Here is a 115,343-nt window from a genome sequence, read left to right as displayed (position 1 = left end):
GTATCCGATAAAGGTGCTGATATGTGTATTGAATTATTGAATGAGTTGAATAATCTCAACGGAAAAAAGTACTCCTTAACAATTATTGGTGATGGTCTTGAAATGAAAAAGCTTAAAGAATTAGCTACAATCTATAATCTAACGCATGAGATTCGTTTCCTTGGTTTTTTGCCAGCAGAGGCTATTGCCAAGGAATTAAATGAGCATCGCTATTTATTAGTGCCTTCCCGTTGGGAAGAGCCCTTTGGAATTGTTGCGTTAGAAGGTATGGCATGTGGCTGTATTCCCATTGTATCAGACGGAGGTGGTTTAGCTGATGCAGTAGGAAAAGCAGGAGTAGTATTTGAACGCAATTCGCATTCTTCCTTAGTTCAATCAACGGTTCAGCTTTTAGATAATGAGGAAAAACAGGAAAATTTGCGACAATTAGCCCCAGCCCATTTAAGTTTACACACAGAAAAAATAGTCAGTGAGCGCTACTTTGATGTTATTTTAAACACCTTAAAATAATGAAGGTTATTTATACAGCGCCTAATAGAGCCCACCATTATCGATATGCTTCCAGTTTGAATAAGGCCAACTTTTTATCGGTATTTGTTAGCGGTTTTCCAAGGTTGAGTCCTAGAGCTAAAATAGCTGAACTAAAACAAAAATTATATCGTGCCGACATTCTTCAAACTATTTATTTACTGAGCCTAAAAATGCGTGCGTCCAAAAAAATGAGCGATTATTTGGCTTATTTGGCCAAAATCGAACAAGATTTTGCCTGTAAAAAGTTTCTGAAAGATGCCGATGTTTTTGTATTCTACAATGGCAATGGATTGTCAAGCTGTAATTATGCCAATAAAATGGGGAAAATAACGGTCGTGGAAGTTGTTAATTCCCATGTTGAATATCAAGAAGATTTATTAAGAGAAGAACATAAAAGTCTCAATCTTCCTTGGGAGCCATTTCATAAAAAGGATAAAGAGCGACGATTAAAGGAATATGATGCTGCGGATTATATTCTTCTCCCTTCGGAATTTGTCAAACAAAGCTTTTTGGCCAAAGGTTTTCCAGAAGAAAAGTTGTTAAAAGTTCCTTATGGCTTTACAATCCCAGTTCAAAAAGCCAATAACGATGCAAAAGCGCATGCTACTTTTAATGTGCTTTATGTCGGTTCAATATCAGTACGAAAAGGAATTCGTTATTTGATAGAAGCTTTTAAAAGGTTAGAAATACTTAATAAAAAATTGACTATAGTAGGACCTGTGGAGCAAATTTCCGGTATCGAAGGCTTAGAGATAACGGATGATATCGAATTTGTTGGAGTATTAAAAGGAGTTGATTTAGAAAAGGCTTACCAATCGGCTGATGTTTTTTGTTTACCTACCATTGAAGATGGTTATGGTTTAGTTTTAGGAGAGGCATTGTCCCATGGATTGCCTCTAATTACTACCACAAATTCTGGAGGTCTTGATTTGATTGCTGATGGAATAGAAGGTTTCATTGTACCTATAAGAGATTCATTGGCGATCTATGAAAAATTGAAATTGCTTTCATCCGATAGTGAATTGTTGGATAAAATGAAATTGGCGGCTCTTGGGAAAGCTGCCGGCATGAACGGATGGGAGGCAAGTGGAACCATTCTCTGTGAAAAATTAGAAACGGTCTTTTTAAAAAATAGAAAGAATTGAATAGTATAACAAATCAGGAAGCAAAGGCTAGAAAATTGATATATGCCTTATTGGTAGTACTCGTTTTTGAAGGGATTTTAAGAAAAGCCCTCCCTGCTATCGGTGTTGGAATCTTTTTTTTAAAGGATTTATTGTGTTTAGTTGGATTGTATTTTTTTGTACAAACAAAACTTTCAGAGACTTCAAAAAAGACAGCTAAGTTTTTCAAAGCAGTGATTATTTTGATTTACCCATTGCTGCTTTATAATTTATTTATAGACCCTATTTTGATTGTATGGGGAGGAAAATTATATCTACTTTATTTTGTAATTGCCATTTTAATGACAATAGCATTTCCAGCAGATTATAAAAATAGATTTGTTTTTTTTTCAAATCTTTTTGCAATATTAATTGTAACTACAGTCCTCACTGGAATTTTGCAATTAAATTTACCTTCAACGCATTGGTTGAATAGATCTGTGGGAGGGGATTCATTAGAAAATTTTAGTGCAGCGGGTCAATTAAGGATAAGTTCAACATTTTCATTTACAGCTCAATATTCCTTTTTTTTGGTTTTTGCTGCTGCTGTTTTTCTTGCTTTTTTCTTTATAAACATTAAAAACAAAAAAAGTTCCGTGTTGTTCTTTTTGATTCAAGCAGGAACGCTTTTGATGTTAATAATTGGGGGGTTTAGTACTGGAGGAAGATCTGCAGTATTGGGAATAGTTACAATAATAGTAATTGGATTTGTTTGTATTGGATTGAATAATCCCTTTTTTGCTTTAAAAAAAATAATTGTACCCGTTCTACTTTTTTTGTTTGTTTTTCCTGTTATTAAAATTTGGAAACCAGAATATTTTGCAGCGTATGCAGAAAGAAGCAGTGGAAATAATAATGATGCAATCTTGGATAGAATCATAGAGCCATTTGTCCAGCTTTCGAGCAGTTCATTTCTTGGACATGGTATGGGGGTAATGACTAACGGTTCGGATAAAATTAGTTCTTATGCAGCATCAATTCGGAATTCCGGTTTTTGGACAGAAACGGATTTTAGCACCATTGTTTGGGAAGGTGGACTGTATTTAACTGTTGTTTGGTATGGATTTCGATTGTTCGTGATTTTTACCGCATTTAGAATTTTACTTTCCATAAAAAACAAAGATTTTTACAGTGCTGGGGCTTTTCTATTTGCTTATATACTGGTCCAAGGATTAATAGGAACATTGACCATCCAGCCTCCAATAGCGATTTATTTTTGGTTTTGTTTTGGAGCATTAATTTGTATTCAAAAATTTGATGAGTATGATTCGAACTATAATAATAAAATATCTAAAGAATGAAAAACAATAATTTAAATATTGCTATTGTAGTGTCACATCCCATACAACACTTTTGCCCGCAATACATAAGTTTGAGTAAGTTTCCAAATGCCAATGTCAAGGTGTTTTTTGCCTCTATGTTGGGTTACAAACGCTATTTTGACGAGAATTTCGGAAATGAGATCGTATGGAATAATTTACGAATTGATGAGTTTAAGCATATATTCATGAATAAGGATCAAGTTTTACCTTCGGATAAAAATCTGGAAGCCCCAACTCTTGAATATGAATTAGAAGCTTTTCAACCTGATGCGATTATAAGCTATGGCTACTTTCAAAAGTTTCAAAGAGCATGTCACAAATGGGCCAATAGTAATGATATTCCGCTTGTTTATATAACAGATGCTGAAAACAGACAACATCGCAAATGGTATAAGAATTTCGTTAAGCTTTTTGCTTTAAGATGGTATTTCAAAAAGATCGATTACTTTTTTACGGTTGGTAATGCCAATGAGGATTATTATAAACTGTATGGAGTAAATCCAAAATCATTCATCAGGATGCATTATCCTATTGATATTGAGGTGTACAGTAAGATATTTGATGAAAAACAATTTCACGGAAAAAGCATTCGAGAAAAATTTGGCATTTCCCATGACACTTTTGTAATCAATGTCGTTGGTAAATTGGTAGAATGGAAAAACCAATCGCATTTGATTGATTTATTAGAAAACTTGGAAAGTAAAGGTAAAAAAGCACATGTAATTATTTTAGGTACTGGCACTACATTGGAGGACTTAAAAACCAAAGCGGCTAAGCTAAAATCAAATGTGGTGCATTTTGCTGGTTTTGTAGATCCAATCGATTTACCCAAATATTATGCGGCAAGTGATTTGTATTTGCATCCCGCCAGAATAGAACCCCATTCCTTGGCCATTAGCGAAGCCATTTTTATGGGATTGCCGGTTGTTTTAAGTGACAGATGCGGGAGTTATGGAGAAAATGATGATGTGCAAGAAGGAAAAAATGGGTATGTATATGAATTTGGTAATATTGAAGAAATGTCCAGCAAGGTCATAAAATTGATGGAAGACAAAGTGTTGCATAAAACATTTAGTGATTATTCCGTGAAAATTTCCAGAACTTTTCAAAAAAGAGCGCATGAGGATTGTCTTGCAGATTTGATTGAAAGAATTAAATAAAATAAATAGCAATGCATATAGTTCTATTTACCCATCCTGATTTTTTAGGTTCCCAAAGTATGCCACGTTATGCGAATATGTTGTTGAACGGAATGCAAGAAAGAGGACACGAGGTAGTAGTTTGGACGCCTAAAGCTCGATTTTACAAACTGCCTTTGATGAAATCCTTGAAAAAATGGCTTGGTTATATCGATCAATATTTTGTATTTCCAATAGAGGTAAAATTAAAACTGCACAATTGTTCCAATGATACTCTTTTTGTATTTGTCGATCAAGCCTTGGGTCCCTGGGTGCCTTTAGTGAAGAATAGAAACCATATTGTACATTGTCATGATTTTTTGGCTTTGAAATCTGCCTTGGGAACAATCCCGGAAAATCCAACATCGTTTACAGGTAGGCAATATCAAAATTATATCAGGAACGGTTTTTCAAAAGGGAAGTATTTTATTTCCATTTCTAAAAAAACACAACAAGATTTGCATGAATTGCATCTAGGTAAGATTGTAAGTTCTGTAGTTTGTTACAACGGTTTGAATCGTCCTTTCCATTCTTTATCGCCAGTAGCCTCTCGGGATTTATTGGAAGCTAAGTTAAAAATTAGATTGTCTAATGGGTATATCATGCACATCGGAGGGAATCAGTACTATAAAAACAGAATAGGAGTAATAGAAATTTATGACACTTGGCGTAGCAATTATAATGGAAAAACACCTTTAGTCTTGATAGGTGAAAAACCCTCGGATGAATTGATAACCTTTAGTCAGAAATCACTTTTCAAAGAAGACATTCATTTTATTACGGACTTATCCGATGACTATATCAATAGTGCTTATTCGGGAGCGAGTTGTTTGTTGTTTCCATCCTTAGACGAAGGTTTTGGCTGGCCCATTATTGAAGCAATGGCTTCAGGATGCCCTGTCATAACTACGAATAAAGCTCCCATGAACGAAGTAGGCGGAATGGCAGCTTATTATATTGACAAAAAACCAACAAATACTGCACATTGGCAGCAATGGAAAGAGGATGGAGCGAATATGTTAGAAAAGGTATTATCATTAAACACATTTCAACGAAACGAGGCGATTGAAAGATCTTTAAACCAATCTCAAAAATTTACTTCGGAGTATTCCTTAAATGCCATTGAAGCCATGTATAAAGAAATCAACCTAATTGTATGAAATTGCCATTAACAACAAGTTTGCGCATGCAAACACCAATAAATAAAAAGGCGATACCATATATGAACACTGACAAATAAATTTTAGATATATGAAAGTAATTCACTTTATTGCCGGAATTGATAAAACAGAAGGAGGAACTACAGAGTACATGCGATTATTAAGTTCTACGTTAAAAAATCATGTGGAACTTATTGTTGTTACTGGAATTTCAGCACATCCGATAGTTATTTACGGGGTAAATATCAAATTTTTTAAAACAAGTGTTTTACGATGGTTTTCCATGATAAAAGAATTTTCTGTTTTTTTAGAAAAAGAAAAACCTAACCTTGTTCATATTAATGGGATTTGGAGTCCCCAAAACTGGGGCTTTCAAAAAGCGGCTCAAAAACTAGGAATTAAAGTGATTGTTTCTCCTCATGGTATGCTGGAACCTTGGATCATGGCACATAATCCATTGAAAAAAAAAATCGCCTTGTTTTTATACCAAAAAAAAGCCATACAACGGTCTGTATACCTACATGCAACAGCACAAATGGAAGCCAAAAATATCCAAGCTTTAGGTTTTACAAAACCTATTTGTATTATTCCCAACGGTATTGATTTAACTGATGTAAAAGAGATTAAAAAAGATTATGGAACCAGAAAAATGGTGTTTTTATCTAGAATTCATCCTAAGAAAGGTATAGAATTATTATTAGAAGCTTGGCGCAATAGTAATACAAATGGTTGGATACTGGAAATTGCGGGTAATGGTGATGAAAATTATATCGTACACTTAAATCAAAGTGCCCAGGATTTACAAAATGTTCATTTTGTAGGTGCAAAATACGGTGAAGCCAAATGGAATTTTTTACGATCTGCAGATGTTATGGTGCTGCCCACTCATAGCGAGAATTTTGGCATTGTAGTGGCCGAGGCTCTGGCAGTAGGGGTTCCGGTAATAACAACTCAAGGCACACCTTGGGAAGATTTAGAAATACACCAATGTGGTTGGTGGATTAATTTATCGGTTTCAAATTTAGAAAAAACCATAGTAAAAGTAACACATACCTCTCCAGAAGTTTTGAAAACAATGGGAAATCATGGACGTAGTCTTGTTTCAGAAAAATACGAGATAAAAGCGGTAACAAATAAAATAATTGATTTATATCAAAAAGTACTTAATTAAAAAAAAAACATATTGGATTTATCTACATATAGTCACTCCTTTAGTTTAAAAAACAAAATTTCGAGATTGGTTTGGAATGTTGTTCGTTTAATTTTATTTCGCCCATTTGCCTCCAGATTATTTAAAAAATGGAGAGTTTTAGTACTTAAATGTTTTGGTGCAAAAATAGAATGGTCCTCGCATATCTATGCCTCCGTAAAAATATGGGCTCCTTGGAATTTAGAAATGGGTACTAATTCTACTTTTGGACCTAATGTAGATTGCTATAATCAAGGAAAAATAAGCATTGGTACCAATACGATAGTTTCACAAAAAACATATCTATGCGCTTCTTCTCATGACTATACTAAAAAAGGTTTCCCTTTAATATTAAAGCCAATTGTAATAAGAAATGGGGTTTGGGTCGCGGCAGATGTCTTTGTAGGACCTGGAGTAATCATAGGAAATAATGCTGTAATTGCTGCGCGTGCTGTAGTTATCAAAGATGTGGAGGAAAATGCCATAGTAGGAGGGAATCCTGCCAAAATTATAAAATCGAGAAGTTTTGAATAAAATTCCTATTACCGTGATCGTTTCAGTCAAAAACGAAGAATTAAATTTACCATCTTGTTTGGAAAAATTAATGCAATTTGCTCAAATAGTTGTGGTGGATTCAGGTAGTACTGATGATACAATGAACATTGCAACTGCTATGGGAGCCGAAGTAGTACAATTTCAATGGGATGGTAAATTTCCTAAAAAACGCAATTGGGCGCTGCAAAATGCCAACCTTCTCTACGAATGGATTTTGTTTCTTGATGCCGATGAATTTGTTACAGATGAATTTGTCAATGAAGTGGCAATTAAAATCCAAGATCCTCTTTATAATGGCTACACTATACAGTTTGAAAATTATTTTATGGGAAAGAAACTGAGGTATGGCTATGGGTTTCAAAAGTCAGCTCTTTTTAAGAAATCCAAAGGAGCCTATGAAAAAATTGAAGAAGATTTGTGGAGCCATTTGGATATGGAAGTACACGAACATCCTATTATAGAAGGCAAAGTGGGAGTGATTAATGCAAAGGTTGTTCATAAAGATTTTAAAAACTTGGATCATTATATTGCCAAACACAATGCTTATTCGACTTGGGAAGCCCAAAGATATCTGCAACTTCAGCAATCTAAAAACAGTGATTTATCCTTAAATCAAAAAATAAAATACAGTCTCCTCAATACAGGATTACTTCCTGCGGTCTATTTTATAGGAACCTACTTTTTAAAATTCGGTTTTTTAGATGGTAAGGAAGGTTTTTATTTAGCTCGTTTTAAAGCACATTACTTTTTTCAAATACAGACCAAGGTTGAATCATTGAAAGTGAAATGATGTTAATCAGTTGGTTATGCTGTTTTAGGTGTTAAAAACACTGTGGTTGAATTTAAAAGTGGCTATGAATTGTGCCAATATTTATAGCAAACAAAAAACCAAATTAGGAATATACAATTGCATTTAGAGATTTAATACTAAATATTTGGAACTGAACATAAAAATAATTTAGTGGGTAATTAAATTAATAAAAAAAAACATGAATATAGCATTTAACATTAATAAGTTAGCAATGATAGGTCTTGGAGTGACCTTAAATTCTCTATTAGAAAACTGCTCTAATCCAAAAAAAATAAATATTTATATTTTATGTGCTGATCTAAATCAAAATGATAAAGAAAATATTTATAAGTTATTATTTAAATACGGTTTAACCAATGTAGAATTAATTGATTTTAATGCTAAAAAACATTTTGGGAATTTTAAATCTTTACAAGGAGATTGGACACCTTATGGTAGATTATTATTACAGGATTATATTCTGGAAGATACGGTATTGTATTTAGACGCTGATCTTGTTGTTGAATTAGATGTCTTATCACTAGAGGGATTTGATTTTCAGGGCAAAGCAATTGCTGCCGTAAATGGAGGGCCTATTCGATATTCATTAGAAAATCTGTTTTTTTGCGATGAGATTGGAATAAATCCAGAATTGGCCTCATTTAATTCAGGAATACTTTTGATGAATTTAAAAGTTTGGCGCGAAAATGATATTAAAAATCAGTGTTTAACTTTCGGAAGAAGTTATCCAAATAAATTAAAATCTGCTGACCAAACGATACTTAATGGCTTGTTCGCTGGAAATTTTGCTTATTTACCTGATGAATTCAATCTCGCTTGGTATGCTCATATTAATAGACCACTGAGTAAAAAAGCTATTTTACATTTTGTAGGCTCTCCAAAACCTTGGGATTTATTTGGAAGATATTTTCACAGGGGATTTTCAGTTTGGAAAAGTTACTTGGATGCAGATTGGGAAAAAGCATATTATAACTACAATTATAATGATTTTTTAAGAGTATGGCATATAAGGAAATCATATGCTAGATCATTCATTTTAAAAAACAAAATAAAATAAAATTTTCAGGAGATTTCAATAAATAAATTAGAATTATTTCCTGTTTAAATCGGGACTTATTAAAAGTTACAGTTTGATTTCGGGAGAAGAATTTTTCTTTTATCCCAAAATATAAAAACCTTAAATAGATTAAAATGAAAAAGATATTAATAACTGGAGGAGCTGGATTTGTTGGTTCCCATTTATGCAAAAGATTATTGAATGAAGGTAATGAAGTGATTTGTTTAGACAATTACTTTACAGGAGCCAAATCCAATATTATTGATCTACTAGATCATCCTTATTTTGAAATGGTGAGACACGACATTACAGAGCCTTATTATGCTGAGGTTGATGAGATTTACAATCTGGCTTGTCCAGCATCTCCAGTGCATTACCAATATAATCCAATTAAAACGATTAAAACATCTGTGATGGGAGCTATTAACGTGTTGGGATTAGCAAAACGCGTCAAGGCCAAAGTGTTGCAAGCCAGTACGAGTGAAGTGTATGGAGATCCTCTAGTACATCCCCAAACCGAAAGCTATTGGGGGCATGTGAACCCAATAGGTATTCGTTCCTGCTATGATGAAGGCAAGCGCTGTGCCGAGACTTTATTTATGGATTATCACAATCAAAATAAGGTAGCCATTAAAATCATTCGAATTTTTAATACCTATGGACCCAATATGAATCCCGTAGATGGGAGAGTAGTTTCTAATTTTATTGTACAAGCTTTACAGGGAAAAGATATTACTATTTTTGGGGATGGTTTACAAACGCGTTCGTTTCAATATGTAGATGATTTGGTAGAAGGCATGATTCGGATGATGGGGTCAGATCCAGACTTTTTGGGACCGGTAAATTTAGGAAATCCAAATGAATTTACGATGCTCGAATTGGCTCAGGCAATTATTGAATTGACGGGTTCCAAATCAAAAATCATCCATATGGATTTGCCACAAGATGATCCCAAACAAAGACAACCCGATATTTCTCTGGCTAATGAAAAACTAGAGGGCTGGGAACCAAAAATACAATTGCGTGAAGGCTTGATTACTACTATCAGCTATTTTGACAAGCTATTGTTAAATCAATAAAAAACTACTTTTTTACAAAATATCACGATTTATTTCTACTGTTTTTTTCTCAATTTCTTATTGAGGAAGCAGCCTTTTATGCTCTAAAAAGTTCAAGACAGTATTTTAATCCTAAAAATAATTTTTATGCGAATTACTGTAATAACGGTATGTTACAATCGAAAAGCTACTATTGAAAAAGCCATCAAAAGTGTGTTGGAACAAAATTATCACAATATAGAATACATTATTATTGATGGCAATTCTACAGATGGGACAAAAGAAATTATTGAGTCTTATCGGGATAAAATAAGCTTATATATCTCAGAACCTGATGAAGGTATGTATGATGCCATAAACAAAGGACTCAAATTGGCAACAGGTGATGTTATTGGTTTGATGCATTCTGATGATGAGTTTTATGATAAAAATGCCATTACTAAAATTGTAGCTCGTTTTAATTATGACCCAAGTACAGAAGGCGTTTATGGCGATGGTGTTTATGTATCGAATGATACTGAAGAGCGCTTGATTCGGAATCGAATAGGAGGCGCTTTCAGCCTACAAAAAGTCAAGTCGGGTTGGCTGCCTTTGCATCCTACCGTCTATTTGAAGAAAACTATAATCGATAAATATGGTTTATATAACCTTGATTTTAAAATAGCCTCCGATACCGAATTTTTACTGCGCTATTTGTATAAATACAAAATTAAGATGGACTATATCAATGCTTATATCGTTAAAATGCGAATGGGCGGCATGAGCACCAATGCAAAACGCGCTTTCGAAGTTTTACATGAAGATTACAAAATATACAAATACCACGGCTTAACAGCATTTCTGGTTGTCTTTCTTAAAAAATCTATTGCATTAAGGCAGTACTTAGTTCATTAATCATTTCGATAAAATTAACATTAATTTAAATTACTCACATAAACAATAATTACCATGAAAAAAATCCTCCTTCCGATAATTCTATTGCTTTTATTTCTGCAGTCTTGCACCACAAAGAAACAGATGTTGTATTTACAAGATTTAGATCAGTATTCTAATTCGACTCTGACTTATGCAACCGCTAAAATACAACCTAATGATATCTTAAAAATTGATGTGAGTGATCTCAATCCTGTAGTGGCTGCACCATTTAACATTAATGTAGGATCTAGTGCACAATCATCTGTAGAAATGATGAAGTTAACAGGTTACTTAGTTAATCCTTCAGGGAATATTACCATGCCTATTTTAAATGAAATTAATGTTGGTGGTTTAACACCTTCTAAAGTGGAGACTAAAATAAAAGATCGTCTAATAAAAGAGGGATATTTAGTAAGTCCTACAGTATTGGTTCGAGTCCTCAATAATAAATTTACCATTTTGGGAGAGGTGAAATCTCCAGGTGTAATACCTTTTACCGAAGAATCCATTAGTATACTCGATGCAATAGGATTGGCAGGGGATCTTACTTATTCAGGGATTCGAAAAGATGTTATGTTAATTAGAGAGATTGACGGTAAACGTTTGGTTTATCATGTTGATTTAACGACAGCTTCATGGATGTCTGATCCAGATTATCGAATTAGACAAAATGATGTTATTATGGTAAAACCTAACAAGCTAAAAGCAAATAGTGGAGGTTTAATCAAAGATCCAATACAAGTGATGGGTTTAGTAGCCTCTCTTTTAGCAGTTGTTTTACTAATTACAAATTAAATAAAAATTATATGGATTTTAAAAAAGAATTTTTCAAGTATTTCCAGTTTTGGCCATGGATAATGGTTAGTTTAATTTTGTGTGTGGGTGCTGCCTTTTATTATATCAAAACAGCATCACCTACTTATCAAACATCAGCACTAATCAATATTGATAAAAAGCAGGAGGAAAATGCAAAAATAAACACTTTTAGCAAGGAGAGTGTTGAGAAAAAAGAGGTTGACTTGAATGACGAAATAATACTTGTCACTTCTAATGATTTCTTATCAAAAGTGGTTAACAGTTTGCAACTGAATATTAACTATTTTGAAAAGGGATATATCCAAAATAAAAGTATAAATGACGTTCCTTTTGTTATTAATACAACTGTATCAAATGATTTGTTACCTGAAATAGGATATGATGTTAAAATAGTAAAAGAAGGATTCCTTATAAGTAATCCTGTTGCTGAAAAGAGTTATTTAATTCGCGGTCATAGTACTAGTCAAGCCTTTGAAGGTTTGCCTTTTACGATTCAATTGACTTCTAAGGCTAAGCAGAATCTTTCTTATTATCTAAGTAAAGAGTATGTTGTCAATATTGAACCTACTGCATCAGCAATAAAAAATTTAAAATCTGGACTTAGTGTTAATACATCTGAAAGTCAAAACACAAACTTACTTTTGACTCATGAAGGAACAAATCCGGAACGTTCCCGAAAAATTTTAGACGAACTTATTGTATTGTTGGATAAAAATATTGTTTACAACAAACAAAAGTTGTTTAACAATACAGTTTTATACTTAAACCAACGGATAGCAGTTTTTTCAAAAGAAAAAGACTCTATTGAAAGCGTGAAAGAGAATTATTTGCAAAATAATGACATATTGGTTTTGGATAAATATATTGTAGATAAAACTAATGTTAAGAATCTTAAAAAAGAGAGTTCCATGCTCAATGAAAGACAAATTTCATTAACAAAATTTGCAATTAATGATATAAGAAGGACAAGTAGTACTTCTGCTTTGGGTACGGGTTACAACTTAGAAGCACCTACTGTCAATCAATTGCTTTTAAATTATAACGCTAGCATACTGGAAAGTGAGCTTATCTTGCAACGAGCGCAAAAGAATAATCCAACCTATCTTAATTTAGTAGTGCAATTAAAGATGCAAAAACAAGCTATTTTGAATACTTTGGATGGATATTTAAACTTTCTAAACCAAAACAATGCTGCAAACAGATCGGAACAAAATGTTGCCAATTCAGAAGCTAAAAGCATTCCTACAAAAGATAGGGTATTAGGTAATATTAATAACAATATTGACTTGAAAGAGGTAACTTATTTGGCTTTATTACAAAAAAGAGAAGAAGCTATCTTGAATGGTGCCGTTTTAGAATCTAATTTAAAAACCATAAATCCATCTCAAACCAATTATTCGGCTATTTTCCCGCAGCCCAAATCCTTTATGATAGGTGCTTTTATGTTTGGTTTACTTCTTCCTCTAGGAATCAAATATCTTAATTTACAGTTGGATACCAAAATACACAACGAGGAAGATATCCAAAAACTATTTTCTCATATTCCTTTTCTAGGAATTATTCCTAAAGTAGATGATTCTGAAAAGTTAGATAATACGGCTACTTCACGTTCTATGATAGCAGAGGCAACACGTACTTTATTTTCTAATATATCTTATTTACTACCCAAAAAAAAGGAACAGAAAGGAAATGTATTATTGTTTTGCTCTTCTATTCAGGGAGAAGGAAAATCTTTTTGTGCCTTTCATAGCGCTGTAACCATTAGTAATCTTAATAAAAAAGTATTACTTATTGGTGCTGATTTAAGAAATCCCCAATTGCATGATTATTTTAATATTGAAAAAAGCAATTTTGGCCTCTCTAATTTCCTGTCCAATAAAAGTGATGACTGGAAAGAATTCTTGGTGAAAAATACTAATTTTTCTGAAAATCTAGATACGCTCTTCTCGGGAGAAATCCCTCCTAATCCGACTCAATTATTAACCAATACCAATTTTGAATTATTGATTGAGGAGGCTAAAGATCTTTATGATTTTATAATTATAGATTCTGCTCCTGTTCAAATGGTGTCTGACACACTAAATTTTAGTTATTTGGCTGATGTGACGGTGTTTGTTATGAGATACGATTATACGGATAAGAGTGCTTTATTTCAGCTAAACAATTTTATTAAAAAAGAGCAATTAAAAAATGTTGGTATTGTTATTAACGGAGTAATTATGAAAAATGAATATAATTATGGCGCAAACTACAGTTATCAGTATCAAGAAAAAGAGATAAAGAAGCCTTGGTTTAAAAAAAGTTTAAGCTAATAATTTTTCCTTCTACAAATTTATCTTAAGCAATAAAAGCACTTATTTACTAAAATTAAATAGTACAAAATGTCTAAAAAAATAGTTCTATTCCTATTATTTTTTGTAATTGCTACCGTTTTTTATTTTTCCTGGTTGTCAGATCCTAGTTTGGAGAGTGAAACCTATTTACCTAAATGGCTTTTGAACTGGAGTAATGATTATTATAATTTACGTACTGCTATTCCTTTTGTAGTTGTAGGTTTCCTATTAGAAGCCTATACGGAACACATTCGTTCAAATCCAATAAATCATAATAAAAATTCAAATTTCATGCAAAACATAGGTATTGCAACAATTATCGTTTGCATAGCCGAAGGAGGACAATTTTTAATTCAAAAAAGAAATCCAGATTTAATGGATGTTTTTTTTGGAATACTAGGAAGTTTCATAGGAGGACTAGGATATTATTTGGTTAGTATAGTAATGAACTTTAAAAGATTAAGAAATGCGAAATAGACATAAATTCTCCTTCATAATTAGCTGTGCTGTTGCAGACATGGCTGCTATGGTATTGGGTACTATGATATTTTTGAAGTTTGCCACTGAAGCGGATGTTACTTGGAATGCTTTGTTTGTTAATAAAATGATTCCAATTACGATATTGAGCTGGTTATTTTCAGTTTCCTATTTCCGATTGTATCGAATGGATGCCCTTTATTTTAGTTTAGAAGATTTTTTCCGCAATAGTTGGCGTGCGTTTTTGATACAAAGAATCCTTTGGTATAGTTACATTTATTTTTTTTATGATTATAAACTATACTTCTTCGGAGGTAATGCCAATTTATTGCAATTGAGCTTTTTGCTTTTCTATTTTTTGTTATCCAGAATTCTGTTTACCCTAGTAATAGTAAAAATTAAAAGATGGGTTGCTAAACGTTATACAGTTGCAATATGGGGGTTTAATAAAACGAGTATTGAATTAGCGTCTCATTTGGAAACCAATTCCTATTTTATCCACTTTGTGGGTATTCTCAACGAAAGTTCGTCATTGAATCATGAGACGCAAGATGATTTTACCACTGCACTTTCTAATGCTATTAATAACGCATCTGAAGAGAATATCAGTGAGTTATACATTGTGGCAAAGCCTGATTTTATTTCAGATTTGAATTATTTCTTTGAACTTGGAGATAAGCTTTGTATGCGTTTAAAATTCGTTCCTGATTTTTCATCCATTTCAAAACATCATTTTAGTGTAAACAATTTTAATAATTTCCATGTTATATTACCCCGTAATGAACCACTACAAAATGCTTACAATCGGTTAACCAAAAGAGCGTTCGATATTGTTTTTAGTATACTGGTCATTTGTTTAGTCTTGTCATGGCTGTATCCTTTATTGGCATTTCTTATTAAAAAACAAAGCAAGGGTCCTGTATTATTCAAACAAATGCGAACCGGTAAAAAAAATGAACCCTTTTACTGTTATAAATTCCGAAGCATGTTCATCAATGTGGGTGATGAAAGCCAACAAGCTAAAAAAGAAGATGCCCGAATCACTCCAATTGGTAAATTCATCCGTCGCACTAGTTTGGACGAGATGCCTCAATTTTTCAATGTTTTGATAGGGAATATGAGCGTTGTAGGACCGCGCCCTCACATGATTAAGCACACAACAGATTACAATGGACATATTAATAATTTTATGGTGCGTCATTTTGTCAAACCTGGAATTACTGGTCTGGCCCAGGTTTCGGGTCTTAGAGGAGAAACTAAAAAAGTTTCTGACATGAAACGCCGCGTGACTACAGACATCGAATATGTACAGCGTTGGAGTCTCATCACTGACGTTAAAATATGTTTTCTAACAGTTATAGTAACCTTGAAAGGGGATAAAAATGCTTTTTAAATTTTAAAAAATAGAAATTATGGACTTTACTAATTATTTTATTGGATTACTCACAGGAGTTTCAATAACTGCCTTTTTTATAGGTAAAGAATTGTATAAATATTATACAAAATACACGATTCAACAAAAACAGTTGGATAGAATTTTGAAATTGAATGATAAAATTCAAAAATTCAAAAATTTGAAGTCAGTTAAAACGCCAAATTTTAATGCTAGCATGTAGGTTTGTTTTCTTGTCTGTATTTTTCCACGGATCCTCGTGGATTGAAAAGAATCCAGAACGTACATTAAGTCAGCAATAGATTATTTATATAAATCAATCTATTGTTTAGGGAATACTCTTGATAATATTTATTTGAATGTAATTAATAAAATGAATTATGAAAATAGTAGTGTCAGGAGGTTTAGGATATATTGGTTCTCATACTGTTGTCGAATTACTGAACGAAGGTTTCGAAGTTGTCATTATTGATGATCTTTCTAATTCATCCGTTGAAGTTTTAGACGGAATTATACGGATCACAAAAAAGATTCCAATATTCGAAAATTTTGATTTAAGAGAGAAAAACAAAGTGCAGCAATTCTTTAAAAAGCACTATGATGTGGCAGGATTCATTCACTTTGCTGCTTCAAAAGCAGTTGGAGAAAGCGTCCAAAAACCGTTGTTGTACTACGAAAACAATCTAGCTCCCTTAATTTATATTTTACAAGAATTACAAGAAAAACTTGTAGCTAATTTTATTTTTAGTTCCTCTTGTACCGTTTATGGTCAGGCAGAGTCCATGCCAATAACTGAAATGGCTTCCATTCAACCAGCGGTTTCACCTTACGGGAATACCAAACAAATCGGAGAAGAAATTATCAAAGACGTTGCAAAAGTAAGTAGCTTAAATGCTGTTTTGTTACGTTACTTTAATCCAATAGGTTCACATTCTTCCTTAGAAATAGGAGAATTACCTCTTGGAATCCCTCAGAATCTAGTGCCTTATATTATGCAAACAGGTATGGGCTTACGTAAGGAATTATCCGTTTATGGAGATGATTATCCTACGATTGATGGTACTTGTGTTCGCGATTATATTCATGTTGTCGATGTAGCAAAAGCGCATGTTATTGCCATTCAACGATTGATAAATGGAAAGAATCTAGAACAGGTTGAAATATTTAATCTAGGGACAGGTAGGGGAAGTTCTATATTAGAAGTAATTCAAACTTTCGAAAAAATTAGTGAGCAAAAATTACCCTACAATATTGTAAATCGAAGGAATGGAGATGTAGTCACGGCTTATGCCAATACTGAAAAGGCCAATGCCATTTTAGGATGGAAAACAAAATTAACTTTAGAAGATGCTATTGCAAGTGCCTGGAATTGGGAAAAAAAGATTCAAAAAGAGAAATTTAAATCACTGTAATACAATGTTTTATGAATGACAAAGAACCCAGCTATATTATCGCTATCGGTGCTTCAGCCGGAGGCTTGGAAGAAATAAACACTTTTTTCGAGTACACACCTCTTGATGGGGTAGCTTATGTCATTGTACAGCATTTATCACCAGATTTTAAAAGTCGTATGGTCGAATTATTGTCAAAGCATAGCCGTCTGTTAGTTAAGGAGGCTATGCAAGGAATGATTGTTTGTACCAACATAGTCTATCTTATTCCAAATGATAAGTTTATGACTATAAAAGACGATAGACTCTATTTGACGGATAAAGACAAAATACGTGGTCCGCATCTCACAATAAACACATTCTTTAATTCTCTTGCGGCCGACAGTGGCAAAAAAGCGATTGGTATTATACTTTCAGGATTGGGTTCGGACGGCAGTGAAGGCATCAAATCTATAAAAGAAGCTGGCGGAATGACTATTGCACGAAATCCGGAATCAAGCAAATTTAGCAGTATGCCTAGCCATGCTATAGCTACCGATATGATTGATTTTATTTTGGAGCCTCAATTTATGCCAACTGCTATAGAGTCATATGTGAAACAAAATGATGAAATATCTGAAAGCAATAAATCGGATGAGAAAAACATCAGTGCAATTATTGACTATATACACCAAAAATTGCCTTTTGATTTTTCAGATTATAAAATGACAACCATACTCCGACGGACTAAAAGAAGAGCTGCATCGGTTAATATTTATAATCTCAAAGATTATTTGCTCTTTTTGAAGGATACTCCCGAAGAAGTCAAGGTTCTGTCTAAAGATTTTCTGATCAGTGTCACTTCATTCTTTCGGGATCCTGAAGCTTTTGAATTCGTACAAAATACAGTTTTGCCACGAATACTGGAAAATCTCTCGCCTAATGACGAAATTAAGTTGTGGATAGCTGGTTGTGCCACAGGTGAAGAAGCATATTCTATGGCCATTTTGCTAAAAGAACTCTTAACAGGGAAATTTAAGGACACTATTGTCAAAATTTTCGCAACCGACATTGATTCGGCTGCATTACTCTATGCGGGTAAAGGGATTTATGCTTCTGATAGGATAAAAGGCATTAGTCAGAAACGACTTAAACAGCATTTTAATTTTGACGGAAACAATTATGTAATTAAGGCTGAAATTCGCGAGATGCTGATATTTGCACAACATGACCTGGTAAAAAATCCACCATATTCCAACATGCATTTCATTAGTTGTCGTAATTTGTTGATATATATGACACCTGTTCTTCAAAAAAAAGTATATACTATGCTTTTATTCGGACTTAAAACAAATGGCTTCCTATTTTTGGGCTCAAGTGAGAATCCATTAATAATTATTGACAATTTGCAAATAATCAATAAAAAGTGGCGTATTTATAAAAGCCTCAAAGATAAACGCTCTCCTAAAATTGATACGTTTGTATTGCCTGAACTCATTAATTTACGACAAATTACAACAATCAAGAACGAGATTTCTAAAAACATGAATAATTCTTTAACGGAAACAATAAACATAACTCTTGCAAATCAGATAGGATATCTCGCTATTTGCGTGGATCAGGAAAACACGGTAATCAAATCGTATGGAAATACCTCAAAATATCTACTGGCGAAAAATTTTAATACAAATCTCCCTGAATTATTGCCGCGCGCATTGGCAGTGGCCTATAATACACTGAGTAAAGAAGCCTTAAAAAATGAAGAACGCACATGTGTAAAAGGTATATTTGTCAAGCATAATGATGCGGTGATGGAAGTAAACCTGTCCGTAAACCCAATTTTGATTGACGGTCATCAACAAAAAGGCTTGATTGTAATTTTTAATGATGATGAATCATCTCGCCCAACAAAACAGGAATACCCTATATTTGATGAGATAACCTATAACGAAAGTTATACTCAAGCATTAGAAGCAGAATTAAAAGAAGTTAAAAATAAGCTTCAGGCTTCTTATGACAAATTAGACGCATCCAATGAAAATATGCAGTCTTTTAATGAGGAGTTGATTTCTGCCAACGAAGAAATGCAAAGTACTAATGAAGAGATGCAATCAGTTAATGAAGAGTTGCATACTATAAATACCGATTATCATTTAAAAAATAAAGAACTGCTGGAAATCAATGATGACCTTAATAACTATTTCAGGAGCAATATAAACGGACAACTTTTTATTGATAATGATTTGAAATTGATGAAGTTTTCGCCTGGTGCAGTAAAGCACATCAATTTGCTAGATACTGATATTGGGCGTCCAATCAACCACATATCAACAAATATAAAATTTGATACCATCATTGAAGATACAAGGTTGGTCTTGGAGAAAGGGATTGTAATCAATAAGGAAATTGAAACGAATAATGGGAAATGGTATCAAGTGATGATAATGCCTTACGTTCAGTCAAGTAATAAGAATAATGGAGCTATTATTACTTTTAATGATATCACCGAACTGAAAAAAACGCAGTACGAACTTAATAAAAAAAATCAGAGTCTTACACGCATTAACACAGACCTTGACCATTTTATACATGCTGCATCACATGATCTCTTAGCCCCTCTGGGTAATATCGAAGGGAGTATTGAAATGTTGAATGATATAAAAATATCAGACTCCAACTTCTCAGAATTTTTATTTATAATCAACAGTTCAATCAAGACATTTCGGGAACTGATAACCGATATATCTATAATAGCCAAAGTGGAAAACGATATGGTTGAAACAGAAAAAGTCGATCTCGACGAAATCATAGACAATATAGAATGGAGTCTGAAAGACAAAATCGCACTATCAGGAGCAAAAATCACACGGCAATTTAAGATTAAAGAAATCCTTTTTTCTAAGAAAAATTTGCGAAGTATATTATATAATCTTATCTGCAACTCTATAAAGTTTAGAAGCGAACAACATCCAATAATAACAATCAATGCATTGCAGGAGGGTAATTACTGCGTTTTAACAGTATCCGATAATGGCATTGGAATCTCTGAAAAAGGACTCCCTAAAATTTTTGATATATATGGCAGACTGCATCAAGATATTGAAGGCAGTGGCATTGGCTTATACCTTGCAAAAAAAATAATTAATGCAGCGGGAGGTAACATCATTGTAGAAAGTAAACTGGGAGTAGGCACAAAATTTATTATTTATATGAATCAAGAATTGATTGAAGCGTGATTTAATAAGTCAGTAAATATAGATCCGCTTTTTATAAAATGATTTCTATGCTGATTATTCCTAAAAGTTTCTTGCAAATTCTAGGGATATTGAACACCCAATTCCAATTTAAAGTGACCAACTCCATTTTATTAAAAACTACTTTTTTATTAATTTTTTCAAAGCTTGATTCATGGACTTCAAATAAAGAAACATGCTTCTTTGCCGTATTTCTAGAGAGCTATAAGTAGCTATTTCATACCATTACAATAGAATTTAATTACTTTTCTAATTTTATTGATGTCAGATATTTTGGTGCCATAATCCGTATTTTTTTAACAAATGTATCATTCTAACAACATGAAATAATTAATAGTCTTAGTATCTAATTTTCCTCAAAATTTGGTAGTCAGTTTACTCCGAAACTGCTGATCACTTTAAATTGGATAGTGGAGTAAATTTCTGTAATCAGATGGAGTTCCGCTGGTTTCCAGAATTTTCCATTTCATTTTGCAAAATCGCTTTTTTCTAGGCATCGATATAAAGAGAATCGAGTTTTATATCACTATTTTGAAACCAAGAAGTAACCGTTGAATTGAAAAACAAAAAAAGAAAACTGTTATTGCCAAGAAAAGAATAGTCGTAAACAGATAGATTAATCTATTTACAAGCAGTTTTAATTGGACTATGTTTTGTTTTTCTGAATTCATACTTTTTTAATGAGGCAGTTTATCTCTAAAATAGCCATATACCCAGGTTCCCGCTACAGCAGATAACAAAGTAACAATCATTACGGTAGCGCCAGTTCCAATTTGTGCAAATAATGGACCAGGACAAGCTCCTGTTATGGCCCAACCCAATCCGAAGAGAAGCCCGCCGTAAATTTGTCCTTTGTTGAAAGTTTTGTCGTGGAATTCAATTTTTTCTCCATAAATGGTTTTAATATTGAATTTTTTTATCAGGAAAATAGATAACATTCCTACCACAACGGCACTTCCTATGATACCATACATATGAAAGGATTGAAAACGAAACATTTCCTGAATGCGATACCAGCTGATCACTTCGGCTTTGATGAAAACAATTCCAAACAATAAACCGATGACTAAGTATTTTAAATTATGATACCACTTGTGTTCTAATTGACTCTCGTTGACACAAACGGTGTCTAAGGAACGAGTTTCGAAATCTGTGTTTTGATCTTTATTTTGCATGTTAGAAAGTATTAAATAGAAAGTATTAAAGGTAAAATTATATTTGCCATAATCAATCCGCCTACAAAGAAACAACAGGTTGCAATCAATGAAGGCAATTGTAAATTAGACAAACCGGAAATTGAGTGGCCACTGGTACAACCTCCCGCATAACGAGAACCGAAACCAATTAAAAATCCACCAACAACCATCATGAAAAATCCTTTGAGTGTAATTAAATTTTCCCATGAGAAGAGTTGTTCGGGTAACATTCCGTTGATATTTGTAACTCCATACGATGCTAATTCTGTTCTTAGGGTATCGTTTATGATAATTGGATCTGGATTTGACAAAAAATTAAATGCCAAAATACCTCCCAATAAAATACCGACTACGAAAAACATATTCCAGATTTCTTTTTTCCAATCGTATTTGAAAAAGGTAATATTTGCCGGTAAGCACATGGCGCAAGTGTGACGTAATGAAGCGCTAATTCCAAAAGATTTATTTCCAATAATTAATAACGCCGGAACTGTAAGTCCAACTAATGGGCCTGCAATATACCAAGGCCAAGGTTGTTTGATGAATTCTAAAATTTCCATGTTTGTTGATTTAGTACTGCAAAGATTATATTTATAAATGAGTAGTTGTGTTACTTTTGTCACACAATAAAAAAAATTAAAAAAATTACATTGATTTTATTTTCTAATGTAATAATCTAACTTTTCTCGGAACGAATCACTATTCCAATTTGCAGTTCCAATTTTAACTACAATCACATTCCCTTGTTTGTCAATAAGATAAGTGGCTGGAATTGTAGCTGATTCCATTTCCATAGGAGGATTTGTAACGGATTGATAGATAGGAAGCGTTAAATTTTCTTTAAATAGAAATGCATTTGCTTTTTCAAAAGAATCAGTTGTCACAAACAAAAAGACAACTTTATCCTGATAGTCAGCATATAATTTTTGCATACTTGGCATTTCAGCAATACAGGGCGGACACCATGTGGCCCAAAAATTAATGAATATTATTTTTCCTTTGTATGCTTCTAATGTCACATTTTTACCGCTAGCATCGACTAATTGCCATTGGTACGTGGAAAGCATTTTTTGATCTGTTACAGCAATTGTTTTGGGCGAAAAAGCAATTAAGCGGTTTATTTCTATTTTTACAAAAGTGCCCAAAGGACTAAACAGAAGCAGTGCTATAAATGCTATAAAAGCAATGTTTTGTATCGTTGATTTTTTTGGTGTTTTCCAGTTCATTTTTTTTTTGAATCATTATTTTCTTAAAAGATATGATTTTTAGGGATTTATTACTTTATAAATTGTCTTTTGGCATTCTGATTTCAATAATTAGGGAAGATGCGATTGTTATAAAGCCGATCAATATAATTGCATAATTCACTCCAAATAAATCAGCTGTTATTCCTGAAATAATCGCGCCTATTGCATATCCTAAATCCCTCCAAAGCCTAAATGTACCAATACTTTCCGCTCTTTGAGTTGGGTTTGTGGCTTGTGCAATCGCTGATAAAAAAGTAGGATAGACCAAGGCCGTTCCAAATCCCAGTAACGCGGAAATAGTTGCTAATTGATACATTTCGGTACTAAAAGGAATAAAAAGAATCGCAATTCCCTGTAGTAACATTCCCCAAAACAACATCTTTTTTTTCGAATATATATCCGACATTTTTCCGGTTATCAATTGTCCAAAACCCCAAACGGTAGGATAAATGGCAGTTATAATTCCAATATTCTGAGAATCATAATTCAAAGAAAGCAATACAATAGGCAACAGTCCCCAAATCATACCATCATTCAGATTATTGACCAATCCTGCTTGGGTCACAGCACTTAACGTTTTGTTTTTGAATGTGGTTTCCAGAAAAATATTATCTAATTTTTCAGTTTGATTGGTTGTGTTTTCTTGGTGTACAAATATTCTGGTATCTTTTACAAAAAGCAAAGTCAACAAAAAACCAATTATCGAAATTCCAATTCCCAGATAAAAAGGGTAAGGCGTAATTCCATATTTTTGTGTAATATAGCCTGACAGGTAGGCGACTAAACCAACGGCAAAATAACCGGCAAATTCATTGAGTCCCATCGCCAGTCCACGATCCTTTTCTCCAACTAAATCAATTTTCATCACCACCGTACTGCTCCAAGTGAGTCCTTGACTAATTCCCAACAGAATATTGGCAAAAATCACCCAATTCCATGATTCAGCATATATTAGAATAAAAGGAATAGGTATTGCCAGAATCCATCCAAATAAAAGTAAATTTTTTCTCCCGAATCGATTCGCAAGCTTACCCGTAAAATAATTGGTAATGGCTTTAGTGATTCCAAAGGCAGTTATAAATGAAAGAATAGCCGTTTTTGAAGCAATGCCAAATTCAATTTCGGCAAATTTTGGAATAATAGTTCTTTCCATTCCTATCATTCCGCCAACAAAGGCATTGACGATGACCAAAATGGTAAATTGTTTCCAATTTTCTCTCAGCCCAAGTTTGGTTGTATTCATATACAATTGTTGAATGGTTTATTTTTAATCCAAAAAAGAACTACTGTTTTTTAATTTATTCTGGAGGTAAGACATTAAAAAGATTTAGACTAGCATCATTCATAGTATTCTAATTGGTAATCACCAATGTGTTTTTTGTTTTCTGATATCGATTTTTTATGCTTGAAATAGTTTAGAGTTCCAAGTAACAGTATCACGAATGAAATGACAAACAGCGCTATTTCAATCAGGAAACTATTTTCAACTTTTAATAAATTTCGCAAACTCAATCCTGCAATTAAAAAGTACATTGCCGTTCGCAAAAAGGCAAGAAAAGTAGATTGATTTGCGAGTACTGTTCGTTGTAACGCTAATCGCTCCCTTAAAATTAAGTCTTTGTTTATAGCTTTTGTATCTTTCATTTCAGTTTTTTTTCGAATTAATTTCAAAAGGTAGTCCCGTAGTTTTGTTAAATTCAAAGTAATAAATTCATTAGGATCTCGTAAAAGACTATCAAATTTACTTCTTTATTTAGATCAGTTTGAAAATCAAATGTTTTTAGGAGATTTTACGAACAGATTAAAAATTAAATCCTCTCTTATTCCTTTCAACTTTAGATTTTAAAATAAATAATTGGTGCAGTTTAAAACAATACTTTTTTGTTTTAAACTGCACATTACTTTAAATATTTATTGTCTAAATTTTATTTATTATGTCATTTACATCCATCCAAGTACCACCATTAGTGATATTTTTAAACCCATTTTGTTCCAAAATCAATTTGGCTTGACCGCTGCGATTCCCGCTTCGGCAGAACACAATAACATGTTCTTTTCCTTTAAATTTAACCAATTGATTCGGTATTTGATCCAAAGGAATATTTGTTGATCCTTTTACGTGACCTTCTGCAAATTCTGCAGGCGTGCGAACATCTACAAGGAACGCGCCTTCTTTTACTAATTTTTCCATTTGTGTTGTGTCTTTTTTTGAAAACATATTTTTAAAAATTCCGAACATAATTAGTTGTTTTATTATTTTAATACTTTGCTTTGACAAACGAAATCGGTCTTTGGAACAGTCGTTTTAGCTATTGCTCCAAAACCACCTTCAATTTCTGTAAAGTTTCTATACCCTCGTGCTTGCAAAATAGAAGCAGTCATCATACTGCGGTATCCTCCAGCACAATGAATGTAAAAATGTTCCTCTGGATTGATGTCTTTTACCCATTCATTGATGTACGCTAATGGTCGGCTGTAGGCTTCATCAACATGTTCCGCTTCATACTCACTTTCTTTACGAACATCGATTATTTTGCATTCGCCAATTTTTACTTCTTTTGCAAATTGCTCCGCAGTGATGCGATTTATAGTATCGATTTCAAAACCGGCTTTTTTCCAAGCTTCAAAGCCTCCTTGTAAATGTCCTATTAAATTATCAAACCCAACTCGGGTCAATCGCGTTACAGTTTCTTCTTCAAATCCTGGCTCAGTGACTAAAATGATTGGTTGTTTCACATCGGCAATCAAAGCACCAACCCAAGGAGCAAAATCGCCATTGATACCAATGTTTATGGATTGTGGCACATAACCTTTTGCAAAATCACCATTATCTCTCGTGTCTAGAATTAAAGCACCGGTTTCTTCCGCTACAGCTTCAAATTCACTTGCATTAATCGGTCTCATTCCGTTATTGAAAACATTTTCAAAGCTTTCAATTCCTTTTTTGTTCATAGCAACGTTCATCCCAAAATAGGCTGGAGGAGGCAATAAACCTTCAGTAACTTCTTGCACAAATTCGGCTTCAGTCATATTGGCGCGCAAAGCATAATTTGTTGCTTTTTGCTCACCAATGGTTGAAACAGTTTCTTTACTCATGTTTTTTCCACAAGCAGAACCCGCACCGTGAGCCGGATATACGATTACATCATCAGCCAGAGTCATTACTTTGTCTCTTAACGAATGGAATAATATGGCTGCTAATTCGTTTTGAGTCATGTGGGCAGCTTTTTGAGCTAAATCTGGGCGACCAACATCACCAATGAATAAAGTATCTCCAGAGAAAATGGCGTGGTCTTTTTCGTTTTCATCGATTAATAAGTATGAGGTACTTTCCATTGTGTGACCTGGCGTGTGTAACACCTTTATTTTGATGTTGCCAATTGCAAATTCCTGGTGGTCTTTGGCAGAAATAAATTCAAATTCAGGATTGGCATTGGGGCCATATACAATTGCAGCACCTGTTTTTTTACTCAAATCTAAATGTCCGGAAACAAAATCAGCGTGAAAATGGGTTTCGAAAATGTATTTTAGTTTCACACCGTCTTTTTCTAGCCTTTCCATATAAGGTTCTGTTTCACGAAGTGGATCAATAATGGCAGCTTCACCATTTGAAGTAATATAGTAAGCACCTTGTGCTAAACATCCGGTGTATATTTGCTCTATTTTCATTTTCTTAAATTTTCGTTATTTAATTATAATACAAAGATATAGCATGAATTTAAGGAAGATAGTGACAAATGTTACACAACAAAAAAAGTTGCTGTAATTGTAAATTTTTTAAAATATAATTCTTGTGTTTTCTGGGGATTGTAACGCATAACTAATTTTAAAAAATAAAAAAACACCAGCTATTCAACTGGTGTTTCTATCATTAATTAATAGTGATTTAATATTTATTTTGATATGGTGTTTTGTTCTGCTACTTCCCGATGCAGAAATTAGCAGCCCGGTGTTTACTGGGGTTTGCAGATCTTGAGGTACAAATAAGGTACCGATCTGAACAAAATAACACGAAATAAAAACAAACAAACATTTATCCATTATTTCAATTGAAATATAGCATTCTGTTAATCTGTAATAATATCTTTTCTAAGAACACATTAATCCAATAGTTGAAACAAATGTATAAAATATATTTGATTGAAAAGCTGGTTTAATTATATTTTGAGTTGACCCTGTCGGGACAATTTTCGAACCTTTTTTTAGATGATTTGAAGCTTTTGAGCCAGATATCATCAATTTTATAAAGCTAACGAAAATATTAAATTTTATTCTCAACACTGTATCCACGCTAACTTAGTATATCCAATAAGCATCTCCCACTTTTGGGTGGGCACGTATAAAGAGACATATATGTATAAGTTTAATATGGTAATCATTCTAAGGTTTAAATTCATTTAATAGTTTTTTGAATGAAAAATATCTACTATCCTTCAATAGATTTCTTGCAATCAATCTCATCTTGATTGATTCTTTTGAAGCATGGAATTTTTAAACTTAATTAATTTAATAAACTATGAACCAATAATTGATTAACAGGTTGCTTATCCAAATAAAGATAATTTTTATTTATTCTCTCTTTTACAAAAAAAAGTTGTTACTTCTCTAATTAACGGGTTAATGGGGATTAATAAATGACTTGCAAAAATATTTGCCTGTATTTCTAATCTAATATTATTATTATTATTATTCAATTCCGAAACTCTAGAATTCAATGATAGAGTGTAATCAACGTCCTCCCTTTTTTCAATTCTATTCTCTAAGAGTTTAGTATGTAATATTAAATGACCAATTTCATGACACAAAGTAAACCTAAATCTATTTCTTCTAATTCTGGATTGACATATATTTTAAGTGGATTAAATTCACTCTTTCCTAGAATACCGTTTTCCTTTTTTGTAAAATCAAAAGTTATTGGATACCTTGAAGATATAAATTTACATAATTTATGAGTATCTAAAATGAAATCATTATGAATGTCATAAGTGTATAATCTGTCAACGATTTCTTCAATCCTCTCTTCCGTCAAGTATGGGATTTTTAAGAACTTCTCCTTATATAATAAACATCTATTATGCCAAGCTCCTGAATTAAATTAGCTATGTGATTGAAGGTTATATTTCCTATTTTGGCTAGAAATGGTTCTATTTCATTATTTTCAAAATCAATGATGTTTTTTGAAGTTTTTTTCTGTAATCTATCCAATCTAATTGATTATCACTTTTAACTTTAAGCAAACCAATTTTTAAAGATTTTGCAATATTGATTGTGTTTTTTGCAAATCCTTTATTTGTTACAATAATTCCTTTGGTATTATGTCTACCTATTTGATTTACTTTAGAATCAAATTCAATTTCTTCTACAGCTACCAAGAGAAACGTATTTTGTAAAAGTACTTCAGAAGGAAAATTGGGAGTCGTAAAACTGATAAAGAAAGAATAGGTTTAAAGTTCAGTTCGTCTAGTCCTAGATTATAAGGTGCAAATTTATTAGAAAAAATAAAAAAACCTATTAGAGGAATGTTTAAGAATAATTTATTAATTTTTCTTAAATTTTTATTTATCGTGTAATAAGTGTTATTTTGTAAAAATCCCAAATTACTGCTGCAATTTATTGTTGTATAATTAATTAGTAAAAAATCTATGCTATTATTAAAAAACCAAAAAAAACTAATAAAATTATTTAGCACCCTTGATTTTCAACAAGAGTTTAATCTTATGTTATCATTTGCGTCGGAATTATGTGAAGTTCCGTGTGGATTTATATCTATTATTGGTATTGATCACCAAATTATTAAAGCCAGAATAGGTTTTGAGACTTTGATTGTCCCTGAAAATATGTTATTATTCATTGAACCAATTATTAATCATAAAAAAAAATCTATAGTTTACGATATCAATCAAGATGTTAGATATCATTCAAATCCTTCTCCTTTTTCTTTTTTTGCAGGATTTCCTATCTGTATTAATGAAAGTTTAGTCATAGGGACTCTTTGTATCGTGGATACAAAGCCTAAAAATCTCTCTCCGATACAATTAAAATCTTTAGAGTGTTTTGTTGTACAAATTCAATCTTTTTTGGAATTATATATTCAAAAGGAGGAATTTAAAAAAACAATAAAACAGCAAGAAAATCAACTCCAACTATTTATTGATAATTCGAAAGAAATTTTATACGAGCTTAATCTTGAAGGAATATTCACTTATGTGTCAAAAAACTTGATTACTTTTCTTGGTCGTGAAGCTGATGAAATTACAGGAAAAAACATTGCTTTATTTATTCATCCTGAAGATATGGGAATGTGCATTAATCATATGAATAATGTAGTTGAAACGGGAAAAAGTGAAAATGAACTTATTTATCGAATTTTGCATAAATACGGACATTATGTATGGCATTCTTCCAATTTAAAATTTTTAGAAAAAGAAGGGAATGCTATTTTTATTGGAAATTGCAGGGATATTACAGAACACGTTGAAACACAACAAAAGCTTTTACTACAAAAAGAATTTTACGAAAAAATATTAGACAGACTACCAATAGATATTGCCGTTTTTGACAGCAATTATAGATATACTTATTTGAATCCTGCTGCCATTAAAAATAATGAATTGCGAAAATTTATTATAGGAAAAGATGATTTTGAATATGCAGAATATACAGGAAGAGATAACATATTTGCAAAAAACCGACGTGCTAAATTTATGGTGGCTCTAGAAGGTAAAGAAGTTATAGAATGGGAAGATAGAATTCAGCGTCAAAATGGAGAATCGACTTATCACACCCGAAAATTTGCACCAGTTTTTCTTGAAGATGGATCTCTTGAAATGATGGTAGGTTTTGGGGTTGATATAACAGAGAGTAAAAAAAATCAAGATGAAATCTTTAAAAGCAGACAGCTAACCAAGAGTATTATTAAGAATGTAGCGACCGGGATTTTGGTACAGGGTCCCCAATCTGAAATATTTGAAAACAACAAAGCGGCTTGTGAAATGTTAGGACTTACCGAGGATCAGCTACTTGGTAAAACCTCTTTTGACGAGCATTGGAAAGTAATTCATCTGGACGGTTCAGAATTCTTGTCTGAAGAACATCCAGTACCTCAGGCTATACAAAAATTAAAACCAATAAACAATGTCGTTATGGGGGTTTATCGCCCTATGCTTAATGATTTGGTTTGGCTGTTGGTTGATGCTATACCTGTATTTGGAGATTTTAATGAGTTACTCTATGTAATATGTTCTTTCAACGATATAACGGCACAAAAAAATGCGGAAGATGCTTTAAAAATTAGCAATGAGCGTTTTATTTATTCCAGTGAAGCTACTTCTGATGCACTTTGGGATTGGAATATGATTACTAATGAAATTTTTGTTGGAGAAAGTTATGCCGCACTTTTTGGGCACCGATTTGAAAATAATATTATAACAGGACAAAAATGTGAGAATTTTGTTCATCTAGAAGACAAAGATGCCTATTACGAAAGTATAGATAAGTGCATAAATAGTGATATTTACAGATGGTCAGAGGAATACCGTTATCTAAAATCGGATGGTACTTATGCTTATGTAAAAGACAAAGCTGTGATTATACGAAATGATAAGGGTGAGGCAGTTCGTATGATTGGAGCGATGCAAGACATTACCAATGAAAAAAAGTTAAAAGATGAATTGCAGCAAAGTGAAGAACGATTCAAAGGAGCATTTGAACACTCAGCTGTAGGAATGGCTATTGTGAATCTAGAAGGCTTTTGGATGGAAGTGAATAGCCGATTATGTGAAATATTAGGTTATACCAAAGAAGAGTTTAAAACATTGACATTTGAAGAAATTACTTATTGTGAAGATTTGGAAAAGGATTTAGCAAATAAAAAAAATTTAGATTCAGGAGAAGCATCTAATTTCAGTATGGAAAAAAGGTACATCCATAAAAACAAATCTTTAGTTTGGGTGAACTTATTTGTTTCTATTGTACGAAACAATTTAGGTAAAATCGAACATTATATTCCACAAATTATTGATATCACAGAAAGAATAAAAATCGAAGTCGAAAATAAATTATTAACGGATGAAAACAATAGAAATAAAACTATTCAACTGAATGAAGTTAAAAATATGTACCGCCTTTTGGCTGATAATACAATTGATTTGGTTTGTTTGCACAATTTAGATAGCTCTTTTCAATATGTTTCTCCATCAATACAAAAACTATTGGGTTATACTCCTGAAGAGTTAATTGGTAAATTACCTCAAGAATTTGTTCATCCTGAAGATATTGAAATACTTCTAAATTCTATTCGTCGTTTTGTAACTGAAGTAGAAGATGTGTCGGTAAGGGTAAGGTTTAAAAATATAGAAGATAATTATTTTTGGTTTGAAACTAAAGCTATTTTAGTAAAAGAAAATGGTATTCCGATAAGTTTTCAATCCAGCACGAGAGATATTACACAGCGAAAAGAGGCCGAAGAAATTGTCGAAAACACATTGATTCAAGAACGCGAATTAAATGAGTTACGGAGTAATTTAGTTTCTACTATCTCTCATGAATTTAGAACACCAATGACTACCATCCGAGCAAGTGCCGAACTGATAGCCATGTATCTGGAAGGGTATAATTTTGAAAATTCTATTCATGTTGAAAAGAGAGTAAATATAATAACCGAAGAAATTGACCGAATAGTAGAATTAATGAATGCAGTATTAACTATTTCTAAAGATGATTCAGGTAAAACAAATTTTAATCCAGTTAAATTTGATTTAAAACAAGTTTGCATTGATGTAATTGAGACCAGTTATAGCAGTCAAAATGATAAAAGAAAGGTTCAAACAACATTTGCAGGAGATACATTTTATGTATTTGCAGACAAAAAATTAATGGAATACTCTATTCTCAATCTCTTAAATAATGCTTTTAAATATTCAGAAGGATTTGGAGATATTATTCTTAATCTTTTTACCGCAAATGGTACAACTGTTATTGAGATCATCGATTTTGGAATAGGAGTTCCTGAAAAAGATCAATCAAAATTATTTAATACTTTTTTTAGAGCGAGTAACACGGAAGGGTTACAAGGAACCGGTTTGGGACTTTATATCGTTAAAACCTTTACCGAAAAAAACTTGGGAACTGTTCAATTAGAGAGTCAATTAGGAAAAGGGACAAAAGTGACACTAAAATTTCCAGTATGACATTAATCGAAACTATGGCTAAAATATTGATTATTGATGATGAAGTAAAACTAAGGGAAACCATTTGTGAATTACTTTCTTTTGTAGGATATGATGTTCAAGAAGTCCAAGATGGAAAGGAAGGATTAGACAAAGTCAAACAATTTAAACCGAACCTCATTATATGTGACATTATGATGCCTATAATGGATGGATACGGTTTTATGGAAAAACATCAAATTTCTAATTACTCGGATATTCCCGTTATATTCCTCACTGCTAGGGTGGAGCGGAAAGATGAAGAAAGAGGTCTTGTTTTAGGAGTCAAAGGCTACCTTAAGAAACCTTTTATTTTGAAAGAACTAAAGCAGCTTATAGAATATCATTTATCACTTGAAAAACTGTATAAAAAAAATGTTGAAGCGCTCTAATTTATAGGTATCGTGACTATTTATCTTACTGTAAATAACTATAGGAAAATTATTTCATAACTGCTAAAAAAAATATTTATCACAAACATTCTTTAAGTTTTGTGTAATTAAATTCTTGATTATTCATTTCTGAAATAGTATTGTTTTTGAATTTGGCTGCAAAATTTTGTGCATGGACAATGTTGTTTTTTGAAATTGCTATTTCATTAAAAGCAAATATACCTTTGTTAATTAAAAGTTTGTATCTGTAGTTTTTTAACGAATATGAGATTATAATAAAAAACAAAATAAGGATTGAATAAAAAAACTGAAATACAAAATGCAAATTTAAAGGAGCTAAAAATAATAAATAAAGTAAAGCTGAAAAAGCGAAGACTACAATTGTAACTGTTAGATCTCGATTTCTTACAATCCTTATATTTGAAATTTGACTCAGGGATACCCGTATTCTTTCCTTACCATTTTTAATAAGTACGTGTGATTCTAAAAGTATAAGAAAAGCGTTTTCCTCTAAGACTTTTTCGATTTTATTTGGCGTTGATAAAATTTTATTCATATTTTTCTTTAATTGAAATCAAATAAAAGAATCTTACCAAAAACAGCTTACCCTAATAAAGTGGTGTATTCTAAATTTTTTGCCCCCAAAAAATTTTTTCAAGTAAGCTGCCTGGTAAGTAAAGTCCCAAATCAGTGTAAATATATGGAGTGTAATTAGGCAAAACTTTTTTTTAATTTATAGCTTAAAAAAAAATACTTATAATTAATATTGTAAAGAGAAAACTTTAAAAGAAAGAATGTTGAATCTCATTTAAATATATTTATCCTCCGAAAAAACACTGCTTAGGTGGTGCTTCATGAAATATTTATATTAAAAGAATAAAATTTTGTCAAATAGTAATTGGCTGTAAATTAAAAAATAATAATTTCATTTTACAATTTTTTACAAAAGAGATTGTTTTTCCGCTTGGATGGATTTTATAAAATCACGTGGCGTTACATCAAGATAGGATTTGAAGCTAGTTGAAAAATAAGAAAACGAACTAAAACCAGTTTCGTCAACTAAATATTGGATATTTTTTTCTCCTAAATTAATGAGTTTAACCGCATAATCCAATCGAAATTCTCTAATATATTGACTGGCATTTTTAGTGGTTAGTTTCCGCACTCTTTTATCTAAAGTCGATTTGCTAATAAAAAGCTCATTAGATAGTTCTCCCATGTCTATTTTTGATTTCATGTTTTTTATTAAAATTTCATTTAAAGTGGTAATGAAATCTTTTTCAGACAACTGTATAGTAATTTTTGAAAATGGATCAGGACAGAATTTTTTTTCAATATTTTTTTTAAGATTAATCAAATTGTTAATTTTATAAACTATTTCTTTTACTTTAAAAGGCTTCATAATAAAATCGTTAACTCCATTTTTTAGTTGTTTAAACTTGACATCATCGTCCATGTTCGCTGTAATTATTATGAACGGAATGGTTTGAAATTTACGATTTTTACGTATTATCAAAAATAATTCTTCACCATTCATATGAGGCATCATAAAATCGCTAATGATTATGTCAGGTATGTTTTTATTTAAATAAAGAAGTCCTTCAACACCATCTTTGAACCAATTAACTTCAAAATCACTCAACGTTAATAACTCTGAAATTGAATTTCCCAGTGCTAGATCATCTTCAATTAATACTATTCTCGTTTTTGTGTTTTTCATAGCACGAAACTAACCCTTTATATTTTAACTTATAACTGTTTTTTTTTTAATTATCAGTACTTGATTTCATAAAAAATAAAATTTAAAATACTTTTATTTATATTTCATCTTTTTAAAAAATCAGTATTTGTTTGCAGGTTCAGTTTATAAATAATCATTAAATGAAGAATTTTTTTAACGTCGTTTTTTTGTGTAATACTATTTCGAAAGTCATACTCGAAATCAAATGTTATATGATATTATCCTGTAACTTGAATTTGGGAATTTCATTTAAAAAAACAATAACCAATTAATGAAAAATCTTCTTTTAAGTATTTCTAAGGCCAATAATCATTTATTGAAGCAAAAGTCTTTAGAAGATGCACTAAATTTCTGCATCAAAGAGATTGGTTCAGGCCAAGACTTTGACAGATGCTATATTTATAAAAATGAAATAGATAATGGGGTACTAAAATTTCACTATAAGTATGAATGGTGCAATAAAGGGATCGAACCGTATATAGATCATCGGGATCCAGATGGAATCGCTTACGATGCCTTACCAGAGCTATATAAAACATTGTCGAGTGACGAATCATTTCAAGGACTTGTTAAAGATTGCAGTAATGAATTATTTAAGCAAATAATGGGAATACTGGGTATTCAATCGTATCTTTTTACACCTATTTTTTCCGATGATCTTTTTTGGGGATGGATAGGGTGCGATGACTGCAAAAATGAAAAGAAATGGAGGGATGAGGATTTATACACTTTACATACCATTGCTAAGAATATTGGATTTCAACTGAATCAAGACCGTATCGTTTCAAAATTAGAAATCACGTTAGAAAAAATTAATTTTTACATGGAAGGCTCTAATCAAGCGATGTGGGAATTTGATATTAATACTAATCAAACTGTTTATTCTTATAATTGGGCAGGATTATTAGGTTATACGAACGATGAAATAATCCAAGAAGAAGAATTTTGGAAAAGAACTATTCATCCAGACGATTTGAATCAACTACTAATGGATACTGGGCATTTAATTTCTAATAGATTAGATAATTATGTAGGAACTACCCGAATGATTCATAAAACTGGTAAAGTGATTTGGGTAAAATATGATATTTTGCTTAAAAAAAATAAAGAAGGAAAACCACTAAAACTTATTGGGACACATATCGATGTTAGTGAGCTTAAGGAAAAAGAAATCCAGCTGAAGTTATCAGAAGAAAAATTTAGATTTATTGCCGATAATACGACAGATTTAATTTGTCAGTATTCTAATGATGGAAATTTTCAATATGTTTCCACTTCTTCAAAAGAAATTACAGGATACCTGCCTGAAGAGCTAATTAATAAAAGCTCATGGGATTTCTTCCATAAAAAAGATTTTAGAAAGATTAAAAATTACTATGAAAATACTTTTAAAAGTTTACAAAGTAGTATTGTTACCTATCGCTTTAGAAAAAAAGATGGCAGTTATATCTGGTTAGAAGCGACTACTAAGGCTATTATTAATAGTGAAAATAAAGTATTGGGGCTACAATCTTCCAGCCGTGATATTAGTGAAAGGATTAAAAGAGCAGAAGAAGTAAAAGCAGCAAATGCAAAAGAAAAAGAACTTAATGATATGAAATCACAGTTCGTATCTATGGCGTCGCATCAGTTTAGAACTCCTTTAACAGTGATCTATTCTAATGCGGAACTTATAGATTTTAAAATCAATCATTTTGAAGAAAATAAGTCGCAATCCATAGCCTGTATTACTTCAAGAATAAAAACAGAAGTAGACAGAATGACTGAATTAATGAACAATATTTTGATTTTTGCAAAAGATGAGTCTCAGAAATTAAAGAAGCAAGTTAAACCTGTTGATTTCAATGTTTTTATAGAAACATTAATCGATACTTATTTTAATAATAATCTTTATGAGCGTGAAATTAAAATTAAAATAAAGGGAAAAAAAAAACCCTTTTTCACTGATGAAATTATGCTTGTGCATATTTTAACCAATCTAATTAGTAACGCCTTTAAATATTCAGTTGACAGATCAAATCCTGAATTAGAAATTACCTATTCTGAAAATGAAATCGAAATACTGGTAATCGATTATGGAATAGGAATTCCAGAAGATGAAATAAAACATTTATTCACCTCTTTTTTTAGAGCATCAAATACAAGTACTATCATAGGCTCAGGATTGGGTCTTTCTATCGTAAAACAATTTGTAACATTTTTAAAAGGTACAATAGAATTAAAAACTAAAGAACATTTTGGTACTACAATAAAATTAATTTTCCCTTATGAATAAAAATAAAATACTGATAGTTGATGATGAGCTAAATATTAGAGACACCATTACTGAACTTCTTGTTTGTCAAAATTATGATGTTAAAGCTGCTTGTAACGGACAAGAAGCACTAAGCCTTTTAGAGTACTGGACTCCAGATTTAATTGTTTGCGATATTATGATGCCAGTTATGGATGGTAGTGCGCTTCATGAAATCATTAAAGAAAGTCCTTCTTTGAGTGCTATTCCATTTGTTTTTCTTACTGCTAAAAGCGAAAATAATTTAATGCGTAAATGTTTGCTTCAGGGTGCCGATGATTTCTTGTCGAAACCCTTCAAAATAAATGAATTGATATCCATAATTGAAACCAAAATAGCGCGATTTGAAAAAATAAAAAATGCCCACCATAATTTGTATAGTGGTAAAAAAAACACATTTCAACATGAAATAAATACGCCCCTTCACGGAATATTAGGATTTACAAATCTTTTAATTAAAGATGAGGGAAAATTTGAAAAAAAACTAATTCACGAGTTTTATGAATCAATAAAAATATCAGGTGAGCGTTTGGACAGAACCTTGCAGAATATTATTCTTTATCAAAATTTAAAGGATAATTCACTTGAATTTAATGATACATCAAGTGCCGAGATATTAAAAATTTTCTTGAAGGCAAAAGCAAAACTTTCTCGGATTTACGAGAATCAAGAAACAAGAATCAGCTTTGAAGTAGATAAAGCAACCATAGGAATGAGTGAAAAATATTTGCATTTTATTCTTTTCGAATTACTCGACAATGCCTTGAAATTTTCTTCCAGCAGTAAAATGATCCTTGTATCGGGCGAACGTTTTAATGATGAATATTATGAATTGGTTATCAGGGATTTTGGAATTGGATTTAGTGAAGACGAGTTGAAAAAAATTGGAGCTTCCCAACAGTTCAATAGAGAAAAAAGAGAACAACAAGGATTGGGATTAGGTCTTTTTCTAAGTAAAATGATTATAAAACAAACAAAAGGCGTGTTTACCATTGTTTCTAAAGTAAATGAAGGCACATGTATAAAATTATTTCTTCCTTTGATTATTTTAAAGGAGGGAGGGAACGCTTCACAACTTGAAAGTTGTTAGGTATTTCGTTAGATGTCGATTTACTTGGCTAAAAAATAGTCGGGATTTTAATTTTATGCCACAATTTTTTAAGCAGTACGTGTAATTTTAGTTTTTGTGTGGGCGATTTTATTTATTTGTCACAGCTTGTTGAGCTTTAAATCACTATAAATATTGTCAAATACATTTAATTAAATAGTTATACATGAATAAAATTATTTCTGAAAATATTAGAACAATAAGAGAAATGAAAAATTTTACCAGAGATTTTGTAGCTGGTGAAATGGAGATGACTCCCAGTGGGTATGGTAAAATTGAAAGAGGCGAGACTGATATCGCGATTTCCAAAATATCAAGATTAGCAACTATTTTTGGAATTTCAATTTCTGAATTATTGTTTTTTGATGTATCCTACTTTTTTAATGACAGTAGAGAGAAGAAATTAGAAAACGATACTATATATAATAATTCGGAAGTACGAGTGTTGAAAATGGAAAGCGACAGGTTCAATCATAATTTAGATATTAAGGATATAAAAAGAAATATTTTTTAGATTTTAGTTCATTTTTTTTTTTTCACTAAAAGAGAATGACGTTTGCTTTAATAAAATATTATTTCCTTAAAATTGACTTTCCAAAAAAGCGGCAAAGCAGTTGAAATTTCGCCACCCAATTCTGTATAGAATGGCATAAAAAAACAACACTGTTTATATGTTTTTTAGTGATGCTTCATTTTTAAAATGTAACCCAAAGATTCTAAAATTAAAACATAGTGTGTTTTTGTTATGTCTTTGACCACTGCGTTTTGTTCGCTAAAGGGTCCGGAATCCAGTTTTATTGTTTGTCCAATTTGGTACTCTATCACAGATACATCCGATGTGTCATCAGCATTAAGCCATTCCTTGATGGTACTAATTTCTTTGTCTTTTACAATCGCGTGCTTTCCCAACCAAAATAAATATCGGATTACGCCGGGGGAAACGAATACCTTATTCCTGTCTTTTTCCGCTAATTGGACAAATATATAATGATTAAACAGGGGGACTTCCACCTTTTTTTTCCTGTCGGCCCATTGGTGTACTCTTTTAATTGTTGGGCAATAGCAATTTACTCCAAATTTGTTTAATTGTTCTGCCGTTTTTTTTTCCCATTTGGGTTTTGTGTATACTACGTACCAATTCATTCTTCTTTTATTATATTGTGGTTTGTTATTATTTTAGACCCAGAAAATCAATACCAAGTCACGTTCCTTTTTGTCATTAACCTATTGCTTGATAAACAAATCCTATCGTTTTCAATTCTATTTTATTATTTTAATTTTGTGATTTTCAGTATTTTAAAATTATTTTACGAAATGTGTAGTTTAATTTTAAAGGCAAATAGTATTGTGTCAATCTAATTTTCTAAACGTCCAAAATTAATTTATTCAAGTTCTTTCCTCGTCCTTTTAAGGACTATATGCTCCAAATTTGGGCTGTATTGTCGCTTAAAATTTCTTTTCGAGTTTTCCTTTGGAGTATTTTTGCCATATAATATCATGCTTAAGGAAAGAGTCAATATTGGTTTGAATTTTATGGTTTTCGCCGTGATTTTACAACCAACAGCAATAGTCAAGAATTGCACTTTTTCATTCTTTACAAAATCATATTTTTTTCTTTTGGGATAGTTAAAATGTAACTATTCACGGGGTACCCTTATTCAATTTTGAAAATACTTTTGAATTTTATCTTAGAAATCTCAAAAATTTTAGAATTCCCAATCCTTAAAAAGAACAATTCCGTTTAATTAAAAATTGACACAAATGAAAATTGCAGTAACATTTAGCGCCTTTGACTTGCTACATGCCGGTCACGTCAAAATGCTTGAAGAAGCCAAATCAAATTGTGATTATTTGATAGTCGGATTACAGACCGACCCTACACTAGACCGTCCTGAAAAGAACAAACCAACCCAAACGGTAGTAGAGCGTTACATACAATTGAAAGGATGCAAGTATGTAGATGAAATTGTTCCTTATGCCACCGAACAGGATTTAGAGGATATTCTTCAATCTTTCCAAATTGATATGCGTTTTGTAGGCGATGAATATAAAGAAAGAGATTTTACGGGTAGAACCTATTGTGAGGATAAAGGAATAGAATTGTATTTTAATTCGCGTGACCATCGTTTTTCAAGCAGTGCCTTGCGCAGGGAGGTTTTTCAAATAGAACTTTTAAAAGATAAAAAATGATGGCAAGCAGTAAAATAGTTCACGTAGTATTAACGGGTGGAGTGGGTAGCAGATTGTGGCCACTGTCCCGTAAAACAAAACCGAAGCAATATCTAGAGTTATTTGGTGGCAAGTCATTGTTTGAAATGACTGTCGAAAGAAATGCCAAGATTGTCGATAAGTTACTTATTGTAGGCAATATGGATAATCATCATCTTAGTTCTAAGGTGATGGGAAAATTTAATTTTTCCCATTCGTATATTGTTGAGTCAACTCCTAGAAATACGGCAGCTGCAATTGCATTCGCTGCTTTCGAATCGAATCCAGAAGATATTTTAATCATAACTCCATCCGACCATATTATTGAAGGGGAGGTTTCTTATAAAGAAGCATTGAATCAAGCCGTTGAACTGGCTAAAAATGATTATTTAGTCACTTTTGGGATCAAACCCACAAAACCAGAAACGGGTTATGGCTATATCGAGTTTGAAGGAGAAAATGTATTGGCTTTTCATGAAAAACCAACTTTAGAATCAGCAAGTCATTTTTTACAAAAAGGGAATTGCTATTGGAATAGTGGTCTTTTCTGCTTTAAAGCAGGATTATATCTAGCAGAACTTAAAAAACAAGAGCCGGAGGTTTACAAAAAATCCAAGATGGTTTGGGATGCCAGTGTTGCGGGAGTTCTTGATTTTGATTTATCGCTTCAAATTCCATCTATAAGTATTGATTATGCTGTAATGGAACGCAGTACCAATATAAAAGTGGTACCGTCAAATTTTAAATGGTCTGACTTGGGTTCGTTTGAGTCTGTTTATGATTATTTGGTGCAGGACGGTCATCCGGTCGATGAGGATGGTAATATTGTCATAGGACCAGCTCCACACACTAGCTTTGTAGGTGTCGAAAATTGTCTCTTGGTGTATTCTCCCGATGCTTTATTGGTGCTTCAAAAAGAAAAATCCCAGAATGTCAAGCAAGTTCATCAATATTTAGAATCTATTGATTCGCCACTATTATAAAACTATTAAACGCAATTTAATTATGGAACATGATATCAGGCCTTGGGGTCAATATTGGGTCTTAGAGGATGCCGCAACCCACAAAGTGAAAAGGATTTTAGTTGATCCAAATGGACGGTTGTCATACCAATACCATCATCGCCGATCGGAAGCATGGACTATAGTTTCCGGTGTAGGAAGAATCACCCTCGATGGAGTTATTAAAGATTATAAAGTAGGCGATACGGCAATAATTCCTCAAGGAGTAAAACACAGAATAGAAAATCCTTTTGCAGAACCTCTTGTTTTTATAGAAGTGCAGCACGGAACCTACTTTGGAGAAGATGATATTGTTCGAATAGAAGACGATTACCAAAGGGTTTAACAATAAATTAGAGTTCAAAAACTTCCATTTTGATAAGCGAATCAGAATTTGAAAATGCCTTAGAGATTATTGCGTCTTATCAATTGCAATTAAAGCAAAATTTAAACGAAAGTGCCATTGTAAGTTGCAGAAAAATTAATATTCAAGACGATTTACGGGATTCTACTTTTAGGGTGCTTCAGCAGTATTATTTGGATGAACATGAAATTTTACTCAGAAGGGAAGACCTAGACAGGATGGACGTAAATTTATTGTCAAGAATAAATTACGAAAAGCTTCAAGGATATAGAGGTTTTGGAAAGGCGAAATTATATTATTTCAAAAAACTAATGATTTCTCATTACGTTTTAAAAGTAGAATTATAACCCGTAATGTTCAAGTCCAGTACTAAATGATTGAGCTCTCTTTACTAAAAAAATCAAGCTTTTACTATTTAAATTATTAAATTAAAACGTATTTAAAGTGATTAATTATAATTCAACTATTTATATCGCCGGTCATAACGGTATGGTCGGAAGCGCCATTTGGCGCATACTTAGTGCGAAAGGATATGTTAACTTGGTAGGTGCCACAAGCAAGGAATTGGATCTAAGAAACCAACAAGCTGTCAGTGATTTTATGCAAAAAAGCAAACCGGATGTCATCATAGACGCCGCAGCAAAAGTGGGTGGAATCTTGGCCAACAATAATTTTCCATATCAATTTTTGATGGAAAACATGCAAATTCAAAACAACCTTATTGATTCGGCTCACCGTTTAGGCGTGGATAAATTTATCTTTTTAGGAAGTTCTTGTATTTATCCAAAATTAGCACCCCAACCCTTAAGGGAAGAGTATTTGTTAACGGATAGTTTAGAGCCCACGAACGAATGGTACGCTTTGGCAAAGATTACTGGTGTAAAGGCGTGTCAGGCCATCCGCAAACAATTTGGGAAAGACTATTTCAGTTTAATGCCGACCAACTTGTATGGCACACAAGATAATTTTGATTTAAATACTTCACATGTTTTGCCTGCAATGATGCGCAAATTTCATGAAGCCAAAGAAAACAATCACGCTTCGGTTACGCTATGGGGTAGTGGGACGCCCATGAGAGAATTTCTCTTTGTGGACGACATGGCCGAAGCTGTTGTTTTTGCTTTAGAAAATAAATTGCGGGACTATTTATACAATGTGGGGACGGGGGAAGATTTAACGATTAAACAATTAGCCGAAACCATCCAGAAAATTGTGGGCCACGAAGGCGAAATCATTTGGGATGACAGCAAACCTGACGGAACTCCCCGAAAATTGATGGATATTTCAAAAATGCACGCTTTAGGCTGGAAACACAAAGTGAATTTGGAAGCAGGAATCCAGAAAACCTACACATGGTTTTTGGAGAATATAAAAACGTTTAAGGAAGTGAAGATGTAGAAATGGTTACGCCGTTTAATCGGTTAGAAAAAGTTTAAACGATTCAACGATTCAACAATTAAAAACACAAATACCCAACAAATATTTTATGGACAATACAACACCAAAAACAGCATTTATCACCGGGGTAACAGGACAAGATGGAGCCTATTTAAGTGAATTTTTACTTAAAAAAGGCTATATCGTGCATGGATTAAAAAGACGTTCTTCTTTATTTAATACGGACAGAATTGATCATTTATACCAGGACCCACATGTTGATCACCGTAACTTCTTTTTACACTATGGAGATATGACGGATGGTACTAATTTAATTCGTTTGATCCAAGAAATTCAACCTGATGAGATCTATAATTTGGCAGCAATGAGTCATGTAGCGGTTTCTTTTGAAACACCTGAATATACCGGAAATGCTGATGGACTGGGAACGTTACGTATACTTGATGCCGTTCGTTTATTAGGATTGGAAAAAAAGACCCGTATTTACCAGGCTTCTACTTCTGAACTATATGGTAAAGTACAGGAAGTACCACAATCAGAAACGACTCCGTTTTATCCTCGTTCGCCATATGCTGTTGCTAAGATGTACGCCTTTTGGATTACAGTGAATTATAGAGAAGCTTACGGAATGTATGCCTGTAACGGTATTTTATTTAATCATGAGTCCCCAATTCGTGGAGAAACTTTTGTAACGCGAAAAATTACAAGAGCGACATCCAGAATTGCATTGGGTTTACAGGATAAATTGTATTTAGGAAACTTAGATGCAAAACGCGACTGGGGTCATGCCAAAGATTATGTACGGATGATGTGGATGATTTTGCAGGCTGATGAAGCAGAAGACTGGGTAATTGCAACAGGAAAAACGACACCGGTTCGGGATTTTGTTCGCATGAGTTTTGCTGAAGTAGGTATTGAATTAGAATTCAAAGGAGAAGGGATAAAGGAACGAGGTTTTGTTAAAGCCTGCAACAATCCTGAATTTCAAATTGAAATAGGAAAAGAAGTATTAGCAGTGGATCCTAAATATTTCAGACCTACTGAAGTGGATTTGTTGATTGGCGATCCTACGAAAGCAAAAACTAAATTAGGATGGGAATGCAAATACGATTTACCAGCCTTGGTTAAAGACATGATGCAAAGCGATTTAAAATTGATGCAAAAAGATCAATACCTAAAAGACGGTGGATATAGAACCTTGAATTATTTTGAATAGACTAGATAGCTATTCGAGTTAAAAGTTAAACAAAGATTAAAAAAAAATTTAAAGAAAAACATTCATTGAAGATTTATTTTAGAAAATGAAATAATTATAAACAGTGCAATTGCTAACCAGCAATTTAGTTAATTCAATGATGATTAATTCCATACTATAGATAAATTCAATAGCATATAAAAAGTGAATAAAACACTAATTCTCGGACTTAAAATTTTAAGAAAAAGTCACACTATTTTTTTTGGTTCATCACAAAATAAAAAACCAGAGTCTATTCAAGGTGTGGATGTGGCTTCCTTTATTATTTATAATGCCTTAACGGATGATCAACCTTGCATGATAGCGGGTTTTGGAAATGCAGAACTAAACTGTTTGGCAAACTACATAGGGGTAAAGAATCCTACTAAAGATTATTTAAAATACATACAAGGAAAAATACAATCGTGGTGGTGGGAGGAAAATAGTATCAATCAAATGCAACGATTTGACGGTTTCTTTCCTGCACAAGAAGATAAATTGGAACAGTTTTGCGAGTTGATGGTTCAAGATATTCCTGCAGTAAATGTATTAGCCTCGAGGTTACCCTACGAACGATTGTTTGACAAAGAATTATTGGCCTGTGAAAAAATAGCATTTGACTTATTAAATCCCTTTTTTACAAAAATCCCTTGGACAATGGCTTTAAAAGGAAAAAAAGTGTTGGTTGTTCATCCATTAGCCGGCACAATACAAAAACAATATCTGAAGCGAGATTTGTTATTTAAAAATGAGCTGTTACCGGTTTTTGAACTGCAAACCATACAACCACCTACGAATTGTGCAGGAAATGCAACGGTATGTAAAGATTGGTTTGAGGCTCTTGATTATATAAAAAACGAAATTGATAAACAAGAGTATGATATTTGTTTGATAGGTGGTTGTGGTGCTTACGGATTTCCATTAGCAGCCCATGTAAAGCGTATGGGGAAAAAGTCAGTGCAATTTAGAGGGAGCCTTCAACTGTTGTTTGGTATCTGGGATAAAAAGGGGAAAGATCTCAATTATAATTCCAACTATAATTATGCTCAACTGATTAATGAACATTGGGTAAAACTTGATGATAAAATAAGGTCAGACAAAGAAACTGCAGCGTATATCTTGTCCCTACAAAATTAACAAGTTTGCAATAGGTTGGTCCATTTGAATTTGGGAACCTTTTCAAACCACTATTACTAATTAACGATTATTTATGGGTTTTAGCTCTGATAGGTTTGACTATGTATGAAATTAAGAGCCTACAAAGTTAAAACAAGGAGTGAATTTAAGTTCCTAAACACACTTACACCTTAAACAAAACACAAACCAACTTATATGCTAGCAGCCGTAAGGAATGCAATTATGACTGGGCAGGCTTTGTAAAAGACATGATGCAAAGTGATTTGAAATTGATGCAAAAAGACCAATACTTGAAAGATGGGGATATACAACCCTGAATTATTTCGAGTATAAATTAAAAGATTAAATCAAGATTCAGTAAAACGTACTAAAAACTATATAAAAAAAATGCCTAATACAGAAAATAACAAACGAATTGCCAAAAACACATTCATTCTCTACATAAGAATGTTTTTTACAATGGGAGTAAGTTTATATACTTCGAGAGTAGTTCTAAATACTTTGGGTATAGAAGATTATGGAGTTTATAGCATTGTAGGTGGAATTGTGACTTTATTTAGCTTCTTCAACAGCGCAATGACCTCTGCTACACAGCGTTTTTTGGCATTCGATATAGGGAAAAATGATTTGGAGAAATTAAAAAAAACCTTTAATGCCACACTTAATATTCACATAGCGATAAGTGTTTTGGTATTGGTGTTAGCAGAGACAATAGGATTGTGGTTTGTTAATGATAAATTGAATTTACCCATAGATAGGATGGTAGCGGTTAATTGGGTGTATCAGTTTTCTATTTTTACGTTTCTCTTGGGAATCATACAAGTTCCTTATGATGCTTTGATTGTGGCCAGAGAAAAGATGGATATTTATGCTTATATGGCTTTTGTAGAGGTGTCTTTGAAATTAATAATTGTTTACATTTTGGTTATATCTTCATTTGATAAATTAATACTCTATGCGGGTTTATTGTTTATAGTATCGTTTATTGTGAGGATGGCACATAAACAGTATTGCAAGTGGCACTATGAAGAAAGTAAATACCAATTCTATTTTGACAAATTATTTTATAAAGAATTATTATCCTATTCGGGGTGGAGTTTGTTTGGAAATATAGCTGCAGTGGCAAGAGGACAAGGTTCTAATATTTTATTAAATCTTTTTTTTGGAACTGTTTTAAATGCTGCTTATGGAATAAGTATGCAGGTACAAACAACAGTGCAGGGCTTTGTGCTTAATTTTCAGATGGCGGTAAATCCTCAAATTATTAAACAGTATGCAGCAGGAAATACAGAACAATGTTTAAAACTTATTTTCCAGAGTGCAAAATTCTCTTATTTCTTGTTGTTTATAATAGCCACTCCAATTATTTTCAATATCGATTTTATTTTAGAATTATGGCTGAAAAATCCACCAAGATACACTTCAGTTTTTGTGAATTTGTGTTTAATTAACTTATTGATAGAATGTATTTCTGGGCCTCTAATGATTGGAGCTCAAGCGACAGGAAATATAAAATGGTATCAAATTGTTATTGGGACTTTAATTTTTCTAAACCTTCCCATTTCATATATATTATTAAAAACATATAAAAACCCAGAGTTAATTTACTACTCAAGTATAATAATTTCATTACTTAGTTTGGTTTTTAGACTATTTTTCTTAAAAAATATAATGAAATTTCCAGTAAAAGATTTTTTAAATAACGTTTTATTGAGAATAGTTTTCGTTACAATTTTCGTAATTCTACTAAATCACTTTTTCTTTCAACTGATAATAATAAGAAATAATATGGTGTACTTTTTTGTAAATATTTCTATAATATGCTTTTCTGCCATGTTGTTAATATATGCGATAGGTATTGATGCTGAAGAAAAAAAAGCAATTAAAATGGTAATTTTAAACAAAATAAAAAATGATTAATAAGTTCCTAAAAAGAATAATAAGTTTAATGTTTGGAGAGAAGACGGTAGTAAAACTAGGAGAATTAAAATCTTCAACTTTAAAAAAAAGAACTTTAACTTTAAATTATTTTCAAGATTTAAAACTATTTTATATTCATTCAAATGCTTTTAGAATAGACTCTTTAGAAAAAATTGAAGCTATAATAATATTAGATTATCATTCAATAGAAAAAGGTCTTTTATTTAAAAATATGAAACCTGGTTTCGCGGAATATCGAATTAAAAATTTACATCAAAACTTAAATAAAGATGTTGTTAAATCTAATAGTACTTTATCTCAAATAAATGTAGCTTTTCAAATAATGTGTGAATATTATGAATTACATCAAAAAATAAATTTTAATATTTCAGATTATTTTACGCTAGAACAGTATGAGTTTTATAAAGATTCCCTTAAGCAATCATACTCAACTATTTTTACAGGTGCCGTCGACTATCAGAAAGACGATTTCTACCAATATAACCAACAAAATTTTGAAACATTTTCACAATCTAGAAAAAGCATCAGAAATTTTACTGGAGAAAAAATTGACATTTCTATAATTAAAAAAGCTGTTAAATTATCTTTAAATGCTCCTTCGGTTTGTAACCGTCAAAGCTCTAAAGTTTATTTATTAGAGAACAAACAGTTAATTGATGAAGTATTAAACATTCAAGGTGGTATGTCGGGGTTTACAAAAAACATTCATCAACTACTGATTTTGACCACCAATCGAAATTATTTTTATTCCATAGGAGAAAGAAATCAAATGTTTATCGATGGAGGTCTGTTTTTAATGAACTTGTTATATTCCTTACATTTTTATAAAATCGCAAATTGTCCTGCAAATTGGGGTAAAACAATAAAGGAAGAAAAAATGTTGGAGAAATATATTAAGATTTCAGAATCAGAGAAAATTATCTGTATGATTCCAATTGGAGTAGCTGAAGATAGTTTTAGAGTCGCTTTGTCGAGACGCAGAGAAATTAATGAAATATTTGAAGTAATTAAATAATGAAAAAAATAGGAATTTTAACCCTACCATTACACACAAATTATGGAGGTATATTACAAGCTTATGCTTTGCAAAAAGTTTTGGAAAATATGGGACATGAAGTGACTATTATAAGTGGTAAAGTAAAAAAGATAAAATTACCGCTTTTAAAACTCCCTTTCGTTTTATTTAAAAGAATTGTATTGCGGTACGTATTTGGAAGAGAACTTGAATTATTGGTTGAAAAAAGAATTAATACTGAACAACCAATAGTTTGTAAACACACACATCAATTTGTTGATAAATACCTCAACATATCAGACATTTCGTTCGATAAGTTGCCAAAGAACAGTTTTGATGCTTTAATAGTTGGGAGCGATCAAATATGGAGACCAGATTATTGTGAAAATATTTATGATTCTTTTTTTGATTTTGCAGTTAAATGGAATATTAAAAGAATTGCATACGCGCCATCATTTGGGAAAGACACATGGGATTATACTGAATTGCAAACAAAACGATGCGGTAATTTAGTTCAATTATTTGATGCAGTATCTGTGCGCGAATTAGGGGGAGTTAGGCTTTGTAAAAAAAACTTCAAGATTGATGCTGAAGTGGTTTTGGATCCAACGATGCTCTTATTTGCTTCTGATTACATTGATTCTTTACAAATAGGGAATACTCCTAAAAGTAGTGGGAATTTAATGGTTTATGTACTCGATAATAATGCGTCAAAAAATGATATTATTGGAATAGTAAAGGATAAACTTAGTTTAACGATATTTAAGACAGGATCTAAAGTTGAGGATATTTTTGCTACTCTTGACCAAAGAATACAACCTCATATTGAGGAGTGGTTAAGAGGTTTTTACGATGCAGATTTTGTAGTCACAGATTCTTTTCACGCTTGTGTATTTTCTATATTATTTAATAAGCCTTTTGTGGTTTGCAGCAATCAGTTACGAGGTAACGAAAGATTCGTTTCTTTACTGTCATTATTAAATTTAGAAGATAGAATTGTAAATTCTACAGAAGATTTAGATAAAATAAAATTAATTGAAATTGACTGGATAAGTGTGAATGATAAATTGGATTTTCTAAAAAAGAAAAGCATTGATTTTATTCATAAAGCATTATTAGGACAGCTATAAATTTAGGGTTATTTACCTACCAATAAAATGCAAATGATCTCTATTATTATTCCAGTATATAATGTTGCAGCGTACATCGAAAGATGTTTACAGAGTATAGCTAAGCAAACCTATACCCAATATGAAATTATTATTGTGGACGATGGAAGTACTGATAATTCTTATGATAAATGTTTAGCTTTTAAAGACCAATATTTTCAACTTGACATTTCAATTATCAGAAAATTAAACGAAGGAGTAACAGCTGCAAGAAGAGATGGAGTAAAGATAGCAAAAGGCGAATGGATTACATTTGTTGACGGTGATGATACTTTACCGGAAACGGCATTAGAGTTCTTAATTTCTTCGGTTGATACGGGCGTTAATATTGTAATTGGTGCGCACAACTTAGAATATGATGACGGGACATCTGATTTTTGCCCAAATAAGAATATAGGGAGGTTTAATAGTATAAGTTACATTAGTATATTTCTTTTATATAATATGGAAGGTGCTCCTTGGGCAAAATTATTTCGCCGAGATATACTAAATGATACAATTTTTGATTTACCGAGGGATATTAAAAACAAAGAAGATATTATAATGAATCTTAGAATTGCAGTTTTGCAACGACAAGACGTGATATTTATTGATAAACCGGTATATAATTATCTGACTAATAGACCAAATTCTGCATTAACATTATATTTAAATACATTTGATTTAGGTTATGAAATCAGGATTTTAGATTATTTAGCTTCTGCTCTAAAAAGTGGAGGTTTATTTATATTTTTTCAAAAAGAAATTGCCATAGTTTATTTGATGCATATTTGGGGATGGAAAAGAAAGCTTCGGCATGCAAGTAAAGAACAAATGCTAAATATTAAATTTTTTTGTGATTTTGTTCTACTAAATAATGCTTCAATTTTCAGTTTATTTAAGGTTTCAATAGTTTATTTGTTGTTATTGTTAAAGTATCTTAACATCGATATTTTTTCCCCACAATCATTAGTTCGACTTAAAGGAAAGTTTTTTTGAAAGTTAAAAATTTTCGAACTCTTTCTGTTTTTTATCCGAAAACTATCTTAGAAAAATTCTTTGATTTGCCCATCATCAAAAAATTAGTTTTGATCACACAGCAGATAATGCTTAACCACAATTATGACAGATATTAAATTCACCTATATTATTTTAGAAACTTTATTATTTATAATTTTTCTAATTTCAGGATATTTATTGTCTAAAGCAAAGAGCAATTCACAGTATTGGAAAATAGCATTGATTCCAATTATCGCTTTTGCAATTATCTCAGGATTGCGTTTTGGTCGTGAAATTGATTATAACGTTTATTATATGAATTACATTTTCAGTCGTAAAAACAATGAAATGGAATTTTTATTCATGCAATTAGTTAATGCATTTAAATATTTTAGTATTCCGTTTTATGGATTTGTTTTATTTTGCAGTACCTTCTTAATTACTAGTTTATTATATTTTTTAAATAAATTCAGAAAGGCTGTTTTTTTTATTTTGCCATTATTCTTAGGTATAATGGGAATAGAGAACCTGATAAGATGGTATCTCGCATTCAGTTTTATTCTTATTGCAGTTAAGGTGCTATTGGACTCCCGTTACTTCGTTTCAGTACTTTTTGTAGTACTTGCAATTTTAGTACACAAAGGTATTTTACTATGCGTAATCGTTGTTTTCTTATTTTATGTACTGTCTAATAAGGTGATAATTAATCACAATGTTGCAGTTCTATTATTTGCAATTACTATGTTTTTAGGTTCTGTAGATCAGTTAATTACGGTTGCATCTGTATTTAATACGGTATCAATATCAGATTCCTCAAAAGAATCAAATTATATGGAGAACGCTCAGTCTATTGCTTCAGGCGATATGAGTACAGGTATTTACAAAACTGGACCATTAACTAAAATTATAATTTTTATTTCTTATGTTTTCCCAATATATTTTGGCGGAAAATATCTTTTGAAAAACAAACTTCAAAATAAAGAGTATATATGGTTATATAATTTAGCTACATTTTCAATAATTATTATGCCTATTTTTTCTCTTGTTGATGTTTTTAATCGGATATCAGGTGCTTTGATGATCTTTACGATAACATTTGTCGGAATGTCAACTTTGTATTTTTATAAACTAAGACATAAAAATACAGTAATATATTGTTTGTTATTAATCAGTTTTTCCTGTTCCTCTTTTCTAATTTTAAGAATTCCATTTTATATGATTGGTGATTCTAGAATGTTATTTATTTGGGATGCCAATGGGCGAAATTATTTGCCTTTTTAGTTTGAAATATAAAATAAAGTCTTTTCAAGGGAATTTTAAAACAACCCAAAAATCACATTAAACGATCAAATTCACCGATACTATTTCAATATAGTAAAGTAGTAAATACTTTTTTAGACAATTATCTTGTAATTTTTTCGGATAAACTTTTAACTCTTTTTACCAAAATGAAATATTTAATCTGCCAAGAGTGGAAAAACACTAAAGGGAATCATGCGGGTATGGTTCATTTATGTAAATTGATTCACAAGAAAAATCCAATTGATTATAAATTGATCATTGTTCCAGATATTATCATTTATTTTTCGAGTAAATTATTAATGTCAATTCAATTTAAAATTCAATCTTATATTTATAATATAATTTACTTTTTTATTACTTTAAAGTTGGCATTGAAAATTAAAAAAGGAGATTCTATTTTTCTATTTGAATATCTTTTAAAGGAAAGAAATCAGTATTTTATTGCAAAAATTTTAAATTTTTTCTTTGGTTACAAAATAACGGTTTATGGTCTAGCGCATTTAACTCCAACACGATTAGACTTAATGTATAGTAAACAGGAATTATTAAAATACACCTCTGTTTTAGACTATAGCTTAACGCTTGGATCAAGTTTAACTGATTATCTAGTTGTAAATGATGTAGAAAAAGGAAGAGTTATTACTACTTTTCACTATGTAGATACAGCGTATTATTTTCCGGTTAAAGTCTCAAGTACATCAAGTGATTTCACTGTTATTGTTATGGGAATCCAAATGCGTGATTTTAATATGATATCAAATATTGTGAAAACAAATTCATCAGTTCAATTTATAATCTGTCAGGCTTTTTTTAAAATGGATAGTTTTTTTAAGGATTGTCTGAACGTAAAGCTTAAAGGATTTATGGAGGAAGATGAACTTAAAAAAGAAATTGGAAAGGCTGATGTTTCTTTAAATCTAATGATAGATACCGTAGGAAGTAATGTTATAACAACATGTATGGCAATGGGTTTAGCATTAGTTGTTTCTGATGTAGGCTCTATCAAAGATTATTGTGATGAAGAAAATGCAATTTTTTGTAAAAATGAAATAGATTTTAATGTGGCTATTAAAAACCTTAAAGAAAATAAAGAATTATTATTAAATATGCAAAAATCATCATTGCAAAAATCAACCTTTTTTAAATTTGAAAATTTCTATTGTTTTTTTAATACTATTTAATTTTTTATTTATAAAAAACAATACCTATTTATGATTGAAACCAAAAAAGATTTACTGTTATGTATTCATCTTGAATTAAGCATCTACTCAGAATATATGTTTGATTCAAAGTCAAGATATTTCATGTCAAGGGTTAAAAGAGAACCAAGTAGAATGATTTACTCTTTTTTACTTCTGTCTCGCAAAACTGATTTTTATTTTTTGGCCCAAAAAAGTGGTAGTTTTTTAACTAAGGTTTTATACCTATTTTATATTTCCAAAAAAAATCGTTTAGGAGAAAAATTAGGACTTGAAATAGAGACTACTAATATCAAACCTGGTTTACTGATTTACCATTATAATATTGTAATTAATGGGAATAGTCATCTAGGGAAAAATTGTCACCTACATGGTAATAATTGCATAGGGAATGATGGTAAAAGTAATGAATGTCCTGCTATAGGTGATAATGTTTCATTAGGTGTAGGCGCAGTGGTAATTGGCAATGTTACAATTGCAAATAATATCAAAATTGCTGCAGGCGCTGTTGTAGTACATTCTTTTTTAGAAGAGGGAATAACTATTGGTGGAATTCCTGCTAAAAAAATAAAATAGAAAAGATTACATATTTATAGATTAATATTTTTAAAAACAGAATGAAACCGAATAAAGTTAAAGTAAGTATAATAGTCCCTGTTTATAATGTAGAAAAATATCTTTCACGTTGCATGGGGTCTTTAATGAATCAAACATTAAAAGATATTGAAATTATTTTAGTTGATGATGGTTCTCCAGATTCTTGTCCTAAAAGGTGTGATGATTTTGCCGTTCAGGATTCTCGTATAAAGGTAATACACAAACTTAATGGAGGTCTTGGTTTTGCACGTAATAGCGGTTTAGAAATTGCAAGTGGTGAATTTGTTGCTTTTGTTGACTCGGATGATTATGTTGATTTAAAAATGTATGATACGTTATATAATCAAGCAAAAGAATTAAATTTAGATACGCTGTTTTGTGGTTTTAATAATGTAGATAACAAAAATAATGTTCATCCTGTGTTGGAAGTTAAGGCTCTTAAAGTCTTTGATTCTCAAAATGAAATTCAAAATTTTCTATTGGATATGATTGGTACAGAACCTGATTATGCAGTTGACAGGAAATATCAAATGTCTGTATGGCATGCTATATATTCAAGAAATTGTATAGAAAATAAAGGTATTCAATTTTGTTCAGAAAAAGAATTTATTTCTGAAGACATCATTTTTCATATCGATTACCTTCAAAAGGTAAATAAAATTGGAATTATTCCTGATCCTATGTATTATTATTGCGACAACATTAATACAGCTTCTTTATCGACTGGTTTTAGAAATGATAGATTTGAAAGATATGTGACATTATATAATGAAATATGTTCACGATTATTATTAACAGAAGCTGATACTAGGGCAAAAAGAATGTTAATAGGTTACACTAGATCACTACTATTTCTTTTGAATGATTACAATATGACTTTTGTTCAAAAAATAAAAATTATTAGTTCTATAAGCTCTAATAGTATTTGGAATGATATTCATATCCAATATGACTACAGAAAACTTCCTTTTTATCAAAAAATAATTTTTATTCTAATTAAAAAAAGATATAATAAACTACTACTAATTCTTACGAAGATTAAAAAAATCTATCGAATATAAGTTTTTTTTAGTAAGATTTTTAGCTTTAAATTTTAATTTCTAAGAATAAAATTATATAGGATATGCTACAATTAATTCATGAAATAAAGCAATTAAAAGGGAACAGCAAAGGAATTATATTTATATGTGCCTTTCGTACAAGTAATTTTTTTACAAAAACTAGAAGTTTAAAAATTTTTGGTTTCCCAATACGAATTGTTTATAAAATTTTATTTCAATGGGTATTAGGGATTGACATAGATGATACCACAAAAATCGGATTTGGCTTTAATGTTTATCACGGACAATCTTTAATAATTAACAGCGGTACTATTATTGGCAGAAATGTAATTATCAGACACAATACAACAATAGGTATTGCAAAAGAAGGGGGTAATTGTCCAATAATTGGTGATAATGTTACTATTGGTGCAAATACAGTTGTAATTGGGGACATTAAAATAGGTAATAATTCTATTATAGGAGCTGGATCCGTCGTAATAAGAGATGTTCCAGAATACACAGTAGTTGCTGGTAATCCAGCAAAAATAATTAGTACAATTTATGAAATCACCATGATTTCAAATCACAAACTGGAATGAAGAATGGCGATAGCATATTCCATTAAAAAGCAAATATTATCTAGATATGAAAAATAACAAACGTGTTTTAGTTGTTGCTACATCTTCCAAAACTAGAGGAGGAATAACCGCCGTTATTAATTCATATAAAACCACAAAGTTTTGGAAAGATTTTAATTGTGTATGGATTGAGACTCATATTGATAAAAGTCATATTGATAAAATTATATATTTTGCTCGAAGCTTAGTTAAATTCATAGTTCTTTTACCAACGGCAAGTTTAGTTCATATTCACCTTAGCGCTCCAACATCAGCAAAAAGGAAATATCCCTTTTTGGTATTGGCCAAATTATTTAAAATCCCAATAATAATTCATTTTCACGCCTTTAGCGCGGAATCCAGTATTGATAAAAATTATTTCAAACTGTATGATAGAATTTTTAATATGGCAAATACAATTATTGTACTATCTGAAAGCTGGAAAAAGGGAATAAAGAAAGATTTAAAGATTGATGCAATTACAATTAAAGTTCTTTATAATCCTTGTCCAAAAATCATTCCGAAAAATAATATCTTAAAAACAAATACCATATTGTACGCAGGTACTTTAGAGAGCCGAAAAGGATACAGAGATTTAATAAACGCATTTGCTAATATTGCCAAGCTTTATCCAGAATGGAAATTAGTTTTAGCAGGCAATGGTGAAATTAATGAGGGCATAGAACTTTCGAAAGAGCTACAGATTGGAAATCAAGTTGTTTTCAAAGGATGGGTATCTGGAATTGAAAAAGAACAACTATTTAGAGAGGCTAATGTGTTTTGTCTACCAAGTTATGCTGAAGGTTTTCCAATGGCAGTTCTCGATGCTTGGGCTTATGGTTTGCCAGTAATAACAACTCCAGTAGGTGGTATTCCAGATATTGCTATAGATGGAAGTAATATGTTACTATTTAATCCTGGTGATATACAATCTTTAAGTGAAAAATTAAAAATCATAATTTCAGCTCAGTTAATTAAAGATACGATTAGCAACGCTTCTGTAGAATTTTCATTGAATCAATTTTCTTTAGATTCAATCACAAGTCAATTAAATACTATTTATCAAAAATATATAATTTAAAAATCACTAAAAAACTGTGTGGTTTTTCTATTATAAAAAAATTTAGATTAAGCAGATTTTTACAATAAATTTGCGATTTTTTTGTGTCAAAGAGAGTGATGTGAATAATAAATAGCTTCAAGGTTTTGATGAGGTACTGCTTATTTTAAAACAAATTAATATTACTAAGAAATGTCTTTTTTTATCCCAAAAATTCAAATTTTCAGACTAAGATTAAATCTTTTAATAGAGTAATTAGCGGCTATTCTTGAAGGAAAATAAAGTTGGTACTTATTATATAATATTTGTAAAATCACTTCTAAATTTATTTCTATCTTTTGTGTTTTATCACAAAAAAACAAACATTTATTTTTAATAGCTTCAAGTGGGAAATGCCATCCTATAAAATAGACTCTCAATCAATACAATTGCCAAACGTAATTAAGCAATTGTAAAAAGAGCCTCTTATACCGTAGAAATCAAATTTCTATTTTCATTTTTTAATGTTAGAATTTCTTATAAAAATGGCCTCATTTAAAAACAGCATTAGTTTTTTACTTTCTTAAAATTTAGTCTTAAAATTTAAAAATAATCACATCCCCGTTTAGTAAATAGATCCCAAATCTACCAGCTATTATTTCCTCCACCCAGTGGGAGTAGGGCTTTGTTTTTTACATTTTTAAATTTTATTTATATGTCAAAGCTAAGAACCTCAATTCCGTTGCTCAATTATGCCGTTTATAATGGCAATTTATCTGAAGCTGTTTTATCTGATAAAACGCTTATTAACACGATTAATCAATATTCCTTTTGTATGGCATTACAGGATGCTGAATTCAAACAGGCATTAGAACAGTCGGATATTTTACTTCCTGATGGGATGGCCATTGTAGCTGCAATGCGTCTTTTGAAGGCGGGAAAAATCAATAAAATCGCAGGTGCCGATATCCATTTGCATTTGTTAAAGGATTTAAATGAAAAAGGAGGAAGCTGTTTTTATTTGGGTTCCTCAGAAAACACATTGCTGAAAATTAAGGAGCGCTTGTCAATTGAATTCCCGAATGTGCGTGTACAAACCTATTCTCCGCCCTTTAAAACTAAATTTTCTGCGCAAGAAAATCAAGAGATGATCGCTTCGATTAATACGTTTGTTCCTGATGTTGTATTTGTAGGAATGACAGCACCTAAGCAAGAAAAATGGGCTTTTCAGCATAAAGCGTTATTGCATACTCAAACGATTTGTACCATCGGAGCCGTTTTTGATTTTTATGCTGGGACTGTATCTCGGCCGTCTTCTTTTTGGATTAATTTGAGATTGGAATGGTTTATTCGTTTGGTTAAAGAACCAAAGCGTATGTGGAAAAGGTATTTGTATTATGGACCTGTTTTTATTGCGTATGTTTTTAGGACAAAAATGGGACTTGTTTTAAAAAATGAATAGGAGTTGCATTCCAAATTTTCCTTTCAAAGAAGGGTTTGTCCAGTTAATAGACGGATAGTTCAACTTTTCACTGATTAGAAAATATAGTTACAAACGATAAAAACAAAGCAAATTGAAATATAGAATTATTTTATTGTCGTTTTTAGTATGTATTGGGGGCATATTTTATTTTTCCTGGTTACCTGACCCTACTTTAGAAACCGAGACTTATTTGCCTTTATGGCTAAGGAACTGGAGTAATTGTTACTTTAATCTAAGGACTGCCATTCCGTTTTTGGTATTGGGTTTTTTATTGGAAGCTCGGGGTTCAAACACAAATAGATCTTTAAGGATCAACAGCGATTTTACTTTTAGGATAATAAATAGTGCTGTAGCTATAGTCGTAGTTTGCGTTGCAGAAGGAGGACAATTTTTTATTTTGAACCGACATCCCGATTTTATGGATGTTGTTTTTGGGATTTTGGGCAGTCTATCGGGTAATCTCCTATATTATTTAACAAATATTTTTTTACAATTATTTTCTACTAAAGATGCGTAACAGACACAAATTTACCTTTATTTTTTGCTGTATAGTAGCTGATTTTTTGGCTATGATTATCGGGACATTAGTATTTTTGAGTTTTTCAAAAGATGATGCTGTAGATTGGAATGTATTTTTACTCAATAACATGATTCTTGTTGCTATACTGACCTGGTTGCTTCCGATTTTGTATTTTAGATTGTATCGACTGGATACTCTTTTTAGTCTGGATGCATTTTACCGTAATAGTTGGCGAGCTTTATTGGTACAACGTATTCTTTGGCAATGTTATATTTTTATATTTCAAGGAACATCGCAATACACCCTCGGTATTAGTGCTAATTTATTTCAATTAAGTTTTTTGCTTTTCTATTTTTTAGTATCCAGGGTTTTTTTTACTGTTCTTTTAGTTCAAATGAAAAAATGGGTAAAGATGCCTTTTAATGTTGCTATCTGGGGATTTAATTCCACAAGTATCGAATTAGCCGCAAAGCTCGAAACGAATAACTATTTCATTAATTTTTTGGGGATTATCAATGACAATACGGACGTAGTTTATCAAAATAAAAAAGCGTTTAGTTTTGCCCTTTCCGATGCCATTCACAGGGCTTCAGCTGCTAATGTTCAGGAATTGTACATCGTGTCAGAGCCAAAATTTATTATTGATTTAAATTATTATTTTGAGTTAGCGGATAACTACTGTATGCGGTTGAAATTTGTACCTGACTTTTCCATGATTTCAAAGGTGCCATTCAGTAGCAGTAATTTCAACAATTTTCATGTCATTAAACCCAGAAATGAGCCTCTTCAAGATGCCTATAACCGCTTGACGAAAAGAATATTTGATATTATTTTTAGCCTTTTGGTTGTTCTTTTCGTTATGTCCTGGCTGTATCCCATTTTAGCGCTGATTATTAAAAGACAAAGTAAAGGCCCCGTTTTATTTAAACAATTGCGAACGGGCAAAAAAAACGAATCTTTTTGGTGTTATAAATTCCGAAGTATGCAAGTTAATTCGTTAAGTGATAGTCATCAGGCTCAAAAAAAAGATGCTAGAATTACACCTATAGGCCAATTTATCCGGCGTACCAGTATTGATGAGCTCCCTCAATTTTTTAATGTCTTGCGAGGAGACATGAGTGTGGTAGGTCCACGTCCACATATGCTTAAACATACCAAGGATTACAATGACCAAATCAACAATTTTATGGTGCGTCATTTTGTAAAACCGGGAATTACAGGGCTTGCTCAAGTTTCAGGTCTCAGGGGGGAAACTAAAAAGGTTTCAGACATGAAACGCCGCGTCAATGCCGATATTGATTATTTACAAAATTGGAATCTGATTAAAGATGTTAAAATTTGTTTTTTGACAGTAATTGTTACCCTGAAAGGGGATGAAAATGCTTTTTAAACTTAAAAATAATAATTTATGATGATCACCTATTACTTAGCAGGTTTGCTATCAGGTATTTCTGTTGCTTCTTTTTTTATTGGTAAAGAATTGTACCGCTTCTACATTAAAAATAAGATACAGAAAAAAAAGTTAGATCGCTTATCGCGATTGAATGAAAAAATTAAAAATTCGTATTCCATGGATGTTGTTGAAATGTAAAAACAAAAAAAGAACGCGGATAAGACGAATTTATTTTGTAAAAACAGCGATAAAATAGATTCTTAAAATTGCATTAATCAACAAGTGAAATATTTTTTCATATGCGTTTTCGCTTTTTGCGGATCCGTATCATCCGCATCTATAAAATAAGTGCAGTTAGCGAGTTTTACGTAAGTCCTGTATCTTTTCTATTAGGATTACTATTATCCAAATAGTTACACAATTAAATTTATAAAGCCCCAATTATGATCATTCAATTCCCGAGAGTAATACTTGTATTACTCTTATTACAAGTAATTTCATCCTGCACTTCCAGTTCGAAAATAACCTATTTACAAGATGTTTACACCAAAAAAAGTGCAAACGAAAAGAGTCCGGATTACGAACCAAAGTTGCAAATTGACGATCTTTTGAGCATTATTGTTTCGGCCGACAATCCCGAAAACACTATTCCTTTCAATTTGCCGCAAATTCAAGGGAGTTCCGATATTAGTAGCAGTCAAAATAATATAAAAACCTATCTAATTGATTCCCATGGAGAAATAGATTTTCCCGTTATTGGTAAAATAAAATTAGCTGGGTTAGCTCGGAGTGAAGCCAATAAAAAAATGGCAGCTTTAGTTTCGGAGTACATTAAAAATCCAGGCATAAATTTGCATATTCTCAATTTTAAAGTATCGGTGTTGGGAGAGGTAAATCGTCCAGAGAGTATCCCAATTAATAGCGAACGCATAACGCTATTAGAAGCTTTAAGTAAAGCCGGGGATTTGACCATTTACGGTAAGCGCACTAATATTTTAGTGATTAGAGAAGTAGAAGGGGTGAAAACTTACGGAAGTATTGATATTACCAAATCGGATTTTATAAATTCACCCTTTTATTATTTGGCACAAAACGATGTTATCGTGGTACATCCGAACAAAACCAAAATTAATGCAGCTGCAGTGGGCCCTAATACCTCTGTTATTATTAGCTCCATTTCCTTACTGCTTACTTTACTAGTACTACTTAAACCATAACAACGATGCAAGACCCATTTTATATGTTGGAAGAAGAGAATGAAAATAACAGCTTTAGCAGTCTGAAACACTATTTACGACACTGGAAATGGTTTGTTTTAAGCGTGATGCTTTGCTTAAATTTTGCCTTCATAAAATTACGCTATACTACACCACAATTTAAAGCAACGGCTAAAATACTCGTTCGAGATGAAAAAAAAGGAAGTCTACCTTCAGAGTTGGGTGCTTTTGCAGACCTTGGCTTATTGAGCGGTATGAAAAACAATGTGGATAACGAGATTGAAATTTTGAATTCGATCACCTTAATAGAAAAAACAGTACAAAAATTGCATTTTAATATTACTAGCTATTTGATAGGCAATATAAGAGATATTGAGGTGTATAAGGAAACTGAGCCCTTTGAATTTACTGTTGTCAACGCTAGCGATAAATTCTATCAAAATACCACGAATTTTAAAATAAAGATTACTTCCGCCAAAAATTTTGAAATACTACTTTCGGACGGAAAAGTTTTAGGTTCCTTTCATTTTGGAACTCCGATTTTAATTGATGAAGCGCGAATAGTAGTCCAAAAACTACCTACTTTTAACGCCATAAATCCTGTTGGAAATAGTTATGAAATTTTTTGTGACCCTATTAGAGCTGTTGCTTCAGGCTATAGTAGTTTATTAACAGTAGAGTCGTTAAGTAAAACCAGCAGTATTGTAAATCTTGAGATGGCTAATGCCGTTCCTAAAAAGGCAGAGGAATTTCTAGATGAACTTATTACCATATATAATGAAGAGGCCATCAATGATAAAAATATGATTTCTGAAAATACTCAGAAATTTATCCAGAAACGTTTGGTAAATATTTCCGAAGAGCTGGGAGATGAAGAAAGTAAGGCAAAAGGATTTAAAGAAACCAACCAATTATTTGATATTCCTACCAATGCCAAAATTTATTTAGATAATTATTCGGAAGTTGAAAAGGGGCTCATTGAAACTGAAACAAAGCTTAGGGTGATAGAAATCATGATTGATTTTATGAAACACAAAAGCAAATCAGAATTAGTTCCTGCAGAGCTTATCCCTACCGAAAGAGCATCTGGACCAACAAATCCATTAATCTTGCAGTACAATAATTTGGTTTTGCAAAACAATCGCTTGATAAAAGACGGAAAAAAAAGCAATAGTACCCTTGTCAATATTGACCAACAATTGACCGATTTAGAACGGGATATTATGCAAAGTTTAGTACAGTTTAAAGGGACGATTTTGGTAGAAAGAACGAATTTAAACAAACAATACGATGTATTGTCTGATAAAATAAATCAAATTCCAACTCAAGAGCGAGAATTTAGGATTATAGAACGACAACAAAAAATTAAGGAAGGTTTATATTTGTATCTAATCCAAAAAAGGGAAGAAACGGCCATTTCTTTATCAGTTACAGAGCCTAATGCTAAAATTATAGATACAGGTCGTGCATCACTTATTCCTATTTCACCTAAAAAAAGTGTTTTTTATCTGGTGGCACTGTTTATAGGTTTAGGAATACCTTTTGGTATTTTATTCCTTATTTTTAAGTTAGACGATAAAATTCACAATGCTAATGATGTGGAAGTTAATAGCAAGAATGTACCTATTCTAGCGGAATTACCTTCATTAGATGAAAATAGTGCATCGGCGTCACAAAACTTAGAAGCCTTTAGGACCTTAGCCCATAATACCGAGTTTATTACCCCTTTTACCGATAGTAAACTGGGTAAGGTTTTTTTTGTTACTTCTTCCATTAAAGGAGAGGGAAAAACATTTGTATCCTATAATTTGGCCAATGCTTTTGCTCATTTAGATAAAAAAATATTACTGGTTGGTGCAGATTTTAGAAATCCACAGTTACACAAGTATCTGGATCAAATGCGAAAAGTAAGTAAAGGGTTATCCAATTACCTGCATGATGCTTCTTTACAATGGCAAGATTTAGTTTGCAGAAATAAAGGCGATGAATTTTCTTTTGATGTTTTATTATCGGGAGACATTCCGCCAAATCCAACGTTGTTGTTGTCCAATCAGCGATTTAATAGTTTTATAGAAGAGGTGAAAAAAGAATACGATATCATAGTTTTCGACACACCACCCACTTTATTAGTTACAGACTCCCTAATTATTTCAAAATATGCCGATACGACTTTATATGTAGTACGTTCAGGGGTAACGGAGAAAAATTTAGTGGCCTATTCCAGTAAGCTTCATGTTGACAAAAAAATCATCAATATGGGTTACGTTATCAATGATGTAGATCTTACAAGCTCTTATGGCTATGGTTATAACTATGGCTACGGCTACGGCTACGGTAAGGATACAGAAAAAAAAGCATGGTATAAGCGCTTTATTTGATTTACAAATAAGTGATTTTAATTTGAGTGCAATTACTCAATTGAGTGGTTGCTTTTTTTATACGATAAAACAGCATTAAAACTATACATAAAATATGGTTTTTATAAAGAGTATTTGATTTCCATAACAAAAAAAGGAAAAGAAGGTTTAGCAGAAATTAACTGGATTATGATTGGCTTGCGTGAAAAAAAATTTAAAGTAATTGATGGTCAAAAAGTAATTCGAATAGAAGATTATAAATTATCAATATCAAAACAAATATTGACCCATGAAGAATAAATTATGGACATGACAAAAACCGATGTCTTGATCTATTATACCGAAGATTGTTCTGAAATTTGTGCCAGGTCCAGCGGAACAGAACCTAAAAATAAATTTTACATCAGCGTTAATGCAGAATTGGATTGTATTGAAAATTTCACAAAAATTGCATCTCACTTAAATGAAAAAATAAAAAATATTACGTTACAATTCCAATTTTATTAAATATTTTCTCTCTAAAAACTGACAGGATGAATAATTTATCAATTATTTATTACAGTTTCATTAATTATACTAATTAACTCATTCATTTTAGTAAATACCACTATGAAAAAATCAATTATTTTATCAGGAATATTATTTATATTATCCCTAACAACGCTACACGCCCAAGAAATTAATACTACGATAAAAGAAGAATCTAGTACTTTAAGCCGTGTTGAGTCTCCAAATTATTTTATAAGTTTAGGTTTGAACACCATTGATAATGGAAATAGTAAATTACCTTTTAATACCGGAGATTGGTCATTTAAAACTCCTTTTTTTATAAGATTGGAGCGTAGCCTTAAATCAAATTTCGCCGTTACATTGTCTTTTTCTACTAATAGATTGAAAGTTGACTCTGGGGAGAAGTTTTATTTTAATGTGGATTTTTCAGGACTATATTATTTTGATGACTACATTTTTAACAATAAGAATATCGAGACTTATGCTGGTTTAGGATTAGGACGCTATTATTTGGAGAATAACGGCAATAATACTTTTAATATAAACCTTGGTGGACGTTATTGGTTTTCTAAAAGTTTTGCAGTATCGCTTCAAGGAATTGGTCGAGTAGGCCTGCAATCCGTAAATGAAGATGTATTAAACTATTATGAATATAATTTAGGGATTGTTTGGAGAAATAGTTCAAGAAAAAATGTACTTAAATAGAAATGTATTTTAAAGAGTCATATAAATTAGAAAAGTTGCCACAATCAATAGGAGTCATTCAGTAATTTATAAAAATGGTTAAACGGTTAATATTCATATCAATAGATGGATCAGAATGTAAATAAATTATGAAGTTTAAAAAAATTATTTCTAGGGGTATAACTGAAAAGCCGACTGGTCTTAGTGAGTTTGAAGTGCTAGAAATGACAGAATTTTATTTGGGACTTCTTAAAATACAAAAGAAACGACCCCAGTTTAATGTAGCTTTCGTGATGAAGGAAGTCTACTCGGAATCAGCGTTTAAGAACTTTATGTTACATTATACTTAAAAAAAGATGAGTTATTAAAAACAGTATTTTTTTGCAACAAATCACCAATTTTATTTTTTTTGGAAAATAGAATTGGTTTTTTTATTAATTCATCAATATGCTTCTCATTATGAATGTCGGTACCCGTGAAATCATACATATCATTTTCCAATAATGTTTCTGCGATTTTTTGAATCTCTTTGCCATAGTATCCTGTCAATGACAATAGGTTAAGTTGAAAGTATACACCAGACGCTTTTAATTTATTGAATTTTCTAAAATCGTTATGAAAATATAAATACCGTTCCGGATGCGCAATTATAATTTTATACTCTTTTGATTTTAATTCAAACAGCATTTCGTATAAGTCTATTGGATTATTGAAAAGAGGTAATTCCACTAATATGTAAGGATTTTGAATATATAACAGCGTTTCTTTATTTATTCGTTCTATTAAGGTAGCGTCCAACATATACTCACTCGCATATCCCTTTAAGAAAGATGTGTTGGAATTGATTTCTGTAGCATTATCATAAGCGTTTTTTATACTACTAGCGCGATTGTTCCAATACCCTTTATAAGTATGAGGCGTAGCTATAGCACCAGCAATATTTATTTCCTTCATTCTAGCTATAAGGATAGTGGTTTCTGCCACTGTTTTAGCTCCATCATCAATCCCCGGTAATAAATGATTGTGGATGTCGATATAATCATTTGGAATTAAATCTTTTAAGTAGTATTTTGATTTAAAAAAGGTTAACATAGTATCTGTTAAAAAAATAAGTACAAAATTAGTTGTATTTTTTTTAAAACCCGTTGCTATTAAGGACAAATTAGCCTAATTATGGCTATTAAAACATTTTAAATGTTTTTAATGCTTTCCGTTTTATCTTTATTTGAATGGAAAAAACGGTCAAATTGACCACCACCTTCTAGTATAAATTGACCACCTGATTTTGCGTTTTATGATAATCAAAAAATTAAAGTTTGTTTCCGTTTTTTTACTAATCACAGTTGCCTTGTGTTATTTTTCTTGTAATAAAGATCATTCTAAAAACAAAGCGATTTCAACTGCAGATTTCTTAAAAAATCTTGAGATTAAAATCAAACAAAAACCTGATTCGGTACTTTTTTTTACAACTGTTTTGTTGCAAAATGCATCAAAAAACACTTTAAATGATGAGAAGTTGTTGGCAATTTTTCAACTTCGCCAAAAAGCATTTGCTACACTTCAAAATATGGATTCTGTTTTGTCCAGTGGAGAAGCGGTGCGAAAAATTGCTTCAAGAATTCCGGACTTGCTCGCATTAGCGCAATCATTGCTGATTACTGTAGAAGGAAATGTGGATTATGGCTCAAGCAAAAAGCTTGAAAAATACCTTCCCGGTGCAATTACTGTTTTTAAGAAGCGCAATATGTTGCTTTAAATGAATCGTTTGAATGCCGTTTATGGAGCACTTTTAATAAATAAGGGGGAGTATAAAAGTAGACTGCACCCAAAAGTTTAGACAAATTTATAATTAATTTTGATAATAATGAGCTCGATATTGTATCGGGCTCATTCCTTTTAGATTTATTTTGATTCTTTCATTATTGTAATATTTTATATATTCTTTAATTTCTTTTTTTAAGTGGTTTAGGTCTTTAAATTTCATAAGATAAAACAGTTCTGATTTTAATATGCCAAAGAAATTTTGTATAACAGCATTATCTAAACAGTTTCCTTTTCTTGACATACTCTGGACTAATCCTTTTTCTTTCAAGAGCATTTGATATTGTTTCATTTGATATTGCCAGCCTTGATCGGAGTGTAATATTAAATTAGTATTATTTGGTATTCTTCTAAAAGACTTTTTAAGCATATTTGTTATTTGATTAAAATTTGGCCTTTCAGATAATTCATAACTTATTATCTCTCCGTTAAATAGATCAAATATAGGTGATAAGTACAATTTATTGCCAGATATATTAAACTCAGTGACATCGGTTGCCCATTTTTGATTGGGTTGTATTGCTTTAAAATTGCGTTGTAATATATTTGGAGCTATTTTTCCTTGTTCTCCTTTATAGGATTTATATTTTTTGATTCTAATTAAACTTTTTAGTCCTAAAATTTTCATTAATCTCAATACTGTTTTTTGATTAATTACGATTCCTTTCTGTCTGATTGCTAAAGTAATACGACGATAACCCAACCTGCCTTTATGGTGATTGTAAATCTGTATAATCAAAGCTTTAATATCTTGATATTTATCGTTTAATTGACTTCTTTTTTCATAGTAATAATAACTACTTCTAACCATATTCATACAATCGAGTAATAACTCTAAATCATATTTATGCCTTAATTCCATTATGGTTTGAGCCTTTTGTTTTGATTGGCTTGTTCGGCTTGAACTAAGGCATTGTACTTTTTTAAAATTTCGTTTTCTGCACGTAAATATTCCAGTTCCCTTAAAAGCTCTTCTTCTCGTGTTAAGGTTTTGTCTGTTTTTCTCTTTTTCCTTTTAAAATTCATAGTTACAGGTCTTCCTTTAGGTTTAAGTTGTAAACCTGTTATACCTTCAATTTCGTATTTTCTTTGCCAACTTGTTATCGTTGACTCTCTTGGAATATTAAAAGTTAAACAGGCTTTACTCAAAGATATTGACTTATTTTCAATAGCTTGTAGTACTTTTAGTTTAAAATTTACACTATAGTTTTTGTTTTTCTGTCTTGGTGAAAGACCTTCATTTCCAAATTCAATATAAAACTTAATCCAGCGATTAAGATTTGAACTTGCTATACTATTTTCATAAGCTACAGAATTAACTGAGCGAGGTTTTCTTAAAACTTCTTCTACACAGCGAAGTTTAAATTCATAATTGTATTTGACTTTTCTTTCCATAAAAATGCCCCCAAATAGTGTCTAACTTTTTGGGGGCAGTTCAAAGGGCTCAAGAACTACTTTTAAAAGCCTATATACTGTTTGGTCAACTTAAGGGACCACTATATAAAGCTAAAGTTAGTGATTTAATAGGAACCAATTACGGTTATATGGGAAGTCCGAAAGAATCTCTAAAATTTTATATGGAAGCGCTGACTATCGCCAAAAATCACAAAGATTCCCTTTTATTATCGACTATATCCAGTAATTTAGGTATTTATCATAGAAAAGTTAATCCGAGCATTGCCATCAATTATTATAAAAAATCACTGTCATACATTCCCAAAGGGAGAAAATGTTTGGATCGTATTTAAAATCACACTTTATGGAATTATCTTTTTAATGTGGGTTTTATTTACCAAAAAAATTAAATTAAGCCATGCAGCTCTATAAATCAGACAACCAACGTTTTCTTGCAGGATTGGTTATAATCGTATTAATCTACTCCATTTATTTTTAAATTTTGCAGATAACACTAGATATGATATTTATTTGATTCCAAGAAAAATTTGTCGTATCATAATGTTTTTCACTACAATTACAGTTTATGTGATTGGGTCTATACATTTAGGTAAAATTAAGCAACAGTGGATGGCCACATAATGGCATATTGTTCATATTTCACTCTTACTAACCATAACTTTAATCGGTATTTATGATTGGACTTTTGGTATGGTTGCTTTTTCAATTAAATTAGTAGCATCCTCTTTGCAAGAATTTTTGATTTCACCTGTTTTCTATGTAGGTATGGGGGTTCTAAATTCTAAATTTGGTGTTAAAAGTTGCATCTCCTGATTGTATTGTCCCCGATAAATAATTCAAGACAGATGCAAAAAATTGCCTGTAGTCTCCCTACTGAAGAATTTAAATACTAATGGATTTGAGGCGAGAGGTTTGGGGGAGTGAAGGATAAGCTTTTTTAAAACTGATTTATGTATTTTAAAATAAATTTGGGTCATATTAACTTTCCTGACATTATTACCTAGTACATTCATAAAGTTTGAGAATAATAGCTTTTACTTGTCGCTAATTTTTCTCTAACATAGATCTGCAATCAGTAAAGAATACTTCTTTTAAAATCTGCTTATGCAAGTCCCAACCTCTTTTTTTGTTAAGCAGGAGTTATAACTTTTGTGCAGATGTCTCTTTCTGACAAATCCTTTTTACTCATTTGATTTTACTTTAGTTTTCAATAACTAACATGCTTTTTACAATATCTTTTTCAGTTCTATTCTTTCTTTAGCTTCGGTTAAAAGCAAGTGTATTTTTTCTTCAAATTGTTTTTTGGGAGGTAGGTCTGTCCAATATTCGGCTACAATTATTCCGTCTTTGTGCATTTCAAGCAATTCGATTTGTTCTCTGCTGCTTTCGGCACAAAGTATTAAACCTATTGGTGTGTTTTCTCCTTCTTGTTTTTCGTATTTGTCTAACCATTTGAGGTATAATTCCATTTGACCTTTGTGTTTGGCTTGGAATTTCCCTAATTTTAATTCTATGGCTACTAATCGTTTCAATTTCCGATGGTAAAAAAGCAAATCTAAATTGAAATCTTCGCCATCTATAATCATCCGTTTTTGGCGTTCTACAAAGGTAAACCCTTTGCCCAGTTCGAGAATAAATTTTTCTAATTCGTATAATATTGCCTGTTCTAGATCTTTTTCTAAAAAAGTGTTTTGCAAACCCAAAAAATCTAAAACATAAGGGTCTTTGAATGTACTTACTGGTATTTTATCTGAATTGGTAGTTTGCGCATCTGCAATTCCTGTTCGTTCAAATGTTTTTAAAGCAATTTGATTTCTTAATTCTCTTTTTCCTAACGTTTCATTAAAAGCTTTATGAGCATAAAACATTTTTGCATCATAATTTTTTAAAGGTAAAAGAATAAGAAAATGAGACCAACTTAAATGTCGTGCCAGTGGTACGACATTTTCAAATTCAGAAAACTGTTTGGCGAACTGCAACATTCGGCGAAGGTTTTTTTCCTCGAAATTGCGGCCATATTTTTGAGTTAATTGTCGTGCCACTGTCACGACAATTTGTTTACCGTATTCAGCCCGTTCGTTTTGTAAAATATTTTGGTTAATACAATTCCCTATATGCCAAAATAGTAAAGTAAGCGAACTATTGACTTGAATTGAAACTTGCTGTTGAGTTTGCTCAATAAGTTGGGATAACTCATTAAGTAAATCAGTTTCAATAATTGTTAAGCTGTTGCTGTTCTCTGTCTTTTTATTACTCATTGTACTGTTGTACTAAATTTATTTTAATTCTTATTGGATTGTAAATGCAGTGCATTAGTAATTAAGAAACTATTTATTGTTAATTAGCCCAGACAATATAAGGAATATGTTAAATTAACTCCAATTTACAAACATAGTAAAAAGCAACGGATTGTAAAAGAATGAAATTGGATTTAAGGTAGGATTCTTACCTTTTTTGGGATAAAAAATAATTCCTTTTTTTATTTCAAAAATGCACAGATTTATAAGGCTAGATCACCTCTTCAGTTATCAATAAGGGGTTCTACCTGTTCATATTTTAGGCTTGTGAACTGGCAGAATTCCTCTATGCTTACCAACTCGTTTTGCAGTTTATTACATCCCCTCTGATGGTTTATAACAATCGAATGCTTTGTCGATAAATGTTTTGTGTCTCCATGAGGCCGAGGTTTAAGCTCTTAGGTACTTTTAGATTTTATAGTTATATCATAATATAAATTTCCAAACGAGTACTTGCTTCCTAACTAGAACCGGGCTATTAACAATTCATTAACGATATCGTGTCGATTTGATGGTATTGAAAACTAGGGGTATTTCTCTTATTTTGACTCCTATAAACAAAGGGAAATATTTATGTTGAATGTTAGTCAAAAGGAAAAAAAATGCGCGAGGTATCTTGCCTGTGAAATGTCAAAAGCACAGCGATCTGTATTTGAAATCGAATTGTCTTTAGACGATGATCTACTAGCTGTATTTGAAAATTTTAAAACAATTTGGATTAGTTATCCCAATAGTGAATTGCCCAAAAGAACTATTTCTTTCGAAGAAATCCTTAACAAATATAATAAAACAGAAAAGGTTAAATCTGTAAAAGTTTCCATAAAAAAAAAGGCAGTGCTATCTATGGCTTTCCTATTGGTTTTTTGTCTGGGGTTTTATTTCATCGGAATGACACAATCTGAATATACAAATCATAGAATTGCTCTTAAAGGGCAGCGCCTTACTTTTATTTTACCGGATAGCAGTACTGTTATTTTAAATTCGGGCAGTGAAGTTAAATATTCCAGTGATTTTGGAAAACAAAGAGATATTTGGTTGGAAGGCGAAGCGTTCTTTAAAGTTACAAAGAATATTAATTCTCCTTTTATTGTCCATACCAATGATTTTAATGTGAAAGTTTTAGGAACAGAATTTAATGTCAGTAGTACCATCCTTAATCAAACGGTTTCTTTAGCAAAAGGAAAGGTACATGTTTTACTTAAAGAAAGTAAGGATGAGATTAACCTATTACCAAATGAAGAATTAGTTTGGAATTCTAAAACCAAAGTAGTGATTAAAAGAAATTTTGATGTTAATAAGGTTTCTGCATGGAAAGACAATATACTCATTCTGGATGATGAGAAATTTAAAGACGCACTTCTAAAAATTAATCAATTCTATGGAGTGAATTTTATCATTAAGGATGCAGCCATTGCAAATCAACATATAAAAGGTGCTTTTAAAAACCTGACAATTGATGAATTTATAACTTCTCTAGAGTTTATTTCAGATGTAACCATAATAAAAACCATTCAAAATAACATCGAGATTACCAAGTACCATGAAAATTAACCCAACAAAAATTGGCAGTAGTGATTGCTTTTCAGACGATTATTTATTTCAGCAAATTCGGAATGGCCAATACGAGGCGATGGAACTTTTCTTTAATAGGTATTATGCTCCTTTGTGTCGTTTTGGAATGAGTTATGAATCGAACTCTTGCCTTGTCGAAGAAAAAGTCGCTGATATTTTTATTCAGTTGTGGAACAATAGAAATATTATTGATAAAATTAAAAACCCGAAATCCTATATCTATGTAATAGTAAAAAACAATTTAAAAACAGCACGGAAATCAGAGCACTTTCATCAACAAATAGATGAAGAAAAAACTATAAATACTATGTTTTCTCCTAGTAGGGAGCAAGAGATTATTGAAAATGAACAAAAGGAAATAAATACCAGTTTGATACGTGAAATCTTAGATATTATCCCTAAAAAATCACGTCAGGCCTTTGAACTCAGTAGAATCGATGGATTAAAATACAAAGAAATTTCGGAAATTCTAAACGTCACTCCTAAAACGGTTGAAAATCATATAGCTATCGCACTAAAATATATTAGTAGAGCCTTGGAGTCCTATAAAAAAAGAGGATTAGTTAACTCCATTTAGTAATTAGTAGAAAAACTAGCTTTTTTTAAAATCAGTTTAGTTTGAAAAACAACAATAAATAATCACAGATAAAATGAAACAAAAAATTATACTAACCTTATCCTTATTACTACTGTTTGGTACTGGGGTGATTTATTCGAATACTTCAAATAAAAGTATTGTTGAAGTAAATGCAGCTATAAAAGAGAAAATTAATTTAAACCTAAAAGACGTATCGATAAAGCAAACCTTTATCCTCATAGAAAGGCAAATAAACAATAAGTTTATTTATATGTCAGACCAAAATTTTCTTCAAAAGAAAATTTCCATTACGATAAACAACCAAGATCTAAACCAAGTTTTAGCGGTTTTAAAAACAAAGGCGAGTCTTGATTTTAAGATCACTAAAAGTGGTGTTTTAGTAAAAGAAGTGATTGGAATTACTCCTAAAGCCATTCCTAAAAAGGTCCAAGAAAACCGAAAAATTTCAGGAATGGTTTTGGACGAATCTAATTTGCCTATTCCTGGTGCTTCTGTTTTTGTAGCAGGAACTAGGATAGCCACAACCACTGATTTTGACGGGAAATTTACTTTAAGTGTTCCTGTAGACGCAACTATTTTGTCAATTAGTTATGTGGGATTTCAAACTAAAGAAATCAATATTGAAAATAAGACCGAAATTAAAGTAGTACTCAATCAAGATGAAACGTCTTTAAAAGAGGTAGTTGTAACAGCCCTAGGTATAAAGCGTGAAGAAAAATCATTGGGATATGCCGCACAATCACTGGGTGAAAATGCTGTAAAAGATGCCAAATCAAATAACTGGGTAAATTCTCTTTCTGGAAAAGTTGCTGGTCTAAATATACAGGGATCTGGTGCAGGTCCTATGGGTTCTTCAAGAATAACACTTCGAGGGGAGTCATCACTTAATCTTGATAATAACCAAGCTTTAATAGTTTTGGATGGAGTTCCTGTGAGTAGTAAGATTACAGGTACCGGATTCTCTTCTCACCTGTCACAGGATAGCCCCGTTGATTTTGGTTCTACATTATCAGATATAAATCCCGAAGATATTGAAAAAGTTACGGTATTAAAAGGTGCTGGTGCAACTGCTTTATATGGAACTAGAGCCGCTGGTGGTGCAATTATTATTACTACCAAGTCGGGCAAGACTAAAGATAAAGGAATAGGAGTAACAATTAGTAGTAATTTTAGTTTTGATCAAGTAAATCGTTGGCCGGATTACCAATTTGAATATGGAGAGGGACGAACAGATAAATACTATTCTTACTTAGATAGTTCTGATGGTCTAAATACAAGTACAAATGTAGGTGCAGGAAGGGCATGGGGACCAAAATTTGACGGACAGTCCTATTTTCAATATAATCCTAATGCTGCAGATGGTAAACCTACTGAACGTACTCCGTGGGTTGCTAACAAAAATTATATTTCTGGATTTTTTAAAACAGGTACTACACAATCAAATAGTATCGCATTAGAAGGGGGAAATGAGAAAGGGTCTACCAGATTATCGATTACTCATCTTAAAAATGATTGGATTCTTCCCAATACTGGTTTTGAAAGAATAAATGCTTCTTTATCTGTAAATCAACAAATCTCTGATAAGCTCAAGATAAATGGTAAGATGAATTATACGAACAAAAAAAGTGATAATCTTCCAGCTGCCGGATACAATAATCAATCGATTATGTATTTTCTTATGATTGGTACAGCTCCAAATATAAAACCAGAATGGTTTAAACCTTATTGGGAGCCTGGACTTGTTGGTGTCAAACAAAAGAATCCCTTCAATACAGGTCCTGATAATCCTTATCTTGGAATGTATGAAATGCTCAACAAAATGAACAAACATGGGGTGATTGGAAACGTATCAGCAACGTATCAGTTTACTAATAAGCTTGAATTTATGGTGCGCTCTGGTCTGGATATGTCAAATGAATTCAGATCACAACAACGTCCTTTTAGCATGACTAAATATGCCCGAGGAATGTATAGGGAACAAAATGTATTTAGTTATGAAATAAATACGGATGCCTTGTTAACCTATAAGAATGCACTTAATGATAATATTAATTATAACCTTACAGCTGGTACAAATGCAATGAGACAAAACTATGATTTTGCAGGACTTTATGCGGATCAGTTATCTCAACCCGGAATTTACCAAATATCAAATAGCTTGGATCAAGCAGTTGCAGATCCTTTAAAAACAAAGAAAGCGATTAATAGCTTTTATGGTTTAGCACAATTTTCCTATCAAGAAAAAATATTTTTAGATATTACGGGTCGTAATGACTGGTCAAGTACTTTGCCTTACGGTAACAATTCCTTTTTCTATCCTTCGATTAGTTCTAGTTTCCTGATTCACGAGATAGCAAACTTACCGTCTGTTTTCTCCTTTGCTAAATTTAGAGTTTCGTGGGCACAAGTTGGTAACGACACTAGACCATACCAAACCGATAAATATTATGACAGGATATATGGTAATAGCTTTACCAACACAACAACATTATTCAATGCTAATTTAAAACCAGAGATAACTTCTAGTATAGAAACGGGTATTGATTTTAGAATGTTTAAAAACCGCTTATCGATCGATATGGCTTATTACAATAATAATAGTCGCAATCAAATTTTAGCAATTCCTTTAGACCCTGTGTCCGGATATTCAAATGCAATGGTAAATGCAGGTTTAATAAACAGTAGAGGAATGGAGCTTGCTGTAACAGGAAAATTAATAGCAAAAAGTAAATTCAAATGGAATAGTACTCTGACTTGGAGCCGTAATAGAAGTTATGTTAAAGAACTTGCTCCAGGTATAACAAACCAGGTTATTTACAACCATGAAAGTAATGTTAGTATCGAAGCCAGAGTGGGTGGCAGAATGGGAGACATGTACAGTAGAGGTTTTCAGAGATCTCCTGACGGTCAGATTATTTATACTTCAGCCGGTTTACCTGCTACATTGGATCCTGTGATGAAAAAACAAGGTAATGCTTTTGCTGACTGGAAAGCTGGATTGATGAATGAGTTTACTATCGGAAAAGTGAGACTGAGTTTTCTTCTAGACGGACAAAAAGGAGGTAGTATGTATTCCCAAACCAATCATAAGAATAATACACTGGGAAAAACCAAGGTTACGCTGCCTGGTCGTGATGGTGGAATTGTTGGTCAAGGTGTTGTTTTACAATCAGATGGAACGTATCTTCCTAATACCGTTAGAGTAGCAGCAAGTTCCTACTATGAAAATTATTATACCATCAGTAATGGAGAAACTAATATTTTTGATGCTTCTTTTATTAAGCTAAGAGAAGTTCGTATCGAATTTAATTTACCTAACAGCCTCTTAAAAAAGGTAGGAATGAAATCTGCAAGTCTTGCTTTTTACGGAAGAGACTTATTTAATTTCACCAAGTTCCCAGGTTTTGATCCCGAAGGAGGAAATCTAAATAATGGCACACTAACTCCAGGTGTAGAATTAGCTCAATTTCCTTCTACCAGAACGATAGGAACCAATCTTATCCTTAAATTTTAAATTAATAGATTATGATAAAAATAAATAAAAAATATAGTTTTCTCTTTTTGGTTGTACTACTTATATCTTCTTGTACAAGAGATTTTGAAGAGATTAATACAGATCCCAACCGTCCGAAACAAATTACTCCGGGAGTTATGTTGGGTCAGTTGCAGTTTAGAATTGTAAATACAAGTATGACTGCTTCTCGGAGTTTCACACATGAGCTAATGCAGGTTGATGCGCCTCGTTCTAGTCCATCAGGAGTTGGACTGCATAGGTATGTCGTTAATCCAGGTTCGGCAGTCTGGTCTAACTTTTACGGCTATATGACTGATATAGAGGATATATACAAAAGCTCCGAAATTTTACAGGAAAATAATTACAAAGCAATCGCTTTGATTTATAAATGTTGGGCCTATTCTATTCTTACTGATTTGTATGGAGATGTTCCCTACTCCCAAGCAATTAAGGCTACTCAAGGCAACTTTAAACCTGCATTTGACAAACAAAAGGATATTTATATTAAAATTCTAAGGGATCTTGAAGAGGCTAATACCTTGCTTAATCCGGCCAAAGCCCTTACTTACGGTGGAGATCTTTTATACAATTCCAATAGCCTTTCGGGAGGGACAAATCCCGGAATTGTTAAATGGAAAAAATTCACCAATTCATTAAGACTTCGATTGCTGCTTCGATTGTCAAAACGCAACGGTGAAATCAATAGCAACGAACAAATTACAGCGATTCTGGCTGATCCTGTAAAATATCCTGTATTTACAAGTAATGCTGATGATGCGATTTTTAAATATACAGGGACATTCCCTTATTACAATCCATATTTTAATATGAGACAACTAGAATGGAGAGATGGTACCTATGTAACTAAATTCTTTATTAACAAAATGAATACCGATAATGACCCAAGAAGAACTTTATGGTTTGGTACAGTAAGCGTTGGAGGAATAAATGTTTATCAGGGAATTGAAAGCGGATATCCAGTTACTACAGAATATCAGGTTGGGAAAAACACCAGTTATAATGATGGTTTGAAAACCGTACCACAATTGGGTATCATGATGACTTGGTCAGAGCTGGAGTTTATTAAAGCAGAACTTGCTTTGAAAGGTTTTAACACGGGTAAAAATCCAAAACAGCATTATGATACGGCAATATCAGCTTCTATGGTACAATGGGGTGTGATTATGCCTGTAAATTATCTAGCTCAAGCAGGTGTAGTTTATGATCCCAACACTTCAACAGAAATTCAGTTAGAAAGAATCATTACACAAAAATATTACGCTTCCTTTTTTGTTGACTATCAGTCATGGTTTGAAAAAAGAAGAACTGGATATCCAATTTTACCAAGAGGATCGGGAATACCAGTTGAAAATGCATTTCCAAATCGTGTACCTTACCCAACATACTTACAGTCGCTTAATTCTGAAAATCTTGAATTAGCTTCATTGTCAATAGGTGGAGACAACAGTAACACCAAAGTATGGTGGGATAAATAATCAATTCTAAAGTAAAAAACTTAAAACCAATAAATATGAAACTCAAAAAACAGGAACGAGAAAATGCATGTGCAAACCTGTCAGATTTACATATATATTCAAGTTGGGTTAAATTAAATTTAAAATAAAATCATTCAATTATGAAAATATCAAATAAAAGTTTCTTTATTCTATTTTTGACGCTGCTTTTTGCGAATGCCCTTGCAGCACAAACAGTCAGTAATAAATCTAGTATTAGAACATTAATAGTATTCTTTGATGGCCTAAGACCTGATTATATTACTCATGAATTAATGCCAAATTTATATTTATTCAGTAAAAAAGGAAGCTATGGCAAACAACATCATAGTGTTTTTCCAACAGTAACTAGGGTAAATGCATCCTCCTTGTCTACAGGATGTTACCCAGGAAGTCATGGACTAATGGGAAATACGGTTTATTTTCCTCAAATAAAAGAGACTGCGGGCCTAAACACAGGTGATGCGGAGGAATTAAATAAAATCGCCGAGGCCACAGACAATCATTTATTGACAGCAGTTTCGCTAGGAGAGGTTTTAGAACAAAATGGTTCAAGCTTATTCGTTTTTAGTTCAGGATCAACTGGACAAGCCTTAATGCAAAATCATAAAGTCAGTGGAGGAGCAATCATTAATACCACAATGATTCTTCCAGAATCAATGAAAACTAAAATACTTGGTGAAATTGGAGCAGTTCCAACCGGTCTTGGAAAGCACAAATGGTTAACAGATGCAGTAATAAAATATGGTTTGACATTAGATGGTCCATTAGTAAGCACCCTATGGTATGGAGACCCGGATTCAGCTGCTCATAAAAATGGAATAGGATCGCCTGAGGCAGTAGAGTCTATAAAATATGTTGATGAACAGTTTGGAAGGATTATAAAAGCACTTCAATTAAAGGGGCTTGATGAAAATTTTAATGTTATCATTTCTTCCGATCATGGTTTTGTGACACATATTGGAAAACAAGGTCTTGCTGATTTTTTAATCTACAAAGGGTTTAAAAAAGATAAAGAATCTACAGATGTAGTTGTATCAGAAGGAGCCATATATGTAAAGAATCATGATTTGCAAATCATAAAAAATATTGTTGCGGCATTGCAAGAACAGGAATGGGTAGGTGGTGTTTTTACAAAAAAACAAGATAAGGGAAATCTCGAAGGTTTTATTGAAGGAACCTTGTCATTTGAAACCATACATTGGGATCACCCTGAACGATCAGCAGATATCCTTGTAGATATGAACTGGAATGACAACAAAAATGAAGCGGGATATGCAGGTACAAGTTTCGCAAGAGGCGTTGCAGGTCATGGTGGCTTTAGTCCATATGAAATTCATATTGCATTACTAGTCAATGGTCCTAGTTTTAAGAAAAAGTTTGAAGATAATTTACCTACATCAAATGTAGATATAATTCCCACTGTTCTCCATCTCCATAATTTAACAATTCCTAAACAAATGGATGGTCGGGTTATGTATGAGTTGCTTACAGAAAAAGTTCCTTCTAATGCTCCACTTACAGTTAAGATAGAACAAATTAGAACGGAAGTAAAGCTGCCTTGGGGAGTTTATAAACTAGAAATGGAAAGATCTATTTTAGGAAAATATAACTATCCTAATTTTACAAAAGTAGTTAGAGAGAAAAAAAAATAATATTGATTCTAATGTAAAAAGTAAAGATGCGGCCTTAAATGCTAGGACATCATCTGTACTTTTTACATTAGAATCAATTTAAATTTAGCAATTCTAGTGTTAGTTTATCCGGTAAACCATTAAAATATTTTTCTAAAACCTTTTGAAATACCAGATCGGCATTTTTGACGATGTATCTAAGGCGCCAGCTAAATATACGGGTTTCGCAAAAACTAAACGATGCAATAATTGTATCTTTACCAAAATTCTGTTCGCGGTCACTGTTCCATGATACATCATCCTTGCCATTACGGTACAGGTTTAGTAAAAACACTATTGAATTTAATCTTTGTTTCTTTTTCCACTCTTTCCCGTATTATGGATAGTAATTCTGGTGTACAGTCCGGTTGGGTGAGATCGGCACCTGGATTGTTTCTGTCTTCGTACCACGAAATCATTCTTGGAACAGTAACTGTTTTATCATAAATTTCCATAACATATTCCTGCCATGGCGTGTTGTTTAGAAGGGTAGTGTAATACTGGTCGGATTCTTCTTTGGTGAAAAAATTGTCGTACCGCATGAGTTCCGTATCCGGAAGGTCAAAAACCTTTTTTCCACCACTCCTAATGTAAATATTTCGGTGTCACTGAAGAGTATCATAATTCTTTATGGTTTTGTTTAAAAAGAACTTTACCCGGATATTTCTCTGCATATGTAAGGATTAATTGCATATTATATTGATTGGTGCTGCAGGGAGTGACATACTCCTTTATCTCGGAAGGATCTGTAAAACCAATATCCGAAGCGTTATATCCCATGCCATAAAAGTGACCCTGACTGGATTCAAACCACAATAACTTATTTTATTGTTGTTCTTATTTTGTCGCTATAAGTTTACTGTAATTACTTTATAAAACCTTCAATATCTTTTTTAGCTACATTCCTAAATTTTTCTTTTGAAAATTCAGGAATATTATTACACTTTATTAAATTGTATAGTGCGATTACTAAAAATGGAATGCTTTTATCATCAACTCCTGCTCACTTCTTGAAATTCCTATTTCTTTAGCAATCGTTTTCCAGTTGCTTATTACCTGCAGCACTTCCTGTTTAATGGTTTCCATTTGTTGTTTGTTTAAACGGAAATATTCGCCAACGCTTTTTGCCAATTCAAAATCAAGATCATTATTATCGGTATCAATGTTTAAAGCTAAACCGTCTTTGTCAATAGATGGATTAAGGTCATATGCAGGTGAAAGTATCCAACCTTCCTTTGTTAGTATGAAACCGTGGTTTCTTAAATGATCGTCTGTATTGGAAATGGCAATATTGAAGATTATTCTGCGCCATAATTGGTGTAAATTAGCTTCAATGTTTGCTCCGTAGTTGCTAATGAATTCAGCGACATCTAAATAACTTGCTGGATTGTCCCGGACAGTATCTTCATTATTTCTGGTCATTGTCATGGCGGATGCAAAGTGTATTCGTTCACCATTTTTCCGATCGAAGCGTTTTGTGAAAAATGTGTGGTAGTTTCCCATTATTTTTTCTATACGACAGGGAGCTATTTCTATTCCGGCATTGATTGCCAGTTGATAAGTTAAGAATTCCCAAGCTGCTTTATCGGTTGTATCTGTTTTAGATGGGAATTTGGCAATCCAAAGACTTTTATCAGCATCTAAGATATTGGCTTTTGGTCTTGCTCCGCCTAATGAGGAACCTGGAGCCATTAAAACGGATAACCATTTTTTTACGTCATCACTATCATCGTCATTTTCAAAATTAGCCGCTGCGTTTTGCAATTCACGAATGGATGACCATGGTGGAGTAGAAGCTGTTTTATTGTTGTCCAGAAAATCTCCTTCGGGGTTTGTTTTAAAACGCAATGCTCCCATACGGCTTTCATCGTATACTCCTAAAAGAAAATCAATATCGTACAGCGTTTTAGGTTTTTCATTATTTTCTCTTGCTAACTGAGCCTCTCTTCGTTTCATTAATGTACGTCCCCAAGTGTCGGGCATACTGTCTAGGAATATGCCAAAGTTTTCTTTCTGGTTTGGGTATTGTGGACCACCGTATAATTGAATATCCGGGTCGAGTATAAATTTTTGTTCTGATTTAAGCCACTCGTTGTCGTATTTAAAGCTGAATGTTTTTTTACCTTTGGCTTGTTGTGCCGATAGGATACCAATGATTTTTGGTTCAGACATTTCTTTCCAATGTGCGTAAACGTATATGTCGGTTTTGTTGGTGGACATTAGGAATAATTTTGTTTTTTGATAGTTAGCGTTTAATTGACTGTGCTCGGTATGACACTATTATTTTAAGAGTTCAAGATCTTGAAGTTTTCTTCCCAGTTCATCATCTGCAGCGAGTTTTAGAAAATCATCCTGAAGTCCTAATACTCTTAGCACATTAAAATAAGCACCAATAGCAACGCTAGGATTACCTTTTTCTATTTGATATAAAGTAGTCCTAACAATATCTGCTCTTTCTGCTACTTGAACAGCAGTTAGCTTTCTTCTTTTCCTGGCTAGTTTTATGTTTTCTCCCATCTGTTCTAATGTCATTTGGTGCTTAGGAAAAACGGTTTGTTTCTTTCTGTTCATTTTATTAAACGTTCATTATTATGAACAAAAATAGTGTTTATGTTCATAATAACAAACATTTTTGTGTTTTTTCATCTTTAAAAGTTAGTGCTGTTCTATCTTTTATGACTATTTGTTATAATTGCTATTTTTAAGAATTATTGGTTTATTATCTACTGAATCTTCTCTTTCTATTTGCATTTTACCACATATTGCGCAGCAAAGCACAATTGAAAAGCACAATCAAATGAGAGTGAATTCGTCTGTATTTTACTCTCGTTTTATCGTGGGTGAAATTCTTTGTTGGTTTTTGCCCATTCTTTTTCAATTTCGACTCAGCAATTTTCGATATTCAAGAATATTCAGGTTGTCCAAATGCCCGTGCCTTCTATCGGTGTTGTAAAATTTTTCAATGTATTCAGAAATTGAGGACTCAGCTTGGTGCTTGTTTCGAAAGCGATTCTGGTAGATCAGTTCTGTCTTCAATGTTTTGAAGGAACTCTCTGCAACTGCATTGTCCCAGCAGTTTCCCTTTCCAGACATGCTTCTGGTAATCGATTTGTAGTTGTCTATTTCTCGGACAAATTCCCCGTAGGCGTATTGTATTCCGCGGTCGGAGTGGAAAATAAGGGGAGAATTATTAATAATTGGTCTGTTGGCAAGAGCCATTCTGAAGGCACTGACACTGGTATTCCTTGCTGTGATCACAGAGGACAGTGCCCAGCCGATGATCTTCCTGTCGAACAGGTCGATTACCGTTGTCAGGTACAGCCACCGCTTTGCAGTCCTGATATATGTTATGTCCGATACCCAGGCCTCATTTTCCCTCTTAACGGTAAATTCCCTGTCCAACTTGTTTTCTGCTACCGGATAGCTATGGGAAGAATCGGTGGTTGTCTTAAATTTTCTTTTAAAGACACTCTGCAGGGATGCCTGCTTCATCAGTTTCCTGACCAGTTTTTCCGAGGCATGGAAACCTGAGGCTTCCAGCTCTCTTGCTATCCTCGGACTGCCGTATCTTTCCTTGTTCCGGTAGTGTATAATTTTTATCTGTTCGAGCAAGACAAGATTGTGAAGTGCTCTTTTGGATGGCTTCCTGTCATTCCAATAGTAATAACCGCTCTTGCTGACGCCGAGTATTTTGCAGATGTTCTCGACAGGATAGCAGTCTCTGTGCTCTCTTATGAATTCAAATTTAACCTGTGTTTCACTAAAGAGAATGCTGGCGGCTTTTCTCAAGATATCCCTTTCTGTCTTGACTTCTCCAAGCTCTCTTCTCAGCTTTTTTAATTGCAGAATTTTATTTCCCGTAGTCTGTTTTATCCTGCTGCCCAATCTTTCATCATCGAACTGGTTCTTCCATCTTCGGATATTTTCCGCGCTTGTACCCAGTTCATGCGCGGCCCTTATAATACTGCAATGTGTATTGCCCAGCGCTACAGCCTTGCGCTTGAATTCTAACGTGTATGATTGCCTTGGTTTTTGTTTTTTTTTGTTTTAAAAACCAAAGGTCTAGTGTTCTGGGTCCACTTTTAGGTATGAACTCCAATATCACTGTTATATAAATTATAGTATAATTTTTTTTAAAGTAGTTAAATCAAATTATTATTGTTAATTACTTCCTCCAAAACAGCTAAAATTTTTGTGCCAATTATTAAACGTGTGGAAGTAGTCATCAAAAATTCATAACCATTGTTTTTAAATTTATCTTGCATAGCACTATTCTGAATTAAAACCTCGACCTTATTAGCAAAATCCGATGGATTTCCGACTTCTGCTAATAAACCTGTCACATTATCTAATAAGACTGTTGGGATTCCACCAGCTCTGGCAGCTACAACTGGTACATTACACGCATAACTTTCCAATATTACGCCACCTGTCGCTTCACTTTTAGAGGTAAATAAAAACAAATCAAATTCAGGGATACATTTATGAATATCATCTCTAAAACCAGCAAAAATAATTTCGTTCTCTAATCCTTTAAATTTAACATAATTTTTGATTTCGAGTTCTAATGATCCTTCACCAATCAAAATATATTTTGCTTTTAATCCTCTTCGATATAATTCTTCTACGGTGTTAACCCAAGTATAATGATCCTTGACTTTACTAAATGCTGAGACATTTCCAATTATTTTATACTCTAAGGGTATGTTAAATTCTTTGTGAAGGAATCCCTTTTTTTTTACTGTTAACAAACCTGTCCGTATCAACAACACTGCCTATAACCGTCATTGAATCATGATTTTTTATGGAAGGTTTAAGTATATCCACCACTGAATCCGATATACATATAATTTTTTTTATGCCTTTAAAATTGTATTTATATTTTCTAAAAAAATTAGTCCCAATATTTTTAATTAAAGTTCTGCACAATACCATGGGAATTTTTAAACCAAAAAAAATAGCGGATAAAACACTTATGGTGTGTGCCTTACTATTATGAATCATTATTACATCCGATCCATCTTCAGTTACAATTTTTTTAAATTTTTTAGCAAATCTAAGGTCATATTCCGATTTAAAATCAAATGTTTGGACTCTTAAATTTCTTTCTGTCGCCACTTTATAAATCTCAGAATCGGTTGAACATACAATCAATTGATTTTCAACAAATCCATTATCCCTAAAAGATTCATAAATATCTATAATCATTTGTTCATGACCTCGCCAGACATTCGAAGTTGTAAAATGTAATACCCTCATTTGGAAGTCATTTATTGTGTGAGTATAATTAATTTTAACATTACTAATTGATTTTGTTAAAAATAAAAACTAAAAAAAAAGCCTAAAAATTTTATGAATCATAATCGATTCCAAAAACCTGTAAAATCCAATTTTCCAATTTATATCTTTCAAGAATTTCAGGAGCTATTTCAAGATATTTTGTTTCGAAAAAACCAAGTGGAATTTCATAATTTTTATCAGAAATTATAAAAATATTATTCTCATTATAAAAATTACACGCAACAATATCATGATTATTAGTAATTAATTTTCTCTTGTAGCCAAAGGCCTCAAAAATACGAAAACTCAATCCGCATATTTTCCTTTTGAATATCGACCAAAACTAAACTACGGGCAATTATTTTTTTACATCACTATTAGGTAAGTATTAATTGATAATTTCAATATTATTATGGTGAAATATTTTGTCTTTTTTAATTATAAACTGAAAAGAAATAGAATTTTAAAATAAATAGTTGGCCCACTTCTCTAAAAAAAGGGAATCTACGATCATAGGAAGAAATAGTAAAAACTTTATTGGCAATTTCATTGTTTTGAATCGTATCATCTTTTATAATCTTCTTCAGTTTTTAATACTTTCCAGTTCATAATTATTTTTTTATAAAGTTTAGTACGGTATCAAAAGCAATCGTTTCCACATTGATTTTATCATATTCTTTATGTGTTCCGAACCATATTAAATAACAAGTTTGTTGTTGAAAGTTAATCGATACAACTAATCTATAGTCATTTCCTTTGATATTAAATACAATCCTCTTATTGTTTACAATACTTGCATTTCCATAAACTTTCTTTAGTTCATTAAAATTGTTAAAAATCATTTCTGAAATTTATTATGCTAACCTATATAATTTTATTTAAAAGGAATTAGATAACTTTTATCTTGGAGTCATAGGCAGTATCGATTGTTTTTTTGATTATATCGTCCAAATTTTTAGCAGAGACTTCAAGATAATGTACTACTTCCTTATTTTTTTTTGATAATTTAGATTTGTCCAAAAGATCTATCAATCCTAAAATATTAGCAACTGGTGCTCTAACGATATGGGACTGGTTGAAAATAATATCCTGCAACATATCGTTTTGATGTTGAATAATGCTCTCTTTTCTTTTTCGATCGTTGATATTTCGGATTGATATTGAACTCCCTATTGTTTTCAAGTCATACATTACAGAATGATAGTCTATTTTATACCATACTTGGTGGTCAGAAGGACCGATTAAATATTCCGAAGTGATATGGTCACCATTTAAAGATTTTTTAAAAAGCAAAATAAAGTCTTCTCTCAGATCACTTTTTTTTAAGAGTTTGCTGATAGTGATTCCTGCTTTTATCTTTTTTCCAAATAAAGGGAGCATTTGTTCAAGGGCTTTTTTATTAAAAAATAGTACGGTATGATCTACTGATAAAAAAAAACGAATGGATTTCGTACTTTCATAAAATGCATGAAGGTTTTTTTCTAGATGACGCGTAGTATCAATAAGGTTTGATTCCTCAACAGGGTCTTTTGTCATAATTTAAATTTAAATGCAAAATTCCTTTAAAACAGTTTTTTATGAAATAATCAATAGCACTAATTATAGGACAATTTGGACTTTTTTGTATATTTGAATATGGAAAAAGGTACACTTCCCAATTATAACATTGAGAAATTCAAGCATTTAGGTAATGAGCAGGATTTTTATGCAAATAAATTTAGTGATCATTTAAAACAGCATGGTTTTATTTCTAACCCGCACAGGCATGATTTTTTCTTAGTTGCACTTTGTACAAGAGGAAGTGGAACGCATTGGGTTGATTTTATCCAATATGATGTAAAGCCAGGGACTATATTTATGCTTTCACCAGGACAGGGTCATACGTGGGTTTTATCTGATGATATAGACGGATATGTTTTTTTTCATACCAGAGATTTCTTTGAATTAAATTTTTCTTTCAGGAAGTTACAGGATTACCCCTTTTATTGTTCGATCTATAATTCACCTACAATTATGTTGAGTAATAATTCGCTACAGAAAGAATGCGCAATTTTTGAAGAAATCATTCAGGAATATAGAAACCAATATCTAATGAAATTTAGCCGGATATTTGTTTTGGTAGAATTGTTGTACATTGATTTGGTTCGGCTGTATTTGCCAATTGAACAAATAGATAAGCAAAATCAAAATTATCTTATAAAGCTCCGAAAATTGGAGGATTTGATTGATGCCAACTTTAAAAGCTTAAAATCCCCTAGTCAATACGCTGATATGATGTTTGTAAGTGTCAAACAGCTGAACAGAATATGCAAAGAGTGTTTGGATAAATCAACATCTGATTTAATTATAGACAGAGTAATGCTTGAAGCAAAACGCATGCTAATCTACTCGACTTACTCTATATCTCAAATAGCCGAACAAATGGGATATACTGATATTTCTTATTTTTCACGTCTATTCAAAAAGAAAAGTGGCAAAACTCCTGCCGAATTTATTAAGGTCTATGGGGCTACTTTCTAAATTTATGATGATTTTTTTCAAATAAGCACATCAATTTACAATTTGGATTATAATCGTTTATATTTTTTTTACAAGATCTAACTCTTTAAAATAATGACACGACCCATCCCTGAATTTTTATTTTATCATTTTGGAAACAATAGTCTTTCTGTACTAGTTCTTGTCTCCGGATCTTCATCAATTGTTGATTTTTACATCAAAAAAATAATTTACTTCTTCTTATTTAATTTGCTTTAGGGCGAATTCGTTTTTCTATATATCACGACAACGACGGTAATTAGCGAAATATAGCTAATAGATAATGTCATAAATTACACTTAAAGCGCTGTTAATTAGTTGTTTATGTGTTTGGTATAGTCCTTGGTTCTTTTTCTGCGATATTGATGTAAAAGGTAAATAATTATATAAATAGTTATTTATTTGATTTTACGATGAGTGAAATACATTTACAATTTACTGTACTTTTTGTCATAAAGAATTAATAAATATTAAAAAATTCTAACAATGGAAATAAATTTTGACATAGTAGTTATTGGCTCTGGTCCCGGCGGATATATTGCTGCAGTGAGAGCGGCGCAATTAGGTTATAAAACGGTTCTTGTTGAAAAATATAACACTTTAGGAGGAACATGTACCAATGTTGGTTGTATTCCTTCTAAAGCATTATTAGACAGTACCGAACATTTTCATACAGCAACAATGAAATTCAAGAGTTTTGGAATAGAAGTAGACGGGCTTCGATTAGATTTTGCACAATTAATGAAGCGCAAAAATGAAGTAGTGCAGCAGAATATTTCCGGACTGAATTACCTGATGGACAAAAATAAAATTCAGGTTATTGAAGGAACAGCCTCCTTTTTAAATGATAAAGAAATTCAGGTTACCAAAAATGGCGAGAAAACTACTATTACTGCTACTTATTTTATAATAGCAACTGGTTCAAAACCCGCTACTATTCCTGGAGTTGTAATTGATAAAAAAAGAATTATTACATCAACTGAAGCACTTTCACTAACTGAAAAACCACAAAGCATTGTTGTGATTGGCGGAGGTGTAATTGGAGTTGAAATGGCTTCTATTTATGCCCGTATCGGAGTAAAAGTCACCATTATTGAATATGCAGATAGTTTGATTCCTACTATGGATAAAGAATTAGGTAAGGAGCTCAAAAAAATATTTTCTAAAAACGAGATAAAAATTCTGCTCAACCATAAGGTGCAATCCGCAGTTAATAATGGTAAGAATGTAACAGTCCATTATTTAGATCAATCGAATACTGTTCAGGAAATTACTGCTGATTACTGTTTGGTCGCAGTTGGAAGAAACCCATACACTAAAGAATTAGGATTGAAAAATACAGCAATAGAATTAGATGATAAAGGAAGAATAGTAACCAATGACAAATTGCAAACTAAAGAAAATAATATCTACGCTATTGGAGATGTGATTGCTGGTGCTATGTTGGCTCATAAAGCAGAAGAGGAGGGTGTTTTTGTTGTAGAAACAATTAACGGGCAAAAACCGCATATCAATTATAAATTAATTCCTGGGGTGGTATATACCTGGCCAGAGGTAGCGTCGGTTGGATATACTGAAGAAGAACTGAAAAACGAGAATAAAGAGTACCGTGTTGGCAAATTTCCTTTTTCTGCTAACGCTAAAGCGAGAGCTGCGATGGAAAAAGATGGTTTTGTTAAAGTAATTTCAGAACCTAAGTACGGTGAAATTTTAGGGATTCACATTATTGGACCTAGAGCTGCTGATATGATTGCTCAAGGTGTAATTGGGATGGAATATGAAGTGACTGATGAAGATATGTTTCGAATTTCGTATGCACACCCGACTTATTCTGAGGCTTTGAAAGAAGCTTATCTTATTGCATCTGGACAAGGAGCACTAAATATTTAAATTTTCCATCAAAAATAAAGTACTATGAAAACTACAAACAACACTATCCTTATTACTGGAGGAGGTTCCGGAATTGGATTCGAAATGGCAAAATTATTTTCAAAGAATAATAAAGTCATTATTACTGGTCGAAATGCAGAAAAACTAAACTTGGCCGCTGCCCAAATTGGAAACACAACAGCATTAGTTTCGGATATCAACAACGAGAACGATGTTACTAATTTAGTCAAAAAACTGAACAAGGATTTTCCTGACTTGAATATTGTAATAAACAATGCAGGCTTGGCTCATTATTATAAGTTAACCGATGAAAATACAAATGCTTTTCAAAAAGCAAGTGAAGAGATTCTGACGAATTATCTTTCGATTGTACGATTGACTGAAAAATTGTTACCGCTTTTGGAAAAACAAAAAGAGGCCGCTTTTGTAAACGTTTCTTCTATTGCCGCTTTTGCGCCAGGCATGGTTCTGCCAAGTTATTCAGTAAGTAAAGCAGCTTTACATTCTTATACACAGGTTTTACGGGTTACCTTAGAAAAATCTACCTCAATCAAAGTTTTTGAAGTAATGCCCCCTTTAGTTAATACTAGTTTTTCGGCAGATATAGGAGGAAGTACAGGAATGAGTCCAACAATAGTAGCTCAAAATGTTTTGGATGCATTGCAAAATAATGAATATGAAGTACATGTTGGGCAAACGGCAGATTTTTATCAACTTTATCTTTCATCACCAGAAAAAGCATTGGCAATGATGAATCCGACATAATAATGTAATTTTTAATACAATCGGAAAGGTGAAAACCATTTTTTCATCTGCTAGTTTAAATGATTTAGGTTTAAGTTACACATTTAATATTTAAAATAAAATTTGGGATGAAATAGTGATTAAAAAGTCATTAAAACTTGGATTCTAAATGATATACCCAGATTATGATATGAGTTTTGACGTTTAGAAATACTACATATTTGCCCAATAATAATCAATATATAAATAATGGCCTTATCCCAATAGAAGAATAGTCTTTAACACCAGTATCCATAACTCCAATAATGTTTTATTTAAAAATGATCTATCATGAAAAATCGAAATCTATTATTACTATTCAGTTCTTTAAGTGCCGGCGCAGTTGATCTGATTGCCGGTGAGTCTAAAACACAATTTGCAGAAGTTGGGGATCATAAAATAGCGTATCGTTCTATAGGAACAGGAGATCCATTAATTCTTTGTCCACGCTTCAGGGCTAATCTTGATGATTGGGATCCTGCTTTTTTGGATGCACTGGCGAAGCAGTATAAAGTGATAACTTTTAATTATAAAGGACTGGCATCCTCAACAGGTAATCCACACAGTGATATTTTAGGTTTTGCAAAGGATGTAACGGATTTGGCCGACGCCTTAAAAATTAAAAAGTTTATTGTTGGTGGATGGTCATTGGGAGGCTGGGTCGCACAAATTGTGACAACGGAATTTCCGGAAAGGGTTTCACATACTATTCTCATAGGAACAAAACCACCTGGAAAAGTTAATTATCCTTTAGAAGAAATATTCTTAAATACAGCTTATATACCTGATTATACAGTGGAACATGAGACAATCTTGTTTTTTGATCCCACATCAAAAATAAGTAGAGAGGCGGCAATAAAAAGTCATGAAAGAATAGCCCAAAGAAAGGATAAAGATCCTAAAGTAAAACCAGAATTATGGGAGTTTTATGGTAAGTGTCATGACGATTATGAAAAGGATCCGTATGGTGCAAGACAAAAATTGATGACCACAAAAATTCCTATATTGGTAATCTCTGCTCATCATGAAATATGTTTTCCACCGGAAAACTGGTTTGAATTGAATCAAAAATTGCCAACCACACAGCTTATAACTATTCCGCAAACCGGTCATGGTCCTCATCATCAGTATCCCGAAATGGTAGCCAGTTATATTGATAATTTTATTCAAAAAATTAAATACTAAATATAGGAAGACACAGTAATGAAAACAATTGTATTTGTAACTGTTGACTTTGTAAATCATTATGTTTTGGAAAATTGGAAAATTTTATTTTGAATCAGATACAAGTTACTTTGCTCACATATTGAAACTAATTTGGAAGTTGTGTGCAATTTTTATAAACCTCAATTACTCTTTAAATATTTAATATTATGACAAAATCAAAATCCATTATTCTCATACACGGAAACTTTGTAAACAGTGCAAGTTGGGCAAAGTGGAAAAACCGTTATGAAGAAAAGGGTTATACTGTTTACACACCGGATAACCCTGGTCACGAAGGAACCCCTGCCGATTTAAGAAACCGAGTTCACCCTGACCTTACTAAAACAGGGTTCACAGACGTGGTTGACAACATTTTGCGACTGATTAACAGCTTACCTGAAAAACCATTAGTTATCGGGCATTCAATGGCAGGTATGGCAGCAATGAAATTGTTGGAAATGGGTAAGGTAGCAGCAGCAGTAAGTGTACACGGTGCACCGCCAAAGAATGTATTTCCTCCGTTTGCAACATTAAAAGCAGTACTACCTGGATTTGGCTTTTTGTCTTCCAAAGATTATTTTATGGGCAGTCGCGAGTGGTATAATAAATGTTTTTTCAACACATTGCCAGCAGGAGAAAGAGCGAATGCTTATGACCGTTTTGCAGTGCCAGAAAGCTTTAAAGTAAGTCGTGAATTAGTTTTGAACTCTTTCTCTAACATTGATTTTAGTAAGCCGCACGAACCGATTTTATTTATTGGTGGCGGTAGCGACAATATTTTTCCACCATCTCTTACAACAACTTTGGCACATAAATATAAAGATAAAAAAAGTCATGTTGATTTGAAGATTTTTCAGGGCAAAAGTCACTTCATCTGTGGAGAAAAGGGATGGGAAATGGTGGCAGACTATATTTTAGATTGGTATGAGAAATTATGAATTTTTTTGCAAGCGACTTAGGTGATTTAGACAAGTGACTTTATTGCTAGTTTGATGCAAGTTCGGGAAAAAATAGATTGGTTTTTACGATCAAATAGTAAATAAAGCGAATTCAATTTTAAATCATTACTAACCATTAAAAGAAAGTAAAATGAAGATTATAGTAAAAGACGGAACAGAAATTTATTACAAAGATTGGGGAACAGGACAACCCATTTTTTTTCATCATGGCTGGCCTTTGTCTGCTGACGATTGGGATGCACAAATGATGTTTTTCTTAGATCAGGGATTTAGAGTAATTGCACATGACAGACGCGGACATGGAAGATCTACACAAACATATGCAGGCAATGAAATGGATACCTATGCAGCAGATGTTGCAGAACTTACAGCGTTTTTAGACCTAAAAAACGCCATACACATAGGGCATTCAACCGGTGGCGGTGAAGCCATCCGATATGTCGCAAAATATGGCAAAAATAAGGTCGCGAAAGTAGTACTTATAAGTGCAGTAACCCCTTATATGATTCAAGACGAAAACAATCCAAGCGGAGTTCCATTAGCAGTGTTTGATGATATTCGTTTTAATACGGCTAATAATAGACAACAGTTTTACCAGGACATAACTTTTCCGTTTTACGGGTACAATAGAGAAGGAGCTAACGTAAAAAAAGGAATTCAAGATAATTGGTGGCGTCAGGGAATGATGGGTGGTATTAAGGCTCATTTTGACTGTATAAAGGCATTTTCGGAAACCGATTTTACCGAAGACTTAAAAAGTGTTGATATACCGGTACTTGTGTTGCATGGCGAAGATGACCAAATTGTTCCTTATGCCACTACAGCTTTAAGGGCTGCTCAGCTTTTGAAAAATGGAAAATTAATTACATATCCAGGTTTATGTCACGGAATGCCAACAACTGATGCACCAACTATTAATTCAGATATTTTAGATTTTATTGAATCCTGAGTATCCGATTTTAACTAGCTGACCCTTTTGATGAGGTAACCATTACAGAATTCCTTTTGGTTTTAAAGACAAAAATCGTTGGGATTGCTGAAGAAGAATTTAAGTCTGCTGTTAAAGATGCAGAAAAAATTATCCTATAAGCTAAGTGCTCATACTACTATAACTGTTGATGCACTTTTGGAAAACTAATATATTATTTGAAATTACTAATTAATTAAAAATTAAAAAAATGGATGCAAGTACATATTCAAAAACAGCCTTAATACTCGTTGACCCTTTCAATGATTTTCTTTCTGAAGGAGGTAAATTTTATCCTTTGACGAAAGAAACAGTAGAGGGTATTCATTTGGTGCAAAACCTTAAGAAATTAATTGCGGGAGCCAGAGAGCGAAAAATACAAATTATTTATGCTCCACACCATCACACAGCTGAAGGAGATTATTTAAATTGGAGATTTCTTTCACCTTCACACCAAGGAAGTAAAAACGTTGTCTTATTCGAAAAAGGTAGTTGGGGTGCTGAGTTTCATCCGGAACTTCTGGCGGCCAAGGGTGATATTATTGCTCAAAACCATTGGACGGGAAGCGGCTTTGCCAATACCGATCTTGATTTTCTATTAAAGATGCATAATATAGAACGCATAGTACTTGCAGGTATGAGAGCAAATACTTGTATCGATTCAACAGCTAGATATGGTGTAGAATTAGGATACCATGTGACCCTGATTAAAGATGGTATCGGAGCATTTAATTGGGAAGAAATTAGGGTCACAGTAGAAACTACTTTTCCAAATTATGGACATGCGATGTTATCTACCGAAGAATTTTTGAATACTCCTAAGCCCTAAATATATGAAAATTATTTCAACAGGGGGATTGCAGTAGTTATCCTCCTATTGAAAAGAGTAACCCGACGGAGTCGCTTTTTACCTAAAAAAATCAAAATTATTTTTATTTTATAAACAACATTATGGAAGAACTAGTAAAACTTCAGCTAAATTATTTTAACAGTAATGCTACCAAACCAGTCGGTTTTCGTATTACACAATTAAAGAAACTCGAAAGCCTTATAAAATCCAATGAAGAATTACTGAATGAGGCGCTACGCAAGGATTATGGCAAGGGTAAATTTGAAACTTTTCTGACAGAACTCTATGTGGTGTACGATGAAATTAAAGTCGCTCTCCAGAATTTGGAAGAGTGGACCAAGATAAAGCCTATTGAAACCAATCTTTTAAACGCGCCAGCAAAGAGCTATATCATGCCGGAACCATTAGGAGTAAGCCTAGTGATAGGTCCCTGGAATTATCCTTACCAGCTTACTCTAGGCCCAGTTGTAGGAGCCCTGGCTGCGGGATGTACAGTTATTCTTAAACCTAGTGAGCTTACGGTTCATAGTAGTAGTTTAATCACAAAGCTGATAAATGAGAATTTTGACAGTCAATATTTTACAGCAGTAGAAGGAGCCATACCTGAAACGACTGCTTTATTGGAGCAAAAATTTGATGTTATATTTTTTACGGGAAGCGTTTCGGTAGGAAAGATAGTGTACCAGGCGGCAGCAAAGCACCTAACGCCGGTAATTTTAGAGCTAGGAGGCAAAAGTCCGACAATTTTTATGCAGGACAGTAATTTAGACATCACCGTTAAAAGAATGCTTTGGGCCAAGTTCCTGAATTCGGGGCAAACTTGCATAGCGCCAGACTACGTATACGTTCATAAAAGTATTGAAGAAAAATTTCTTCAAAAAGTTTCAGAAGAGATGCAAGCGATGGATTATAAACTGGAAAATGACAATTATGTGCGCATCATCAATGAAAGAAATACTTCACGTGTAACATCATTAATCGATAAGCAAAAAGTTTATATCGGCGGTAATTACAATATTGCTGAACGCTTTATCGAGCCCACTATTCTTACCAATGTTACTTGGAATGATAAAGTAATGCAGGAAGAGATATTTGGACCAGTTCTGCCTATTTTAACGTTTGATAATTTGGATGATGTGATTGCAGAAATAAAGCAAAGACCAAAACCTCTTGCCCTTTACCTGTTTACACAGGATGAAAACATCAAGCAGAAGGTAATGAGTGAGGTATCTTTCGGAGGAGGATGCATTAACGAGGCGGTGATGCATATTGCGAATGGTGAACTTCCGTTTGGAGGTGTTGGTGAAAGTGGTATAGGCAATTATCATGGAGAAGCAGGTTTTAGGGCATTTTCACATTACAAAAGTATACTTGATAAAGAAGTAACTCCAGACCCGGATGTAAAATATTCTCCATATACAGATGAAAAATTAGAAATGTTGAAATCAGTTGTCGCTTGATCTTTGCTAACAGCAAGAGTTCCAAAACAATTATAAGATGAAAATAAAAGCTGCAGTTTTAAATGAGCCTCATAAGCAATTTGAGATAGAAAATATAGAAGTCGATAGCGCGCTTCAACCCAATGAGGTTATGGTTAAAGTTTTGGCTACAGGATTGTGTCATACAGACCTGTCGGTACGAGACCAACATATCCCTGCTCGTTTTCCGGTAATTCTCGGACACGAGGGAGCGGGTTTTGTAGCATCTGTAGGAAGTAATGTAACTAAAGTTAAAATAGGTGACCGGGTGGTCCTGGCACCTTTAAGTTGTGGACAATGCGAGTATTGCCTATCAGGACATCCTTCCTATTGTATTGACCTTTGGGCTTTAAACTTACCTAGAGCGAGACATGACGGATCCTGTCCGTATCATGATGATCATGGAAAGGACGTCAGCGGCTTTTTCTTCGGTCAGTCTTCTTTTGCTACCTATTCCCTTACATCGGAGCGAAATATAGTTAAGGTTTCTGAGGATGTGCCTTTGGAAATACTTGGTCCTCTGGGTTGTGGTATGCAGACGGGAGCAGGCACTGTACTGAATGTTCTCTCTCCTGTGGCTGGTGAAACCATTGTTATTTTTGGTGTGGGTCCAGTAGGATTGGCAGCTCTAATGGCAGCAAAAGCAGCGGGATGTACGACCATAGTTGCCGTAGATATCCATGATAACCGTCTCGAGTTAGCCAAAAGCCTTGGTGCGACACACACAATAAACAGTAAAATACATATAGTTTCGGAATATATCAATGAGCATGTTTTCACTGGCGGTGTCCATTATTCTATAGATACAACAGGCCGTAATGAGGTAATAAATCAGGCTGTTGCATCATTAAGATATATGGGAAAATGTGCATTGATAGCAGTACCATCTGTGAGTAAGTTAGAAATTGACTATGGGGCATTTGGTAATGGGAAATCAATACAATACGTAAATGAAGGTGATAGTGTTCCTGATATATTAATCCCGCGACTGATAGAATTATATAAAAATGGATTGTTTCCTTTTGATAAGCTAATTAAATTCTATGAACTCAAAGATATCAATCAGGCTGTGGCAGATTCTGAAAGTGGTGCAACTTTGAAAGCAGTTATAAGGATGCCACAAGATTAGTAGTAGAAAAAAGAAGAAAGTTCTGGTAAAGAAATTGTGCAGATAATGTTGCAGTTGCATGAACAAATCCCTTAGATTAATAGTTGTCGATCAAAATTAACCGATCCAATCCTATTATGATAAGCGGAATAGGAATTAACTTTATTGCTTTTATGGTATTTGAAAAAAACGATCATGAAAAATTATTTAAAAAAAACGATAAAGATACTAGTCCTTTCTTTATTTACAGTCTCTTCTTTAATGGCGCAATCATCGTCGATTTTTAAAAAACATGATGCTTATCAAACGCTCTCACAAATATGGGAATTAGAACCTGAAATTACTAGTGGAACCTTTTTAATAACGGCCTATAAGCCTACTTACGTTTTGCTATTCAGATTTTCCAGCCATAGACGTGAGGTTCCTTTTGAACAAGTGCCGGTTGATGAAGTTACAAGTGATGATCCAATTCAATTAGACAATATAGAAGCTACTATGCAGTTCAGTTTCAAGACGAAATTAATTCAAAGAATTTTTGGAAATGGAGCTTTATGGATGGGTTATACTCAAAAATCCTATTGGCAAGTTTATAATGGTGAATACTCAAGACCTTTTAGGGAAACTAATTATGAACCTGAAATTATTTTTAATTATCCCGTTAAATTTAATTTTTTAGGATTGAAGGCTAAAATGCTTGGGTTTGGATTTAATCATCAGTCAAATGGAAGAGAAGGTCATAAATTCACGCGAAGTTGGAACCGATTTATAATGCATGCTGGCTTTGAGGATAAGCAATGGAGTCTACTTGTTAGGACATGGGTAGCAGCTGAAATTACAGAAAATTCAGATATTGAAGATTATATGGGGAGAGCTGATGCCACTTTTAATTATAGACTAAATAAACATTTATTGACATTAAAGGCACAGCATTCTTTACGATTTGACGGCGATAATAATTATGGTAGTATTGAAGTTGATTGGGCTTTTCCTATATATGGAAATCTAAAAGGTTATTTTCAGTTTTTTCCCGGATATGGAGATGCTATGATTGATTATGATCAAATTCATACTATTGGAGGAATTGGGATTGTGTTTTCGGGAACATTATAGAAATAGTATTCACAAACTCATTTTTATGTTTCAAATAAACGGTAGTTGTTTTTCATGATTAATAAAAAAAGCGCTGCAAGTATTTTGACAAATACCGACAACGCTTTTTCCTTCATTAATAATTACCTAATTGTTCGATGAATTATAATTCAAAATTTAATTTCTTCATCAAGGGACACCTCCGGTTTTTATAGCAGAGTTCCAAATTGATCCGTAATTAATTTAAATTTACTCTGGTACTACATTGACATTGGAACTTCCATCAATAATATTTCTGTTGCATCCTCATTGGAAGTAATGGTGAATTTTTGGGTATCCCAAATCCCGAAACCATCACGGAGGCCTAATTTTTGACCTTCTATCGAAGCAGAACCATTAATGATAAATACATATACGCCATTTCCTGCTTTTTTCACCTTGTATTCAGAACTATTATTTTGATCAAATGTTCCTAGATGGAACCAAGCATCTTGATGAATCCAAACACCATCATCGTCCGGACTCGGTGAAAGGATTTGTTGAAATTTGTTTTTTCTTTGTTGTTTATTTAATGTGATTTGATCGTACCGTGGCGCTATGTTTTTTTTATTGGGATAGACCCAAATCTGTAAAAATTTCACTAGCTGATCTTTATTTTTATTGAATTCGCTATGAAAAATTCCTGTTCCGGCACTAATTACTTGAATATCTCCATTTTTTATTACGGTTGTATTTCCCATACTGTCTTTGTGTTCCAAATCACCTTCCAATGGGATACTGATGATTTCCATATTATCATGAGGATGCGTCCCAAAACCCATTCCAGCATCAACCTTGTCGTCATTCAATACTCGTAACACTCCAAAGTGCATTCTTTCCGGATTATAATAATTCGCAAAACTAAAGGTTTGATGGCTTTCTAACCAACCGTGATTGGCCAAACCTCTGGTGTTAGCTTTATGTAAAATCGTATTTTCCATAATCAGTGATTCTGAATTTGGCAAATGATTAAAACCTAAGATTTCTAGAGGTTGAATTTCATCAATATCATTTTGCATAATTTTTCCAAAAGCCGCTGTTGCAGCGAACATTCCAGTTCCAAATAATCCTTTCTTAATAAAGTCTTTTCTATCCATGACTGTTAGAGTTTATAATTCAAGACACAAATTACGGTCAGTTTCAATTCCTTTGCATTGAACTGGGACAAGAAACGAATGGTTTTTCTATAATAAAAAACATGTTTTACAATAATTTCGAGATAAAAATTAGATTGTAAATTAATGTAAATTAATAAAATGGAGAATAAGTAAAACTTATTGTTTAGCGAGTTTAGTTCGAATTTTGCTTAAAAATTCTGCTGAAATTCCAAGATAGGAAGCTATATAATGCTGTGCTACGCGCTGAGGTATACTTGGGTAGAGTTTTATAAATTCTACATACTTTTCTTTTGCTGTTTTTGCTATTGTATTTATGAGCCTGTTTTGCATAGAGGAAAGATTTCGTTGAACCAATAATCTAAAAATGCGTTCAAATTTTGGAACTTTATGTAAAAGTTTTTCTTTGGTTTCTGGCGTTAACATAAGTAATTTGCAATCGTCGAGTGTCTCTATGAATAAGTTACTTGGTTTTTTTTCATGAAAGCTAGAAATATCGCTTATCCACCAATCCTCTATAGCAAATTGTAAAATTACTTCAAACCCATTTTCATCGATGTAATATTTTCTGATACATCCTTTTATTATGTACGCTTCAAAGTTACAAATTTCACCTTCTTGTAATAATAATGTCTTTTTAGGCACTTCTTTATACTGTAATAGAGTATTGAAATAGTCGATTTCAGCGGGTGTAAATTCGCCATTTTTACAAATATTATTATTAATTGTTTCAAACATATTGATAGAATTCATGGATTAAAAAACTAGAGTTGATTTTCAGATAATTTTCTTTTTCTTTGTTGTTCTAAAATTTCCAGAATTTCACATCGAAGTAATCCACTTCCTCCACCATAATGTTGTATAATTTCAATTTCAGGTTGTTGAGAAATAAAAAAATAGCGCATTTTTATTTCAGATTCTGCATCGATGCCAGAACTTAACAATACAAAATCAAGTGTATTTTGTTGGAAATAGTCTTTAGCAAATTCTTCGTCACTAAAGCCAATTGCATGCCAATCATCGTTGGCATTTACAAGTCGTACTAAAATATCTAATATGGACTGATTTTTACCAAGTATCAAAAAATTAATTTTTTTCATAACCTCTTAATTTAAAGTAACAAAATTAATTCATAATTAATCAATTATTCTTAAACTAGAACAAGAAATAAGCTGCTAGATAGCTGCTAAATGGTTAAAAATAAAACAAGTGTCTGATGTGAAAATAGTAAAATGGAATAAATTAGAGTTATCAAAAACTCGTTTTGTGAATATTTTTCAGCAAAATTAAACCAAAATTTAAATTTTAAGTTTCTTCAGAAAACTTATTTGATTAAGTTCGATTGTTTTTTAGGGATTTGTAGAGAGATTTTTTTTTTTTACAGCTTCTAGATATTTTGAATCCATCAGGCAATACCAGTTTAACTATTTTTTCTGCTTAAACTATCTTTTTCAAAGGATAGTTTTAATAAAGTACCGTTATTATTATCAATCGAAAAAGTACCGTCTAAGTCATCACTTAATCCTTTGATTAAACTCATGCCGAAGGTATTTATTTTTTTTTGGTTGAACGCAATAGGAATACCAATTCCATTATCGTGCACTGTAAGTAAATAACGATTAACTGAAAGAGGTACGAGTGTTACAGCTATTATTCCCTCTCGATTATTTGGGAATGCATATTTTATAGAATTAACAACAGCTTCGTTTATAATTAATCCCAAAGGAACTGCTTGAGCGACATCTAATTCAAGTTGTTCGATTTTTATTTCAAAGCGAATACGTTGTCTCAGATTATATGAATCTTTTAAATATTCAATTAATTCTTTAATATAAACAGGCATGTTTATTGTCGAAACATTTTCAGACATGTATAATTTTTGGTGAATAAGTGACATTGCATGTATTCGGTGTTGACTACTTTTTAGAGTAGATAAAGCCGTTTCGTCATCAAGATAAGCGGATTGCGTGTTTAGCAAACTGATAACTGTTTGAAGATTGTTTTTTACGCGATGGTGAATTTCTTTTACAAGCCATTCTTTTTCGTCAAGTAAACGCTGTAGATTACTGTTTTTTTGATCAATCTCTTTTTCTTTTATCTCAAGTTTTAAATTATTCCTTTGTTTTAATTGGTAACGATTGTATAATAAACTAATAATGATAAGAAGTAATATGATTGACCAGATAGATAAATTGATTAAAAGGCTTGATTTGTCTAATTTGCTTTGCTGTAATTTCGTTTGAACTTTTAATGTTTTAATATTTTGTTCTTTTTTCAACGTTTCATATTGAATTTTTAATTCCTCAATCTGTTTGTTTTTATCAGTATTATAGATAGAATCATTAATTTGATTGTATTTTTGATAATGCCCAATTGAAGAAAGGTATTTTCCTGAAAGCGAATCAATTTTGAACAAAGCGAGTTCTAAATTCTGAAAACTAAAGTTTTGTTTTTTTTCTCGATTAATAGCTAATACTTTATCAGCATAAAATTTTGCTTTACCCGCTTGCCCATTTTTGGCATAAAATAATGACATTTGAGAATAACAGAATGCAACGTCTCTAGCAGTTTCAAGTGAGTTTAAATTTTTTGCATGAGTGTCCATTTCATCATAATATTTTTTTGCTGCAGAAACAATACCCATATTTTGATAGGTAGATGCCTTAATGTAAGCGAGAAACATTTTATCTAATTCATTTTGAGGCGGATAATCTTTAGTAATAGTTTCCATATAACTAAGTGCTTCTTTGTATTTTTTATTTTCACAAAGCGACCCGACACTGCTTAAAAAACTTTTATACCAGCTTCCGCTATTTATACCTTTTCGGCCTACATCAATACTTTTTTTGTATAATTCTATAGCTTCTTCATAGTGTCCCATTTGATGATATACAGTTCCCAGACGCATATAAAAATTATCAGCACAAATCGTGTCTTTTGTAGCTTCCATTGTTTTTATACTTTCAAGTGCATAAAATAATGCTTTTTCAATATTATTTTTCTGTGTAAATATATAAGCAAGAGTTGTTGTTGTATAGTGATTATGTTTAAAACCAATTTTTTTTTGGAATGCTAAACTTTCTAAAGACTCTTTCTCGGCAAGATCAATCTTACCATTCCAGAAATGAACAGTAATCAATTTCATTAGAGTTTCTAATTCTTTTTCTTTTTCATTAACTTCTCTATAAATTAACCTTGCCTCCAACAGAATTTTTTCCTTATTCACATTTTCGTTAGGAAGATAAGTTCCTTGATTGTCCAAAGCTTCAGCTAAAGCTTTTCGGTCTTTTGATTTTCTAGTTTCATTTACAACTTTAAAAAATACATTTCTACTTGCGTTTAAGTTATTTGCTTGGGTATAATACTTCCCCAGTAACATATAACTCTCCCATTGCCATTTTTTTATCGCAAGAAAATCACTTAGCTGTATGGCTTCTCTAATGTAAACCAAGGCATTTTGAAGATCGTTTTTTTTAGTTCCGGGTTTAAAAAGATAATGACTGCCTAACTGAAGTAATAACTTGATACGATCTATTTTTTTTAATTTTGAAAGTATTTTTTTTGCAGCATTAATATTATTTCGATTGACCATTTCACCTCCCGGCAAATAGGTTCCGTCATTATACCCCTCGTCATAGGATAATGATAGGGGAACTTTATTGGCATTGCACGCCATAACCATAGCACTATCCATGTCTATTGCCCCTTGATTTACAGCATGTAAATAGACTCCTGTGGCCTTAATTAATAATCTGACTTTTTTAATATCATAATTATTTTCTGAAGATTTGATTTGCCCAAAACCCTGGAGTGTGATAGTTAAAACAAAACTAAAAACGAATAAGACTTTCATGTTTTACTTTATTTTATTGGTGCGAACGTTAGCTATTTACAAATATAGAAATAAAAATAGGCAAATAAATTTTAAATATTTATGTGAATTAGTAGTTATTGTTAGGATTGAGATACTGCCAATTTCATTTATTTAAAAAGAACACTTTGTTTTTTAATACATAAATATTAACTAATTTTATAGTAGTAATTCAGAGTGATATTTTGAATTGCAATTTTATCAATTAAGCAACGAGAAATAGCCTTTATGGTTTGGTTTTTTAATGTACAATAAAAAATAATTTTATGGCAAGGGATGCTAATGATGATAAAAAATCATTGAAAATGAAAATATTGATTGTGGAAGATCAATTTATTGAAGCTCATGATTTGCAGTTAATTCTTGAAAAAGCAGGTTATGAAGTTATGGGGATCGTACGTTCTGTGTTGCAAGCGCTTGAATTTATAGCGAATGACATACCCGATTTAGTTTTTGTGGATATTTTTCTTAAAGGGAATGAAACAGGTATTGATTTAGCAAAAAAACTGAAAGAAAAACATATTGGTTTTATATTTCTGTCTGCTAATTCCAGTAAAACGATATTGGATGATGCCAAAAAAACGCAACCCTACGGTTTTATTGTAAAACCATTTCGTGAACAAGACATTTTAATTACTTTAGAAATTGCTTGTTATCGGCATAAGCATAGTGCAGAAACACAGTTGTTGCAAGAAAGTATTTTGCAAAAAAGCATTGATGAAATCATGTATTCTTCGGTAAAATGGGAGCAGGCTTTATTGCAATTAGGAACGGTATTACAAACCTACATTCCGTTTGATTATATGGAAGGTGGATTTGTTAATGAGGAATATAATACGATTGGACTGCTTCGAAGAAATTTTGATAGTTATGAAATAATTAATATAGAGAGATTTTCAAAAATAACCGCTATAAAAAAAGAAGAATTGATTGATATGCAATCCAAATCTCTGAAACATGATATAGCTCAAATTTATGAAGGTGATTCGTTTATAAAAATGTGCCAAAATTCAGCTATTAAAAGATTGATTGTTCATACTTTCGGAATTAAATCTTTCGTAGTTATTCCTTTGAATATTGAAGGTACTGTTTTTAATTTTTTATTTTACAGCAGACATTTTGAAACATACACAAGAGAACATCTTATGCTGCTGACCAAACTTGAGAATATATTAACAAAGTTTGTGAATAATATGCATATTGCCCGGAAAAAGACATTCAATGATAGCAAGGAAATTTTAAATATTTCAGGAAATTCGCTTCAAGGTTTTGAATCAATGATTGGAAACAGCAAAAAGATGATCACCGTTTTTGATTGTATAAAGAAAGTAGCTCCTTTTGAAACTTCAGTGCTGATTTTGGGAGAAAGCGGAACCGGAAAAGAAAAAGTAGTACAAGGGATCCACAATCTTTCTTCTAGAAGGGACAAACCTTTGGTTATTATTAATTGTGGAGCTATCCCTGATAACCTAGCAGAATCACTGCTTTTTGGACATGAGAAAGGTGCATTTACGGGAGCACTGGACAGGCGCATCGGAAAATTTGAAATGGCGGATGGGGGAACTATTTTTTTAGATGAAATTGGTGAAATGCCCATTGATCTTCAGGTGAAATTATTACGGGTATTACAAGAAAAGGAAATAGAAAGGGTAGGAGGACGTTCGTCAATAAATATTGATGTCCGAATTATTGCTGCAACCAACCGAAATCTTGAAGAAGAATTGGCTGCAGGACGATTTCGACTGGACTTATACTACAGACTTTATGTTTTTCCGATCAATGTACCTTCTTTAAGAGAACGGAAAGAAGATATTCCTGCTTTGGTTGCTCATTTTATTAATTTATTTAGTAAAAAAATTGGAATTAAACCTCCTGTTCTTGCTGAAGAGGCACTTCAAGAAATGTTATCCTATGACTGGCCGGGTAATATTAGGGAGTTGGAACATGTTATAGAACGTAGTATCTTGATGAGTGAAAGCAATATTATTAAAGAAATTCACCTTCCTTTTTCGAATAAAAATCAGCTGGGTGAAATACAACAGGAATATTCGATAAAGACAATTCATGATAATGAACGCGATTATATTACCTACATTTTGAAAAAGTGTAAAGGAAAAGTTTCAGGTTTGGGGGGGGCTGCAGAAATTTTAAATATTCCTGCTTCTACATTGAATTCTAAAATCAAAAAATTGGGTATAAAAAATAACGATTTCGGATAAAATAGGTTTGCTATTATTTTAAAGAATAATCAATTTTGAAATTGAGAATTGAATATGAAACCGTTAATTTTTAAACATGGGAAGTGGGTTGAAAGGATGTTTGAAGAAATTTTTAAAAATTCTATTTAGAAGAAAAAGATGAAAACCCAGATTGGGTAATTTTTTTCTGAATGCTTTAATTTTTTGACGGTCAAAACCAAAATTTATTAATCCTAAAGACACATCCATCCAATCGGCTTTCCTAAAATATTCAACAGTTGTTTTGTGCTTTCCTTGATATTGACTCGTTCTGTGATGCCAATAAATCATTAGTGTGATTTCCTCAATCCATTCCTGTTTTCCAGATTCTGTCAAGTAGAGTTTAGCCTGCTCAATGGAAGGATATAGGTAGTCAATAGTATGAGCAGTCCAAATTCCAATATCGTGGAATACACCTGCGATAGCATATTTTTCTATGTTGTTTTCATTGGAATCCATTAAAAGACAATTCAAAAACACACGATATACGTGGTTTTTGTATCGATTGCAATCCTCACCTAGGATTGGTTTAAATTTTTGAAATAAGTCTTCAATGATTTGATTTGAATACTCCATTACACAAAAGTTTAAGTTAACCAAGTGTCGGTTTGTTACTTTCAAAGATACTAAAAATTGGTTTCATTTTAGAGTAACAAAAATAGAAGATCTAATGGCTCTTGTCAGATTTAGGGTTCGATGACCTTTACCAAAAGTGTCTTCCACCAATAAAACGTTTCCAGATTCAAAAATTCTCTTTTCTCCTAAAGAGGTTTCAATTTCAATAGTCCCATCTTGTAATATAATATATTGTCGTGCTGGGGCCCGATGAAAATCATAATCATAGTGCTCTTTTACTTTTCTAAAAACAATACCTTTTGCTTCCTGGATTTCTGATAAAAAGCCTATTTCGCCACTTTCTTTCAGAGGAATTTTAATATCTTCAAAGTGACTTTCTCCAGCATCATCGGAGAATAGCCTTGTTATCGTATACTGTTCCATTTTCGTCTATTTAACATTTTTAGAAATTAAAAGATCTAGGTATGAGAAGCTTAATTCCAAAGGTAATTTACTAAGTGTTAAAAATTATTTTTAAACCATGCAATAGAAAGGTCTATATCTTCCTGGTTCAAGTTATGACTGGTATTTATTTCATGATGAGAAATAGTAAAGTTCCCGTTTTTTAATATTTTGAGATACTCGTTTGTTTCACCAATACTCACCATGGGATCATTTTTTCCCGTGGACAAAAATAACGGGATGTTCTTTTTGCTTTTAAAATTTGGAATATACCTAAAAGGTTGCATGGGGCGATATAGTATAGCGCCGGCAAAAAAATCAGGATGAAGAATTAAAGTGGCTCCGGCAATATTTGCTCCGTTAGAATAACCCAATGCGATAATTTTTGTCGAATCAAAGCTTTCTTTAGTAGCGAGGGCTTTTACAAAGTAAATCATTTCTTCTGTTCGAAATTCTAAATCTCGTTCATCAAAAACACCCATCCCTAATCTTTTAAAAAATCGAGGCATCCCATTTTCCAACACATTACCCCGTAGACTTAAAATATTTAAACCAGCACCAAAATCTTTAGCTAATGGCAATAGGTCATGTTCATTACCACCTGTTCCATGCAAAAGTAGCAGTGTGTTAGCACTAGGATTTCCTGTGCCTATAAAAATATACTGTAGTGGTTGAAAGTCCATGTTTTTCACTTAATTTATTAGTACTAAATTAGATTCAATTTCTTCGCGACGTGTTTCATATTGTGGCGGTAATTTTAATTCTTTACCTAAATTTTCGACCTTTTCATCAACTGTAAATCCAGGATTTTCAGTAGCGATTTCAAAAAGAACTCCTCCTGGTTCCCGAAAATAGAGTGAATGAAAATATTGACGGTCAATTTGTGGTGTTATGCCTAATCCCAACGCATCAATTATTTTACGGAAATGCATGAGAATTTCATCATTTTTAACTCTGAAAGCTACATGATGTACAGATCCGTTGGCTACATGACCTCGTTTTTCATCCGGTAATTGCACTAAATCCACTATGGCTGCATTATCCACTTCATTTGTTGCATAGCGGTACCGATTAACTTCCTGATCGATTAATTTGTATCCAAATACTTCAGTGAGAATAATTGCTGTAGCTTTAATATCATTCAATGTTAAAGTAATGTTGTGAAAACCTTTTGTAGCTACCGCTTTTTTTATGTCTTCCGTTTCCCAAGCTTTTCGATCATCAGCTGTTTTGGATTCTATCAATTCCAATTTCAATCCGTCTGGATCTAAAAAGGTCAGGTGTTTTTCTCCAAATTTCATAGCAGTTTTGTTATAAATCACATTGTGTTCTTCAAAGCGGTTTATCCAAAAATCTAAACTTCCTGCTGGAACAGAATAGCCAATTTCAGTCGCCATTCCAGAACCTTTTCTGCCTTGCTGAATTCCTTCTCCCCATGGGAAAAAAGTCAAGATTGTTCCTGCACTTCCTATTTCATCCCCAAAATAAAAATGATAGGTTCCCGGATCATCAAAGTTGACTGTTTTTTTTATGAATCGCAGTCCTAAAATTTTTGAATAAAAATTAAAATTACGCTTGGCATCTCCAGCAATTGCCGTAATATGATGAATGCCTAATATTTTATTTTCCATAGTGTATTTTATTTATTAGTATAAAATTAGTTTGCAAAAAATCGTGTACATTATACTGAAATAGGAAAAAATTAGATACTTTCTTCCTTATTGAAAGCAGAAATAATTTCGTGTGATAATAATCCTGTGCCACCACCATAAGGGTCTAAAATAATTATAGTTGGATTTATTTCTTTAAAATAATGACACAATTTATTTTGTTTTTTTTTATTAACATTACAACCAAAAAGAATCATTGATATATTGTATTCTGAAAATAATAGTACTGCCTCTTCCTCATTATTAACTACAAATCCATACCAACTTTCATTTGCGTTTATTAATTCAAGTACTTCAATTGAATTATATTTATTGGGGCTTATATAAAGAATATTTATTTTAGTCATTACTATCAATTTTGATGTTACTAATTAGTATGTTTTAAAATTTATATTGGATTGTTGTACTGCCAAAAAAAATGTCTTTTCCTGCCCCTGAATCTTTTATAAATGAACCAGAATTAAACCAAGTAGCACCACATTTAAAAGCGAATTGATTTGATGTTTGATAAATTATTTCGTTACTCAGTTGTGTTCCGATAAACTTTTTAAAACTGTTTTTCCCGGAATAAATTAATCGTTGATTTGGATTATAAATGCCATCGTTTATGCTGGCTCTCCAGAAAATATCATAGTCTAACGCAAAATTTAATTTTGAGCTGAATTCCAAATTAATGGAAGGATGAATATCAATTAAATTAGAAGGCCCAATTAATCCCACTATACCAAAATAGGCACCTCGCGGATAAAGCGGATTGAAAGTTTCTATACGTTCATCCTCATAATTTTTATCACCTGAGATGTATTCGCTTTTTAAACCTACGGTTGGAACATATTTATTTTTTTTAAACTGATAGGTTGTGTTTGATGAAATGGTCCAACCCCTTATTGTTTGATTTTCCAGATTTCCAAATTGATACACCCCTTCAAAATCATAATGCCAGTTTCCGCTATTTTTCCAAACTCTTGTCCCTAAGGAATGACGTGTTTCTTTTCCGGCACCGTCATCAAAAATGGAATTACGTTTCCACAAGCCTAAATAATAAAAATCTATATTATTCAAAAAAGGAACGCTGTTTAGCACAGTATAGCTCCCCCAAAATTTGCTGTCTTTATTAAAATGATTATCAAAAATTCCAATGCTGTTAACAACTGGATGCGAATAAAAAAGATCGGTATTAAGATTTGTTGTATTGAAGATTAACTTCAAGCCATCAAAAGAAAGTCTGCTATTTGGTAATTCTCGCACACTTACTAATCGCTGTGAACCGTATGACATTTCTTGGCGACCGCCACGAAAAATTAATTTTGATTCATTTTTATTTGAAATATTGATATCAAAAAAGGCCTGGTGATAATCCAGGGGATTGTTTTCGATTAAATTTGGATTAATTCTTCCGTTTGCGTTACTACTTTGCAATTGAAAAAAAGCCCTAAAAGATTTGGAAGCATGAATATCTATATGCAACAAAAAACGGGTTAATATATAACCATCTTTATCATTGGGAATATCTCCCCATCGTTCATTTTTATAATAAAAATATTGGTACCGTACTTCTCCACCTGCTGAAATGTAATTTTCTTTACTTGCATTTAATGGTATAAATTTCATTTGAGTATACCAATTTTTTGAGGTATCATTTTTCAAGTAAGTAAAATTATCATCGTAGCGAAATGATTTTATAGCTGCATTGTTTTGAGCAAAAAAAACGGCATTGAATCCTATAAAGCAAATTATCGTTAGCAGTTTTTTCATCGTAACTATTTTTATTTTTTAAAGGATAAGTCCGATTAATAATTGAATGCTTACGTCAGCAATCAACAATTATCTAAACAGGAAATGAATATCTCTTCCAGTACGACAAAATATCCAGTTAACGCAAGTTTGCAAAGGATACTAAGCATCACTTTTTTACAAAAATCTGCTTAATCAAATCGGGAATCCCAAGCGGAATGGTACAAGTTCCGCTTGAGCAATACTAATTCCGTTTTTTTAGCCATGCACTATAACAATGCTAATGAAATGGCACTGCGAAAATTATATTGGTTCCCTATTTTAAACAGTTCCCGGATCTGAATGTATTTTTTAATGATTATTTTGTCTGGTATCCGCCATAAAAATTGATGGGGCTCCACTCGGGAATAGCCCTAGGTACTACCGGAACAAATTTTAAGAAATCACCGTTTCCATAAACTGCTTTTCCATCCAGAATGGTTAAATTTGATTTGATGTCTTTTATTTTTTCCGCATCAATGGTCAAATAGTCCTCTGAAAGAATTACCAAATCGGCCAAATAGCCTGATTTTATAGTTCCTCTATCTTTATCTTGATTGATTAACGAAGCACTCCCTTGCGTATAAATTTTCAATGCTTTAATACGATCCAGTTGATTTTTTTTGTCGGCAAATTCAATTCCACCTACAGATTTACCCGTTACCAGCCAATACAGTCCAATCCAAGGATTAAAACTGGCAACCCGGGTTCCATCAGTTCCTCCACCAATTTTTAATCCCATATCTATCATTTTACGGATAGGTGGCGCGTTTAAAGCTGCTTTTTTTCCGTAACGTGAAATAAATGTTTCAGCTTGGTATGCCATCCGGTGTTGAATTGCAATTCCACCACCCAGCGCTTTAATTCGTACTAAATTTTCATCAGAAACGGTTTCTGCGTGATCAAAAAACCAAGCCAATCCGTTAAGTGGTGTTTCTTTATTGACCTCTTCAATAACATTTAAAAAGCGAGAAATACTTTCATTATAGGTTGCATGCAAACGAAATGGCCAATGATTTTTCACTAATGTTCCGATTACGGCTTTCAATTGTGTTTCCATACTCGCAACTAATTCTGGACGCGGTTTGGTAAAGTTTTCAAAATCTCCGGCAGCTGCGACTAGATTTTCACCACCACCCTGAACATAATATTCAGTGGGTCTGTCATCATGATCTTGAGCTTCAATATCAACCATGCCAATCCATCTTTGATAATCTTCCAGTTCCTTACCGGGCTTTTGTGCAAATAGATAATACGGCAGTCGAATGGTAAGTTGTTTTAATTTTGAAAGTGAATCGGTAATAGCATAGTCATCCGGAAAATTTTGAAAGCCACCACCAGCATCCATAACACTTGTTACTCCTAACGAATTCAGTTCGGTCATGAATAGTTTCGTTGAATTGATTTTTTCTGAAGTCGAAAGTTCAGGCAGTTTTGCCAAAGTGGAATAAAGGATGAAGGCATTCGGCTCTGCTACCAGTAATCCAGTTGGTTGGCCATATTGGTCTTTTTGGATCAATCCACCGTTTGGATTTGGAGTTTCTTCCGTAATTCCTAATTTTTTTATTCCGGCTTTATTCAGATAAGCTTCTCCGTACAGATGTAAAATAAAAGCGGGTGTATTTCCAGTAGCATCATTAATCTCTTCTAGTGTTGGTCCTCTTTTTTCTGCAAACTGATATTCGGTCCACCCACCCACGACACGAACCCATTGTCCTTCCGGAGTGCGTTGCGCTTGTTCTTTGAGCATTTGTAAAGCACGGCTCAAGGTCTTAACGCCATCCCAACGCAATTCTGTATTGTAAAATCTTCCGCCACGAATAACGTGTAAGTGAGAATCATATAATCCTGGAATTACTGTTTTCCCTTTAGCATCAATAACGGTTGACTTGGCTGTTTTGTATTGTAATACCTGAGCAGTAGTTCCTACAGCTACAATTTTATCGCCATTTATTGCTATCGCTTCTGCTTGTGGTGTAGCATCGTTTAATGTAATCACCTTGGCATTGGTGATTATCAGCGTTGCTTTTTTTTGAGCAGAAAGACTCACTGAAAAAAGTGAAATGAGCAATAGAATATTGAATGTGCTTTTTTTCATGATACAAAATTTGTTTAAAAAAGCGGGCATTTTTCAATACCCGCTTTTTATAATTATTTTAGTGTTTTATTACTGCACGGGAATATTGCACTCCAATACCATATGCTCCACCGTATTTAACTACTAGATCAGTAACTGCTTTATAAGTTGCACCTCTTGCCCAATCACGTTGCAATTCCAATAAATATTGTAATGAAGTGATCGGATGAGCACCTGCCTGAACCATTCTGTTGACTGCCATTTCGTGAGCTTCTTTTGAAACATCTCCACTGGCATCAGTAATTACGTATACGGTATAACCATCATTAATTGCTGATAATACAGGTCCGACGATACAAACACTTGTCCATAAACCACCCATTACCAATGTTTTTTTGCCTTTACCTACAATAGCTTTATAGGCATTAACATCTTCCCAACTGTTCATAGTTGTACGGTCTATGTAGTTTGAAGTTGCTTTAGGATAGAACTCCTGTACTTCAGGAAAAACAGGGCCACTAAATGATTCTTCTGCTACTGTAGTTACTACGGTTGGGACATTAAAGATTTTTGATGCACCGGCTACAAGCGCAGCGTTGTTTCTGAGTTGATCAACACTGATACTTGTTACTGGAAATGCCATTTGGCTTTCATAATCAATCAACACTAAGGTATGATTGGTTGGGTTCAATAGGCTAGGACTTGGTTTTTGAGCAAATGCTGCAATTGATCCTAATGCTAAAACTGCTGTTAAAATTACTTTTTTCATGATACTTGTGTAATTGAAAATTCTTGTTCTAATTATTGTTTAATAAATTGTAATTCGATGTTGAGACGAACTTCTTCACTGACTAAAACACCTCCAGTTTCCAAAGCTGAGTTCCAGTTTAAATCCCAATCTTTACGATTGATTTTACCGTTGATAGTAAAAGCTGCTTTTATATTTCCCCATGGATCTTTCATTAATCCACTAAATTCTACCGCTAATTTTACTGATTTTGTAACACCATGAAGTGTTAAATCTCCAATTAGCTCAAATTCTCCTTCGTTTATTTTTTTTAAAGAAGTAGCTGTAAAGTTGATTTTAGGAAATTGAGCGGCATCAAAAAAATCTGGACTTAATAAATGAGCATCTCTATCTGCATTTCCTGTAGTTATTGAATCAATGTCGCCATTGAAATCAATTTTAGCGTTTTCGAAATGATCATCATTAGTTTCGATAGCGGCGTCAAAGGTTTGAAATTTTCCAGATACATTAGTAAACATCATGTGTTTTACTTTAAATCCGATTTCTGAATGTGTTGGGTCGATTACCCATTTTGTTGTTGACATAATTTATTCTTTTAATTTATTAATGTTTAAAGCTTCTTATTGGCTTCATTTAATTTATAGTGCAAAGTTGCAGCTGAATTAAATGCTCCGCATTGAACTAGAACAAGAAAAAAATATAGTGATTAATAATAATTTAATTTCCCTCGAATTAGTTTTGTGCAAAATTGTATTTCCTATAGTTTTCTAAAAAGCGTTGCCTAGAAAAGCCTTTTTAGAATTGCATGGATTAATAGTTACTCATCCAGTTTAAAATATAATCGGCATTTTCTTTCCATGTTGGCAAACCTAAAACATAGTGATTACGGCCTTTGAATTCTTTATAATCAGTTATCGAATTAGAATTCTTTTTATACTTTTTATAGTTTTTATAATTGATTGATGGTGGGAAAAAGTGATCTTTGTCTCCGGATACAATCAGTAAGGGATCGTGGTGTTTTTTAAAATCGACTTTTGCGGCATTTGTTAAACCACCTCTTATTAATCGGACAGATTCTGGAGTTGCATATTTTTCGTAAGCAGTTTTCTGTTCCAGTTCAGTCATTCCATTTGTAAAAGCATATTGCCAATCTTTGAAAGACATCATATAAGTCTTTTTTGGAGATTTAAATAATGAAAGTGCACTCCAGATGGATTTAATTGACGACCATTTTGCCAGCAATATTCCTTTTGGGGGAGCTGAATGAATTGCAATTCCTGCTGCAGCTATATTTTTGTGTACTAGTATTTGAGTAAGCAGTCCCCCCAGTGAATGACCAATCAGAATAGGTTTTTCTGGTTGTTCACGTATAATTTTCTCATAATAGGCAGTTAATTGTTCTAGTGTTAAACCCGCTAATTCTGAGTTTGGTTTTCTGTTACGCAAAGTGGCAGGATCTGCATCTTTATAAGGATAGTCAGGAATGATTACCTTATATCCTTTGCTTTCAAAATACGTTTTCCATTCATCCCAACAGTTGCTGCCAACAAATGCTCCAGTAATGAATACTACCGTTTTGGTTTTCATTTCTGAGTTCGATTTCTGAGTTTGTGAGAACATACTCAGGTTAAAAAATAGTATAACAATACTTGCTACTATTTTAAAAAAAATTGATTTAGTTTTCATTTTTAATTGTTGTTTAATTTGACAGGACAAAGTTCAAAATTGTAAACCTCAATAATTTTAACCTGAGTTAAAATCGTTATTGATGGGTCATTCTTTTGCGGATTCGGCTTAATGAAGGCCCTTGAATTCCCAAATAGGAAGCGATATGGTAGAGAGGGATGGCGTTAAAAATATCCGGATGTTGTTCTATTAAATCTAAATATCGTTCTTCCGCTGTTCTGAAAAGAAAACTTTCCATTCTGTCGTTACCCACGCTAAAAGCCCTTTCAGCAATTATTCTGCCCAAATGTTCCCATTGATGCGATTGGCTGTACAATTTATTTAATTGCTCTATATGGATGTAATAAATAGTGGCGTCGGTCATCGCCTGAGTAAAGTAATTGCAGGGTGTTTGCGATATAAAACTTTTATAGGCCACCACAAATTGATTGTTAGAATAGAAAAAGATATTTTTTTCTTCTCCGGTTTTATCATCAACATAATACGTCCTGAAAACACCCTTCTTAATTACACCTAAGTATTTACAGACATTACGGTATTCATTATAAAACTCGCCTTTTCTATACTTTTTCTCTTGCCACATCGGTACAGAGAGTGTAAAATTATCTTCATCAATATTTGCAATAGAAGAAAAAAAAGTTTCTAAATGGTCCATAATTTACAAATTAATGGTTGCTGTAAAAACTGCTGAAAAGTTGTTTAGATTAAAGAAAAAAAAGATTGATATTTATCCAAATTTTTACGATTGGTGTCGGTCAGAACTTTTTTAAATTAATTTCACTGTAAATTTTGAAAAAGAATACCCCATATAATTAGGATAATCTGGGGTAGACTCTATATCTCGTTTCAGGATTTTTATTGCATTAAAAAAAATCCTTTCAGCAGTTTATGTTTTTAGCATTTTATTTTAATGAACCGTTTGCAGCAGATACAATGACATCGGCTACTGCTTTTGGTTGGGAAATAAATACAACATGACTCCCCTTAATTTCGGTTACTTTTGCATTGGCTCTTTTTGCCATAAAACGTTCTGCGTCTGCAGGGATAGTTTGGTCTTCGGTTGCAACAACATACCAGCTTGGTTTAGTTTTCCATGCGGCATTTGTGATTGTACTTCCAAAAACAGATGCTGAAACCGGAACTTGGGAATCAGCCATAAAATCAGCTTTTTCTTTACTTAAATCGGCGCAAAAACCAGAATGATATTTCGCTTTGTCGTACCACACAAAACCATCTTTTGACGGAGGAAGTATGCCTGAATTAGGAGAAGGGGGACCTGATTGCAGTAATTTTAATAATGACTCTCCGGAATCGGGGACAAAAGCTGAAATATATACTAGTCCGACTACTTTTTCTGAAGTTCCGGCTTCTGTAATTATAGCCCCGCCATAAGAATGTCCAACAAGTATTACTGGACCATCAATACGGTCCAACACACGGTTAGTCGCAGTAACATCATCAGCAAGTGATGTATTTGGATTAGCAACTACACTTACATTGTACCCTTTGTTTTTCAGTATATTGTATACACCCTCCCATCCGGAACCATCTGCAAATGCGCCATGGACTAATACTATATTTTTCACTTGTTTTTGTGAAAAGGCGGTGTTGGTCACCATAAATAGCAATAAAAAGGCAACAAAGGTTAATTTTATTAGGCCTTTACTTTTTCTTAAATTTAATTGATTTTTCATTTTTTCTGATTTTAATAGATTAGTTAATAATTACTTTTTAATGGTGTCCAATTATCCTTTTTACTATTTGTAGATTTTGAAGTCACAAATTATTTTTTGATTTCCATAAGATTATAGTGGAGCCTTATTTGAGATTGAAATTGACATTGTGTTCTTAGTCAAAAAAAAATATTTTAGCTAGTGAGTAAATGAAATAGGTTATTTAAATACTTTATATTATTTTCTATTGTTGATTTTGAATATCATTTTAGATACTGGATTAAAGGAAACAAGAATTACACCTAATAGTCAATGTGTTGATTGTCAATAAGTTAGTGTATTTTGTAAATTTATTTTTTAGCGAAATATCGAGGTTTTGAAAAAGTGGAGTACGATATAAAGCGAAAAGAATTATGAAAAAAGAACTGCAGCGATAACATTAATACGTAGTAATCTTATTTTTAACTTTTTGATGTATATAGGTTGTTAATATAAAAATCAATAATAGAATACCGGTTATAATAATATAGCCAGAGATTTCTTTTGATGCCGATAAAAGAGCTTGTCCCTGAAGATTTTTATAAAAATCTAAAGTATTTCCCTGTTGCTTTATTAGAAAATCATTGGCTTCTGTATGACCGGCGATAAAACTAAAGTGTTTAATTCTTTCCGCGTATAACAAATAATTGTAAATGGCCGAAAAAGTCCCACTT

110 protein-coding genes and 1 pseudogene (2 of these 111 cut by a window edge) are annotated in these 115,343 nt (G+C 32.4%); 67 read left to right on the top strand and 44 right to left on the bottom strand.

Annotated elements, in window-relative coordinates; all coding sequences use genetic code 11:
* The 18 genes from ACM55K_RS13665 to ACM55K_RS13580 form a co-directional block, all read left to right on the top strand.
* Positions 1–510, top strand: the 3' portion of a protein-coding gene (locus ACM55K_RS13665; protein ID WP_416850831.1) for a glycosyltransferase family 4 protein. It extends 507 nt beyond the left edge of the window; only the last 510 of its 1,017 coding nucleotides appear in the window; its start codon lies off the left edge, out of view; it ends in the stop codon at positions 508–510.
* The gene (locus tag ACM55K_RS13660) at positions 510–1,676 is read left to right on the top strand and encodes a glycosyltransferase family 4 protein (RefSeq protein ID WP_416850830.1); all 1,167 of its coding nucleotides are present in this window, start codon (positions 510–512) and stop codon (positions 1,674–1,676) included. Before ACM55K_RS13665 ends, ACM55K_RS13660 begins: the two co-directional genes overlap by 1 nt.
* Positions 1,673–2,995, top strand: coding sequence for a hypothetical protein (locus tag ACM55K_RS13655; RefSeq protein ID WP_416850829.1), 1,323 nt, complete (start codon positions 1,673–1,675; stop codon positions 2,993–2,995). Before ACM55K_RS13660 ends, ACM55K_RS13655 begins: the two co-directional genes overlap by 4 nt.
* Positions 2,992–4,176 (top strand): glycosyltransferase family 4 protein, encoded by a 1,185-nt coding sequence (locus tag ACM55K_RS13650; protein WP_416850828.1) that lies wholly within the window; start codon positions 2,992–2,994, stop codon positions 4,174–4,176. Before ACM55K_RS13655 ends, ACM55K_RS13650 begins: the two co-directional genes overlap by 4 nt.
* An 11-nt stretch (positions 4,177–4,187) precedes the next feature.
* The gene (locus ACM55K_RS13645; RefSeq protein WP_416850827.1) at positions 4,188–5,354 is read left to right on the top strand and encodes a glycosyltransferase; all 1,167 of its coding nucleotides are present in this window, start codon (positions 4,188–4,190) and stop codon (positions 5,352–5,354) included.
* A gap of 91 nt (positions 5,355–5,445) precedes the next feature.
* Positions 5,446–6,525, top strand: coding sequence for a glycosyltransferase (locus ACM55K_RS13640; protein WP_416850826.1), 1,080 nt, complete (start codon positions 5,446–5,448; stop codon positions 6,523–6,525).
* Between the two features lie 12 nt (positions 6,526–6,537).
* Positions 6,538–7,077: an LbetaH domain-containing protein gene (locus ACM55K_RS13635; RefSeq protein WP_416850825.1), complete on the top strand. Its 540-nt coding sequence runs from the start codon at positions 6,538–6,540 to the stop codon at positions 7,075–7,077.
* Positions 7,070–7,888 (top strand): glycosyltransferase family 2 protein, encoded by an 819-nt coding sequence (locus ACM55K_RS13630; RefSeq protein WP_416850824.1) that lies wholly within the window; start codon positions 7,070–7,072, stop codon positions 7,886–7,888. The genes ACM55K_RS13635 and ACM55K_RS13630 overlap by 8 nt, the downstream gene beginning before the upstream one ends.
* 199 nt (positions 7,889–8,087) lie before the next feature.
* Positions 8,088–8,966, top strand: a complete 879-nt coding sequence (locus ACM55K_RS13625; RefSeq protein ID WP_416850823.1) for a glycosyltransferase family 8 protein — start codon at positions 8,088–8,090, stop codon at positions 8,964–8,966.
* Positions 8,967–9,100: 134 nt separating this feature from the next.
* Complete coding sequence (locus ACM55K_RS13620) at positions 9,101–10,045, top strand: UDP-glucuronic acid decarboxylase family protein (RefSeq protein ID WP_416850822.1); 945 nt, start codon at positions 9,101–9,103, stop codon at positions 10,043–10,045.
* A 126-nt stretch (positions 10,046–10,171) separates the two neighbouring features.
* Positions 10,172–10,918: a glycosyltransferase family 2 protein gene (locus ACM55K_RS13615; RefSeq protein WP_416850821.1), complete on the top strand. Its 747-nt coding sequence runs from the start codon at positions 10,172–10,174 to the stop codon at positions 10,916–10,918.
* A gap of 54 nt (positions 10,919–10,972) precedes the next feature.
* Complete coding sequence (locus tag ACM55K_RS13610) at positions 10,973–11,734, top strand: polysaccharide biosynthesis/export family protein (protein ID WP_416850820.1); 762 nt, start codon at positions 10,973–10,975, stop codon at positions 11,732–11,734.
* 11 nt (positions 11,735–11,745) lie between these two features.
* Positions 11,746–14,067 carry an exopolysaccharide transport family protein gene (locus ACM55K_RS13605; protein WP_416850819.1) on the top strand — a complete coding sequence of 774 codons (2,322 nt, stop codon included), beginning with the start codon at positions 11,746–11,748 and terminating at the stop codon, positions 14,065–14,067.
* A gap of 69 nt (positions 14,068–14,136) precedes the next feature.
* Positions 14,137–14,565 (top strand): hypothetical protein, encoded by a 429-nt coding sequence (locus tag ACM55K_RS13600; RefSeq protein WP_416850818.1) that lies wholly within the window; start codon positions 14,137–14,139, stop codon positions 14,563–14,565.
* Complete coding sequence (locus ACM55K_RS13595; protein WP_416850817.1) at positions 14,555–15,958, top strand: exopolysaccharide biosynthesis polyprenyl glycosylphosphotransferase; 1,404 nt, start codon at positions 14,555–14,557, stop codon at positions 15,956–15,958. The genes ACM55K_RS13600 and ACM55K_RS13595 overlap by 11 nt, the downstream gene beginning before the upstream one ends.
* A gap of 19 nt (positions 15,959–15,977) precedes the next feature.
* Positions 15,978–16,181, top strand: a complete 204-nt coding sequence (locus tag ACM55K_RS13590; protein WP_416850816.1) for a hypothetical protein — start codon at positions 15,978–15,980, stop codon at positions 16,179–16,181.
* A 157-nt stretch (positions 16,182–16,338) separates the two neighbouring features.
* Positions 16,339–17,370 carry a UDP-glucose 4-epimerase GalE gene (galE, locus tag ACM55K_RS13585; protein WP_416850815.1) on the top strand — a complete coding sequence of 344 codons (1,032 nt, stop codon included), beginning with the start codon at positions 16,339–16,341 and terminating at the stop codon, positions 17,368–17,370.
* 11 nt (positions 17,371–17,381) lie between these two features.
* Positions 17,382–20,564, top strand: a complete 3,183-nt coding sequence (locus ACM55K_RS13580) for a chemotaxis protein CheB (RefSeq protein ID WP_416850814.1) — start codon at positions 17,382–17,384, stop codon at positions 20,562–20,564.
* A 695-nt stretch (positions 20,565–21,259) separates the two neighbouring features.
* Here ACM55K_RS13580 and ACM55K_RS13575 read toward each other — a convergent pair.
* The 10 genes from ACM55K_RS13575 to ACM55K_RS13530 all read right to left on the bottom strand — a co-directional run bounded on the left by ACM55K_RS13575 (position 21,260) and on the right by ACM55K_RS13530 (position 28,397).
* The gene (locus ACM55K_RS13575; protein ID WP_416850813.1) at positions 21,260–21,757 is read right to left on the bottom strand and encodes a DUF6691 family protein; all 498 of its coding nucleotides are present in this window, start codon (positions 21,755–21,757) and stop codon (positions 21,260–21,262) included.
* Between the two features lie 11 nt (positions 21,758–21,768).
* Complete coding sequence (locus ACM55K_RS13570) at positions 21,769–22,332, bottom strand: YeeE/YedE family protein (protein WP_416850892.1); 564 nt, start codon at positions 22,330–22,332, stop codon at positions 21,769–21,771.
* A 102-nt stretch (positions 22,333–22,434) separates the two neighbouring features.
* A complete protein-coding gene (locus tag ACM55K_RS13565; protein ID WP_416850812.1) occupies positions 22,435–23,004 on the bottom strand; it encodes a TlpA family protein disulfide reductase in 570 nt (189 codons plus the stop codon).
* Between the two features lie 55 nt (positions 23,005–23,059).
* Positions 23,060–24,268: an MFS transporter gene (locus ACM55K_RS13560; RefSeq protein WP_416850811.1), complete on the bottom strand. Its 1,209-nt coding sequence runs from the start codon at positions 24,266–24,268 to the stop codon at positions 23,060–23,062.
* A 95-nt stretch (positions 24,269–24,363) separates the two neighbouring features.
* Positions 24,364–24,669, bottom strand: a complete 306-nt coding sequence (locus ACM55K_RS13555) for a DUF202 domain-containing protein (RefSeq protein WP_416850810.1) — start codon at positions 24,667–24,669, stop codon at positions 24,364–24,366.
* A gap of 274 nt (positions 24,670–24,943) precedes the next feature.
* Complete coding sequence (locus tag ACM55K_RS13550) at positions 24,944–25,264, bottom strand: rhodanese-like domain-containing protein (protein WP_416850809.1); 321 nt, start codon at positions 25,262–25,264, stop codon at positions 24,944–24,946.
* A gap of 14 nt (positions 25,265–25,278) precedes the next feature.
* The gene (locus tag ACM55K_RS13545; RefSeq protein ID WP_416850808.1) at positions 25,279–26,694 is read right to left on the bottom strand and encodes an MBL fold metallo-hydrolase; all 1,416 of its coding nucleotides are present in this window, start codon (positions 26,692–26,694) and stop codon (positions 25,279–25,281) included.
* Positions 26,695–27,590: 896 nt separating this feature from the next.
* Positions 27,591–27,830 carry an ImmA/IrrE family metallo-endopeptidase gene (locus ACM55K_RS13540; RefSeq protein ID WP_416850807.1) on the bottom strand — a complete coding sequence of 80 codons (240 nt, stop codon included), beginning with the start codon at positions 27,828–27,830 and terminating at the stop codon, positions 27,591–27,593.
* Entirely contained in the window at positions 27,806–28,054 is a 249-nt protein-coding gene (locus tag ACM55K_RS13535; protein WP_416850806.1) for a hypothetical protein, read from the bottom strand. Before ACM55K_RS13535 ends, ACM55K_RS13540 begins: the two co-directional genes overlap by 25 nt.
* Before the next feature lie 115 nt (positions 28,055–28,169).
* Positions 28,170–28,397 carry a hypothetical protein gene (locus tag ACM55K_RS13530; protein WP_416850805.1) on the bottom strand — a complete coding sequence of 76 codons (228 nt, stop codon included), beginning with the start codon at positions 28,395–28,397 and terminating at the stop codon, positions 28,170–28,172.
* 345 nt (positions 28,398–28,742) lie between these two features.
* Here ACM55K_RS13530 and ACM55K_RS13525 point away from each other — a divergent pair, with 345 nt between their 5' ends.
* Both ACM55K_RS13525 and ACM55K_RS13520 read left to right on the top strand, forming a co-directional pair.
* Positions 28,743–32,213: a PAS domain S-box protein gene (locus ACM55K_RS13525; protein WP_416850804.1), complete on the top strand. Its 3,471-nt coding sequence runs from the start codon at positions 28,743–28,745 to the stop codon at positions 32,211–32,213.
* Positions 32,210–32,623, top strand: a complete 414-nt coding sequence (locus ACM55K_RS13520; RefSeq protein WP_416850803.1) for a response regulator — start codon at positions 32,210–32,212, stop codon at positions 32,621–32,623. The genes ACM55K_RS13525 and ACM55K_RS13520 overlap by 4 nt, the downstream gene beginning before the upstream one ends.
* Before the next feature lie 79 nt (positions 32,624–32,702).
* Here ACM55K_RS13520 and ACM55K_RS13515 read toward each other — a convergent pair whose 3' ends face one another.
* Complete coding sequence (locus tag ACM55K_RS13515; RefSeq protein ID WP_416850802.1) at positions 32,703–33,179, bottom strand: hypothetical protein; 477 nt, start codon at positions 33,177–33,179, stop codon at positions 32,703–32,705.
* A 384-nt stretch (positions 33,180–33,563) separates the two neighbouring features.
* Positions 33,564–34,343: a response regulator gene (locus ACM55K_RS13510; RefSeq protein ID WP_416850801.1), complete on the bottom strand. Its 780-nt coding sequence runs from the start codon at positions 34,341–34,343 to the stop codon at positions 33,564–33,566.
* 292 nt (positions 34,344–34,635) lie between these two features.
* On the opposite strand from ACM55K_RS13510, the gene ACM55K_RS13505 reads away from it, so the two are divergent.
* The 3 genes from ACM55K_RS13505 (at position 34,636) to ACM55K_RS13495 (ending at position 38,279) form a co-directional block, all read left to right on the top strand.
* Entirely contained in the window at positions 34,636–36,639 is a 2,004-nt protein-coding gene (locus ACM55K_RS13505) for a PAS domain S-box protein (protein ID WP_416850800.1), read from the top strand.
* Positions 36,632–37,747 (top strand): ATP-binding response regulator, encoded by a 1,116-nt coding sequence (locus ACM55K_RS13500; protein WP_416850799.1) that lies wholly within the window; start codon positions 36,632–36,634, stop codon positions 37,745–37,747. Before ACM55K_RS13505 ends, ACM55K_RS13500 begins: the two co-directional genes overlap by 8 nt.
* A 184-nt stretch (positions 37,748–37,931) precedes the next feature.
* Positions 37,932–38,279 (top strand): helix-turn-helix domain-containing protein, encoded by a 348-nt coding sequence (locus ACM55K_RS13495; protein ID WP_416850798.1) that lies wholly within the window; start codon positions 37,932–37,934, stop codon positions 38,277–38,279.
* Positions 38,280–38,443: 164 nt separating this feature from the next.
* On the opposite strand, the gene ACM55K_RS13490 is transcribed toward ACM55K_RS13495, so the two are convergent.
* Entirely contained in the window at positions 38,444–38,908 is a 465-nt protein-coding gene (locus tag ACM55K_RS13490; protein WP_416850797.1) for a UpxY family transcription antiterminator, read from the bottom strand.
* 618 nt (positions 38,909–39,526) lie between these two features.
* Here ACM55K_RS13490 and ACM55K_RS13485 point away from each other — a divergent pair.
* The 26 genes from ACM55K_RS13485 to ACM55K_RS13360 all read left to right on the top strand — a co-directional run bounded on the left by ACM55K_RS13485 (position 39,527) and on the right by ACM55K_RS13360 (position 64,192).
* Entirely contained in the window at positions 39,527–39,955 is a 429-nt protein-coding gene (locus ACM55K_RS13485) for an adenylyltransferase/cytidyltransferase family protein (RefSeq protein WP_416850796.1), read from the top strand.
* On the top strand, positions 39,952–40,956 hold the full coding sequence (locus ACM55K_RS13480) for a mannose-1-phosphate guanylyltransferase (RefSeq protein ID WP_416850795.1): 1,005 nt from the start codon (positions 39,952–39,954) through the stop codon (positions 40,954–40,956). Before ACM55K_RS13485 ends, ACM55K_RS13480 begins: the two co-directional genes overlap by 4 nt.
* Positions 40,957–40,978: 22 nt before the next feature.
* Positions 40,979–41,320, top strand: a complete 342-nt coding sequence (locus tag ACM55K_RS13475; protein WP_416850794.1) for a phosphomannose isomerase type II C-terminal cupin domain — start codon at positions 40,979–40,981, stop codon at positions 41,318–41,320.
* A gap of 29 nt (positions 41,321–41,349) precedes the next feature.
* Positions 41,350–41,685: a hypothetical protein gene (locus tag ACM55K_RS13470; RefSeq protein ID WP_416850793.1), complete on the top strand. Its 336-nt coding sequence runs from the start codon at positions 41,350–41,352 to the stop codon at positions 41,683–41,685.
* A 100-nt stretch (positions 41,686–41,785) separates the two neighbouring features.
* Complete coding sequence (locus tag ACM55K_RS13465) at positions 41,786–42,736, top strand: GDP-L-fucose synthase family protein (protein ID WP_416850891.1); 951 nt, start codon at positions 41,786–41,788, stop codon at positions 42,734–42,736.
* An 88-nt stretch (positions 42,737–42,824) separates the two neighbouring features.
* On the top strand, positions 42,825–43,952 hold the full coding sequence (gene gmd, locus ACM55K_RS13460) for a GDP-mannose 4,6-dehydratase (RefSeq protein ID WP_416850792.1): 1,128 nt from the start codon (positions 42,825–42,827) through the stop codon (positions 43,950–43,952).
* A 183-nt stretch (positions 43,953–44,135) separates the two neighbouring features.
* On the top strand, positions 44,136–45,107 hold the full coding sequence (locus ACM55K_RS13455; RefSeq protein WP_416850791.1) for a hypothetical protein: 972 nt from the start codon (positions 44,136–44,138) through the stop codon (positions 45,105–45,107).
* 387 nt (positions 45,108–45,494) lie between these two features.
* Positions 45,495–47,027 carry a lipopolysaccharide biosynthesis protein gene (locus ACM55K_RS13450; RefSeq protein WP_416850790.1) on the top strand — a complete coding sequence of 511 codons (1,533 nt, stop codon included), beginning with the start codon at positions 45,495–45,497 and terminating at the stop codon, positions 47,025–47,027.
* Complete coding sequence (locus ACM55K_RS13445) at positions 47,020–48,063, top strand: nitroreductase family protein (RefSeq protein ID WP_416850789.1); 1,044 nt, start codon at positions 47,020–47,022, stop codon at positions 48,061–48,063. Before ACM55K_RS13450 ends, ACM55K_RS13445 begins: the two co-directional genes overlap by 8 nt.
* Positions 48,063–49,193: a polysaccharide pyruvyl transferase family protein gene (locus tag ACM55K_RS13440; RefSeq protein WP_416850788.1), complete on the top strand. Its 1,131-nt coding sequence runs from the start codon at positions 48,063–48,065 to the stop codon at positions 49,191–49,193. Before ACM55K_RS13445 ends, ACM55K_RS13440 begins: the two co-directional genes overlap by 1 nt.
* 27 nt (positions 49,194–49,220) lie before the next feature.
* Positions 49,221–50,210 (top strand): glycosyltransferase family 2 protein, encoded by a 990-nt coding sequence (locus ACM55K_RS13435; protein WP_416850787.1) that lies wholly within the window; start codon positions 49,221–49,223, stop codon positions 50,208–50,210.
* 123 nt (positions 50,211–50,333) lie between these two features.
* Positions 50,334–51,491: an EpsG family protein gene (locus tag ACM55K_RS13430; protein WP_416850786.1), complete on the top strand. Its 1,158-nt coding sequence runs from the start codon at positions 50,334–50,336 to the stop codon at positions 51,489–51,491.
* A gap of 167 nt (positions 51,492–51,658) precedes the next feature.
* Complete coding sequence (locus tag ACM55K_RS13425) at positions 51,659–52,693, top strand: glycosyltransferase (protein ID WP_416850785.1); 1,035 nt, start codon at positions 51,659–51,661, stop codon at positions 52,691–52,693.
* A 30-nt stretch (positions 52,694–52,723) separates the two neighbouring features.
* Positions 52,724–53,287 (top strand): LbetaH domain-containing protein, encoded by a 564-nt coding sequence (locus ACM55K_RS13420; protein WP_416850784.1) that lies wholly within the window; start codon positions 52,724–52,726, stop codon positions 53,285–53,287.
* Positions 53,288–53,328: 41 nt separating this feature from the next.
* Positions 53,329–54,369, top strand: coding sequence for a glycosyltransferase (locus ACM55K_RS13415; protein WP_416850783.1), 1,041 nt, complete (start codon positions 53,329–53,331; stop codon positions 54,367–54,369).
* A gap of 62 nt (positions 54,370–54,431) precedes the next feature.
* Positions 54,432–54,950, top strand: a complete 519-nt coding sequence (locus ACM55K_RS13410; RefSeq protein WP_416850782.1) for a serine O-acetyltransferase — start codon at positions 54,432–54,434, stop codon at positions 54,948–54,950.
* Positions 54,951–54,996: 46 nt separating this feature from the next.
* The gene (locus ACM55K_RS13405; protein ID WP_416850781.1) at positions 54,997–56,049 is read left to right on the top strand and encodes a glycosyltransferase family 4 protein; all 1,053 of its coding nucleotides are present in this window, start codon (positions 54,997–54,999) and stop codon (positions 56,047–56,049) included.
* A 673-nt stretch (positions 56,050–56,722) separates the two neighbouring features.
* On the top strand, positions 56,723–57,469 hold the full coding sequence (locus ACM55K_RS13400) for a WecB/TagA/CpsF family glycosyltransferase (protein ID WP_416850780.1): 747 nt from the start codon (positions 56,723–56,725) through the stop codon (positions 57,467–57,469).
* A 112-nt stretch (positions 57,470–57,581) separates the two neighbouring features.
* Positions 57,582–58,007: a hypothetical protein gene (locus tag ACM55K_RS13395; protein WP_416850779.1), complete on the top strand. Its 426-nt coding sequence runs from the start codon at positions 57,582–57,584 to the stop codon at positions 58,005–58,007.
* Positions 58,000–59,400 carry an exopolysaccharide biosynthesis polyprenyl glycosylphosphotransferase gene (locus ACM55K_RS13390; RefSeq protein ID WP_416850778.1) on the top strand — a complete coding sequence of 467 codons (1,401 nt, stop codon included), beginning with the start codon at positions 58,000–58,002 and terminating at the stop codon, positions 59,398–59,400. Before ACM55K_RS13395 ends, ACM55K_RS13390 begins: the two co-directional genes overlap by 8 nt.
* Positions 59,401–59,418: 18 nt before the next feature.
* The gene (locus ACM55K_RS13385) at positions 59,419–59,601 is read left to right on the top strand and encodes a hypothetical protein (protein WP_416850777.1); all 183 of its coding nucleotides are present in this window, start codon (positions 59,419–59,421) and stop codon (positions 59,599–59,601) included.
* Between the two features lie 245 nt (positions 59,602–59,846).
* Positions 59,847–60,620, top strand: coding sequence for a polysaccharide biosynthesis/export family protein (locus tag ACM55K_RS13380; protein ID WP_416850776.1), 774 nt, complete (start codon positions 59,847–59,849; stop codon positions 60,618–60,620).
* A gap of 5 nt (positions 60,621–60,625) precedes the next feature.
* A complete protein-coding gene (locus tag ACM55K_RS13375; protein WP_416850775.1) occupies positions 60,626–62,998 on the top strand; it encodes a GumC family protein in 2,373 nt (790 codons plus the stop codon).
* A 48-nt stretch (positions 62,999–63,046) separates the two neighbouring features.
* Positions 63,047–63,277, top strand: a complete 231-nt coding sequence (locus ACM55K_RS13370) for a hypothetical protein (protein ID WP_416850774.1) — start codon at positions 63,047–63,049, stop codon at positions 63,275–63,277.
* Positions 63,278–63,280: 3 nt separating this feature from the next.
* Positions 63,281–63,484, top strand: coding sequence for a hypothetical protein (locus tag ACM55K_RS13365; RefSeq protein WP_416850773.1), 204 nt, complete (start codon positions 63,281–63,283; stop codon positions 63,482–63,484).
* 102 nt (positions 63,485–63,586) lie between these two features.
* Positions 63,587–64,192 carry a hypothetical protein gene (locus ACM55K_RS13360; protein ID WP_416850772.1) on the top strand — a complete coding sequence of 202 codons (606 nt, stop codon included), beginning with the start codon at positions 63,587–63,589 and terminating at the stop codon, positions 64,190–64,192.
* 309 nt (positions 64,193–64,501) lie between these two features.
* On the opposite strand, the gene ACM55K_RS13355 is transcribed toward ACM55K_RS13360, so the two are convergent.
* Positions 64,502–65,263 carry a tyrosine-protein phosphatase gene (locus ACM55K_RS13355; protein WP_416850771.1) on the bottom strand — a complete coding sequence of 254 codons (762 nt, stop codon included), beginning with the start codon at positions 65,261–65,263 and terminating at the stop codon, positions 64,502–64,504.
* 202 nt (positions 65,264–65,465) lie between these two features.
* On the opposite strand from ACM55K_RS13355, the gene ACM55K_RS13350 reads away from it, so the two are divergent.
* Complete coding sequence (locus ACM55K_RS13350) at positions 65,466–65,927, top strand: hypothetical protein (RefSeq protein WP_416850770.1); 462 nt, start codon at positions 65,466–65,468, stop codon at positions 65,925–65,927.
* A 93-nt stretch (positions 65,928–66,020) separates the two neighbouring features.
* On the opposite strand, the gene ACM55K_RS13345 is transcribed toward ACM55K_RS13350, so the two are convergent.
* Complete coding sequence (locus ACM55K_RS13345) at positions 66,021–66,944, bottom strand: IS3 family transposase (RefSeq protein WP_416850890.1); 924 nt, start codon at positions 66,942–66,944, stop codon at positions 66,021–66,023.
* Complete coding sequence (locus tag ACM55K_RS13340) at positions 66,854–67,387, bottom strand: transposase (RefSeq protein ID WP_416850769.1); 534 nt, start codon at positions 67,385–67,387, stop codon at positions 66,854–66,856. The genes ACM55K_RS13345 and ACM55K_RS13340 overlap by 91 nt, the downstream gene beginning before the upstream one ends.
* A 17-nt stretch (positions 67,388–67,404) precedes the next feature.
* Between ACM55K_RS13340 and ACM55K_RS13335 the strand changes: the two genes are divergently transcribed.
* On the top strand, positions 67,405–67,740 hold the full coding sequence (locus ACM55K_RS13335) for a tetratricopeptide repeat protein (RefSeq protein WP_416850768.1): 336 nt from the start codon (positions 67,405–67,407) through the stop codon (positions 67,738–67,740).
* Positions 67,741–68,634: 894 nt separating this feature from the next.
* On the opposite strand, the gene ACM55K_RS13330 is transcribed toward ACM55K_RS13335, so the two are convergent.
* Entirely contained in the window at positions 68,635–69,666 is a 1,032-nt protein-coding gene (locus tag ACM55K_RS13330) for a PDDEXK nuclease domain-containing protein (protein WP_416850767.1), read from the bottom strand.
* A gap of 666 nt (positions 69,667–70,332) precedes the next feature.
* On the opposite strand from ACM55K_RS13330, the gene ACM55K_RS13325 reads away from it, so the two are divergent.
* The 5 genes from ACM55K_RS13325 (at position 70,333) to ACM55K_RS13305 (ending at position 78,558) form a co-directional block, all read left to right on the top strand.
* Positions 70,333–71,256: a FecR family protein gene (locus ACM55K_RS13325; protein ID WP_416850766.1), complete on the top strand. Its 924-nt coding sequence runs from the start codon at positions 70,333–70,335 to the stop codon at positions 71,254–71,256.
* Complete coding sequence (locus ACM55K_RS13320; protein WP_416850765.1) at positions 71,246–71,854, top strand: RNA polymerase sigma factor; 609 nt, start codon at positions 71,246–71,248, stop codon at positions 71,852–71,854. Before ACM55K_RS13325 ends, ACM55K_RS13320 begins: the two co-directional genes overlap by 11 nt.
* 73 nt (positions 71,855–71,927) lie before the next feature.
* Positions 71,928–75,389: a SusC/RagA family TonB-linked outer membrane protein gene (locus tag ACM55K_RS13315; protein WP_416850764.1), complete on the top strand. Its 3,462-nt coding sequence runs from the start codon at positions 71,928–71,930 to the stop codon at positions 75,387–75,389.
* A gap of 11 nt (positions 75,390–75,400) precedes the next feature.
* Positions 75,401–76,885, top strand: coding sequence for a SusD/RagB family nutrient-binding outer membrane lipoprotein (locus ACM55K_RS13310; protein ID WP_416850763.1), 1,485 nt, complete (start codon positions 75,401–75,403; stop codon positions 76,883–76,885).
* A gap of 176 nt (positions 76,886–77,061) precedes the next feature.
* On the top strand, positions 77,062–78,558 hold the full coding sequence (locus ACM55K_RS13305) for an alkaline phosphatase family protein (RefSeq protein ID WP_416850762.1): 1,497 nt from the start codon (positions 77,062–77,064) through the stop codon (positions 78,556–78,558).
* A 287-nt stretch (positions 78,559–78,845) separates the two neighbouring features.
* On the opposite strand, the gene ACM55K_RS13300 is transcribed toward ACM55K_RS13305, so the two are convergent.
* The 10 genes and pseudogenes from ACM55K_RS13300 to ACM55K_RS13255 form a co-directional block, all read right to left on the bottom strand.
* Positions 78,846–79,118, bottom strand: coding sequence for an alpha-ketoglutarate-dependent dioxygenase AlkB family protein (locus ACM55K_RS13300; protein ID WP_416850761.1), 273 nt, complete (start codon positions 79,116–79,118; stop codon positions 78,846–78,848).
* Positions 79,119–79,194: 76 nt separating this feature from the next.
* Positions 79,195–79,392 (bottom strand): hypothetical protein, encoded by a 198-nt coding sequence (locus ACM55K_RS13295; protein WP_416850760.1) that lies wholly within the window; start codon positions 79,390–79,392, stop codon positions 79,195–79,197.
* Between the two features lie 153 nt (positions 79,393–79,545).
* A complete protein-coding gene (locus ACM55K_RS13290; RefSeq protein WP_416850759.1) occupies positions 79,546–80,796 on the bottom strand; it encodes a type II toxin-antitoxin system HipA family toxin in 1,251 nt (416 codons plus the stop codon).
* Between the two features lie 60 nt (positions 80,797–80,856).
* Complete coding sequence (locus ACM55K_RS13285; protein ID WP_111410209.1) at positions 80,857–81,147, bottom strand: helix-turn-helix domain-containing protein; 291 nt, start codon at positions 81,145–81,147, stop codon at positions 80,857–80,859.
* 303 nt (positions 81,148–81,450) lie between these two features.
* A pseudogene (locus ACM55K_RS13280) lies at positions 81,451–82,590 on the bottom strand (IS3 family transposase); the annotation flags it as partial.
* A 128-nt stretch (positions 82,591–82,718) separates the two neighbouring features.
* A complete protein-coding gene (locus tag ACM55K_RS13275; protein ID WP_416850758.1) occupies positions 82,719–83,327 on the bottom strand; it encodes a glycosyltransferase family 4 protein in 609 nt (202 codons plus the stop codon).
* Complete coding sequence (locus tag ACM55K_RS13270) at positions 83,284–83,784, bottom strand: glycosyltransferase (RefSeq protein ID WP_416850757.1); 501 nt, start codon at positions 83,782–83,784, stop codon at positions 83,284–83,286. Before ACM55K_RS13270 ends, ACM55K_RS13275 begins: the two co-directional genes overlap by 44 nt.
* A 142-nt stretch (positions 83,785–83,926) precedes the next feature.
* Complete coding sequence (locus ACM55K_RS13265) at positions 83,927–84,166, bottom strand: WaaS/CpsH family glycosyltransferase (protein WP_416850756.1); 240 nt, start codon at positions 84,164–84,166, stop codon at positions 83,927–83,929.
* Positions 84,167–84,467: 301 nt separating this feature from the next.
* Positions 84,468–84,698 (bottom strand): type II toxin-antitoxin system HigB family toxin, encoded by a 231-nt coding sequence (locus tag ACM55K_RS13260; protein WP_416850755.1) that lies wholly within the window; start codon positions 84,696–84,698, stop codon positions 84,468–84,470.
* 46 nt (positions 84,699–84,744) lie between these two features.
* Complete coding sequence (locus tag ACM55K_RS13255) at positions 84,745–85,392, bottom strand: hypothetical protein (protein ID WP_416850754.1); 648 nt, start codon at positions 85,390–85,392, stop codon at positions 84,745–84,747.
* A 99-nt stretch (positions 85,393–85,491) separates the two neighbouring features.
* On the opposite strand from ACM55K_RS13255, the gene ACM55K_RS13250 reads away from it, so the two are divergent.
* From ACM55K_RS13250 to ACM55K_RS13205, 10 genes are all read left to right on the top strand, one after another.
* Entirely contained in the window at positions 85,492–86,376 is an 885-nt protein-coding gene (locus ACM55K_RS13250; protein WP_416850753.1) for a helix-turn-helix domain-containing protein, read from the top strand.
* Positions 86,377–86,880: 504 nt separating this feature from the next.
* Complete coding sequence (lpdA, locus tag ACM55K_RS13245) at positions 86,881–88,284, top strand: dihydrolipoyl dehydrogenase (protein ID WP_416850752.1); 1,404 nt, start codon at positions 86,881–86,883, stop codon at positions 88,282–88,284.
* 24 nt (positions 88,285–88,308) lie between these two features.
* Entirely contained in the window at positions 88,309–89,049 is a 741-nt protein-coding gene (locus ACM55K_RS13240) for an SDR family oxidoreductase (protein WP_416850751.1), read from the top strand.
* Positions 89,050–89,358: 309 nt separating this feature from the next.
* Positions 89,359–90,252 (top strand): alpha/beta fold hydrolase, encoded by an 894-nt coding sequence (locus tag ACM55K_RS13235; protein WP_416850750.1) that lies wholly within the window; start codon positions 89,359–89,361, stop codon positions 90,250–90,252.
* Between the two features lie 188 nt (positions 90,253–90,440).
* Positions 90,441–91,211 carry an alpha/beta hydrolase gene (locus tag ACM55K_RS13230; RefSeq protein WP_416850749.1) on the top strand — a complete coding sequence of 257 codons (771 nt, stop codon included), beginning with the start codon at positions 90,441–90,443 and terminating at the stop codon, positions 91,209–91,211.
* A gap of 151 nt (positions 91,212–91,362) precedes the next feature.
* Positions 91,363–92,181 (top strand): alpha/beta fold hydrolase, encoded by an 819-nt coding sequence (locus ACM55K_RS13225; protein WP_416850748.1) that lies wholly within the window; start codon positions 91,363–91,365, stop codon positions 92,179–92,181.
* Positions 92,182–92,410: 229 nt separating this feature from the next.
* The gene (locus ACM55K_RS13220) at positions 92,411–93,028 is read left to right on the top strand and encodes a cysteine hydrolase family protein (RefSeq protein ID WP_416850747.1); all 618 of its coding nucleotides are present in this window, start codon (positions 92,411–92,413) and stop codon (positions 93,026–93,028) included.
* 122 nt (positions 93,029–93,150) lie between these two features.
* The gene (locus tag ACM55K_RS13215; RefSeq protein WP_416850746.1) at positions 93,151–94,509 is read left to right on the top strand and encodes an aldehyde dehydrogenase; all 1,359 of its coding nucleotides are present in this window, start codon (positions 93,151–93,153) and stop codon (positions 94,507–94,509) included.
* A 37-nt stretch (positions 94,510–94,546) separates the two neighbouring features.
* Positions 94,547–95,656, top strand: a complete 1,110-nt coding sequence (locus tag ACM55K_RS13210) for an NAD(P)-dependent alcohol dehydrogenase (RefSeq protein WP_416850745.1) — start codon at positions 94,547–94,549, stop codon at positions 95,654–95,656.
* Positions 95,657–95,830: 174 nt separating this feature from the next.
* Complete coding sequence (locus ACM55K_RS13205; protein WP_416850744.1) at positions 95,831–96,745, top strand: phospholipase A; 915 nt, start codon at positions 95,831–95,833, stop codon at positions 96,743–96,745.
* Between the two features lie 239 nt (positions 96,746–96,984).
* On the opposite strand, the gene ACM55K_RS13200 is transcribed toward ACM55K_RS13205, so the two are convergent.
* From ACM55K_RS13200 to ACM55K_RS13185, 4 genes are all read right to left on the bottom strand, one after another.
* The gene (locus ACM55K_RS13200; RefSeq protein WP_416850889.1) at positions 96,985–97,704 is read right to left on the bottom strand and encodes a pirin family protein; all 720 of its coding nucleotides are present in this window, start codon (positions 97,702–97,704) and stop codon (positions 96,985–96,987) included.
* A gap of 333 nt (positions 97,705–98,037) precedes the next feature.
* Positions 98,038–98,631 carry a Crp/Fnr family transcriptional regulator gene (locus ACM55K_RS13195; RefSeq protein ID WP_416850743.1) on the bottom strand — a complete coding sequence of 198 codons (594 nt, stop codon included), beginning with the start codon at positions 98,629–98,631 and terminating at the stop codon, positions 98,038–98,040.
* Between the two features lie 11 nt (positions 98,632–98,642).
* Positions 98,643–98,978: a hypothetical protein gene (locus tag ACM55K_RS13190; protein WP_416850742.1), complete on the bottom strand. Its 336-nt coding sequence runs from the start codon at positions 98,976–98,978 to the stop codon at positions 98,643–98,645.
* 320 nt (positions 98,979–99,298) lie between these two features.
* The gene (locus ACM55K_RS13185; RefSeq protein WP_416850741.1) at positions 99,299–101,485 is read right to left on the bottom strand and encodes a tetratricopeptide repeat-containing sensor histidine kinase; all 2,187 of its coding nucleotides are present in this window, start codon (positions 101,483–101,485) and stop codon (positions 99,299–99,301) included.
* A gap of 530 nt (positions 101,486–102,015) precedes the next feature.
* Between ACM55K_RS13185 and ACM55K_RS13180 the strand changes: the two genes are divergently transcribed.
* The gene (locus ACM55K_RS13180) at positions 102,016–103,968 is read left to right on the top strand and encodes a sigma 54-interacting transcriptional regulator (RefSeq protein ID WP_416850740.1); all 1,953 of its coding nucleotides are present in this window, start codon (positions 102,016–102,018) and stop codon (positions 103,966–103,968) included.
* A 63-nt stretch (positions 103,969–104,031) separates the two neighbouring features.
* Here the strand turns inward: ACM55K_RS13180 and ACM55K_RS13175 are convergent, their stop codons facing one another.
* From ACM55K_RS13175 to ACM55K_RS13115, 13 genes are all read right to left on the bottom strand, one after another.
* The gene (locus ACM55K_RS13175; RefSeq protein WP_416850739.1) at positions 104,032–104,562 is read right to left on the bottom strand and encodes an HD domain-containing protein; all 531 of its coding nucleotides are present in this window, start codon (positions 104,560–104,562) and stop codon (positions 104,032–104,034) included.
* Between the two features lie 63 nt (positions 104,563–104,625).
* A complete protein-coding gene (locus ACM55K_RS13170) occupies positions 104,626–104,985 on the bottom strand; it encodes a cupin domain-containing protein (protein ID WP_416850738.1) in 360 nt (119 codons plus the stop codon).
* A gap of 77 nt (positions 104,986–105,062) precedes the next feature.
* Entirely contained in the window at positions 105,063–105,686 is a 624-nt protein-coding gene (locus ACM55K_RS13165) for an alpha/beta hydrolase (RefSeq protein WP_416850737.1), read from the bottom strand.
* Positions 105,687–105,695: 9 nt separating this feature from the next.
* Positions 105,696–106,634 carry a ring-cleaving dioxygenase gene (locus ACM55K_RS13160; RefSeq protein WP_416850736.1) on the bottom strand — a complete coding sequence of 313 codons (939 nt, stop codon included), beginning with the start codon at positions 106,632–106,634 and terminating at the stop codon, positions 105,696–105,698.
* Between the two features lie 71 nt (positions 106,635–106,705).
* Positions 106,706–107,020: a hypothetical protein gene (locus ACM55K_RS13155; RefSeq protein ID WP_416850735.1), complete on the bottom strand. Its 315-nt coding sequence runs from the start codon at positions 107,018–107,020 to the stop codon at positions 106,706–106,708.
* 34 nt (positions 107,021–107,054) lie between these two features.
* Complete coding sequence (locus ACM55K_RS13150) at positions 107,055–108,428, bottom strand: alginate export family protein (protein ID WP_416850734.1); 1,374 nt, start codon at positions 108,426–108,428, stop codon at positions 107,055–107,057.
* Positions 108,429–108,765: 337 nt separating this feature from the next.
* Positions 108,766–110,544: an amidohydrolase gene (locus tag ACM55K_RS13145; protein ID WP_416850733.1), complete on the bottom strand. Its 1,779-nt coding sequence runs from the start codon at positions 110,542–110,544 to the stop codon at positions 108,766–108,768.
* A 58-nt stretch (positions 110,545–110,602) separates the two neighbouring features.
* Entirely contained in the window at positions 110,603–111,292 is a 690-nt protein-coding gene (locus ACM55K_RS13140) for a hydrolase (protein ID WP_416850732.1), read from the bottom strand.
* 32 nt (positions 111,293–111,324) lie between these two features.
* A complete protein-coding gene (locus ACM55K_RS13135; protein WP_416850731.1) occupies positions 111,325–111,855 on the bottom strand; it encodes a YceI family protein in 531 nt (176 codons plus the stop codon).
* Positions 111,856–112,081: 226 nt separating this feature from the next.
* Positions 112,082–112,957: an alpha/beta hydrolase gene (locus tag ACM55K_RS13130; protein WP_416850730.1), complete on the bottom strand. Its 876-nt coding sequence runs from the start codon at positions 112,955–112,957 to the stop codon at positions 112,082–112,084.
* A gap of 76 nt (positions 112,958–113,033) precedes the next feature.
* Positions 113,034–113,612 (bottom strand): Crp/Fnr family transcriptional regulator, encoded by a 579-nt coding sequence (locus ACM55K_RS13125; protein ID WP_416850729.1) that lies wholly within the window; start codon positions 113,610–113,612, stop codon positions 113,034–113,036.
* 247 nt (positions 113,613–113,859) lie between these two features.
* On the bottom strand, positions 113,860–114,651 hold the full coding sequence (locus ACM55K_RS13120; RefSeq protein WP_416850728.1) for an alpha/beta hydrolase: 792 nt from the start codon (positions 114,649–114,651) through the stop codon (positions 113,860–113,862).
* Positions 114,652–115,069: 418 nt separating this feature from the next.
* On the bottom strand, positions 115,070–115,343 hold the end of the coding sequence (locus ACM55K_RS13115; protein WP_416850727.1) for an efflux MFS transporter permease. Its footprint extends 1,238 nt past the window's final position; only the last 274 of its 1,512 coding nucleotides appear in the window; the start codon falls outside the window, past its right edge; it ends in the stop codon at positions 115,070–115,072.

Source organism: Flavobacterium arabinosi (assembly GCF_048158725.1).
Lineage (GTDB): Bacteria > Bacteroidota > Bacteroidia > Flavobacteriales > Flavobacteriaceae > Flavobacterium > Flavobacterium arabinosi.
Note: the sequence above shows the minus strand (reverse complement) of the source record. Positions and strands in the feature narration are given on the sequence as shown.

Excerpts from the sequence above, each read along its gene's own strand:
- ACM55K_RS13660 (WP_416850830.1), top strand. The coding sequence starts at position 510 with ATGAAGGTTATTTATACAGCGCCTAATAGAGCCCACCATTATCGATAT.
- ACM55K_RS13650 (WP_416850828.1), top strand. The coding sequence starts at position 2,992 with ATGAAAAACAATAATTTAAATATTGCTATTGTAGTGTCACATCCCATA.
- ACM55K_RS13645 (WP_416850827.1), top strand. The coding sequence starts at position 4,188 with ATGCATATAGTTCTATTTACCCATCCTGATTTTTTAGGTTCCCAAAGT.
- ACM55K_RS13640 (WP_416850826.1), top strand. The coding sequence starts at position 5,446 with ATGAAAGTAATTCACTTTATTGCCGGAATTGATAAAACAGAAGGAGGA.
- ACM55K_RS13625 (WP_416850823.1), top strand. The coding sequence starts at position 8,088 with ATGAATATAGCATTTAACATTAATAAGTTAGCAATGATAGGTCTTGGA.
- ACM55K_RS13620 (WP_416850822.1), top strand. The coding sequence starts at position 9,101 with ATGAAAAAGATATTAATAACTGGAGGAGCTGGATTTGTTGGTTCCCAT.
- ACM55K_RS13615 (WP_416850821.1), top strand. The coding sequence starts at position 10,172 with ATGCGAATTACTGTAATAACGGTATGTTACAATCGAAAAGCTACTATT.
- ACM55K_RS13610 (WP_416850820.1), top strand. The coding sequence starts at position 10,973 with ATGAAAAAAATCCTCCTTCCGATAATTCTATTGCTTTTATTTCTGCAG.
- ACM55K_RS13605 (WP_416850819.1), top strand. The coding sequence starts at position 11,746 with ATGGATTTTAAAAAAGAATTTTTCAAGTATTTCCAGTTTTGGCCATGG.
- ACM55K_RS13600 (WP_416850818.1), top strand. The coding sequence starts at position 14,137 with ATGTCTAAAAAAATAGTTCTATTCCTATTATTTTTTGTAATTGCTACC.
- ACM55K_RS13595 (WP_416850817.1), top strand. The coding sequence starts at position 14,555 with ATGCGAAATAGACATAAATTCTCCTTCATAATTAGCTGTGCTGTTGCA.
- ACM55K_RS13590 (WP_416850816.1), top strand. The coding sequence starts at position 15,978 with ATGGACTTTACTAATTATTTTATTGGATTACTCACAGGAGTTTCAATA.
- galE (WP_416850815.1), top strand. The coding sequence starts at position 16,339 with ATGAAAATAGTAGTGTCAGGAGGTTTAGGATATATTGGTTCTCATACT.
- ACM55K_RS13580 (WP_416850814.1), top strand. The coding sequence starts at position 17,382 with ATGAATGACAAAGAACCCAGCTATATTATCGCTATCGGTGCTTCAGCC.
- ACM55K_RS13575 (WP_416850813.1), bottom strand. The coding sequence starts at position 21,757 with ATGCAAAATAAAGATCAAAACACAGATTTCGAAACTCGTTCCTTAGAC.
- ACM55K_RS13565 (WP_416850812.1), bottom strand. The coding sequence starts at position 23,004 with ATGAACTGGAAAACACCAAAAAAATCAACGATACAAAACATTGCTTTT.
- ACM55K_RS13560 (WP_416850811.1), bottom strand. The coding sequence starts at position 24,268 with ATGAATACAACCAAACTTGGGCTGAGAGAAAATTGGAAACAATTTACC.
- ACM55K_RS13555 (WP_416850810.1), bottom strand. The coding sequence starts at position 24,669 with ATGAAAGATACAAAAGCTATAAACAAAGACTTAATTTTAAGGGAGCGA.
- ACM55K_RS13550 (WP_416850809.1), bottom strand. The coding sequence starts at position 25,264 with ATGTTCGGAATTTTTAAAAATATGTTTTCAAAAAAAGACACAACACAA.
- ACM55K_RS13545 (WP_416850808.1), bottom strand. The coding sequence starts at position 26,694 with ATGAAAATAGAGCAAATATACACCGGATGTTTAGCACAAGGTGCTTAC.
- ACM55K_RS13525 (WP_416850804.1), top strand. The coding sequence starts at position 28,743 with ATGTTATCATTTGCGTCGGAATTATGTGAAGTTCCGTGTGGATTTATA.
- ACM55K_RS13520 (WP_416850803.1), top strand. The coding sequence starts at position 32,210 with ATGACATTAATCGAAACTATGGCTAAAATATTGATTATTGATGATGAA.
- ACM55K_RS13515 (WP_416850802.1), bottom strand. The coding sequence starts at position 33,179 with ATGAATAAAATTTTATCAACGCCAAATAAAATCGAAAAAGTCTTAGAG.
- ACM55K_RS13510 (WP_416850801.1), bottom strand. The coding sequence starts at position 34,343 with ATGAAAAACACAAAAACGAGAATAGTATTAATTGAAGATGATCTAGCA.
- ACM55K_RS13505 (WP_416850800.1), top strand. The coding sequence starts at position 34,636 with ATGAAAAATCTTCTTTTAAGTATTTCTAAGGCCAATAATCATTTATTG.
- ACM55K_RS13500 (WP_416850799.1), top strand. The coding sequence starts at position 36,632 with ATGAATAAAAATAAAATACTGATAGTTGATGATGAGCTAAATATTAGA.
- ACM55K_RS13495 (WP_416850798.1), top strand. The coding sequence starts at position 37,932 with ATGAATAAAATTATTTCTGAAAATATTAGAACAATAAGAGAAATGAAA.
- ACM55K_RS13490 (WP_416850797.1), bottom strand. The coding sequence starts at position 38,908 with ATGAATTGGTACGTAGTATACACAAAACCCAAATGGGAAAAAAAAACG.
- ACM55K_RS13485 (WP_416850796.1), top strand. The coding sequence starts at position 39,527 with ATGAAAATTGCAGTAACATTTAGCGCCTTTGACTTGCTACATGCCGGT.
- ACM55K_RS13480 (WP_416850795.1), top strand. The coding sequence starts at position 39,952 with ATGATGGCAAGCAGTAAAATAGTTCACGTAGTATTAACGGGTGGAGTG.
- ACM55K_RS13475 (WP_416850794.1), top strand. The coding sequence starts at position 40,979 with ATGGAACATGATATCAGGCCTTGGGGTCAATATTGGGTCTTAGAGGAT.
- gmd (WP_416850792.1), top strand. The coding sequence starts at position 42,825 with ATGGACAATACAACACCAAAAACAGCATTTATCACCGGGGTAACAGGA.
- ACM55K_RS13450 (WP_416850790.1), top strand. The coding sequence starts at position 45,495 with ATGCCTAATACAGAAAATAACAAACGAATTGCCAAAAACACATTCATT.
- ACM55K_RS13445 (WP_416850789.1), top strand. The coding sequence starts at position 47,020 with ATGATTAATAAGTTCCTAAAAAGAATAATAAGTTTAATGTTTGGAGAG.
- ACM55K_RS13440 (WP_416850788.1), top strand. The coding sequence starts at position 48,063 with ATGAAAAAAATAGGAATTTTAACCCTACCATTACACACAAATTATGGA.
- ACM55K_RS13435 (WP_416850787.1), top strand. The coding sequence starts at position 49,221 with ATGCAAATGATCTCTATTATTATTCCAGTATATAATGTTGCAGCGTAC.
- ACM55K_RS13430 (WP_416850786.1), top strand. The coding sequence starts at position 50,334 with ATGACAGATATTAAATTCACCTATATTATTTTAGAAACTTTATTATTT.
- ACM55K_RS13425 (WP_416850785.1), top strand. The coding sequence starts at position 51,659 with ATGAAATATTTAATCTGCCAAGAGTGGAAAAACACTAAAGGGAATCAT.
- ACM55K_RS13420 (WP_416850784.1), top strand. The coding sequence starts at position 52,724 with ATGATTGAAACCAAAAAAGATTTACTGTTATGTATTCATCTTGAATTA.
- ACM55K_RS13415 (WP_416850783.1), top strand. The coding sequence starts at position 53,329 with ATGAAACCGAATAAAGTTAAAGTAAGTATAATAGTCCCTGTTTATAAT.
- ACM55K_RS13410 (WP_416850782.1), top strand. The coding sequence starts at position 54,432 with ATGCTACAATTAATTCATGAAATAAAGCAATTAAAAGGGAACAGCAAA.
- ACM55K_RS13405 (WP_416850781.1), top strand. The coding sequence starts at position 54,997 with ATGAAAAATAACAAACGTGTTTTAGTTGTTGCTACATCTTCCAAAACT.
- ACM55K_RS13400 (WP_416850780.1), top strand. The coding sequence starts at position 56,723 with ATGTCAAAGCTAAGAACCTCAATTCCGTTGCTCAATTATGCCGTTTAT.
- ACM55K_RS13390 (WP_416850778.1), top strand. The coding sequence starts at position 58,000 with ATGCGTAACAGACACAAATTTACCTTTATTTTTTGCTGTATAGTAGCT.
- ACM55K_RS13385 (WP_416850777.1), top strand. The coding sequence starts at position 59,419 with ATGATGATCACCTATTACTTAGCAGGTTTGCTATCAGGTATTTCTGTT.
- ACM55K_RS13380 (WP_416850776.1), top strand. The coding sequence starts at position 59,847 with ATGATCATTCAATTCCCGAGAGTAATACTTGTATTACTCTTATTACAA.
- ACM55K_RS13375 (WP_416850775.1), top strand. The coding sequence starts at position 60,626 with ATGCAAGACCCATTTTATATGTTGGAAGAAGAGAATGAAAATAACAGC.
- ACM55K_RS13365 (WP_416850773.1), top strand. The coding sequence starts at position 63,281 with ATGGACATGACAAAAACCGATGTCTTGATCTATTATACCGAAGATTGT.
- ACM55K_RS13360 (WP_416850772.1), top strand. The coding sequence starts at position 63,587 with ATGAAAAAATCAATTATTTTATCAGGAATATTATTTATATTATCCCTA.
- ACM55K_RS13355 (WP_416850771.1), bottom strand. The coding sequence starts at position 65,263 with ATGTTAACCTTTTTTAAATCAAAATACTACTTAAAAGATTTAATTCCA.
- ACM55K_RS13350 (WP_416850770.1), top strand. The coding sequence starts at position 65,466 with ATGATAATCAAAAAATTAAAGTTTGTTTCCGTTTTTTTACTAATCACA.
- ACM55K_RS13340 (WP_416850769.1), bottom strand. The coding sequence starts at position 67,387 with ATGGAAAGAAAAGTCAAATACAATTATGAATTTAAACTTCGCTGTGTA.
- ACM55K_RS13330 (WP_416850767.1), bottom strand. The coding sequence starts at position 69,666 with ATGAGTAATAAAAAGACAGAGAACAGCAACAGCTTAACAATTATTGAA.
- ACM55K_RS13325 (WP_416850766.1), top strand. The coding sequence starts at position 70,333 with ATGTCAAAAGCACAGCGATCTGTATTTGAAATCGAATTGTCTTTAGAC.
- ACM55K_RS13320 (WP_416850765.1), top strand. The coding sequence starts at position 71,246 with ATGAAAATTAACCCAACAAAAATTGGCAGTAGTGATTGCTTTTCAGAC.
- ACM55K_RS13315 (WP_416850764.1), top strand. The coding sequence starts at position 71,928 with ATGAAACAAAAAATTATACTAACCTTATCCTTATTACTACTGTTTGGT.
- ACM55K_RS13310 (WP_416850763.1), top strand. The coding sequence starts at position 75,401 with ATGATAAAAATAAATAAAAAATATAGTTTTCTCTTTTTGGTTGTACTA.
- ACM55K_RS13300 (WP_416850761.1), bottom strand. The coding sequence starts at position 79,118 with ATGCGGTACGACAATTTTTTCACCAAAGAAGAATCCGACCAGTATTAC.
- ACM55K_RS13290 (WP_416850759.1), bottom strand. The coding sequence starts at position 80,796 with ATGTCCACCAACAAAACCGACATATACGTTTACGCACATTGGAAAGAA.
- ACM55K_RS13285 (WP_111410209.1), bottom strand. The coding sequence starts at position 81,147 with ATGAACAGAAAGAAACAAACCGTTTTTCCTAAGCACCAAATGACATTA.
- ACM55K_RS13270 (WP_416850757.1), bottom strand. The coding sequence starts at position 83,784 with ATGATTATAGATATTTATGAATCTTTTAGGGATAATGGATTTGTTGAA.
- ACM55K_RS13260 (WP_416850755.1), bottom strand. The coding sequence starts at position 84,698 with ATGATTTTTAACAATTTTAATGAACTAAAGAAAGTTTATGGAAATGCA.
- ACM55K_RS13255 (WP_416850754.1), bottom strand. The coding sequence starts at position 85,392 with ATGACAAAAGACCCTGTTGAGGAATCAAACCTTATTGATACTACGCGT.
- ACM55K_RS13250 (WP_416850753.1), top strand. The coding sequence starts at position 85,492 with ATGGAAAAAGGTACACTTCCCAATTATAACATTGAGAAATTCAAGCAT.
- lpdA (WP_416850752.1), top strand. The coding sequence starts at position 86,881 with ATGGAAATAAATTTTGACATAGTAGTTATTGGCTCTGGTCCCGGCGGA.
- ACM55K_RS13240 (WP_416850751.1), top strand. The coding sequence starts at position 88,309 with ATGAAAACTACAAACAACACTATCCTTATTACTGGAGGAGGTTCCGGA.
- ACM55K_RS13235 (WP_416850750.1), top strand. The coding sequence starts at position 89,359 with ATGAAAAATCGAAATCTATTATTACTATTCAGTTCTTTAAGTGCCGGC.
- ACM55K_RS13230 (WP_416850749.1), top strand. The coding sequence starts at position 90,441 with ATGACAAAATCAAAATCCATTATTCTCATACACGGAAACTTTGTAAAC.
- ACM55K_RS13225 (WP_416850748.1), top strand. The coding sequence starts at position 91,363 with ATGAAGATTATAGTAAAAGACGGAACAGAAATTTATTACAAAGATTGG.
- ACM55K_RS13220 (WP_416850747.1), top strand. The coding sequence starts at position 92,411 with ATGGATGCAAGTACATATTCAAAAACAGCCTTAATACTCGTTGACCCT.
- ACM55K_RS13215 (WP_416850746.1), top strand. The coding sequence starts at position 93,151 with ATGGAAGAACTAGTAAAACTTCAGCTAAATTATTTTAACAGTAATGCT.
- ACM55K_RS13210 (WP_416850745.1), top strand. The coding sequence starts at position 94,547 with ATGAAAATAAAAGCTGCAGTTTTAAATGAGCCTCATAAGCAATTTGAG.
- ACM55K_RS13205 (WP_416850744.1), top strand. The coding sequence starts at position 95,831 with ATGAAAAATTATTTAAAAAAAACGATAAAGATACTAGTCCTTTCTTTA.
- ACM55K_RS13200 (WP_416850889.1), bottom strand. The coding sequence starts at position 97,704 with ATGGAAAATACGATTTTACATAAAGCTAACACCAGAGGTTTGGCCAAT.
- ACM55K_RS13195 (WP_416850743.1), bottom strand. The coding sequence starts at position 98,631 with ATGAATTCTATCAATATGTTTGAAACAATTAATAATAATATTTGTAAA.
- ACM55K_RS13190 (WP_416850742.1), bottom strand. The coding sequence starts at position 98,978 with ATGAAAAAAATTAATTTTTTGATACTTGGTAAAAATCAGTCCATATTA.
- ACM55K_RS13180 (WP_416850740.1), top strand. The coding sequence starts at position 102,016 with ATGGCAAGGGATGCTAATGATGATAAAAAATCATTGAAAATGAAAATA.
- ACM55K_RS13175 (WP_416850739.1), bottom strand. The coding sequence starts at position 104,562 with ATGGAGTATTCAAATCAAATCATTGAAGACTTATTTCAAAAATTTAAA.
- ACM55K_RS13170 (WP_416850738.1), bottom strand. The coding sequence starts at position 104,985 with ATGGAACAGTATACGATAACAAGGCTATTCTCCGATGATGCTGGAGAA.
- ACM55K_RS13165 (WP_416850737.1), bottom strand. The coding sequence starts at position 105,686 with ATGGACTTTCAACCACTACAGTATATTTTTATAGGCACAGGAAATCCT.
- ACM55K_RS13160 (WP_416850736.1), bottom strand. The coding sequence starts at position 106,634 with ATGGAAAATAAAATATTAGGCATTCATCATATTACGGCAATTGCTGGA.
- ACM55K_RS13155 (WP_416850735.1), bottom strand. The coding sequence starts at position 107,020 with ATGACTAAAATAAATATTCTTTATATAAGCCCCAATAAATATAATTCA.
- ACM55K_RS13150 (WP_416850734.1), bottom strand. The coding sequence starts at position 108,428 with ATGAAAAAACTGCTAACGATAATTTGCTTTATAGGATTCAATGCCGTT.
- ACM55K_RS13145 (WP_416850733.1), bottom strand. The coding sequence starts at position 110,544 with ATGAAAAAAAGCACATTCAATATTCTATTGCTCATTTCACTTTTTTCA.
- ACM55K_RS13140 (WP_416850732.1), bottom strand. The coding sequence starts at position 111,292 with ATGAAAAAAGTAATTTTAACAGCAGTTTTAGCATTAGGATCAATTGCA.
- ACM55K_RS13135 (WP_416850731.1), bottom strand. The coding sequence starts at position 111,855 with ATGTCAACAACAAAATGGGTAATCGACCCAACACATTCAGAAATCGGA.
- ACM55K_RS13130 (WP_416850730.1), bottom strand. The coding sequence starts at position 112,957 with ATGAAAACTAAATCAATTTTTTTTAAAATAGTAGCAAGTATTGTTATA.
- ACM55K_RS13125 (WP_416850729.1), bottom strand. The coding sequence starts at position 113,612 with ATGGACCATTTAGAAACTTTTTTTTCTTCTATTGCAAATATTGATGAA.
- ACM55K_RS13120 (WP_416850728.1), bottom strand. The coding sequence starts at position 114,651 with ATGAAAAATCAATTAAATTTAAGAAAAAGTAAAGGCCTAATAAAATTA.